The organism is Micromonospora sp. NPDC048063 (genome assembly GCF_043202855.1).
In the GTDB taxonomy this organism is placed as follows: Bacteria; Actinomycetota; Actinomycetes; order Mycobacteriales; family Micromonosporaceae; genus Micromonospora.
The window spans coordinates 521,786-632,210 of sequence record NZ_JBIDBG010000003.1 but is presented as its reverse complement, the minus strand read 5'-3'; the positions used below and the strand labels follow the sequence as shown (position 1 = coordinate 632,210).

Here is a 110,425-nt window from a genome sequence, read left to right as displayed (position 1 = left end):
TCGGGAAGACGTTCCTCCGGCACGTCCTCACCGAGGCCGACCCGGCCCGGGTGGTGGTGTTCTCCCGCGACGAACTCAAGCAGTACGAGCTGCGCCAGCAGCTCGGCGACGACCCACGGCTGCGCTGGTTCATCGGTGACGTCCGGGACCGGCACCGGCTGACCCGCGCGATGCACGGGGTGGACCACGTGGTGCACGCCGCCGCGCTCAAGCAGGTGGACACCGCCGAGTACAACCCGTCGGAGTTCATCGCCACCAACATCACCGGCTCCCAGCACGTCGTGGACGCGGCGATCGAAGCCGGCGTGAAGAAGGTCATCGCGCTCTCCACCGACAAGGCGTCCAGCCCGATCAACCTGTACGGCGCGACGAAGCTGGTCGGCGACAAGCTGTTCGTCTCGGCCAACCACTACGCCGCGCAGCACCCGACCCGGTTCGCGGTCGTCCGCTACGGCAACGTGGTCGGCAGCCGGGGCTCGGTCGTCCCGCTGTTCCGCCGGCTGGCCGCCGAGGGCAAGAGCCTGCCGGTCACCGACAAGCGGATGACCCGGTTCTGGATCACCCTCGACCAGGCGGTCCAGTTCGTCATGGACTCGTTCGACCAGATGCAGGGCGGCGAGCTGTTCGTCCCGCGGATTCCCAGCATGCGCATCCTCGACCTGGTCGAGGCGGTCGCCCCGGAGGCCACCACGCACGAGGTCGGCATCCGCCCCGGCGAGAAGCTGCACGAGGAGATGATCGCGCCGGACGACAGCCGCCGGACCCTGCGCGCGAAGGACCGCTACATCGTGCAGCCGACCATCGCCACCTGGGGCTACCAGCCGCCGGTCGGCTGCGAGCCGGTGCCGGACGGGTTCGCGTACCAGTCGGACAGCAACGACGAGTGGCTCAGCGTGGAGCACCTGCGCGACATGCTCGGCATCGCCGCATGACGGGGCTGCTCCCGTACGGCCGGCAGTCGGTGACCGGGGACGACGTCGCCGCCGTGGTCGCCGCCCTGCGCAGCGACTGGCTCACCACCGGCCCGCAGGTCGACGGGTTCGAGGCCGACCTGGCGGCGTGGACCGGCGGCGCCGGCTGCGCGGCGGTCTCCAACGGCACGGCGGCGCTGCACGTGGCGTACGCGGCGGCCGGGGTCGGTCCCGGCGACGAGGTGGTCGTGCCGCCCATGACGTTCGTGGCGACCGCCAGCAGCGCGGTCGCCCTCGGCGCGAAGATCGTCTTCGCCGACGTCGAGGACGAGACGTTCACCCTCGACCCGGCGGCGGTCGCCGCGGCGACGACCAGCCGGACCCGGGTGGTGTCCGCGGTCGACTACGCCGGCCACCCGGCCGACTACGACGCGCTGCGCGCCGCGACGGCCGGCACGGACGCGCTGCTGCTCGCCGACGCCGCGCACTCGATCGGCGCCACCTACCGGGGGCGGCCGGTCGGCTCGCTGGCGGACCTGACCACGTTCTCGTTCTTCCCGACGAAGAACCTCACCACCGCCGAGGGCGGCGCGGTCGCCGCCACCGACCCGCACCTGCTGAAGCGGGCGCGCCGGTTCCGCAACATCGGCCTGGTCCGGGAGCGTGACGAGCAGCGCTGGCCGGACGAGGGCGGCTGGCACCAGGAGGTGCACGAGTTCGGGCTGAACTACCGGCTGCCCGACGTGCTCTGCGCGCTGGGCCGCAGCCAGTTGCGCCGGCTCGGCGACTTCCTGGCCCGCCGGGCCCGCCTGGTCGCCCGCTACGACGAGGCGCTGGCCGACCTGCCCGGCGTGCTGACCCCGGGCCGGCGGTCCTGGGCCGCCCCGGCGTGGCACCTCTACCCGATCCGGGTGCTCGACGGGCGCCGCCGCGAGGTGTACGACCGGATGCGCGCCGCCGGCATCGGGGTGCAGGTCAACTACATCCCCGTGCACTGGCACCCGGCCTTCGCCGACCTGGGCTACCGGCGCGGGTCCTGCCCGGTGGCCGAGTCGTTCTACGAGCAGCAGCTGTCCCTGCCGCTGTTCCCGGACCTCACCGAGGCCGACCAGCACCGCGTCATCGACGCCCTCGGCACGGCGCTGCGCGCCGCCACGGCGCGTTCCGCCGCCTGAGGGGACCCGATGCACCACGCGAACCACTTCTACGGCCACGCCCACGTGCTGGCCCGCTACGCCGGTCTGGGCGACGGCCATCCGCCCCGGATCAACGGGTACGTCCAGCACGGCTGGAACATCGGCGACGGCCTCGCCCCCGGCCACCCGTACGCCGAGCGGACCCCGAGCCTGCTGTGGTCGGAGCAGACCCGGCGGCGGGCCTGGTCGGTGGGGCGGCGCAACGTGACCGTCATCGGGGCGCCCTTCGCGTACCTGCTGGCCATGCGGCCGGAGGACCCGCCGGAGTCGGAGCGGGAGGGCACCATCTGGTACCCGTTCCACGGCTGGGAGGGTCAGCACGTGCGGGGCGACCACCGGGAGCTGATCGCCCGCATCCGGGACACCGAGCCCGGCCCGGTCACCGTCTGCCTCTACTGGCACGAGTACGGCATGCGCCGCGTGCGCCGGCTCTACGAGAACGCCGGCTTCCGGGTGATCTGCCACGGCTACCGCGGCCACTGGTGGAAGGACACCGACCCGCTCTTCCTCGACAAGCAGCTCACCGAGCTGCGCCGGCACCGGCGGGTGGCGTCGAACCGGCTGACCAGCGCCATCTTCTACGGCATCGCCGCCGGCTGCGAGCCGGCCGTGTACGGCGACCCGATGGTGCTCGCGGACGAGGACCCCACCTTCGGCGGCACCGCCCGGATCCGCCGCCAGTGGCCGGAGCTGCACGGCGAACAGGTGGACCTGCCCACGGCCGTCTCGATCGCCCGCGCCGAGCTGGGCACCGACCACCGCTGCACGCCGGCCGAGCTGCGCGAGCTGCTCGGGTGGGCGAACCTCCAGGAGGAGAAGAGTGACGACTGAGACGGCGCTGCGGATCGCGCTGCCGGGCGGAGAGATGCTGGCCTGGTCCGACCTGCCGGCGGAGCGCCTGGCCGAGGGCGGGCCGCTGGCGGCGCTGGCCGCCCACGTGGTGCCCGCCGGCGCGCGGGTGCTGCTGGCCGGGCCGCACGACCCCGCGCTGCTCGACCGGCTGGCCCACGCCGAGGTGACCTGCCTGCTGCGCAGCCACCCCGACGGGGTCGCCCTCGCCGAGCGCGCCGCGCAGGTCGTGGTGGCCGGCCCGGCCGGGCTGCCGGCGGGCGAGCGGTTCGACGTGGTGATCGCCGGCGCCGGCCTGGACGCGGTCGAGTCGGTGGAGGGGACGCGGCTCGGCTGGGCCGGCGTGCTCGACCGGCTGACGGCGGCGCTGCGCCCCGGCGGCGTGCTGCTGCTGCGCCTGGACAACCCGCTCGGCCTGCACCGGCTCGTCGCCGCCTCTCCCTGGTACGCCGGGCGCGACGACTCCGCCTGGGTGATCGGCGGGGTGCTCGACGCGGACCGCCCGGCCAACCTGGAGCAGTTGCGTGGGCGGCTGAGCGCCCGGGGTCTGCGCGCGGACGCCTGCTTCGCCGCGTACCCGCACCCGACGGCGCCGACCGCGCTGGTCGACACGGGCGCCCTGGCTCGGCGGACCACGTCCGGGTTCCTCGACGCGGCGCTGCACGGCGCGTGTTCCCGCGTCGTCGCCCGGGGCACGGTGCTCCAGGACCCGGCCCGGCTGGCGGTCGACGCGCTGCACGCCGGCCGGGCGGGCGAGCTGGCGCCGGCCTGGCTGGTGCTCGCCCACAAGTCCGACGACCCGGCCGCCGCCGACCCGGCAACCGCGGACCCGGCCGCCGCAGGCCCGGCCGGCGCGGACCCGGCCGCCGTGGACCCGGCCGCCGCAGGCCCGGCGACCGCGGCCCCGGCCGCCCGGGGGCGCGCCGACCTGCCCGTGGCGCTGGTGCAGACCGGGCCGCCCGGGGCCGGCGTGGTCGAGGTGGTCGACGGCCCGGACGGCTGGCGGTGGCGGGCCGCCAGGGCGGAGACCCGGGGCGGGCCGGCGGCGGCGCCGTTCGCCAGCCGGCTGGCCGCGTACCGGGACGCGGGGGCGCTCACCGGGCCGGTGCCGGACGGGCGCCTGCTGCGCACCCTGCTGCTGGACGGCTGCCTGCGGCGGGACACGGACGCGCTGCGCCGGCTCCTGCGCGGGTACGCGCGCTGGCTCGCCGGGCAGGTCGACGCCGACGGCCGGCTCGCCGGCCCGTTCGGGCTGGCCAGCGTGGACAACGTCGTCGTGGCCGGGGACGCCTACGCGGTGCTCGACCCGAGCTGGCGGGCCGCCGAGCCGCTCGCCGTGGACGTGGTGCTCGCCCGGAGCCTGTGGCGCTTCGCCGCCGAGCTGCTCACCGGCGGGTACGCCCACCCGTGGACGTCCACGCTGGACGTGGCGGGCCTGACCGTGGTGCTCGGCGGCGTCGCCGGCCACGACCTGGACCGGCCGACCGTCGCCGCGGCCGTGGAGGCCGAGGCGGCCATCGCCGCCGCCCTGCACGGGCTGGACGCCGACGGGCGCGTCGCCCTCGCCACCGAGCTGCGGGCCGTCGAGCCGACCGACCCGCCGATCGGCAGTCGCAGCTACCAGCAGTTGCGGGAGGCGTGGCTGCGCCAGCGCGAGGAGCTGACCCGGCTGGCCGCGCTGCTCAAGTGGACCGAGGAACTGCTCACCTCGCGGGAGCGGGCGCTGCGCCGCGCCGATGCGACGATCCACCTGCTCAGCGGCTCGCTCAGCTACCGCGTGGGCCGGCTGGCCATCGCCCCGGCGCGGATCGCGAAGCGGGGCGCCCGGGCGGCCAAGCGCCGGGCCCGACAGGCCCTCGCCCCGAAGCCGGAGGAGACGCATTGACATCCTCCCCCGCCTAAAGGCGAGGGATTCCCACCCTCACGGGTTGGGGTTCCTGGTTCACCGCAGACCGCACGGAAGGTTGCCCCTCGTGTCTGACGTCCGCTCCGCAGGCGTTTTGCGTCTCGACCAGCCCGGCCGCGACAGCGATGTTCTGGGCGGCGTTGACGTCCCGGTCATGCCGGGTGCCGCAACCCGGACACGACCAATGCCGTGTGCCGAGGGAAAGCTGGGCGAGCAGGTGCCCGCACACCGAACACGTCTTCGACGACGGAAACCAGCGATCCACGACAGCGAGGGTACGGCCGTCGCGGTGCGCCTTGTAGGCGAGCAAAGTGCGGAACTCAGCCCAACCGGTACGCGAGATGGATCTGGCCAGGCAGCGGTTGCGGACCATGTTCGCCACCGCCAGATCCTCCACCGCGATGGCGGCGAACCGGCGCACCAGGGCGGTCGACTGCTGATGGAGGAAGTCCCGACGGGCGTCGCGCACCCGCGAATGCGCCCGGGCCACCTTCCGTTTAGCTTTGGCGCGGTTGGCGGAGCCCTTCTGCCGGCGGGCCATCATCCGCTGATACCGCTTGAGTCGGCGTTCACGCCGCTCCATGTGTTTCGGGTGCGGGATGCGCTCGCCGGTGGACAACACCGCGAAGTCGCTCAGGCCGAGGTCCACACCCACCACCTCGCCCGTCGGTTCGGGTGCGGTGGGTGTCTCGACGTCGACGGCGAAGGTCACGAACCAGCGGCCGTCCGGGTCACGCGACACCGTCACCATCGTCGGATCCAGCCCCGCCACGTCCACGTCCGGCCACGACCACACGAACCGCAGCGCACCGGGCGTCTTTCCCAGCGTCAGGTTCCCGCCACGCATGCGGAACGCCGACCGAGTGTAGGAGGCGGACTGACGGCCGTGCCGGGACTTGTAGCGCGGGTACCGGGCTCGTTTCTGGAAGAAGGCGGTCATGGCGGTGTGCTGGTGGCGCACGGTCTGCTGCAACGGCACCGACGACACCTCACCCAGAAACGCCAGATCGGGCTGCTTCTTCATCTCCGTCAACGCCCGATCCGTCTCCGCGTACGAGGTGGATCTGCCCTCAGCGTGGTAACGAGCATGGCGGGCCGCGAGGGTGCGGTTCCAGACGACACGTACACACCCGAACGTGCGGTTCAGCACCGCCGCCTGCTCCAGGGTCGGGTACGCCCGACACCTGTACGCCGTCCGCACACGACCAGTCATACCAGAAAGGACGGACATGGTTGACAACGCGTCGGCCGTTCCTCCCCGCCCTGAAGGACGGGGCATCCTGGCGGTGATCCGGTGAGCGACGCACCGGCCGCCGGCACCCCGGCGGCGCCCGGCCCCACCGGCACCGCCTCCCCGTCGACGGCGGGCGAGACCGGGGCCGGCCCGCGGATCGTGGGCGTCGTGCAGGCCCGGATGGGCTCGTCCCGGCTGCCCGGCAAGGTGCTCCGGCCGCTCGCCGGGCGCAGCGTCCTCGGTCGGGTGGTGCGGGCCGCGCGGGAGAGCGCCGTCCTCGCCGACCTGGTGGTCGCCACCAGCACCGAGCCCGCCGACGACGCGGTGGTGGCCGAGTGCGACCGGCTGGGCGTGGCGTGGCACCGGGGCCCCGTAGACGACGTGCTCACCCGCTTCGTCGGCGCGCTGGACGCCCACCCCGGCGACGCGGTGATGCGCTTCACCGCCGACTGCCCGCTGCTCGACCCCGAGATCATCACGCTGGTCGCGGCGGTCTGGCGCGCGGTGCCCGGGCTCGACTACGCCAGCACGTCCATCGCCCGCACCCTCCCCCGGGGCCTGGACGTCGAGATCGTCCGGGCGGACACGCTGCGGACGCTGGACCGACTCGCCACCGACCACCACCGGGTGCACGTGACCTCGTACGCGTACTCTCGCCCGGAGCTGTTCCGGGTGCTCGGGGTGACGCTCACCCCGGACCGCTCGGACCTGCGGCTCACGCTCGACACCGAGGCCGACTGGACCCTGGTGCGGGCGGTGACCGACCATTTCGGGGACGTCAGCGTGCCGCTGGCCAAGCTCGCCGACTGGCTCGACGGGCAACCGGCGCTGCGCGCCGTCAACGCCGGCGTACGACAGAAGCGGCTGGAGGAGTCCTGAGCACCGTACGCGTCGGACTGCGCTGCGACGCCGGGCCGCGGCGCGGCGTCGGGCACCTGGTCCGCTGCCTCGCCCTCGGCGAGGAGTTCCTCGCCCGGGGGGCCTCGGTCGAGGTGTTCGGCACCGTCGAACGGGTCGGCTGGGCGGGCGCCCAACTGGCCGCCCGCGGCATCCCGCTGCACCCCGGCCCGGAGACCCCGCAGGAGTTGGTGGCGACCGCGCGCCGGCACGCGCTGGACGTCATGGTGCTCGACTCCTACGAACTGGACCCGGCCGGCGCGGGCGCGTTGCGCGCGGCGGGCGTGCTGACCCTGGCCGTCGTCGACGGCGACACCCGGGGGCAGGACGCCGACCTCTACCTGGACCAGAACTTCGGCGCGGCGACCGTCGCGCCGGCCGGGCGGCTGCTCGCCGGCACCGCGTACGCCCTGCTGCGGGACTCGGTCGTGGCCGCCCGGCCGCCGGCGCCCCGGCCCGCGACGGCGGTGGGGCGGCCCCGGGTGCTGGCGTTCTTCGGCGGCACCGACGCGGTCGGCGCGGCCCCGGTGCTGACCCGGGTGCTGCTCGCCACCGGGCACCCGATGGACCTCACCGTCGTGGTCGGCCGGCCCGAGGTGGAGGCGGAACTGGCGGCGGTGCCGCCGGGGCGGGGGCAGTCGCTGCGCCCGGTGCCGCCCACCGACGAGTTGCCCGCGCTGATCGGCGCGGCGGACCTGGTGGTGAGCGCGGCCGGCACGTCGACGTGGGAGCTGTGCTGCCTCGGCGCGCCGTCCGCGCTGGTCTGCGTGGTGGACAACCAGCGGGAGTCGTACCAGCGGGTGGTCGCGCACGGTCTCGTCGCCGGCCTCGGCGAGCTGCCCGAGCTGGCCGCCGCCGGGGTGCCGGGGCGGGCGGCGCGGGCCGCCGCCGCCCGGACCCTCACCGGGCTGCTCGCCTCCCCGGAGCGCCGCGCCGCACTCTCCGCCCGCGCCTGGTCCACCGTGGACGGCCTGGGCCGGGGCCGGGTGGCCGACGCGGTGCTGGCTTCCCTCGCCGCCACGCCGGCCTGATCCCGGAGGGGAGCCGCCGGCACTGCTGGGGTCAGACGAGGCGTTGGATGCGCACCCTGGGCTGCTCATTCCTCAGGTGGCCCAGCTTGTGCTGGCGGACCTGCTCGTCCCAGACCTCCTGGTCGTAGTCCGGGTCCGGCGGGATCCACCTGTGCGAGCCATCGCTGTAGTGGAACTTCTCGTCGCCGGGCCGCAGGATGCTCACCGGACCCAGCCGAGGAAGCGTCGGTGCAGGGTGCCGGCCGGAGCCCAGGTCAGATCCTCGGCGGCGCGGACGAACTGCGCACCCATGTACAGCGCCAGTGACATCGGTGCGTCCGCGAACTCCGCCTGTAGCTCCTGACGGCGGGTCCGGCAGGGCCAGGGCGCGCCGCACCCACCGCAGCTCCAGATCGGCAACACCGGGCCGTGGGTGGTCATCGTGGACCACCGAGCAGGGGTACGTAGTGCGCCCGCTTCTGAATCCACTGCTGTCGCTCTGGACAGGGGTGGAGCCGGCCGCACCGGCACAGGCCCAGCCCTACCTCGTCGTGATGGGTGAGGATCACGTCGGCGGCGTCGACCTGGGCCTGGGCGTACTCGATGAGGGCCTTCGAGCCGTGAGTGGCGCCCATCGTCACCCCGCCATGCGTCTGTGGTGGCGGGTGATGGTCTTCCCGCGACGGACGGGACGAGCGCCACAGCAGTCGTGGCGTGGCTCGATCGGCGGGCTTTCGGCGTCGAGGAACATGTCCGCGACGATCCCGCCGGCCGTGGCTCGGCAGCCATGTCAGCCGGCCATGTCACGGTGACATGAGCGGGCTCGACCTGCACGGACAGCGGCCCTAGGCTCCGGGCTGAGCACCATGGGTAGTCACGTGACGACGCTGGGGGCGCTGTGCTGCGCGATCACCTTCGGATTCCCGACGATCTCTGGTCGCACCAGGACATGCGCGCCGCATTGCAAGCCCGCGACATCGGCACCCTGTTCCGGCTGCTCGCCCGGCACACCGGGGCGAGCCAGACCCGCATCGGCGCCGCCGTCGGCCTCGAACAGGGCTACGTCAGCCGGATCATCGCCGGGCGGAAGGTGACCTCCATCGACGTGCTGGAGCGAATCGCCGACGGTTGCGGCATGCCCGACGAGGCCCGGATGACGCTCGGCCTCGCGCCCCGCCGACGTGCATGGCACCGGGACATGGCCGCCCGCCCCGACAGCCGGCAGAGTGACGTGCCGGTCAACCGGTCCTGGCGCGAGGACGTCCGCGCCGCCGTACAGCTATGGGAAGGCGACGTGAACCGTCGAGACATGCTCCGTCAGGCAGTGTTCAGCTCCGCCGGCTACACCCTGCCGGCCCTGCGCTGGTTCACCGCCCCCACCCCACAACCCGTCGCACAGGAAGGCCGCCGAACGGTCGGTCAACCCGACATCGACACCATCCGGGAGATGGCCACCACCTACCGGCGACTCGACAACCAGTACGGCGGCGGCCACGCCCGCGACACCGTTGCCCGCTACCTCACCCACGAGGTCACGCCCCTGGTGACCGAGGGCCGTTACGACCCGGCGACCGGCCGCAGGCTGCTCGCCGCCGTCGCCGAGCTGACCCAGCTCGCCGGCTGGCAGGCGTACGACATGGCCGAACACGGCATCGCCCAGCGCTACCTCACCCACGCCCTCGACCTTGCCCGCGCAGCCGACGACGCCGGCCTGGGTGCCGAGATCCTCGCCGCGATGAGTCACCAAGCCACCTACCTCGGCCACACCAGCACCGGCGTCGACCTCGCCCGGGCCGCCCGACAGACGGCACACCGCGCCGGCCTCACCGTGCTGACCGCCGAGGCACTGGTCATGGAAGCCCACGCCCACGCCGCAGCCCGCGACGAACGCGCCTGCGCCACCGCACTGCACCAGACAGAACAAGCCCTCGACCGAGCCGACCGCAGCAGCGACCCACAATGGCTCGGCTACTTCGACGAGGCGTACCTGTCCGCCAAGTTCGGCCACTGCTTCCACGCCCTCGGTCAGCACCACCAGGCCGAACGCTTCGCCGCCCGATCCCTGCAAATGGACGAACGCTACGTACGCGGCAAAGCCTTCAACCTCGCCCTTCTCGCCACCATCCACGCCCGCCACGGCGAGCCCGAACGCGCCGGCGCCATCGGAGCCGAAGCCCTCACCCTGACCTCGCAACTACGGTCAGCCCGGGCCATCCGCTACCTACGCGACCTGCAAGCCCAGCTCACGGCGCACCGCCGCCGGCCAGCCGTACGACACTTCATCACCCGCATCGACGCGGCCCTCGGCCAACGCCGCTGACTACAGCTCGCGCCGGGCCTTTCGCGCGACCAGCTCCAACACCGCGATCACCGTGCCGGCGCCCACGATCTCACCCCGCGACACCAGATCCCGCGCCTCCTCCAACGGAATCCACGCCACCCGCTCGGCCTCGTTGACATCCACGGGAGCGCCGATGTGCTCCGCGCCTCGGGCAAGGAACAGCAGGTTCTCCGCGTCCGCGGTCGCCACCCACGGCTGGAACGACAGCAACGGTTCCACGGCAGCCGGACGCCAACCGGTCTCCTCCTCGACCTCCCGGACCGCGCACTCCGCCGGCTGCTCCTCGTCATCGACGTAGCCACCGGGCAGCTCCCACACCCACCGGTCGAACACGAACCGATGCCGCCGCATCAGCAACAGACGCTCCTGCTCGTCGAGCACGGCGACCATCGCCGACCGGGGCGCCCGGATCACGTACTGCTCGAACCTGACACCGTCCGGCAGTTCCACCTCAGCGATGCTCAACCGCGCCCGCCGGCTGCCGTCCACAACCCGCTCGCCATGAATCGTCCACCTGGTCAACTCGGTAACCTGCTCCTCCGCCACCCGACCAGTATCCGGTTCTGTGCAGGTTGTCTGGCCGTCGTCCGTCCGGGTCCCGGCCTCGGGGCATTGACCGCACCTGTCCGACGTAGGTCTCCTCTTCCGGGCCAGTTGCTGTCAGCCCTGCTGTCGTCGCCTCGGGGAATCTGTCTGACTCGGCAAGCCCTGCGACCAGGCGAGCAGCCGGCGGACCACAGCCAGGCTCAGCCCCTCGGCAGGGTCGATGTCGACAAGGAGGGTGGGTGCCGCACGGGCTTCGGCCCATGCCCGCGCCTCCGTCGTCAGCGCGTCATCAATCCAGGCCACCGGACGTGAGCCGACGTACGCGGCCACGGCGGGCACCTTCTCGCGCGGTTCGAACGGGCCCGACGGAAGGCTGATGACCGGCAGTTGCGGAAGACGCAGTACCGGCGCGAGGAGCCGATTCGCTTCCGCCCCCCACCCGGTGGCCCACACCATCTCGAACCGTTCGCCCAGCTCTCGGAGCCAATCCGCGTGAGCTGGGCACAGCCGTACCGGAGCCTCCCCCGGAAAGAACTGGAACTCCTGGTAGCTGACCGGGCACTGGTCTCCCGCGAACGGATTCAGGACACCGTCGACGTCGAGCAGAAGCAACGGGAGGTCGCGCGCCACGGTCCTCAGGATAGGGAGTCGGGCGTGCCGGTCAGCCTCAAGCGGTGCCGGAAAAGCGGTGCCGTCAGGGCAGCAGTTCGAGGGTGACCCGGGAGCGCAGCTCCGGGCGCTCGGCCAGGAGCCGCTCGACTACGGCGGCAGCCTCCGGTCCGGTGGCGAGGAAGCGGATCGGCCGCCGTTCCTGCTCGACCAGGGCCGCCGAGCGGGCCGGCTCGGACAGGGGCAGGTTGTAGAACGCGGGCGCGGAGGCGCCGTGGGTGCCCTGGAGGGTGGCGAGGAAGAGCGTCTCCAGGTAGCCCTCCCGCCGGTGCTCGCTGACCACGACCGTGACCTCCCCGGCGCGGACCGGCGCGTGGGCCAGCGCGCGTACGGTCACGTCGGCCTGCCTCGGCCGGTCCAGCAGGCCGGACCACCAGGCCGCCGCCCAGGTGGTGCTGCGGGCGCCGAACGGCTGGGCGAAGATCCCGCCGCCGCGCGCCAGGCCGGCCGCCCCGGCCGTCGCCGCCACCAGCGACAACGCGATGAGCGACCGGGCGACCGGGCCGGACCGGCCGGGGTGCCGCCGCGCGCGCCACGGGGCCGGCCGCAGCAGGAACACCGCGCCCACCCCGACGAAGAGGACCACCAGCAGCAGGTGCAGGGTCTTGCCGTAGTAGTAGCGCGGGTCGGTGCCCTGCAGCGTGAACCAGAGGTAGAAGCCGGCCGCGAAGGCCAGCGCCGCGGCCAGGGCGCCCGCGTACCTGCGCCACACCGGCAGCCGCAGGCCGCCGGCGAGCAGCCCCGCGGCGACCACGCCGGTCAGCGCCAGGTAGGCGTCGTAGCGCGGGAAGACGCCGCCGCCGGTGGCGGCGTTGTCGACCTGGTCGGTGAAGAGCAGGCCCGCCGCGCTCGGCAGCGGCGTGAGCACGGCCGTGGCCAGGGCCACCGCGCCGGCCAGCCAGGGCCGCCGGCGCACCGCTCGCCGGTGCCGGACCAGCCAGGCCAGCACCAGCGCCCCGACCACCGGCAGGAACATCAGGTACGCGAACCCGACCCCGACGCAGAGCGCCCCGAGCAGGCAGAGCTGGGTGCCGGTGCGGGCCACCGGGCGGCACACCAGCGCGACCAGGATCGCGGTCAGCGCCAGGCCGAGGCTCTCCCCCGGGTAGCCGTACACCACGAAGCGGGCCAGCTCCGAGCCCAGGGCGAGCGCGGTGACCGCGCCGGCCAGGGCGGCGGCGCGCAGCGGGTCGAGCAGTCGGCCGGCGATCCGCGCGGCGGCCCAGAGCACCGCGAGCACCAGCAGGGCGTACGCGGCCAGCGACCAGCCGAGGTAGTGGTCCAGGGTGCTCGTCGCCGAGCCGGGCGCGGTCGAGGAACGCAGGAAGCCGTCCAGCAGCGCGGCCGTCACGTGGAAGCCCTGTGGGTACCAGACCATCGCCTCGGGCGCGATCCGGGCCGCGCCGTCCGGGTCGCTGAACAGGTAGCCGCCGACCGCCCGGATGCCCTCCACGGCGGCCAGGTGCCGGCTGTTGTCCTCGCCCGTCATCGCGTACGCGAGCCGGCCGGCCAGGCCGTCGGCGCGCAGGTAGGGCCAGGCCAGGGCCAGGGTCGCCAGCGCCGCCGCGACGACCGGCGCCGCGTCGGCCGACGCCGGGCGGGGCAGGCGCGGCCGGACCCCGGTGACCAGGGCGAGGCCGAGCAGCGCGGTCAGCGCCGTGCCCGCCACCGGGACCGGGTGCAGGCCCCACGGCCAGACCGAGAAGAGCAGGGCGGCGGCGCAGAGCGCCCCGAGCAGCAGCGCCGTCGCCAGCACCAGCCGGTCCAGCAGGGTGCGCCCGACCCGCAGCAGCGCGGCCGTCAGCACGAGCACGAGCGGCGGGAGCACGGCGGCCACGCCCAGCGCGTACGCCAGCACCGGGACGACCCAGGCGGCGGCGAGCCAACCGACGACGGCTGCGGCTCGGCGGGCCGGGCGGACCGGGATCGCCTGCGGCGGGGCCGCCGGGCGCGGCGCCACCGGCACGCGGGTGGAACTGCTCTGCACTGGTCGTCTCCTCGGCGCGCGGCCCGCCCGGGCCCGGACGGAGCCGCCTCACGGTAGGGGCGGCCCGCCGACGCCGGGCGACGCCGACGTGTGCGCCAGGTGACGGGCGGGCGACGAGATCCCCCGCGTCGTACACCTGTGCCAACCGGGCCGGTACGCTGGGCGGATGACCGGGGCCGCCTACCAGCCGTCGATGCTGGACCTGACCGACGCGGGGCCGTCGCTGGGTCCGCTGGCCGGCCGGCTGCGCCGGCACCCGCTCACCCGGGGCGCGTGGGTCGACCACCTCCCCGGCTGGGTCGCCGGCTCCGACCAGGTCTTCGACACGCTGCTGCGGGACGTGCCGTGGCGGGCCGAGCGCCGCACGATGTACGACGCCGAGGTCGACGTGCCGCGGCTGCTGTGCTGGTATTCCGGCCACCGGCCGCTGCCGCACCCGCTGCTCACGCAGGCGCGTGCCGCGCTCACCCGGCACTACGCCCCCGAGCTGGGCGAGCCCTTCGTCACCGCCGGCATGTGCCTCTACCGCTCCGGCCGGGACAGCGTCGCCTGGCACGGCGACACCCAGGGCCGCTCCGCGCACACCGACACGATGGTCGCCATCGTCTCGTTCGGCTCGCCGCGCACGCTGCTGCTGCGGCCCCGGGGCGGCGGCGACAGCCTGCGCTTTCCGCTCGGGCACGGCGACCTCGTGGTGATGGGCGGCTCCTGCCAGCGCACCTGGGAGCACGCGGTGCCGAAGACCGCCCGCCCCGTCGGGCCCCGGGTCAGCGTGCAGTTCCGACCCGCCGGCGTCGCCTGAGCCGCCCTCGGGTCCGGGTCGGTGCACCCACCGTCACCGGTCACCGTGCTAGCTTGACCATTCAATCACTCTCCGCTGTCTCCTGGAGCTTTTCGTGCTCGTTGGACGCCCGGCCGCACGGCGGGTCGGCGCTCGTTCCCTCCCCGCACTGCTGCGTCGCCACGTCGGGCTCGTCGTCGTGCTCGCCGCCGGCCTCGCGCTGCGGATCACGACGATGGCGGCGTACCCGCCCGCGCTGTGGTTCCAGGGCGACTCCGGCACGTACCTCCGGCTCTCCGCACAGTGGCCGGACATGCCGGCCCGGTGGACGTACCCGTGGCTGCTCAGGGCCTTCGAGTGGACCGGCACCGTCGCCTCCGTGGTGGCCGTCCAGCACCTCGCCGGGCTCGCCCTGGGCATCGCGGCCTACCTGCTGCTGCGCCGCCTGGGCGTCGGCCCCTGGCCGGCCACGCTCGCCGCGACGCCGATCCTGCTCGACGCCACCCAGCTCACGCTGGAGCAGTACCTGCTCACCGAGACGCTGTTCACCACCGCGCTGGCCGTCGCGGCGCTGCTGCTGGTCCGCCGGGAACGCCCCGGGACGCTCGCCGCCCTGGGCGCGGGCGTCGCCGTCGCGCTGGGCATGGCGACCCGACCCACCGGCGTGGTCGCCCTCGGCGCCCTGCTGCTGTTCCTCCTCGTGCCGTGGCGCGGCTGGCGGGCGCCCGCCGCGTACCTGCTCGGCATCGTCGTGTTCTTCGGTGCCGCCTTCGCCGGCATCGGCACCGTCAAGGGCGCGCTGGGGCTGGAGGGCGGGAAGTTCCTCTACGGACGGACCGCGCAGATCGCCGACTGCGACCGGCTGGAACTGCGGCCGGGGCTGCGCAAGCTCTGCCCGACGCAGCCGCTGGACCAGCGCCCCGCCCGGCCCGACTGGTTCATCTGGAACCGGGACAGCCCCATCCGCGACGCCGAACGCCCGGAGGACCTCGACGAGTTCGCCCGGGAGGTGCTCCGCCAGCAGCCCAGCGACTACCTGGCCGCCGTGGCGTCGGACACCGCGCGCTACTTCTGGCCGACCCCCCTCGCGCCGACCGAGTCGTGCCTGGCCAACTGGTGGCGACCGCAGCCCGCGCCGACCGACTGGGCGGCCGACCACGACTGCGTGCCGCGCACCGCCAGCCCCGGCTACGAGTGGAAACCGGCGCCGTCGCGGGACGTCGAGCCGAACGCGGCCAGCCGCTTCCTGCACGGCTACGGCCGTTACGGCGTCACCCCGCCGCCGGTCCTGGCCGCCATGGTGCTGATCGCGCTGGCCGGGGCGGTGTGGCCGCGCCGGGGCCGGCTGCGGCTGAGCCTGATCGCCCTGTTGTACGCCGGCATCGGCCTCGGGATCATGGTCTTCTCGGTGGCAACGTCGATGTTCGACCACCGCTACGGCCTGCCGGCCCTGGCGTTCCTCCCGATCGCCGCCGCTCTCGGCTGGCAGCGGCTGCGCTCGACACCCCGCCCGACGGATCGGTCCGCGCCGGCCGACGGCGATCCGGTCGGACGCCCGCCGGCCGACGGCGATCCGGTCGGGCTCATCTCGGCTGATGGCGAGCCGGACCGGCTCGCGCCCACCACGGCAGAAAGCAACGGGGAGCATGACGAACGAACCGGAGATCGAGGTCACGGTGCTGCTGCCGTGCCTCAACGAGGCTGAGACGCTGGAGGTCTGCGTCCGCAAGGCGCTGCGCTCGCTGCGGGAGTGTGGGGTCGTCGGGGAGGTGCTGGTCTCCGACAACGGCTCCACCGACGGGTCGCAGGAGATCGCCGAGCGGGCCGGCGCCCGGGTGGTGCACGCCCCGATCCGCGGCTACGGCGGCGCCCTGCTCAACGGCATCGACCAGGCGCGCGGCCGGTACGTCATCATGGCCGACGCCGACGACTCGTACGCGCTGGCCGACCTCGGCCCGTTCGTCGAGGCGCTGCGCGCCGGTCACGACGTGGTGATGGGCAACCGGTTCCGGGGCGGCATCGCACCGGGCGCCATGCCGCCCCTGCACCGCTACCTGGGCAACCCGGTCCTGAGCTGGCTCGGCCGGCGGCTGTTCGGGCTGCGCGAGGTCCGGGACTTCCACTGCGGCATGCGCGGCTTCAACGCCGAGCGGATCCGCGCGCTCGGGCTGTGCATGCCGGGCATGGAGTTCGCCTCCGAGCTGGTGGTGCGCGCCGCGCTGGCCGGGTACGACATCGTCGAGGTGCCGACCACGCTGTCGCCGGACGGCCGGTCCCGCCCGCCGCACCTGCGGACCTGGCGGGACGGCTGGCGGCACCTGCGGTTCCTGCTGGTGTTCGCGCCGCGCAAGACCCTCGTCCGGCCGGGCGCCGCGCTGACCGCGCTCGGGCTGGCCGGCGTGGGGGCGCTCACCCCGGGCCCGCTGACCCTCGGCCCGGTCCGCCTCGACGTCAGCACGCTCGTGTACGCCTGCCTGATGGTGCTCGTCGGGGTGCAGCTCGTGCTCTTCGGTGGCCTCGCCGAGATCTACGGCCGGCAGGAGAGGCTCGTCCCGCAGCGCGCGTCCGACCGCTGGATCCGTCTGCTGCGGCTGGAGACCAGCGTCACCGTCGGCCTGCTGCTGCTCGTCGCCGGCGTCGCCGGCACCGTGGGGGCGGTCGCCTACTGGGGGCTGGACGGGTTCGGCGACCTGAACCCGCACGACACGCTGCGGGTGGTGCTCCCCTCGGCCACCGCGATCGCGCTCGGCGTGGTCGTGCTCTTCTCCGGCCTGGTGGGCAGCCTGCTCACGCTCCGCCCCACGCATCCGGCACCGGCGATCGTCCGCCAGTCCGGCCCCGACCACGACCGGATCCTCACCGGCAGCTGACTCCCGTCCCGGTCCCCCGTCCGCCGATCTTGCACCTCCTGCCCGGACAAAAACGCCATCGCCCGCCTGACAGGGCATCAGGTGCGGGACCGACCGTGCCTGGTGCCCGGGGTGGCGGGCGGGGCGGGGCGGCGCTCTGCTAGAAACGACTCCTGGGTTTCGTCAGCGCCCCCGTCACCTCTTGACGACGCGAAGGGCGACCCATGACCAAGTCCTCCACCGAGCCGCGCTCCCGCTGGTCCGCCTGGGCGGTCCACGGCGACGGCCGGTCCGTCCGCCCCGGCGACGTGGTCCACCCCGACGAACGGCTGTCCTGGCCACGCACGCTCGGCGTCGGCGTGCAGCACGTCGTGGCCATGTTCGGCGCCACCTTCACGGTGCCGCTGATCACCGGTTTTCCGCCGGCCACCACCCTCTTCTTCTCCGGGCTCGGCACGCTGCTGTTCCTGCTGATCACCGGCAACCGGCTGCCCTCGTACCTCGGCTCGTCGTTCGCCTTCATCGCGCCGGTGCTGGCCGCGAAGGCCGGCGGGGACATCGGCCCGGCGCTGGGCGGCATCGTCGTGGCCGGCGTCGCGCTGGCCGGCGTCGGGCTGGTCGTGCAGCTCGCCGGGTCGCGCTGGATCGACGCGCTGATGCCGCCGGTCGTCACCGGGGCGATCGTCGCGCTGATCGGCCTGAACCTCGCCCCGGTCGCGTGGGACGGCGGCGGCAGCGGCACCGGGGTGAAGGCGCAGCCGCTGATCGCGGTGGTGACCCTGGCCGCGATCCTGCTCGCCACGGTCGCCTTCCGGGGCTTCCTGGCCCGACTGTCCATCCTGCTGGGTGTGCTGGTCGGCTGGCTGCTCGCCGCGGCGCTCGGCGACCTGGACCCGAAGGCGGTCGACGGGCTGCGGGACGCCGCGTGGGTCGGCCTGCCGGAGTTCCACGCGCCGAGCTTCAGCCTGCGCGCGGTGGTGCTGGTGATCCCGGTGATCCTGGTGCTGATCGCCGAGAACGCCGGCCACGTCAAGGCGGTCGCCGCGATGACCGGCCGCAACCTGGACCGGGACATGGGCCGGGCGTTCCTGGGCGACGGGCTGGCCACCGTGCTCGCCGGCTCCGCCGGCGGCTCCGGCACCACCACGTACGCGGAGAACATCGGCGTGATGGCCGCGACCCGGGTCTACTCCACCGCCGCGTACTGGGTGGCCGGCGTGGCGGCGGTGTTGCTGGGGCTCAGCCCGAAGTTCGGCGCGCTGATCCTCACCGTGCCGGCCGGCGTGCTCGGCGGCGCCACCACCGCCCTCTACGGCCTCATCGCGATCCTCGGCGCCCGGATCTGGATCGAGAACCGGGTGGACTTCCACGACCCGGTGAACCTGATGACGGCGGCGGTCGCCGTGATCGTCGGCGCCGCCAACTACACCCTCACCGCCGGCGACCTCTCCTTCAACGGCATCGCCCTGGGCACCGCCGCCGCCCTGGTCGTCCACCACGGCATGCGCCTGGTGGCCCGCCTCCGCGGCACCACCCCCACCCCCCGCCAAACCCCCGAACCCGAACTCTGACCCCGGCCGGAGCCCGAACCCCGGCCCGAAGCCCATTGATCATGAAGTTGTTGTCCTCGACACCGGCGTGTCGCGCAACAACTTCATGATCAACGCGGGGAGCAGGCGGGTGGGTGGATGGTCGAGAGGGGCGGCTGCGTCAGCAGCCGCCCCTCTCCCGTCCGGGGGGTCAGTCGCGTTCTACCTGGTGGCCGACGACGGTGGGGCCGAGCATGACGGCGAAGCCGGAGCCGTCGCGGCGCGGGTCCGCCGCCGGCAGTTCCACCGGCTCGCCGGTGGCGGTCGCGCCCACCGGGCGCGACCCGACCCAGGCGACCACCACGTCGGTCTCGCCCTTGAGGAAGCGATGGGCGCGCACCCCGCCGGTCGCCCGCCCCTTCGCCGGGTACGCCTGGAACGGCGTCACCTTCACCGTGGCTCCCGTGGAGGTGACCACCATCGGCTCGCCGTTACCCGGGTCGTCGGTGCGGACCGCGCCGAAGAAGACCACCCGGGCGCCGGCCGGCAGGTTGATGCCCGCCATGCCGCCGCCCTTGACGCCCTGCGGACGGACCAGCCCGGCGGGGAAGCGCAGCAGCGACGCCTCCGAGGTGACGAAGGTGAGCGTCTCCGCCCCGTCGGTGAGCCAGGTCGCCCCGACCACCTCGTCGCCCTCGCGCAGGCCGATCACCTCGAACTCGTCGGAGCGGACGGGCCACTCCGGCGCGCAGACCTTGACCACGCCCTGCCGGGTGCCCAGCGCCAGCCCCGGTGAGCCCTCGGCCGTCGGCCCCAGCGGCGCCAGCCCGACCACCGTCTCCCCCGGCTCCAGCGGCACCAGCTCGGCGGCCGCCATCCCGCCGCGCAGCGACACCGTCCCGGCCTGCTCGGGCAGCACCGGCAGCGGCAGCACGTCGACCTTGAACGCGCGGCCGGCGCTGGTCACCAGCAACACCCGGCCCCGGGCGGTGGAGTGGGCGATGGCGCGTACGGCGTCGTGCTTGACGCGGCCGTGCCGCCGGCGCCCCTCGGACGCCTCCTCCGACTCCGCCGCGGTCCGGGCGACCAGCCCGGTCGCGGAGAGGATCACCTGGCACGGGTCGTCGGCGACCTCCAGCGGGCCGGCCGGCACGGAGGCCGCCAGCACCTCCTTGAGGTCGCCGTCGACCAGTGTGGTGCGGCGCGGGGCGCCGAACTGCTTCACCACCGCAGCCAGCTCGTCCGAGACGACCTTCTTCAGCACCTTCGGGTCGTCGAGGATCGTGGAGAGCTGGGCGATCTCCGTGCGGAGCTTCTCCTGCTCGGCCTCCAGCTCGATCCGGTCGTACTTGGTCAGCCGGCGAAGCGGAGTGTCCAGGATGTAGGTGGCCTGGATCTCGGAGAGCCTGAACTTCTGCATCAGGCCGTCCTTGGCGGCCTGGGCGTCCTCGCTGGCCCGGATCAGCTTGACCACCTTGTCGATGTCGAGCAGGGCGATCAGCAGACCGTCGACCAGGTGCAGCCGCTCCTCGCGCTTGCGGCGGCGGTAGGAGCTGCGCCGGGTCACCACCTCGTAGCGGTGGGCCAGGAAGACCTCCAGCAGCGCCTTCAGCCCGAGGGTCTGCGGCTGCCCGTCGACCAGCACCAGGTTGTTGACGCCGAACGACTGCTCCAGCGGCGTGAGCCGGTAGAGGTCGGCGAGCAGGGCCTGCGGGTTGACCCCGACCTTGCACTCGATGACCAGGCGGGTGCCGCTCTCCCGGTCGGTGAGGTCCTTGACGTCGGCGATGCCGGTGAGCCGCTTGGTCTTGTTGACCTCGTTGGTGATCGCGGCGATGACCTTCTCTGCGCCGACGCCGTACGGCAGCTCGACGACCGTGATCGCCTGCCGGCCCCGGCTGCCCTCCAGCGGGCCGATCTCCACCCGGCCCCGCATGCGGACCACGCCGCGCCCGGTCTCGTAGGCACGGCGCACCTCGTCGAGCCCGAGCAGCAGGCCACCGGTGGGCAGGTCGGGCCCGGGGACGAACTCCATGAGCTTGTCCAGCGTGGCGTCCGGGTGGTTGATCAGCCAGCGGGCGGCGGAGACCACCTCGCCGAGGTTGTGCGGGATCATGTTCGTCGCCATGCCGACCGCGATCCCGGACGCGCCGTTGACCAGCAGGTTGGGGAAGGCCGCCGGCAGCACGGTGGGCTGGGTCAGGGAGCCGTCGTAGTTGGGCTCCACGTCGACCGTGTCCTCGCCCAGCTCGCCGACGAGCAGCATGGCCTCCCGCGACATCCGGGCCTCGGTGTAGCGCGCCGCCGCCGGCCCGTCGTCCGGGCTGCCGAAGTTGCCGTGCCCGTCGATGAGCGGGGCGTTGAGCGAGAAGTCCTGGGCGAGCCGGACCATCGCGTCGTAGATCGCGGTGTCGCCGTGCGGGTGGTACTTGCCCATCACGTCGCCGACGATGCGGGCGGACTTCACGTGCCCCCGGTCGGGGCGGTGCCCCTGCTCGTGCATCGACCAGAGGATGCGCCGGTGCACCGGCTTGAGGCCGTCGCGGGCGTCGGGCAGCGCCCGCGAGTGGATCACCGAGAAGGCGTACTCCAGGTAGGAGTCGGAGACCTCGGTGACCAGCGGGTTGTCGAAGACCCGCGCGCCGGCCTGGTCGAAGGCGGACAGGTCCACCTTGGCGCGGTCGTCCTTGCGGCGTGCCATCGGTCAGCTCTCTTCCGGACGGGTGGTGGCGGGCCTGGTCATGCGTCGATCGCCTCGCGGTCGACCCGGTCGGCGGAGTCGATCAGCCAGTTGCGGCGCGGCTCGACCTTCTCCCCCATCAGCAGCTCGAGGATCCGCTCGGCGGCGTCGACGTCGTCGAGGGTGATCCGGCGGACCGCCCGGGTGGCCGGGTTCATCGTGGTCTCCCACAGCTCGTCGGCGTCCATCTCGCCGAGACCCTTGAAGCGCGGGATCGGGGTGACGATCTGCTTGCCGGCCTTCTCCAGCTTGCGGACGGTCGCCTCCATCTCGGCCTGGGTGTAGGTGTAGATCGTCTGCGGGTTGCGCCCCTTCGTGGTGATCTTGTGCAGGGGCGGCATGGCCGCGTAGAGCCGGCCGGCCTCGATCAGCGGCCGCATGTAGCGGGCGAAGAGCGTGATCAGCAGGGTGCGGATGTGCGCGCCGTCCACGTCGGCGTCCGCCATGATCAGCACCCGGCCGTACCGCAGGGCCGACAGGTCGAAGGTGCGGCCCGAGCCGGCGCCGAGCACCTGCACGATGGCGGCGCACTCGGCGTTGTCGAGCACCTGCTGGAGGTTGGCCTTCTGCACGTTGAGGATCTTGCCTCGGATCGGAAGAAGCGCCTGGTATTCGGCAGATCGAGCAAGCCGGCCTGTCCCGAGGGCGCTGTCGCCCTCCACGATGAACAGCTCGCTGCGCTCGATGCCCGCCGCGCGGCAGTCGACCAGCTTGGCCGGCATCGACGCGCCCTCCAGGGCGGTCTTGCGCCGGGCGGCGTCCTTCTGCTGCTTCTGGGTCAGCCGCACCCGGGCCGCATCGACGATCTTCTGCAGGACCGTACGCGCCTCGGCCTTGGTCCTCCGGTCCTCCAGCCAGGACTTCAGGTGCTGCTCGACCAGCGACTGCAGCACCTTGGTGATGCCGGCGGTGGAGAGCTCGTCCTTGGTCTGCGAGGTGAACTGCGGCTCCGGGATCCGGACGTGGACGACCGCCGTCATGCCCTCCAGGACGTCGTCCAGGGTGGGCGGGTCCTCCTTGGCCTTCAGCAGGCCACGGGTGTTGCGGACCGCGTCGGCGAGGGTGCGCGCCAGGGCCCGCTCGAAGCCCTTGCGGTGGGTGCCGCCGTGGGCGTTGCGGATGGTGTTGGTGAAGCACTCGACGGTGCGCTCGTAGCCGGTGCCCCAGCGGAAGGCCACCTCGACCTCGGCCCGCCGCTGCACGTTGGACTGCATGACCCCGTTGGCGTCGGCGGCGTTCTCCCGGTAGGTGCCCTCGCCGGTGACCAGCAGCGTGCCGGAGACCGGCCGGTCGCCGGCCGGGGCGAGGAACTCCACCATGTCGGTCAGGCCGTTGGGGTAGTGGAAGCGCTCCTCGGTCGGCTCCTCGCCGGTGTGGTCGCGCAGCGTGTAGCTCACGCCGGGGACCAGGAAGGCCGTGTTGCGCAGCTTCATCCGGACGGCGTCCGCGTCCAACGCGGCGCCGGTCTCGAAGTAGCGCGCGTCGTGCCACCAGCGGATCGAGGTGCCGCTGCGCTGGCCGCGCTTCATCGCGCCGACGATCTGGAGCCCGGGGCCCGGGGTGAAGGCCGCCTCGGGGCCGTCGCCGTCGAAGATCCCCGGCACGCCGTGCCGGAACGACATCGCGTGGATCTTGCCGCCCCGGCGGACCGTGACGTCGAACCGGCGGGACAGGGCGTTGACCGCCGAGGCGCCCACGCCGTGCAGGCCGCCGGAGGTCTTGTAGCCGGAGCCGCCGAACTTGCCGCCGGCGTGCAGCCGGGTCAGCACCAGCTCGACGCCGGAGATGCCGGACTTGGCGTGCACGTCGGTGGGGATGCCCCGCCCGTCGTCGTCGACCTGGACAGAGCCGTCGGCGTGCAGCGTCACCTCGACCTTCGAGGCGTGGCCGGCGACGCCCTCGTCGGTGGAGTTGTCGAGGATCTCGTTGACGAGGTGACCCACGCCACGGCTGTCGGTGGAGCCGATGTACATGCCGGGCCGCTTGCGGACGGCGTCCAGCCCCTCGAGGTGCGTGAGGTCGTCGGCCCCGTACAGGGTCTCAGGCTCTGCGGTCAACTGGTCGTACTCCCAGGTCTCGGCGGTGTGGTGCCGCGTCCGACATCGGCGGTCGGCCGGCGCGCCGCAGCGAGCCTAACCGGGAGATGCGACAGGACGACGGCGCCCCGCAGCGAGGCCCGCACCACGTCGTGTGGTGCGGGCCTCGGCGGCGTCGTCGCGTGGTCTGTCCGGATCCGGCGCCCGGCGGCGCCGTGACCGGTTCGCGGGTCAGCCGGCCGCGGGCGGGTCCACCTGCACAACAAGGGAGCCGTACCCGACGTTCCCGGCACTGTCCACGGCCGCCACGTACAGGGTGTTCGTGCCGTACGCCGGGGTGGTCAGCGTCACGGAGACGGTCTTCCCAGGGTAGCCGAGAGTGGTGCCGGCCTCCGCCTCCTCGGTGGGCGGGCTGGTCCAGCCGTAACGGAACATCACCACGTCGGGGTCGGGCGAGCGGAGCTTGTAGGTGTAGAACTGGCCGGGCGGGGCGGGGTTGGTGACCGGGTCGACGGTCACCGTCGGGGGCTGGTCGTCGACGGTGAACTCGCACCACGCCGACCAGGGGCTGAGCAGGCCGTACGGCGCGGGGTCGGTGCTGCGGGCACGCCACGCGTACGCCTTGCCGCCGAGGACGCCGGTCACGGGCGCCGTGGTGGAGCGGGCGCCGGCGGTCACCGCCGAGCCGGCCGGCGGGGTCAGCCGTGGCGTGCTGCTGTCGTAGCTGCCCGAGGCCGGGATCTCCAGCAGCTCGTACGCGGTCTGCAGGATCTGGCCGGCGTCCGCGTCGGGGAAGACGGCCGACAGGGTCGGCGGGGTCGCGAGGGCGACCCGGTCGCCGGTGACGCAGGCCTGCCCGCCGACCTGGAGGCCGGTCGGCTGGCCGGGCAGCGAGTCGTAGTCGACCACCAGGCGGGCCTCGTCCGGGTAGAACTTCTTGTACCGGTTCTGGTCGCCCTCGCCGGTGCCGGCCGAGTCGCTGCACGCGCAGAAGCCGAACGTGATCGAGGTAGCGCCGGTGGCGGCCTGGGTCCGGATGGCCGCCGTGACGTTGCTCCCGGCGAAGTTCATGATGGCGTCAGGCTGCGGACTGGTGACGCTGGCGCACGCGCTGGCGCTGGCGCTGGCCCTGAGCGTGGTCAGCGTTGGCGCCCAAGCGGTGCGCGGGGTGGTCGCGATGGGCGCCGACTGGTACATGTAGGTCGGCGTGGCGAAGCAGCTCCAGGAGTGGTCCAGCTTCATCCGCACGTATGCCGACTGGATGTGCTTGCCGACCAGGCTGCTGGTCGGAAACTCGAAATACGAGCGGTAGGTGCGGTTGCTGTCGGGGAGGAACCCGACGATGGCCCGGGTGGTGTCGCTGTTGGTGAAGTTGTCGCTGGTGGCGTACGCCCAGCGGGACGCGCCTGAGGACCAGGCCGGGTCGATGTAGACCGGGAAGCTGGCCCGCGCCGGGTCGAGCAGGCCCGGCGTGGGGCGCAGCACCAGGTCGCCGGCGGCGTCGATCGCGGTGGCGACCGGGGCCGTCCGGGCCCCCGCGCCGGGGCCTGCGGCGGAGGACTTCCCCGCGGCCGACCGGCCGGTGACGGAGGTCGCGGTCGAGTCCCACATCTCGGCCGGCGCGCTGCGTGCCACCTCGGCCGTCCCGGCGAGCGCCCGCAGCGAGCCGTCGGCGTCGCGCCGGACCCGCACGTCGCCGCCGAGGTCGAAGCGGATCTCCCGCAGGGCCGGGTTCGCGGCCGCCTGCGGGGTCTTCACCGTGAGCACATGGGTGAAGCCGGTGTGGGTGGCCCGGAGCACCAGGTCCACCCCGGGCAGCACCTCGGGATAGGTGGCGGCGTCCCCGCTGACCACCGGCGCGGGCAACTCCCCCGGCCAGGCGAGGGTCAGGGACTTCCCACCGCTGGTCAGCGTGGTGGCCGGGCCGCGACCGCCGGCCGAGAACCGCACGTCGGCCGGGGAGACCGCCGGGCGGAACCCGCCCGCGCCGTCGGGGCGCAGGGTCAGGTCGACGTCGGCCCAGGACCCGTCGCCCTGGCGGACCCGCTGCGGGACGGCGGCGGTCTCGGCGACGAAGCCGCCGGAGGGCTTGGCGAAGACCTGGGTCAACTCGGTGCGGGCGGAGAGGACCTCCACCCGCTGGCCGGTCCGCTCGGCCGCCGCGGCGGCCCGCGCGGCCTCGGTGGTGCCCGTACCGGCGGCGGCCGGCGGCGCGGCCGACACGGGCGGGGCCAGCACGGTGGCGCCGAGCGCCGCCGCGAGCCCGCCGGCCATCAGGCGGCGTACGGATCGTTTCTGGACCTGGACAGCGTGCATCGAGCGGCCGACGGCCACCGCAACCCCCGTGGAAGTAGAAAGCCGGACGCCGGAACTGTAGAGACGCACTTCGACCGGTGTCCATAGCCGTCACATCCTGTGAGTACAAGCGGGACATAGGCCCTCAGGACAGCCGCCGTACCGCCGGATGATCGACGTTCCGTCATGGCACCCGGTGGCCGCCGCGATGCGGTGTGGTCGACGCCGGGGAGGGGTCGCCGCCAGGTGGAAACGGACCGGTGCACCAGGGCGGGCGCGTCCCGCAACGGACCATTCCGCGCCGAGCCATTGACGTCCGTCGTGCCGAGGTGATGGGATCGCGACCGAGAGGATCTTTCACATTTCGATGTACAGATGGAGGACGTCATGTCCAGGTTCCGTCGTACGACTCTCGCGGCGGCGCTCGCCGTCGCCGCCGCCGCACTGTCGACCGCCGTCGGGCTGCCCGCTCCGGCCGCGGCGGCGCCACCCACCGCCGCGGTCGCCCTCGGCGACAGCTTCATCAGCGGCGAGGGCGCCGGCGCGTACACCCCCGTCGTCGACGTCACCGGGGTCGCCCAGGGCTTCCCGGGTTGGACCGCGCCCAACAGCAACGCGTTCTTCTGCCACCGTTCGGCGAACGCCTCGCTGCACCGGGCGAGCCTGCCGGGCATCCAGGACCGGTTCAACCTCGCGTGTTCCGGCGGGCAGCCGCACGACATCGCCACCGCCTCGTCGGCCCGAGCCGGCGGCCGGCAGGTGGCCGCCCAGCTCGACCAGCTCCGCGCGGTCGGCCAGACCCACGACATCGACCTGGTGCTGCTCGGCCTCGGCTCGAACAACAGCTCGTTCACCTTCGGCGACGTCGCCGAGAAGTGCGCCAACCGGTTCATCGCCGACGCCTGGACCGGCTGGTGGGAGTTCTGGGCCTACCTGGGCGGGCCGGTCGAGCAGGAGCCCTGCACGGACGCCGACCTGGCCACCGCCGCCCAGTGGAGCGCCGCGACCGCGGAGACCACCTCGGCCGTACGCCAACTGCTCACCACGCTGCGCGAGATCGACGCCGACGGCCAGCACCGGATCGTCTTCCAGGACTACACCAACCCGCTGCCGTTCGACCTGGAGCCGAGTTTCCACAGCGAGGACAGCCGGGACGACACCCGGGACAAGTTCCGCGCGCTGGGTGCCGAGCGGTACGCGGCCGGCTGCCCGATCCACCGGGCCAGCCTGCCGCCGGGGCACCGCTTCTCGCAGGGCCTGGGCACCCTGGTGCGGTCCACCCGCGACGCCCTGGCCGCCGAGTTCCCCGGCGCGGACCTGGTCCACCTCAACGTGCAGCGGGCCTTCGACGGCGCCCGGCTCTGCGAGTCGGGGGCCAGCCCGACCGGGGCGCTGGCCACCCCGATCCGGCTCCAGGACAGCCCGCCGAACGGCGTCTTCGTCACCAGCCTCGCCGGCAAGGACAAGATCGCCATCCAGCGGATCGCGAACACCTGCGTGAGCTACTTCCAGACCTGCCAGGAGTCCTGGCACCCGAACGCCGCCGGCCACCAGGTGCTCGGGCAGTGCCTGACCGGCGCCGCCGCCACCGGCGCCCGCTCCGTGGCCTGCGTCCGCGCCGCAGACGGCTCCGTCACCGTGTCCTGACCGCGACCGCGTCCCGGAACCCCGTGCCGCCCGGCGCGGGGTTCCGCCGCGTCCACGCCCGGATCAGTCACGCCCCGGGGCGGGCGCGGGGCAGGCCGAGGGCGAGCAGCACCGGACCGGTCGGCCCGTCGACGAGGCCGCCGAGGGTCACCCCGTCCAGCACGGCGAGGAAGGCATCACGGGCCCGACGCAGCTCGTCCCGGAGCCGGCAGGCCGCGCGCAGCGAGCAGGCCGGCTCGTCGCAGGACACCACCTCGTCGTCGCCCTCGAACGCCCGGACCACCCGCCCGACCGTGGTCTCGTGGCCGCCCTCGGCGAAGGCGACCCCGCCGGAGCGGCCCCGGATCGTGACCAGCACGCCGAGCCGCTGCAACCGCTGCACCACCTTCGCCACGTGGTTGCGGGGCAGCGCCAGTTGGTCAGCCAGCTCGTCCACGGTCATCCGCCGTGGGTTCGCAGCGGTGAGCATGGCGATCCGCAGCGCCATGTCGGTGGACCGGTTGAGCTTCACGTCCCGACCCTAGCCAGCGCCGACGCGCCCCACCACGGGCCGACGGACGCGATCTGTGATCCACCCGACCCCCGACCCGGGACCTTCGGCCCTAAAGAGGTATCTCGAATGCCTGTTTTGCTGGCATGGCCCGAGCGGTTCAGCGCATAAGGAGACAAGTCGTGCTCTCGGAGTCCTCAACAGCAGTGGTGACGGCGACCCTGCCCGCCGTACAGGCGCACGGCGAGGCGATCACCGGCCGGTTCTACCAGCGGATGTTCGACGCCCACCCGGAGCTGCTCGACATCTTCAACCGCGGCAACCAGGCAACCGGGGCGCAGAAGGCCGCGCTCGCGGCCTCCGTGGTCGCGTACGCGGAACACCTGACCGGCGGCAGCAACGCGCCGTGGGGCCCGATCCTGGACCGGATCGCGCACAAGCACGCCTCTCTCGGCATCACCCCCGGCCAGTACACGATCGTCGGCCGGCACCTGCTCGCCGCCGTCGGCGAGGTGCTCGGCGACGCGGTCACCCCGGAGGTCGCGGCGGCCTGGGACGAGGTGTACTGGCTGCTGGCCTGCGAGCTGATCGCCCGGGAGGCCCGCCTCTACGTCGGGGCGGGGCTCGCCGAGGGCGCGTCGGTCTGGCGGAACTGGCGGGTCACCGGTCGGGTCACCGAGGCGGTGGACGTCGTCTCGTTCACCCTGGTCCCGGCCGACGGCGGCCCGGTGCCCACCTTCGTCCCGGGCCAGTACGCCTCGGTCGCCGTCGACCTGGACGAGGGCCGCGGGCAGCAGATCCGCCAGTACAGCCTCTCCGGCCGGCCGGGGGCCGACCACTGGCGGATCACCGTCAAGCGGGTACGCGGCACCGACGCCGGCCCCGACGGCATGGTCTCCACCTTCCTGCACGAGCACGTGGCCGAGGGCGACACCCTCCGGCTCAGCCCGCCCTTCGGCGAGGTCAGCGCGGTGGCCGGGGAGGGCCCGCTGCTGCTGGTCAGCGCCGGCATCGGGCTGACCCCGGCGATGTCCGCCCTGGAGCACCTGGCGGCCACCGAGCCGCACCGCCCGGTGGTGCTGGTGCACGCCGACCGGGCCGGCGCGGCGCACGCGTTCCGCGGCGAACTGCCACGCCTGCACGCCGCGCTGCCCAACCTGCGCACCGCCCTGTGGTACGAGGACGTCACCGACGCCGAGCTGGCCGGGCTGGCCGCCGAGGTGGCCGGCGGCCGGGTCGACCCCGCGTTGATCCCGCTCTCCCCCGACGCCCACGTGCACCTCTGCGGGCCGCTGCCGTTCATGAACACCGTCCGGGGTGGCCTGCTGCGGCGGGGGGTGCCGGCGGAGCGGATCGCCTACGAGGTGTTCGGCCCGGGCATGCTCCGCGACGACCGGAACTGACCCTCCGCGACCGACCGGCCACCGGTGGTGGGGCTGCTCACCCCACCACCGGCCGGGTCCCCGCCGCCGGCCGGGCGGCCCGCCGAGAACTCGGCGGGCCGGCGGTTAGGCGACAGGGCCGGGGGTAGGGGACTCCGCATGCGGGTGCGACGGGCTCGCGGGGCGACACCGTCCGCGGCGCGACCCGTTCCCGGACGACCGGGCCGGCCGATGGAGGAAGACATGCGCATCGCGATGATCTCGGAGCACGCCAGCCCGCTCGCCGTCCTCGGGGAGGCCGGCGGGCGGCACACGCGGGTGGCGGAGCAGGCCGCCGCGCTGGTGCGCGAGGGGCACGACGTCCGCGTCTACACCCGCCGGGAGTCCGCCGCCCAACCCGACACCGTGTCCACTCCGGACGGCTACCAGGTGTGCCACGTGCCGGCCGGGCCGGCGCTGCGGTTGCCCGGCAGTGAGCTGATGCCGCACCTGGGTGAGTTCGGGCGCTGGCTGGCCGGTCAGTGGCGCGACGGCGACTGGACGCCGGACGTGGCGCACGCCCATCACTGGATGAGCGGCCTGGCCACCCTGCACGCCGGCCGGCGCACCGGGGTCCCGGTGGTGCTGACGTACCACTCGCTCGGCACCGTCGCACGGCGGCAGCAGGGCGCCCGGGACACCAGTCCACCAGGCCGGATCGGCTACGAGCGGGCCCTGGGCCGGGCCGCCGACCGGGTCGTCGTGCAGTGCCAGGACGAGATCGGCGAGCTGGTCCGCCTCGGCGTGCCCCGGTCCCGGATGGTGCTGGTCCCCTGCGGGGTCGACCAGGAGCTCTTCCGTCCCGACGGGCCCGTCGCCCCGCGCGACCCGACCCGCCGGCGGATCGTCACCGTCGGCCGGTTGGTGGAACGCAAGGGCTTCCAGGACGTCATCCGGGCCCTGCCGGCCGTCCCCGACGCGGAGTGCGTGGTGGTCGGCAGCCCGCCGGCGCGGTCGCTCCCCGCGGACGGCTTCGCCCGCCGGCTCCGGGCGCTCGCCGAGGCCTGCGGGGTGGCCGACCGGGTGAAGCTGGTCGGCGCGGTGCCCCGCACGGAGTTGGCCGCCTGGTACCGCTCGGCGGACCTCCTGGTGGCCGCCCCCTGGTACGAGCCGGTCGGGCTGGCCCCGCTCGAGGGCATGGCCTGCGGCGTGCCCGTCGTCGGGTCGAATGTCGGCGGCATCGCCGACACGGTCGTCCACGGCCTCACCGGCGACCTCGTGCCGCCCCGGGACCCCCGGGCGTTGGGCACCGCGATCCGCCGGCTGCTCGCCGACAAGGTCCGCCGCTTCGCGTACGCCACGGCGGCGCTGGACCGGGTCCGCAGCCGGTACTCGTGGAAGCGCTGCGCCGAGCAGTTGAGCGCGGTCTACGCCTCGGTCAGCACGGTCGGCCGGACCGCCCCGGCCCTGGCCTGACAGCCGACGGCACGGCGGGCGCCGGCGACGCGGGTGATCCCCACCACCCCTCGGTTACCCGCCGGTAGCCTCGGGCCGTAGCCTGGGGCGATGAACGCGACGGGGGAATACCGGCAGGAGTTCGTCGAGGTCGACGGGGCCCGGATCGGGCTGCAGGTCTACCCCGAGCCGGACGGCGTCGCCGACGCGCCGCTGGTGCTGGTCTCACCCGCGATGGGGGTGCGCGCCCGCTACTACCGGCCGTTCGCCGCCGAGCTGCGCGCCGCCGGCCTCGCCGTGGCGGTGGCCGACCTGCGGGGCACCGGGGAGAGCACGCCCGCGCCGAGCCGCGCCTGTCGCTACGGCTACGCGGAACTCGCCGCCGACGTGGGCGCCGTGCTGGCGGCGCTCAAGGCCCGGCGGGACGGGCGGAAGACGGTGCTGCTCGGGCACTCCCTCGGCGGGCAGACCGCGCTGCTGCACCTCGCCGTGCACGGCGCCCACGACGTCGACGGGCTGGCCCTGGTCGCCGTCGGCATGCCCTGGTGGCGCAGCTACCCGGGACTGCGCGGGTACGGCGTCCTGCCGTACACCCAGGGGATCGCGGCGACGGCCCGGCTGCTCGGCGTCTGGCCCGGCTGGGGCTTCGGCGGCCGGCAGGCGCGCGGGGTGATCCGGGACTGGGCGCACACCGCGCGGACCGGCCGCTTCCCGCGCCTGGGTGGGGTGGACGCCGAGGCGGCCGTCCGGGAGCTGCGCAGCCCCGTGCTCGCGGTCAGCGTCGACGACGACCAGTACACGCCGCACGAGACGCTCGACCACCTCTGCGCGAAGCTGGCCGCGGCGCCCGTCGTGCGCGAGCGTTACACCGCGGCGCAGGCCGGCGCCCGGATGGACCACTTCACCTGGGTACGCGCCGCCGCGCCGCTGGCGGCCCGGGTGGCCCGCTTCGCCACGGACCTGCCGGCCCGCTGAGGCGTCCTCGGCCGACCGTTGCGCGCCACGGTCGGGTCGGTCCCGCCGACGTCACGCCCGCACGCCTCCCCGGGCGGCGTGCCGTGTGCCCGCCGCCCGGAGCCCGGTCACTCGTCGGTCTCGACGGGCACCATCTCGCCGTCCCGCTCGACACGGGTCTCGCCGCGCTCGGGCGGCGGCGGCACCTGGGACGTCGTCTTGCGCGGATCGTTGCCCGGGTGCATCAGCACCGCGTCGGTGGAGGCGGTCTTCTCCCGGCTCTCGTCGGGCTGCGACATCCTCTTCCCCTCTCGCTCGGATCGTCCGTCCCGCGATCTACCCGCACCGGCCCCGCCGACTCCTCCCGGCCGCGCCCCGTCGCCGGTGCGACCGCCCGTACCCGCCGCCGCCCGGACGGGTCCGCGCCGCGGCGCGGCGCGGCCACGCCACCGGTTCCCGGTCTTCCCCGGAATCCGCGTGACCGCGCCCTATCGGCAGGTGACGGACGGGCATAGCCGACCGGGCGGCGGGTATGCCGCAGCGCCCAACACGGTGGAAGGGGATCAGATGTCCGAACGGCACACCGCACTGCGCTCGATGCACGATCTGGGCCTGGCGGCCTGGTTCGGGGGCTCCCTGATGGGAGCGTTCGGCGTCAACGGCGCGGCGGCACAGATGAACGACTCGACCCAGCGGTTGCCGATGGCCTCGGCCGGCTGGGCCCGGTGGACGCCGGTGAACGCCGCCGCCATCGGGGCCCACCTCGCGGGCGCCGTCGGCGAACTGGTGACGGAGAGCCCCCGGGTGGCGGCGCAGTCGGGTGTCGCCCGGGTCAGCACGCTGAAGACCGCGCTGACGGTCGGCGCGCTGGCGGTGACCGGCTACAGCCGGATGCTCGGCATGAAGCTGGAGAAGGCCGGCGGCCCGTCGGTCGAGGGGGTCACCGAACCCAATTCGCAGACCCCGTCGAACGTGGCGTCCTGCCAGCGGAAGATGCGGATGCTCCAGTGGGCGGTGCCCGCGCTGACGGGGGCGCTCATCGTGGTGACCGCGTACATGGGCGAGCAGCAGAAGCCCGGCGAGGTGTTCCGGGGGATGCTCGGCCGCGCGGGCGGGCTGCCGAAGGGGATGGGCGCGGTGATGGCGATGGGCGCGGCGGCCAAGAAGAGGCGGATGGCGATGTCCGGTCGCTGACCGGGCGACGTGCCCACCGGCGTCCCGCCGACTCCTCGGCGGCGGGGCGCCGCTCCGCGTCCGGAGTCGGGCGCGGCGGGTCCGCCCGGCACGACCGCGCCGGGGCGCCCGCGCAGGCATGACCGGCCCCGGGACGGGCAATCGGGGCCGGTAGCGGCGGACCCGACCAGCGAGGTGACCATGGCGGCAGGAGACGGACGCAGCGGGGGCAGGCGCACACCGGAGTCGATCACCCCGTGGGTGACCAGGGACGGCTTCGACGCGGAACCGCCCTGGGGCACCGGCGAGCACGACCCGATGGACGAGGGCAGTGAGGAGACCGCCGTGCCGGAGGGCCGGCGCGGGGACCGCCGCGCCGGCGAGCCGGCGGGGCCGGCCGGGAAGGGGGGCCGGCACGGATTCGGGCCGACCGAGCCGACCCGTACGCTGCCGGCCGGACCCGGCGCGCCCCCGGACCCGGCGCCGTCCCGGCGGACCTTCCCCGACGCCGCCGACGTCGAGGAGCGGACGGAGGACGCGCTACGGACCCGGGGCCGGCGCTCCTGAGCGACGTGGGCGGCGGCGCGGTACGTCCCGGCCGTCCCCGGCCTCGGGGCGCGGCCCGGTCAGGCCCCGGGTCCCGCCGCGCGCAGCAGCCGGAGCTGACCGATCTCGGCGACGTTCTTCATCAACTCGGCGTTGACCCAGCCGAGCATGTGCATCACCGTGTGCTCGGTGTCGTCCTGCCAGGGGAGCGATGCCGTGCGGTCGAGGTCGGCGTCGGTGAGGCGGTCGAGGACACCGAGCCACTCGGTACGCAGGCCGCGCAGCCACGCGACCGTCGGCTCGCCCGCGCCCGGCCACTCCACGTCGGCGCGCTGTCGTGGCGGCTGCCCCCGGAGGTGGTCCGTGGTGACCGTCCACCACCAGCCGATGTGCCAGGTCAGCCAGCCGATCGTCGGGACCGGTACCGGGTCGGGTTCGGTGTCGGCCCAGTCGGGCGTCCAGCCGCCGTCGGGGCCGCGACGCACCGTCCAGCAGAGCCCGGCCGGCTCCCAGAGGAAGTCCGCCGGCTCGATGCGCTCGAGGTGGTATTCGAACAGCGACCACGTCAGGTCGAACTGCCAGCGCAAGAGCGCGCGAGAGGGTGCCGTCACCCGGCGATCATGCCGGAGCCCGCGCGGCCCGGTCGACGCAATTAGCCCCGCGGGGCCGGCCGACCCGGGTCGCACGCCCGCCGTCAGGAGGGCGACGCCGCCCCCGCCCGCGCCGGGCGGACCCGCCCCACCGGTTCGACGCCCAGCAGTTCGGCCAGCCGGTCCGCGTCGCGCTGGGCCTGGTCGCCGCAGCAGTTGTTGAACAGCACGTGCAGCTCGCCGGCCTGCCCGGCCAGCTCGGTCAGCAGCTCCGACCAGCGGCGCAGTTCCTCGTCGCCGTACGCGTAGCGGAACTTCTCCTGCTTGTCCCCCGTCCCCCAGGCGCTGCTGTGCCCGTGGAAGCGGACGACCGCCAGCTCCGCCGTGGCGAACAGGATGGGCGGCACCGACGAGGGGTGCCCCTGCGGCATGTCCACGCAGACGAACGACAGGTCGCGCTCCCGCAGGAAACCGAGCGTGTCCAGCGCCGCCGTGCCGTCGAACCAGGACCCGTGGCGCAGCTCGACGGCGACCCGCCACGGCCGGCAGCGCTCGGCCAGCTCGGCGATGCGGCGCTCGGCGGCGGCGCCGCGGGCCAGCCACGGCGGGAACTGGAGCAGGACCGCGCCGAGCCGGTCGGCCGCCGCGATCGGGTCGAGCGCCGCCCGGAACCGGTCCCACAGCTCGTCGTACGCGGTCGCCGGCAGGTCCCGGCGCCGGATCCGGCTCGGACCGCCGGCCGGGCGCAGGTCGCGGGGCAGCGCCGCCACCGGGGTCGGGTGGCCCGTGAAGAGGCTGAAGGCCTTGACGTCGAAGGTGAACCCCTCCGGCGTGGCGTCGACCCACCCCTGCGTCGTCTCGGGCACGGGCACGGCGTAGTAGGAGGTGTCGACCTCGACCAGGGGAAAGCGCCCGGCGTAGAAGCCGAGCCGGCCGGCCGGGGTGTTCGCCGCACGCGGGTACCACCCCGAGCGCAGCAGCATCTGGTCCGCCCAGGACGACGTGCCCACCTTGATGACACCCATGTGGTTCAGTGGATCGCGGATCGGACGAATCGGCAACCGGTGGCGGAAAGCCGGCACGCCAGGACGCGGTTTCTGTCGGTGGCCGGCCCTATCCTGAGCCCGTTCGGACGTCCGTGAAGAGGGGTGGCGGGATGACCACGACAGAGCAGCTGACCGGTGAGCGGGCCGACCTGGTGGAGACGCTGCGCCTGCACCGCGGCTTCCTCCGACAGACCGTCGCGGGGCTCACCGACGAGCAGGCCGCGACCCGCAGCACGGTCAGCGAGCTGTGCCCGGGCGGCCTGATCAAGCACGTGACGCAGGTCGAGCACCGGTGGATGCGGTTCGCCGTCGGCGGCGCCGAGGCGATGAACAGTGAGCCCCTCGACTGGGCCGCCCAGTTCCGCATGCTCGACGGCGAGACCCTCGCCGGGCTGCTCGCCGACTACGACCGGGTGGCCGCCGCGACGGACGAGCTGGTCGCCACGCACGACCTCGACGCCGTCCACCCGCTGCCGCAGGCCCCCTGGTTCGAGCCCGGCGCGAGCTGGACGGTCCGCCGCGTCCTGCTGCACCTGATCGCCGAGACCGCCCAGCACGCGGGGCACGCCGACATCCTCCGCGAGGCCATCGACGGCGCCAAGACCATGGGCTGACGCCCCCCGCGCGGCCCGCTTCCCGGCCCGGTGGTTGTCGGACGTCACACTCCATTCCGTGTGACGTCCCGGCATCTGGCGGCGCTGAGGGACACGAGATGAAAGCACACCGGATGGACCAGGAGACCGTCGAGCGACTGCTCGGCGGTCCGGTCGTCGACCCGCGGGACGCTCCGCAACCTGTCGCGTCGCTCCTGACGGCGGTCCGTGCCGCACCCCGCGCGGCTGAGCTCGCCGGGGAGGACGCCGCGGTACGGGCGTACCGGCTGGCGCGGGCCGGCACCCCCGTCGGCAGTCACGAGCGGAGTCGGGGCCGCGCCCTCGCCGGCTTCGGCGTTCGCGCCGCGCTGGCCGGTGTCGCTCTCGCCGTCACCGGCGGGGTGGCCTTCGCCGCGACCGGGGGCACCTTGCCCGGACCGCTGCGTGGCCCCGCCCCCACCACCGCCACACCCGCGCCGCCTCCGGCCGTCTCCCCCACCGCGGGTCCCGGCCGGCCGTCCGCGCCGCCCACCACGACGCAGGGCCGGCCCGACCCGAGCGCGTCCGTGGCAGCGCTGTGCCGGGCCTACCGGACGGACGGCGACGGCCCGGGCCGCGCCCTGGACAAGCCGGCCTTCGACGACCTCGTCCGCGCGGCCGGCGGCCGCGGCAAGGTGGCCGGCTACTGCGACCGCCTGCTGCCCGGCGAGTCGGCGGTCCCCGGGGCATCGGGCACACCGGTCGACCGGCCCGACGGCACCCCGACCCCCCAGCCGTCCGGACGACCCACGACATCACCCTCCGTCCCGGCCGGCCGACCCTCGGCGCCCGGCAACGTTCAGATCTCGCCCGGCAACATCCAGATCTCGCCCGGCAACGTCCAGCCTTCGCCCGGCAACATCCAGGTCTCGCCCGACCACGGTCGCCCCACATCGCGCAGCGACGACGGGCGCTGACCCAGATCGGCCCGGCTGATAGCTTGCCCCGATGAGTCTGCGGCGTCGACGCGTGGCGATGCTCTTCCGCGTGGTGATCGTGATCAGCGTGCTGGCCGGGATCGTGCTCACCGCGCTGGGTCCCGCCACCGTCACCGGCCTGCTGCCGTACTTCACCATCCAGAGCAACGTCGCCGTCGGTCTCCTCGCCGGATACGCCGCCTGGCTGGCCTGGCGGGACCGTCCCGAGCCGCCGTCGCCGCTCAAGGGCGCGGTCACCCTCTACATCACCATCACCGGCGTGGTCTACCACCTGGTGCTCGCCAACCCCGCCAGCCCGTTCGCGATGCCGCAGCCCGACCGCGCGTTCGGCGAGGCGCTGGGCAACCAGTTCCTGCACACCGTCGTGCCGCTGCTCGCGGTGGCGGACTGGGCGCTGTTCGACCGGCGGGGCCGGCTCCGCCCGCGGTATGCGGCGTGGTGGCTGGCGTTCCCGCTGGGCTACCTCGGTTTCGCGCTGGTCCGTGGGCTGGTGGTCGAGCGGTACCCGTACCCGTTCCTCGACGCCGGGGAGCTGGGCTACGACGGGGTGGGCGTCAGCGCGGTCTTCTTCGCCGTCGCGTTCTGGCTGCTCGGCCTGCTCTTCGTGGGCGTCGACCGGGGCCTGGCCCGCCGGGCCGGACCACCGGCCGCCCCCGCCGCGCCCTCGTCCGGGACGGCCGCCCCGGCGCAGCGGTCGGCGGCCGTCGATTCCGCCCCGGTGTCGGGCGCCACCCCGGGCGGCCGGCCCGACGCGCCGGCCGTGCCGTGACGACCGCGCTCCCGGCGACCGTCGCAGAGCTGTACGCCGTCTTCGACCAGTGCCCAAGGCCAGCGGTGCGGGCTCGGCATCGGGCCGCACCTGTCGGTGTGGGCAGCCGACGGTTCGGAGCAGGACACCGGCGGGGGTGAGCCCGACTCACCCGGACGGGGTGAGACGCGGGAGGCGGCCAGCACCGCGCCGCTCGACGTGGCGCAGCGCTGCGGCCACCGGAAGGCGGATCGTTTGACCGGGCGCTGAGCGGGCAGGCGGCGGGCAGAGCCGGAAACCGGAGGACAGGAGACATTCATGCGCGCGCTGCGGTTGCCGAACTGGAAGTCGGAACCCGAGTTGGTCGAGGTCGACGAGCCGACCCCGGGCCCCGGGCAGGTGGTGGTGAAGATCGGGGCCGCCGGCGCGTGCCACTCCGACCTCCACCTCATGCACGACTTCGAGGCCGGCGCCGTGCCGTGGAACCCGCCGTTCACCCTCGGCCACGAGAACGCCGGCTGGGTGCACGCCCTCGGCGACGGGGTCACCGGGCTGACGGTGGGCCAGCCGGTGGCCGTCTACGGCCCGTGGGGCTGCGGCACCTGTGCGCGCTGCCGGGTGGGCATCGACCCGTACTGCGAGAACATCGCCGAGGCGCCGGTGCCCGGCGGTGGCGGCGGGCTCGGCCTGGACGGCGGCATGGCCGAGTACATGCTGGTGCCGCAGGCCCGGCAGGTGGTGCCGCTGCCCGAGGGGCTCGATCCGGTGCTGGCGGCGCCGCTGACCGACGCGGGCCTCACCCCGTACCACGCGATCCGCCGTTCGTGGGCGAAGCTCGGCCCGACCAGCACCGCCGTGGTGGTCGGCGTCGGTGGGCTCGGCCACGTCGGCGTGCAGATCCTCAAGGCCACCACCGCGGCCCGGGTGATCGCGGTGGACACCCGCGAGGAGGCGCTGAAGCTCGGCGAGGAGTGCGGCGCGGACCTGACGATGCTCTCCGGCGAGGGCACCGCCCAGGAGATCCGCCGGGCCACCGGTGGCCGGGGCGCCGACGTGGTGCTGGACTTCGTCGGGGCCAACCCCACCCTCGCGCTCGGTGCCGCCGCCGCCCGCACCGTCGGCGACCTCACCATCGTCGGCATCGGCGGGGGCATCCTGCCGGTGAGCTACTTCGGCGTGCCGTACGAGGTGAGCATCCAGACCACGTACTGGGGCAGCCGGCCGGAGCTCATCGAGGTGCTGGAACTGGGCGCCCGGGGCCTGGTGAAGCCGAAGGCCAGCACCTTCCGGCTCGACGAGGCGGTCCTCGCGTACCGGAAGATGGCCGACGGCACGCTGGAGGGCCGGGCCGTCGTCGTGCCGTGACCACCACGTCCTAAAGTGATCATGTGGTCGCGGCGCTGGAGCTCTACCTGGACACCGACGCCACCCGGCGAATCCGGGTGCTCTGGGACGCGCTGGAGGCCGAGGGCGTGCAGAGCATGCGGTCGCTGCTGGAGCAGCGCCACCGACCGCACGTCTCGCTCGCCGTCGCGCCCCGCTTCGACCCGGAACGGGTCGCGGCGGCGCTGCGCGGCACGGTGGTGGCCGCGCCGCTGCGGCTGAGCTTCCAGCACGCCGGTCAGTTCGTCGGGCGGGTGCTCTGGCTGGGCCCGACCCCCACCGCCGAGCTGCTCGCGCACCACGCCGAGGTGCACGGCCGGCTGGCCGAGGCCGGCATCGGGCTGGTCGAGCACTACCAGCCGGGGCGCTGGGTGCCGCACTGCACGCTGTCGATGCGGGTGCCGAACGCGCTGATGGCCGCCGCCGTGCGCCGCTGCCTGGAGGTGCTGCCGCTGGAGGCGACCGTGGTCGGCGCGGCCCTCACCGACCACGCCCGGAGCATCTCGGTCCCGCTGCCGTAGCAGCTCGGACCGGCTGACCGCCGGCGCGCCGCGTCGAGCCCGCCGGTGCGCCACCCCGCCCCAGACCCTCGCCGGAGCGCCGCAGCCCGCCGGGTGCGCCGTCATGACCGGGCGGCGACGGGGTGCGGCGGGTTCTCGGCGGGCGGGGCGTCCCTGGCCGCCGCGCCGCGCCGGGTCAGCGCCACGCCGGCGAGCACGACGACCATTCCGACGACCGTACGCGGCGTCAGGCCCTCGCCCAGGAACACGGCCCCCAGCGCCACTGACACCACCGGCAGCAGGTATCCGACGGCGGCGGCGTTCGTCGCGCCCTCCTCCGCGACGACCCGGAAGGTGAGGTGGAATGTGATCGCCGTGCAGAGCACGCCGAGGACGACGACGGCGACGGCGGTCGCCGGGGTGGGCCGGGGCACGACCAGGCCGCCGGCGGGCAGGGCGAGGACGCTCCACCCGGTGGCCGCCACGAGCTGGGCGGCGGACAGCGCGATGGTGGGGGTGCCCCGGCCGGCCAGCTCGCGGCCCATCCAGGCGAAGCCGACCGCGTAACTCGCGGCGGCGCCGAGGATGGCGAGCGAGTCCACGCTGACGAGCCCCGCCCGGCCTGAGGGCGCGAAGATCGTCAGTACGCCGGCGAAGCCGAGCAGCAGCCCGGTCAGTCGGACCGGACGCGGCGCCCGCTCCGTGCCGAGGGCGACCCCGAGCAGCACCGACCAGAGGGGCGTCGTGGCGTTCAGCACGCCGGCCACCCCGGAGTCGACGGTCCGCTCCCCCACGCTGAACAGGGCGAACGGCAGGGCGTTGCAGAAGAAGGCCGCGACCACCAGGCGGCCCCACGTCGCCCGGTCGCGCGGCAGGCGGTGCCCCGCCCAACGGCAGGCGACCAGCAGCGCGGCGGCGCCGAGGGCGCACCGGGCGACGGTGACCTGGGCCGGGGACAACCCCTCCAGGGCCACCTTGATCCACAAGAAGGTCGAGCCCCACAGCAGGGCCAGTACGCCCAGCCGCAGCAACGCCCACGGTCCGCCGCCCATCGCCGCCCCCCGTCTCGCCCGCTCCGCCGTCCCGGTCCACCGTGCCCGGGGCAACCCAACAGCACAAGTGAAGGTTTCTGCCGAACTGTTAAGGTCTGCTACATGCTCGACGTACGGCGGATGCAGGTCCTGCGCGCCGTGGTGACCAGCGGATCGGTGACGGCCGCCGCGGCGCACCTGGGCTACACGCCGTCCGCCGTCAGCCAGCAGATCGCCGCGCTTGAGAAGCAGGCCGGCACGACGCTGCTGGAGCGGTCCGGTCGGGGCGTGCGCCCGACGGCCGCCGGGCGGCTGCTCACCGAGCACGCCGCCGTCATCGGCCGGCACCTCGCCGAGGCGGAGACCGCCCTCGCCGAGTTGCGGGCCGGACGCACGGGGCGGCTGGCGGTCCGCTACTTCGCCACCGCCGGAGCCGCCCTGGTGCCGCCGGCGTTGGCCCGCTTCCGCCGCGAGCACCCCGACGTCCGCGTCGACCTCCGGCTGGTCGACCCCGACGATCCGCTGCCCGAGGTGGAGCGGGGCGAGGCCGACCTGGCCATCGTGGTCCGCCGCCGGGGGCAGGCCCGCGACGGCGTACGGCTCGTCCATCTGCTCGACGACCCCTACCTGGTCGTCCTGCCACGGGAGCACCGGCTCGCCGGCGCGCGGGTGCTGGACCTGACCGACCTCGCCGACGAACCCTGGGTGGGCAGCGAGCCCGCCGGCCCGTGCCGGGAGGCCGTGCTGGACGCCTGCGGCGCGGCCGGCTTCAGCCCGGCCGTCGCCGTCGAGAGCGAGGACTACCCGACCACGCAGGCGTTCGTGGCCGCCGGGCTCGGGGTCGGGGTGGTCCCGCGCACCGCGCTGGACAGCCCGCACCCCGACGTGGTGGTCCGCCCCCTGCGCCACCCGCGGCCGGTCCGGGCGATCCACGCGGCCGTCCGGGAGGCCGCGCTGGACCAGCCCGCCCTGCGCGGCCTGCTCGACGCGCTCCGGCACGCCGCCGCCGCGCGCCGCTGACACCTCCGCGGCCGATGCCGCGCGCCGCTGACACCTCCGCGGCCGGCGCCGCCGCCACGCGCCGCGTCCGCCGGCGTCGATCTTCGCCGGCAGCAGCCCCCGACGGGGACTCCGGCGGGTCCGCAGGCCGCCGCGACCCGTGGCTTGTCCGTGGCAGACCCGCGGGTGGATCCTGTAGGGAATCGACAGAGACGGATCTATCGGAGGTTCGGATGCGTCGTCTCCCGCTCGCCCTGCTCCTGCTCGCCGCGCTGCTGCTCGGCCTGCCGGCGCCCGCCCACGCCGCCCCCGACCACGCCGACGCCGCCCGCGCCGCGGCCACGCTCGCGGCGGTCCGCACCCCCGGCACCGCCTGGGGACTCGACCCGGCCACCGGGCGGATGACGCTGACCGTCGACGACACCGTCTCGACCCGGGATCTGGCGGCGCTCCGGGCGACCGCCGCCCGCGCCGGGGCGCTGCTGCGCCGGGAGCCGGGCCACCTGCGCGTCCTCATCGCCGGCGGGCAGGCCGTCTACGGCGGCGGCGGACGGTGCTCGCTGGGCGCCAACGTCCGCAGCGGCACCACCGCCTACCTCGTCACCGCCGGCCACTGCACCGTCGCCGCCTCGACCTGGTACGCCGACAGCGCGCAGACCACCGTCCTCGGCACCCGGGCCGGCACCAGCTTCCCCGGCAACGACTACGGTCTGGTGCGCTACACCGGCGGGATCGCCCACCCCAGCGCGGTCTACACCCACCCCGGGCTGCTCACCGTCTACGGCGCCGGCAACGCCTACATCGGCCAGGCGGTCTGCCGCAGCGGCGCCACCACGGGCGTACGCTGCGGCAGCGTCACCGGGCTCAACGCGACCGTCAACTACGCCCAGGGCACCGTGACCGGCCTGATCCGGACCAACATCTGCGCCGAGCCCGGCGACAGCGGCGGGCCCCTCTACGTAGCCGCGACCGGCACCATCCTCGGCATCCTCTCCGGAGGCAGCGGCAACTGCGCCACCGGCGGCACCACCTACTACCAGCCGATCACCGAGATCCTGGCCGCGTACGGCCTGGCGATTCCCTGACCGACCGGGCCTTGCCCGCCGCCGGCCGTTCGGCCGCCAAGGCGCGGGTCGACCTCCACGGGCCCGGCCCGGCCCGAACGGCGGGTCGGGCCGGTCCGGGCGTCAGCCCTTGCGGCCGGTGGTGGCGATGCCCTCGACGAAGTGGCGCTGGGCGAGGAAGAACAGCACCAGCATCGGCACGGTCGCGACGACGCTGCCCGCGAGCACGATCTCCCACTGCTGCTCGCCGCCGTAGCCGAAGCGGTCCAGCACCACCTTCAGCCCGCGCGGCAGGGTGTACAGCTCCTCGTTGCGCAGGTAGATCAGCGGCTTCATCAGGTCCGTCCAGCTCGCCTTGAACTCGAAGACGAAGGCCACCAGCAGGGCGGGACGGATCAGCGGAAAGGCCAGCTTCCAGAACAACTGCGGGTAGCTCGCCCCGTCGACCCGGGCCGCCTCGAAGTACTCGCGGGGCAGCGAGAGCAGGAACTGCCGCAGCAGGAAGATGTAGAACGCCGAGCCGAACAGGTTGCCCGCCCACAGCGGCACCTGGGTGTCGGTCAACCGCAGCTCCGACCAGATCAGGTACGTCGGGATCATGGTGACCGCGAACGGCAGCATCATCGTCGCGAGCACCAGCCCGAACAGGATGTCCCGCCCGGGGAACCGGAAGTACGCGAACCCGAACGCCACCCACGCGCTGGACAGCGTCACCGCGACCGCCGCCGCGACGCCGACCACCAGGCTGTTGAGCAGCCAGGTGACCATCGGCACGGCCTGCCACGCCTCGGCGTAGTTCCCCGGCGCGAACGGGGTGGGCAGGAACCCGGTGGAGAAGACGTACTCACGGGGCCGCAGCGAGGCGCTGATCAGCCAGACGAACGGCGCCGTGAACAGCACGGCGGCGCCGACGAGCGCGAGCACGAGCAGCACCCGCTGCCAGACCGGCCGCCCGGCGTCCTCGGCCGCCGGCCGGCGCTCGACGGCCGACGGCACGGCGGCGGCCACGGGGGCGGCGGCCGTCCGCTCGATCGCGGCCGTCACGACCGGCCTCCCTCGGTCCGGCGCGCGCGGGCCATACCGCGCCGCCCCCGGTGCCCCGTCACGGCCGGTCTCCCTCGTAGTACACGAAGCGGTTGCTCAGCTTCACCTGCACCAGCGTGATGATCAGGATGATCACGAAGAGCAGCCAGGCCATCGCGGAGGCGAAGCCCATGTGCAGGAACTGGAACGCCTCCTGGAACAGGTGGATGACGTAGAACGACGCGGCGTCGCTGTTGAACGAGCCCTGCGTCTGCCGGTTGCCGAAGTACATGGTGTAGACCTCGGTGAACATCTGCAGGGACGCGATGGTGTTGACGACCAGGGTGAAGAAGAGCGCACCGGAGATCATCGGCAGCGTCACGTGCCGGAACCGGGCCCAGCCGCCGGCGCCGTCGATGCTCGCCGCCTCGTACAGGTCGCGCGGCACGTTCTGCAGGGCGGCCAGGTAGATGATCACGGTGGAGCCGAGGCTCCACAGGCTCATCAGGACGATGCCGGGCATCACCCAGTCGGGGTCGGTGGTCCAGCTCGGACCCTCGATCCCGAGCAGGGCGAGGCCGCGGTTGATCAGGCCGTCCTGGGTGTTGAGCAGGAGCAGGAACAGGATGCCGACCGCCACCGCCGGGGTCATCACCGGCAGGTAGAAGACGGTACGGAAGAAGCCCTGCAACCGTCCCACCCGCTTGAGCAGCAGCGCCAGCCCCAGCGAGATGGCCATCACCAGCGGCACGTGCAGGGCCGTGTAGTAGACGGTGTTGCCCAGGCTGCGGGCCACCATCGGGTCGGCCATCAGCTCCCGGTAGTTGTCCAGGCCGGTGTACCGGGGCGCGTTGATCACGTCGTACTCGGTGAGGCTGAGCCAGGCGCTGGCGATCATCGGCCCGGCGTTGAAGACCAGGAACCCGACGATCCAGGGCGCCAGGAAGACGTACGCCCAACGCGCCTCCCGCCGGGCCAGCGGCGTACGACGCCGCCGGCCGGCGGGGGCGGGGACGGTGGTGGTGGCCATCCCCGGGCCTACTTCGACGCCTTGTCCAGCGCGGCGGTCGCCTCCTGCTGGGCGCGGGCCAGCGCCTGCGCCGGCTGCGCCTGGCCGGAGAGCACCCGGTTGACGGCGTCCGTCCAGGCCTTGTCGAACTCGGCGCCGGCGGGCGAGGCGGGCATGGCGAACGCGCTGTCCTGCACCGAGCGGATGGTGGCCACCGCGTCGTCGAACCGCTTGTTGCCGGTGGGCTGGTACAGCTCGTCGAAGATCCGCTTGTCGGCGGCGACGTTGCCCGTGTAGACGCCGGTGAACGGCTGGCCCGCGGCCTTGCGCGCGTCGGCGCGGGCCTTGGCCGCGGCGACCCAGGTGTCGGTGGCGGTCACCGTCTTGGCGAAGGCGCACGCCGCGTCCGGGTTCCTGGCTCCCTTGGGGATCACCCAGGCCTGCCCGGAGGACAGGGTGACGGGCTTGCCCTGCCGATCGACGAAGGGCTTGACCACCAGCTCGGCCTTCGGGCTGTTCTTGGCGGCCTGGTTGAGGAACCACTCCTCCATCGGCCACGCGACGATCTGGTTCTTGGCCAGGGGGTTCTGCGCGCCGAAGAAGTCGAAGGTGTCCCGGAAGGACTTGAACTTCCCCCAGCCACCCTGGTCCTGGATCAGCCTGACGCCGGTGTTGAGCGCCTCGACCACCCTGGGGTCGTCGAGGTTCGCCTTCGTCCCGTCGGCGGAGAGCAGGTCGGCCCCGTTGGCCTTGGCCCACATGGGCAGGAACTCGGGGATCTTCGGGTCGAGGCCGATGCGGGAGAGCCGGCCCCCGGAGACGGTGGCCAGCTTGGCGTTGAGCGCCGACAGCCCCGCCCAGTTCGCGAGATCGACGTCGTCGGCGGTCAGGCCCGCCTGCCGCAGCAGCGCCTCGTTGAGGTAGACCACCCGGACCATGGAGAACTCAGGGATGCCGTAGACGGTGCCGTCGAGGGTGACCTGTTCCCTGGCGGCGGGCCGGTACTGCCCCATGTCGATGTCCTGCTTCTCGACGCAGTCCGTCAGCGACTGGATGGAGCCGCGCTCGGCGTAGGTGCCGATCAGCTTGCGGTCCATGTAGACCAGGTCCGGCGGGTTGCCGGAGGCGACCGCGGAGAGGAACTGCTGCTCGTCGAAGGCTCCCTCGGTGATCTTCAGGTCGACGTCCGGGTGGTCGCGCGTGAACGCGTCCACGCGCGTCTTGGCGATCTCGTCGGACAGGCCGAAGCCCATCGTGCTCAGGGCACCCTTGGTGGCCGTGCCGCCGCCATCGCCCCCGTCGCCACCGCCGACGCCTCCGCAGCCGCTGAGCGCCAGGGCGAACACCCCGACGAGCGCAGCCGCCCGCACCATCCGTGTCATGACAGTTCCTCCCGAGAGCCGGCGGGCGGCAGTGCCCGCGCCAGCGCACCTTCTCCGATCCTCGGGATCTTCAAACGTCACCGGAGGAACTGGCGTCCGGGGGAGGGCCGGCGCCAGCCGCCGGTGTGGTCAGGAGGACTGCGGGGTGAGCAGGTAGTCGTCGGCCTCCTGGCTCCACCGCAGGTCGACGATGCCGCTGGTGGCTGCCGCCTTGCAGAACTGGAGGAAGCTGCGGTAGCCGAGCTTCTTCTCGCTGAAGTCGGGCCGCGCCCGGCGGAGCTGGTTCTTCAGGCCGGACAGCGCCACCGCCCCCTCGTCGCCGGCCAGGTCGGACACCACCGAGCGGAGCAGCCCGAACGCCACCTCCCGGTCGCCGTGCTCGGGCAGGGACACCTCGGGGTCGCCCTTGGCGGGGCCCTCCCCCAGCTCGACGACGTTGTGCTGGGCGAGGTGTCGCAGCAGCTCGCCGAAGGTGCGGAAGCCGTAGTCGGACTCGCTGAACGTCGGGTCCTTCCTGAGCAGGGTCCGCTTCAGCGTCGAGGCGGTCACCTCGCCGCTGGAGCTGCCCTGCAGGCCGGCCACGGTCTGCGCCACCAGCACGGCGAGCGTGTCGACGTCGCGGGCGGCCTCCTCGCTTACCGGCTGCGGCTCGGGCTCCCGCTCCGGCTCGGCCTGCTGCGCCTCCGGGCCGGGCAGCCGCGCCGGGCGGGCGCGCCGGCCCCGCGCCGGGGGAACGTCGACGCCCTCCAGACGGTCGTAGTAGAGGAACTCGTCGCACGCGGGCGGCAGCAGCGCCGAGGTCGACTTCTCCACGCCGACCCCGATGACGCGCTTGTTCAGCTCGCGCAGCTTGTGCACGAGGGGCGTGAAGTCGCTGTCGCCGGTGCAGATCACGAACGTCGAGATGTAGCCGCGCTCGAAGGCCAGCTCCACCGCGTCGACGGCCATCTTGATGTCGGCGGCGTTCTTGCGGGAGGCACCCATGCGCTGGGGTATCTCGATGAGTTCGACGTGGGACCGGGTGAGCATCCGGCGGTCCTCGTCGAAGTACGACCAGTCGGCGTACGCCCGGCGCACCACCACCCGGCCGCGCTCGGCGAGGGCGTCGGCGATGGGGCGCAGGTCGAAGGCCGCGCCGCCGAGGTGGTCGCGCGCCCCCAGCGCGAGGTTCTCGTAGTCGAGGAACAGGGCGATGCGGTCCTCTTGATCCACGCGGACCACCCTACGCCGCCGACGGTCCGACGGCCGGCGACGTGGCGGACCGCGCCGCGATTCTCCTGCCGGCGGGCCGTCCCGGCGGGGCCGCCGGTGTGCTCTCCGTCGGGCTGCTGGTCGTCGGGGCGCCTCCCTCAGCTGCCCAGTCGCTGGCGCGCGAGGAACTTGGGCACGACCATCCGCCAGGCCTCCGTCACCAGCTCCGTCATGTGGTCGCGGTCGAGCCGGTCAAGGTGACAGCACACCCAGTTGAAGCGCAGGTCGGCCGCGTCGGGCAGGAAGAACAGCTCCGGGTCGCCGGCGACGAGCCCGGCACGTTCCTCCTTCGGGTACGCGAACCCCATCGTCGTCTCGTCCCGGGAGAACGCGACGTAGACGAGGGCACCGACGCGGAACTTCACGCGGTCCCGGATGAGGTGCTCGGTGGTCCGTGGCAGGGTCAGTGCCAGTGCGCGGACGTCGGCGACGGTGACCATGCCCCGACGGTAGTGGCCGGCCGGGCCGAGGGAGACCCGGCGCCGCCGACGGCTCGCGCCCGAAATGTTGCGCTCCCGCTCTCCCGGCGTTCACGCCCGCACCGATAGCATCGCTGTCCATGAATACGATGAGCAGTACCCGCTCGCGGCCCAGAAGGCTCGCGACGGCGTTCGCGCTGGCCGCCGTGCTGGTGGCGCCCGTGGTGGTGACGACGGCGGTGGCCTCGGCCGCCACCACCCTGACCGTGGCCCAGGCGCTCGCCACACAGGACGGTCGGACGGCGACCGTGACCGGCTACGTGATCGGCCAACCGACCAGCAACACGACCGTGCTGAGGTCGGGTTTCACGTCCGACACCGCGATCGCGATCGCCGACACGGCGGCCGAGACCAGCCCGAGCAGGATGCTCTACGTCCAGGTCACCGCCGCGTACCGGAGCACCTTCGGGCTGCTCACCAACCCCGGCCTGCGGGGCCAGCGCGTCACCGCCACCGGCACGCTGACCGCCTACTTCAGCCACGGCGGCCTGAAGGACCCGACGGCGATGACCCTCGGCGACGGTGGCGGCACGCCTTCGCCGACCCAGTCGCCGACGCCGGGCCCCACCCAGTCGCCGACTCCGGGCCCGTCCCCGACCTCGCCCGGCGGCGGGTACGACTCCACCTACTACGCCAGCGCGATCGGCAAGACCGGCCCGGCGCTGCGCAGCTCGCTGCACTCGATCATCAAGGTGCACACCAAGCTCTCCTACGACCAGGTGTGGGAGGCGCTGCGGGACACCGACCAGGACCCGGCGAACGCCAACAACGTTATCCTGCTCTACACCGGCCGGTCACAGAGCAAGACCAGCAACGGCGGCGACCCCGACGACTGGAACCGCGAGCACGTCTGGGCCAAGTCGCACGGCGACTTCGGCACCGCGACCGGCCCCGGGACCGACGTCCACCACCTGCGGCCGACCGACGTCTCGGTCAACTCCACGCGGGGCAACAAGGACTTCGACAACGGCGGCAGCCCCGTCGCCGAGGCGCCCGGCTGCTACACGGACGCCGACTCGTGGGAGCCGCGCAACGCGGTGAAGGGCGACGTGGCCCGCATGATCATGTACATGGCGATCCGGTACGAGGGCACCGACGGCTGGCCCAACCTGGAGATGAACCAGTCGGTCAACAACGGCACCGCCCCGTACCACGGCCGGATGTCGGTGCTGCTGCAGTGGAACCAGCTCGACCCGCCGGACGCCTTCGAGAAGCGCCGCAACCAGCGGATCTACGAGCGCTGGCAGGGCAACCGGAACCCGTTCGTCGACCATCCGGAGTGGGCGACGGCCATCTGGGGCTGACCCGACACCGCGGCCGGTCCCCTAACCGGGGGGCCGGCCGCCCGCGCGTTCGCCGTGGTGGTGGCGTGCCGGGCCGTGGCCGTCCTCCCGGTCGATGCGCAGCTCCCGTTCCAGCTCGACGATGACCGCCCGCAGGTCGTCCAGCCGCTGGGTCAGTGCGATCCGGTCCACCTCGTCCGGCACGCCGTCGCCGTCCTCGTCGTAGTCGGGCGACAACCGCTCGGTCATCTCCAGCCGACGGGCCTCCTCCATCGAGTTCACGATGACGGCGATCAGGATGTTCAGCAGCAGGTTCACCGTGATCATCACGTAGCTGACGTAGTAGAGCAGCGTCCACGGCGACACCGCCATGCCCTGCGCGATGAGGTCCGGCAGGGTCTCCAGCGACAACAACACGAACAGGGTCAGCAGGGAACGACCGATGTCGCCGTACTGCTCCGGATAGCGCTCCCCGAAGATCAGCCAGCCGGCCATGCCGTAGACGTAGAGGGTCACGGCGGCCAGCGCGAGGAAGCCGGCGACGCCGGGGATGCTGCGCCACAGAGCCGCCACGATCGTGCGCAGCCCCGGCGAGAACCGCACCAGCCGCAGCACCCGGGCGACCCGTACGAAGCGCAGCAGCGCCGAGTCGCCGTGCAGGCCGGGGATGAAGATCGCCGCCGTCACCAGGAAGTCGAAGACGTTCCAGCCGTGCCGGAAGAAGTCCTGCGGCCGGCGGCCGTACGCCAGCACCCGGATGGCGATCTCGGCGACGAAGACCAGCCGGAACAGCCACTCGCACCAGCGCAGGGCCCGTCCCGCGGCGCCGAGGTCCGGGTACGTCTCGAGGCCGAGCACCACCCCGTTCGCCATGATGACCACGACGATGAGCACCTCGAACGGCCGCGACCGGGCGATCCGGGCGCACCGTTCCGCCACGCCCGGCCGGCCCCCGGGCGCAGCCGCCGACCCGCCACCCCGCTGGGTGGGCACCGACGGGCGGCTCACCGCCCCCACACCCCCGTGCCGCTCCGGGCGGCCGCGGACGGGTCGTCGGGCAGGAGCGGGGTAGGCATGCGGACAGCGTAAAGGCGAGCCCGGGACGCGATTTTCGCGCCGCGTTCAGGCGCTCGCGTAGCAGCGCAACCCGTCGGCGTCGGCCCGGGTCAGGCGCCCCTGCGCGACCAGCAGCTCGAGGTGCGCCGCGGTCTCGGTGACGGCGAGCATCCGGTTGAACACGTCCAGGTCGCCCAGCTCGCGTTCCCGCCTGGTCCAGCGCAGCCGCGACGCGACTTCGTACGCCGACTGCGCGCCACGGGCGACGGCGACCTCCGTCTCGTCGAGCCGCGCGCCGTGGTGCGCGACCAGCTCGTCGACGCGTGCGTGCACGCTCGGGGTCACCGGCCCGTGCGCCGGGAGCAGCCGCGCGTCGGGCCGCTGCCGCACCAGCGCGAGCGAGCCGAGGAAGTCGCCGAGGGGGTTCGCGGAGAGCACGGGCTCGAACCCGATCGACGGCGTGATGGTGGGCAGCACGTGGTCGCCGGCGAACAGCAGCCGCGACCCGGTGTCGTGGAAGACGACGTGACCGCGGGTGTGCCCCGGGGTCTCGACGACGTGCAGGGTGCGGTCGCCGTGCCGGACCTCGTCGCCGCCGCGGAACCAGTCGTCCGGCAGCTCCCAGTCCTCTTCGGGGACGCGCCCCCGGGTGATCCTCGCCAGGGTGTCGGCCAGCTCGCCCGCGCCGAGCTGCCGTAGGCGGTCGAGCTGCTCGGCGAGCGGGTCCCGCTCCGGCGACATGGTGACCTCGAGGCTGGGGCGCTCGCCGGCACCGAGGCTCACGCGCATGCCGAACTCGCGGCGCAGGTGCACGGCCTGCGTGTAGTGGTCCCGGTGCATGTGCGTCACGAGGAAGCGGCGGACGTCCTTGACCGTCGAGTCCAGCTCCTCCAGCGCCGCGTCGAGGGCGGCCCGCGCCCCGGCGACCGCCCACCCCGAGTCGACCAGCACCAGACCGTCGTCGTGGCGCAGGACGTACACGTTCACCGCCCGCAGGCCGTCATCGGGCAGCGGCAGCGGCACGCGCCAGACCCCGGGGGCGACCTCGAACGTGCCGGGCGTGGTCCAGTCGTCGGGGCTGCCGTCGTCCGAGGTCATGGCCCCGACCATAGTTCCCGTCCGGGCCGGTCCGGGTCCGGGTCCGGCGGGTGCGCCGGTGGGCGTCAGCGCGGCCGGGCGTACGCCAACGGCAGCGGAGTCGGCTGGCCCGCCCAGGCGCCGGTCAGCGTGGCGCCCTCCGGCCGGCTTCCGCCGTCGAGGCGACGCACGACGACCAGGTCGACGGCGTCCGTGACGATGAGCGTCGGGTCGTCCGGCACCACCTGCCGCAGCGCGCCCACGGCCGGGGCGTCGGCACCGGAGGTGCCACCGCCGGTGATGGTCATGCTGGGCTCGCGGCGCTCCAGCCGGCCGTCGATCTCGATGAACTCCTCCGCCTGACCAGTGCCGGCGAGCACGGCGCCCGCGAGCGCCGCGGCGTAGACGGGGTCGCCGCAGGCGTCGTAGACCCAGCGGCGGCCGAGCACCGAGTGCTCCGTGGTGCCGACCAGCCACTCGTCGCCGCCGTCCAGCGGAGCGCCCCGGTACGTGAGCGGGACCTGGTGGATCGGCCCGTCGCCGGCCCGGACGAGCATCGTCTCGATGCCGACCTCGCCAGCCGGGTCGTCGAACCGGTAGGCCGCCACGCGGACGACGTCGGCGTCGTCGGGCCCCTGGTACCACGGCCGGCCGGGCAGCCACGCCGCCAGGAGTTCCAGTTTCGACGGGTGCAGTTCCGCCCGGTGCAGCAGCGCCATACGCCGAATCGTAGAGGCATCCTCGCGATCCGCGCTCACCGCCGCCGGGACGTCTCCGCTCCCCGGGACTTCTCCGCTCCCCGGGCCGACCGGCGAGACAGAGGCCGGACCGCGCCACCCGCCTCCGGGTGACACCCGCCCCGCTGGCGGCCGACGCCGCCCAGCCGGGTGCGGGGTGTGCCCGCGGCGCGCTGTCGAGCTGCCCCGTCCATGAGACCGGACCAGCTCGCCGAGTCGGCCCTACGTCCGCCCACCCGCCCGGCCTTGTGCAGAGTCGAAGCCGCCGGTCCCAGGCAGTCGACGACCGGTGCGCTGGGCCTCGTGGTGACTGGTGCCCCACCCGGTGGGGCAGGTCGACAGTGGTCGGAACGGGTGGTGCCGGCGGCGTGGCTGTCGCCCCGCCGGGACAGGTCGGACCGAGGCCCGGCCCGGCTACCCCTCGACCGTGACGTCGACCGGGCCGACGCGCAGGACACCGTCGTTCAGGGGCGTGCAGCGGACGCCGCCCCGGCCGCGCAGCGCCTTCCACGCGCCGGGCCCGACGGTGACGTCCATCCAGGCGCAGGGGTGTGCCGGCCGGTTGACCCGCAGCCTGACCGGGCCCTCCCCCGAGTCCAGGGTCAACACCGACCCGACCAGTTCGTCCACGGCGATGCCGGCGGTGAGGACGTTCCGCCGGACCTGCACCAGGTCGACACCGGGCGGCAACGACTCCAGCGCGATCACGGTGACGCTCGCCTCCCGGTGCGCAGGCCTGCCGAAGTACCGGTCGCCGACGATGCCCAGGCCCGCCCGGATCCGGACCTCCTCGACCAGCTCGCCGGGCGGCGCCGGCGCCGGGCCGTCCGCAGGGCGGCCCACGTAGCGGTGCACCGGCGAGGCCAGCAACTGCACGATCCGCGGCATGACCGGAGTCTACGAAGCGGTCACCGAGCGCGAACCCCCCGTTGGCCGGGTCAGGACTCCCCGGGGAAGCGGCTCGACCGTTCGCCGAGGGCCGCGCCGGCAGCCGGGCACGGAGGGCCTGGACGGACCAGTCGAGCACCGGCGCCAGGCTGTCGGCCGCCCGGTGTGACGTGGGCGGGCGCGGCGCTCCGGCACGACCAGTTCCCGGCGACGCCGTCACCCGTGGTCGTACACCGTCACGGCGATGTCTCGCGCACAGAGGGTGCGCTCGATGACGGGTTCCATCCGGTTCCAGGTACCGCCGGCGAGCCCGCAACCGATCCGGGGCATGTGCACCGACGCCCCCAACGCCTGCGCCTGGTCGGCGAGCGACGTCAGGCAGCGTTCGACGGCGTCGTAGCGAATGGGCGGGCCGCCGCTGCCGGTCCTGATGCCGCGCTGGCCGACCATGTTCGCCACCCACACGTCCGGCGTGACCCGCACCAGGCGGGTCGCGCCGAGGGCGAAGTCGTTGCTCGCACGGTGCCGGTGCCAGTCGCGGTAGTCGCGTTCGGGCTGGGGCCAGCGACGGGAGATCGCCACCACGAAGCCCCTGCCCCAGCCGCCGAGGTCGTTGCAGATGTGCGCGATCACCTTCGGGCCCTTGGCCTGGGGGCTGGTCGCATCACCCTTGATGATCCTCAACGGTGTCACGCCGGCCAGCATGCCAGCCGCGTACGACGCTCCGGCAGCAAATTACCGCACCGGCACAGCGGCTACCGTTGCCCGGGGGCGCAGTTGTTGCTCGTACGCCTGACCGTGTATTCGGTGTCGTCGTGGGTGATGCCGGACGGCTCGCCGTCGAAGTGGCTCTCGACCTTCTCCCAGCCCCGGCGCTGCTCGTAGTGCAGGTGCGGCGCGCCCGAGTTGCCGGTGCTGCCGAGCCGCCCGATCTGCTCACCCTGGGCGACCCGCTGACCCTCCCGCACCAGGGGCGGTTCGAGCAGGTGCAGGTACTGCGTCTCCCACCTGCCGCCGTGGTCGATCTTCACCCAGTAACCGCCGCCGCGACCGCGCGGACCGTTCGGGTTGTCGGGGGTGCGGCCGCCCAGCGACCCGTTGATCCCGGCCACGGTGACCGTGCCGGCGTAGGACGCGAGCACCGGTCGCCCCCACGCCTCGCCGTCGGTGGGGAACAGGTCGACGTCGTAGTCGTCGTGGCCGGGATAGGTGCCGAGCTGCCAGGTCTCGCCGCAGGCGACGGGGAGCTGGAAGAGCGGGCGCGGACCGGGCGGCCGCAGCAACGGCACGACGACCACGGCGAGGACGACGACGATGGCGGCGACGGCAGCGACCGCGCCGAGCAGGATGGCCCGGCGGGCGGTACGGCTCCGGACGCGGCGGCGGCTGCCCTTGCGGCTGCGGCTGCGGGGACTGGTCGGGTGGCCGGTGGTCACCGTCCAGAGCATGGCAGACGCCGGCAAGACGCGGGCGCGGAGCCCGGCCGGGTCAGCGGGTCCGGTAGGTGAGGGCCTTGACCCGACGGAGGACGAGGACGGTGTCCGCGCCGTCTACCCGCCCTCGGCGTGGCGACTACTTTTCCGGCCGCCGGCCGTCTATTCAGTGACCACTGCGAAAGGAGCCCTCATGGCCAAGCTGCTGTACTCGGCGACGGCGTCGCTCGACGGCTACATCGCCGGCCCGGGCGGCGACATGTCCTGGCTGACTGCTTACCTTGCCGGCGGGAACCCGACGGCGGAGCGCCTGCTGGCCGACGTCGGCGCGATCCTGGCCGGCAACCGCACCTTCGGCGGCGACGACCCGAACCGCGGCACCGACAGCGAGGGCGCGTTCGGCGGCCAGTACCACGGGCCGGTGTTCGTGCTCACCCACCGGCCGCCGGCCGCACCACACCCGGGCGTCACGTTCGTCGGTGACCTGCACAGCGCTGTCGCGCAGGCCAGGGAGGCCGCCGGCGACAAGTACGTGAACATCCTCGGCGCGAACGTCGCCCAGCAGTGCATCGAGGCCGGGCTGCTCGACGAGGTCCTGATGTTCTTCGCCCCGGTGCTGCTCGGCGACGGGGTACGCATGTTCGACCACCCGGGCGGCACCGAGGTGCGGTTGGCGCCGATTCCCGGCGAGACCGCGCACTGGTACAGCGTCGTCTACTGAGCGGTGGTGTGGCCCCTACAGCCACTCGTCGTTTCCCTGAATCGGGCAACGGTCACCGGATGTTCACGGATATCGATCTGGACGATCACTTTCATCTCTGTCTATATGAGAACGGCAACCACCTGCTCTCACCCGGACGGAGCACCATGACCCGCACCCTGCGCGCAACGGCCGTCAGCCTCGCCGCGATCCTGGCCGCCACCCTCGGCGTCGCCCAGCCCGCCTGGGCCGCCAGCTACTCGGCCTCGCTCACCACCGCCGTCGCCGATCTCCCCGTCGCCACCGAGGTACGCACCGGCTACAGCCGCGACCTGTTCCGCCACTGGATCGACGCCGACGGGGACGGCTGCCACACCCGCAACGAGGTTCTCATCGCCGAGGCCACCACCAGGCCGAGCATCAGCGGCACCTGCACCCTGTCCGGTGGCCGCTGGTACTCCTACTACGACGACGCCTACTGGACCCTCACCAGCGACCTCGACATCGACCACATGGTCGCCCTCGCCGAAGCCTGGGACTCCGGAGCCCGCAACTGGACGTCCAGCCGCCGCCAGGCCTTCGCCAACGACCTGGGCGACAGCCGGGCCCTGCTCGCCGTCACCGACAACGTCAACCAGGCCAAGGGGGACCAGGACCCCGCCACCTGGATGCCGCCCTACCCCTCCGCCCGCTGCCGCTACATCAACGAGTGGGTCGCGGTGAAGATCCGCTGGCGGCTCACCGTCGACAGCGCCGAGAAGAGCGCCCTGACCGACTGGGCCAACAACTGCCCCAACGTCACCATCTCCGGCACCTACGCCTACTGACAGCGCGACCCACCCGGCCGGTCCGCCGTCCTCCGGGCCGGCCGGGCAGGCCGTTGGCGTACGGACGGTGGCGATGGCTCAGCGTGCGGCGCGCACGATCTCCCGCGCCGCCCGGGCGCGCTTCTCGTCGTACGGCCGGCCCAGGGCACGCGCGAACTCGATGGTCCGGTCGAGCAGCGCCAGCGCCTCGTCACAGCGACCCGCCGCGCGGCACGTCTCGGCATAGGTGTGCAGGAAGTCGATCTCCATCTGCACCTCGGCCAGCGGCTCCAGCAGCTCGAGGGCCCGCTGGTGGTGTTCGAGCGCCCTCTCGGGTGAACCCATGACCCGCAGCGCGACACCGAGATAGTTGTGGCACCACGCCTGGTTGTGTTGAAGATTGTTCTGCTCGGACAGCCGTAACGCGTCGTGCAGCGTTCGCAGCGACTCCGTCGGATCGTCGGGTGCCAGTGCGACACCGAGGGTGACCAGCCCGGTGATCTGTGCGGGCCCGTCCGCCAGGGCGACGGATGCCCGGGCGAGTTCGACGGCTTCATGGTGCCGCCCGAGGTAAAGTGTCACCCATCCGTCGAAGGCCAACGCCTGGGACTGCCCGGCACGGCGCCCGATCTTCTCGAACAGCTCGCGTGCCCGCCGGAAGTGCGCCTGTGCCGCTTCGAGTTCACCGAGATCCCGGAGCACGAGGCCGGTGCGCAGCGCCAGGGCAGCCGCGATGTCGTCGTCCGGCCCTGACTGCTCCGCCAGCTCATAGGCGGAGAGCGCCTCGGTGAGGCGGCCGGCGGCGGCACAGGCGTAGCCGAGGTCCGCGAGCAGCGAAGCCCGCTGCTGGTCGCGGCCGAGACGTGCCGCGGCGGCTGCGGCCGCTTCGAGCAGGCGCGCCTGGTCGTCGGTTCCGCGGTGCCGGAAGAACCACACCCGCATGGCCTGCGGCAGTTCGGCCACCACCTCGTCCACGCCGAGCCGCACGGCGGCGTCGAAGCAGGCCACCAGGTTGACGTACTCGAGGTCGAACCAGGCCATGGCCTCCGCCGGATCTCCCGGCGAGGGCTCCTTGCGGTACGGCGAGGGCAGCGTCTGATCGTGGGCGACCGCCTGCGCCAGATAGTGCTTGAGGACCCGGCGCAGGGCGGCGTCGGCCTGTGGCTCCTCCTCGGCGGCGATGTCCGCCGCGTACTGCCGGATCAGGTCGTGCATCCGGTACCGCCCGGGCGACGGCTCCTGGACCAGGTGGGCGTCGACCAGCTCCTCCAGCGCCGCGCCGATCCGGCCGGGCGGCAGGTCGGTGAGCGCGCCCACCACCGCCGCGTCGAAGTCGGCGCCCGGCAGGACGCCCAGCAGCCGGAACACGCGGCGCTGGACGGCGTCGAGCTGCCGGAGCGACATGCCGAACACCGAGTCGAAGCGGTTGGCGGTGTCGCGCAGCCGCTCGGCCAGCACCGCCACCGTCCAGCCCGGGCGGTGGCGAAGCCGGGCGCCCGCCATCCGTAGCGCCAGGGGGAGCCCGCCGCACTGCCGCAGCACCTGGCTGACCGCTTCCTCTTCGGAGAGCGCGAGCCCGGCCGCCCGGCCGAACAGGTGAGCCGCGTCGTCGTTGGCCAGCGGCTCCAGGGACACCGGCGGCACCCCGTCCAGGCTGACCAGCCGGTGGCGGCTGGTGACCAGGACCGCGGACTTCCCCGCGCCGGGCAGCAGCGGGCGCACCTGCTCCGCGTCGACCGCGTTGTCGAGCACGACGAGAGCCCGCCGGCGGGACAGCTCCGACCGCCAGAGCGCCGCGCGTTCGGTGGCGCCGGCCGGGGGGTGCGTCACGTCCAACGCGCCCAGCAGCCGGCCCAGCGCGGCCTGCGGCTCCAGCGGCTCCTGGCCCGGAGTGAAGCCGTGCAGGTCGAGGTAGAGCCCGCCGTCCGGATACGTCGGGGCGAGCCGATGGGCCACGTGCACGGCCAGGCTGGTCTTGCCCACGCCCGCCATGCCGTCGATCGCGACCGCGCCGGTAGTGCACAGCAGCTCCTCGACCAGCGCGGACTCCGCTTCCCGGCCGGTGAAGTCGAACAGGTCGGCCGGCAGATCGTTGCGGCGCGGGGCGGGCGCCGCGCCGCCCCTGGCCGCCTCGGCCCACACCGCGCGCAGTGGCCGGGGGTCGCGGCCCACCACCCGGCACAGCGCCACGACGGCCTCCCACGGCGGCACGAGCTGACCGGTCAGGTACCGCGACAGCGACGAGCTGCTCAGACCAGCCTGGCGGGCGAGAGCGCGCAGGCTGAGCCCGCTCAGCTCCTTGAGCCGGGCGAGCTGAGCCACCAGTCGCTCCTGGGGGCTGGACACGCGCAACACCGTACCGTCCCGGACCACGGACCCGGATCGGCGATGCGTTTGCGCTGCTGGACCACGTTCTCCGTGTCCCACGGTGTCCCACGGACCGCGCGGGATCCGGCGCGCCGGTGGTCGGATGGCTCCTGTCAGAGACACCCACGACGAAGGAGAAGCGATGTCGACCGAGCGCATGCCGAACCCGGCGGTTCTGGTCCCCGAGGCGATGGAGGCCCTGATGGCGGTCAACAGAGCCATCGCGGGCGCCGGGGTCGACGGCAAGCTGCTGGCGCTGAGCCACCTGCGGGCCAGCCAGATCAACGGCTGCGGCCCGTGTGTGGCCGGGGGCGTCCACCAGGCCCGCCAGCACGGCGCGAGCGCGGACCAGGTGCACGCCGTCGCCGCGTGGCGGGAGACGCCCTGGTTCAGCGACGAGGAGCGCGCCGCGCTGGCCCTGACCGAGGCCGTGACCCGGCTCGCCGACCAGCCGGACCCGGTGCCGGACCAGGTGTGGGACGTGGCCGCCACGCACTTCGACCAGAAGGAGTTGGCCGCGCTGCTGCTCAACATCGCGATCACCAACGCCTTCAACCGGCTCAACGCGCCGACCCGCCAGCAGGCGGGCACCTGGTGACCTTGTTGCTGATCAAGGCCGAAGAGACCGGTCAACGCTGAACCAACCGGTGGAAGTCGGCCCCGGAGAGGGCTCCACCGACCAGTACCCCCGAAGCCCACACGTCACCGAGAGGACGTTGTCATGTCGACCACGACGAAGACCCCCATCGCGAACGGCGAGAAGTACGACGGTTTCACCGACGAGGAGCGCGGCGCGATGAAGGAGCGCGCCAAGGAGCTGAAGAAGGGCGCTCGGCGGGGCGCCAAGGCCGACACGGAAAGCGAGGTGCTCGCGAAGATCGCCGAGATGTCGGAGTCCGACCGCGTGATCGCCGAGCGCCTGCACACCCTGATCAAGGCCAACGCGCCGGTCCTCACGTCCAAGCTGTGGTACGGGATGCCCGCGTACGCCCGCGACGGCAAGGTGGTCTGCTTCTTCCAGAGCGCGGCGAAGTTCAAGACGCGGTACGCGGTGCTCGGCTTCAGTGACGATGCAAACCTCGACGAGGGCGTCATGTGGCCGACCTACTTCGCGCTGACCGAGCTGACCGCCGACGTCGAGGCCAGGATCGGCGCGCTCGTGAAGCAGGCGGTGAGCTGAGCAGCGGGCTCTCCACGACCCACCGAGGCCGTCGCCGGCACCCGATCCGCACGCCGCCTGTTCCGGTCACAGCGTGCGCGGTCATCGGTGCCGGCGACGCCACGTCGTCTCCTCAGCCTCCAGTTCCCGCTGTTCGGCAAGCCTGGATGTGCGTACGCGCCGACGGAGCTGCCTGGTGCGGATGCTCTGCGCGACGATCAGGGCGGTGGCGACCAGCACCAGGAGGGTCAGTGCGGCGATGGCGGACAGCCGGTCCGCCACCGGAATCAGCGCCGTCAGGAGCATGATCCTGGCCACCTGGAACCAGTCGGACCGGCGGACGGCGCGGCGCTCGAAGCCCTGCACCGCCAGGAGGTAGAGGATGACTCCGCCGTACAGGACGTAGACCTCGGCTCCGCTGAGCACATCCTCGAAACTGGGCACCGTGGGCTCGGCGATGTTGGTGAGGACCCGCTTGAGCCCGAGGGCGAACAGGATGATCCCGGCGATCATCGGCAGGTGCAGGTAGGTGTAGGCGTCCCGGGCGAGCGCGGCCCGCGTGCGGCCCCGGGCGCCGTGCAGCATGTGTTCGGCGGCGATGGCGCGGACGTCGAAGTAGACCCACCAGAGCGCCGAGATCAGGACGATGCCGAGCGCGGAGGCGAGAATGATGGGCCAGGTGGGCGGCCATCCCACCGCGAGGTTGGAAGCTGTCCCGAGGGAGATGACCGACTCGCCGAGCGCGATCAGGACGATCTGGGCATGACGTTCCGCCCAGTGCCCGGCTGAGACGATGGTCAGGCCCTCGGTCCGGACGACCGCGCTGACGGTGTACTCGACGGCGATGGCCAGCAGCCACAGGCCGGCCCGGGCGCCGAACTCGGCGGTGCCGGTGAAGAGCCGCTGCGGCACGAGTGCGGCGACGAGCAGCAGCGCCGTGCTGACCAGCGCTGGCGCGACGAGCCCCGACCACCGGCGGCGCAACTGCCGGTCGCCACGCACGGTGTGCCAGAGGGCCAGCACCTGGAGCGCCCGTAGCAGGAAATAGCAGGTGGCGAAGACCAGGTCTCCCGGCAGCCCGTGCGGCGCGTCCGAGAAGGCGTCCGGGATCGTCACCGCCAGCACGAAGACGACGATCATGGTCGCGAACCCGACCAGGGGCATGACACCCTGGTCGACGCGTACGACGTTGCCCAACGCGACGAAGGTGGTCCAGGCGAACCAGAGCAGGGCCAGGATCAGAAGGCTCTTCACCAACGCGGTCGGGGTGAGGTATTTGGCGTTCGTCGCCGTCACGTTGAGAAAGGCGAAGACGAAGACCAGGTCGTAGAAGAGTTCCAGCGGGGTCACCTTGCTCCCCGGCGCGGCCGGCTCCAGCCGCCGCCTTCCTGAACGCTCCCCGTCGCTGCTCATCCTTGGGAGTCTTGCAGCCGGGCCGGGGCCGAGCTGCGGTTATGACAGGTCGACCCCGCTGCTGTACGACAGCAGAAAGGCCCCTCCCGTTTCCGGGAATCCTGGGATCGAACCAGTGATCCCCTCGGTGTGAACTCTCGGCGAGACGGTCGGAGCGGGCTCGATACGAGGTCGTCTGGCCTGCTGGGGCTCGTCCTGGTCCGGTTCGGCTGGCACGGTTGCTGTACTTCGCTGCTGTACTGCTGGCATCAGACGAGGCGCTGGATGCGCACCTTGGGCTGCTCGTTTTTCAGGTGGCCCTGCTTGTGCTGGCGGACCTGCTCGTCCCAGACCTCTTGGTCGTAGTCCGGGTCGGGCGGGATCCACTTGTGGGAGCCGTCGCTGTAGTGGAACTTCTCGTCGCCGGGACGCAGGATGCTCACCGCAGCCAGCCGAGGAACCGGTAGTGCAGGTGGCCGGCGGGGACGTGGGCCAGGTCCTGGGCGGCGTCGACGAACTGGGCAGCCAGATAGAGGGCCAGCGACACCGGGGCGCGGTCGTACTCGGCTCGCAGCTCCCGTCGGCGGGTCGGGCAGGGCCACTCTCCCGCACAGCCGCCGCAGGACCAAGCCGGCTTGATCGGATGGTGAGTAGTCATCGCGGCCCGTCCTGGCTGGGCCAGTGACCGCGGTTGATAGGGATGCGGTGGCGGCTTCGGCACGGCAGGGTCGCGCCGCAGCGGCAGACGTGTCGCCAGTGCCGCCACGACCACACGGGTCGGTGCCGACGGGCGAGGGTTAGCGCTGCCGCCAGGACGTACTCGTCGTACGAGACCCGCTTCATCGGCTCGCCACAACGACTGGGGCCGGGAGCCGTCGAGTTGGGCAGACGGAAGGGAGCACTGCCGCCTCCTTGTGCCGCAGGTGTCCGGGGGCGTGGATGCCCGATCGCGGGGGATGCGCCGGACATCCACGCCGGCGAGGACGACCCACAGCGCCAACCGGGGGAATCGACCTCCTCGGCAACCTCCCATAGGTACCGTTGGGTAGTCAAGGGCTGACGTAGGTGGTCTACTCGTGTTGCCAACCGAGGGGAACACCGTGCCACCGCGTTACCGCTACGAGCAGATCGCCGACGACCTCGCCGAACGCATCGCGACCGGCGAGTTTCCGCCGGGCTCCAAGCTGCCCAGTCGCCGCGAGTTGATCGAGCACTACGGCGTTACAGAGCCCGTGATCGACCGCGCAATGCAGGTCCTACGGATCAAAGGCATGACAGAGACGCTGCCCGGCGTAGGGGTCTTCGTTGCCGAGTAGGCCCTCCCTACGTCAGACGGCAGTCGGGACCCCTCGCTTGTAAGTTCTAGGCGCTTCGTCCGGCGGGGTTCATCCGCGTCCGCGACCTCTGACGGCTGTCCGCGCCCGGCGGCCGGCGGCCGTCCGTGTCGAGGGCCGTTGCTGTCACCGTTGCTGTCGACAGCCGGTCAGGGTGGGAGAGTGAGCGCATGGGGCTGAACAAGGAGATCGCAGCGCAGCTCGCGGAGGCGCGCCTGGCGGAATGGCGACGCAGGGGCTATGACGAGTGGCGCGCAATGCTCGACGACAAGGACATGCGCCTGGTCGTGGGCGAGGACGGCAAGCGGTACACCGTGGTCAGCTACGCCATTGACGACGGCGACGGCCGGGTCCGAATGTCAGTCGCCGTGGACGATGGCGGCTCGTCGGCGTTGGTACCGCTCGTGCGGGACGAAATCATGAGACCGGACGACACCTTCATTACGTGACCCCTTCGTCCCTAAGGAACCACCGGCCGTCGTCGAGCTGCGTCAACAGCAGGACGAGCTGCCCCAATGATCCACCGGAGTCCATGGACGTCCGGCGCTGCCCGGGCCCGTCGTCACCCAGTTGGTCACCCAGCCCAAGCCTCCTTGACCCCAGGCACGCGCGGGGCTCGTACGGCTCTAGGATCCTCTCTTCGGCAGGTATACGCCTCCGGAGTCCTCGAAGGCGGATTCACCATGATCCCTGATCCGACTGACGTAAGCCGCCGCCTGGATATGGCGCTGTCGGGTGTGGCCGCCACCTTCCAGGGCATGACGGCCCACCGGCAGGAGTCCAACTGCGAGTGCCACTGGGGCAGCGCGGAGGAACTGGCACTGCTCAAGACCCCGGACGTGCCGCTTGACGACGACCTGCTCCGCCGCACCTACTGGACCACAGGCTGGCACTACCCCGGGCCACTGCTGCGCCGGATCCTGCCCCAACTGACCCAGGGCCTCGTGGCGGGCCGAGTAGAGCCAATGGCCGGGATGGAGAGCCTCGGACGGTTGTTCACCGCCGGCCGATGGCAGGAGTGGCCCACCGGACAACGGGACGCCCTGCGGGAATTCCTGGACGCCTGGTGGCTGCACGTCCTGGTCGAGCCCGATGCAAAGGTGCCCGCCCATGAGGCCCTGACGCTTCTCGCCGAGATCACCACGAAGCTCACCCCGTGGTTGACCGTCTGGGCAGAGCTGCTGGCCGACACGGTGGCGCGGCGGCGGCTGGTCACGGCCGTAGACGAGTGGATGTACGACCTGCTGGGCGACACGCTCCCTTGGTCGAGTTGGCACAACGAGGACACGTGGTGCCCCGCGCTGTCGCTGTGGGTGCTACGACAGGCGCCGGCCGCACTGCGGGAGCACGACGCGTCGACCGAGTTACACGACCACATGCGGCTGCTTGGCCTACCGTACGCCGATCGGTGGGACCGATAGCCTCGGCCGGCGTCCCTGGGTGGGTCCAAACCCACCGCTGGCCTTGCCATCCCGTCTGCCGCCGACCCGCCCTCCTGGGGAGCGGGCCGCCGCCCGGTCCGCCACGTCAAGCGGGCCTTGACGCACGGACGGACGCTGGCGGGCCGGGCGGTGGTCTGCTCGGCTCGCCCGGGTCGTCGGCTGGCGGGATGGCCCTGCGCAACCACCCACGGACCGCAAGGCGCGGACGGAGCCCAGGCCATCCTGGAGTCGTTGCGCCCCCGCCGGAGGCGCAGTGACCGCGACCCGACCACCGGCGCGACTCGCCGCGCGGACCGGCGTGCCCTTCCCTGCGCCGCGTCGCTCGGGCGCGGCGCGGCCGGCTGCCGGCGACGAACCTTCATCATTTCCCGAGCTACCCCGTCTGCGGCGGCCCCCGGGCTCCCCCGCTCTCCGCGCCAGCCGCCGGGCGTGTTGCGTGGCCGGCGTGGAGCGACAGCGGAGCGTCGGACGCGCGCCCTGGCGGCGGCGCGTGCGGCCCGTTGCGGGCCGCCTTGATAGACGTACAGAAAGTCCTCCCAGACCGCCGGCAGCCGACCTGTCGCAGTCCCTCTGTTGCGTTACATGTTGGCTCCGCTTGATGGGTTACATGATCCCCGGCTCGCTGGCTACGGGCTGTGTGGCGTGCGACCGCCAGATTCCGAACCCTGGCGGTCGCACCCTGGAAGCTTCCCGACTATATCGATCATCTGCATATTGCGGCTGTGACCATGAGGGAACCCACCTTCTTGATCCTGGCAGCGCTGGCCGGGCCTCCCCTGCACGGCTATGGCGTGATGCGGCAGGTGGCGGAGCTGTCCGGCGGCCGGGTGAAGCTGAGCGCCGGCACCTTGTACGCGGCATTGGACCGGTTGACCGCTGAGGGGCTGATCGCGGTTGATCGTGAGGATGCGGTCGACGGTCGGGTGCGGCGCTACTACCGGCTCACGGAACGCGGGGGTGCTGCCCTGCGGCAGGAGGCTGCCCGGTTACGTCGTAACTCCGAGGTTGCTGTGGAGCGTCTGGCCGGGTGGGCACCGCTGCCAGGTCTGCTTCCCTCTTGATACGCCTCGTCCAGTCGTTTCACGAACCGGTAAGGAAGTCGGATGTCAGAACAGAGCGACCGGGCGAGGCTCGCATGCCGTTACCGCAGGTTGTTGCTGACCTACCCGCGGTCCTACCGGCGCCGACACGGTGCCGAGTTGGTGACCACCTTGCTGGACGCCGCTCCGGCCGACCGGGTCCGGCCGAGCCGTGCGGAGGTCGTGGACCTGCTCACCGGTGGAATCCGCTTCCGGTTCCGGGTGTGGGGAGCGGCCGGGGTTCTTGCCGCGATCTCCGCCGCCACGTTCGCGGCAGTGGCCCTGGGCGCGTTCGGCAGCTATCTGGGCTGGCAGACCGCGCCACCCCTGCCGAGCAACGCCGAGGTGCTGCAGATGGTCCAGCCGGTCTTGCCGCCAGAGGCGGCGGCGCAGCCACAGCGCTGGGACTTCATCTTCGACAACAACCCGGAGTACAGCGATCCCCGATGGACCTACGTGGTGGGCGGCACCGACGAGTATCGGGCGGGGAAGGTCTTCTTCCAGTTCACCTACCCCCACAACAAATCCCCGCAGCAGGTCGTAGCGGCAGCGGACGAACGGATGCGGGCGGCTGGATGGCTTCCGGCGGCGAAGCAGACGTCCGGTTGCTGCCCTGAGACTGCGCTTCACCGGGACGGGTGGCTGGTGGAGGTCTTCTCAGAGGGCTACCTCGACGAGTCCCACTACGGGCTGCAAATCGCCGTCGGCCGCACCACACCCGCCGTCGTACTGCCGTTGACCACAGCCGGTCTACTTGCCGGCGGTCTTGCAGGCTGGCTGCTGGCGGCATGGGTGTTCCGGCGCTTCCAGGAATCCACCCCGACGCGGCGAACTCTCACTGTCGTCGTCTGCGGCGCAGGTCTCCTCGCCCTCTTTCCCGCCACGGCACTGAGCGCCGTGACCCTGGTTGCCAGCTACTTCACACCCGATCATCCGGCAGAACCTGCGTGGGTCGGGTACACGTTCATCCTCTTCCGGCCGCTGGCCTACCTCGGTGCGGCTGCCCTCGTCGGCGGGCTACCAGTAACCGCGTTGCCTTCCCCCACTCGTCGAGGCCCACTGATCAACTGACCCAGCCAGGCTGGCCGCAGCAGTCGCTTGCTGCCAGACGGAAACCACACGCCGGGTCTGCTGCACCGACCGACGATCATGGACCGCTGACTTGTTGCTGACGGACGACGCTGAGCCGGCACCGCAGGCGATCACTCTTCCTCGGCATCCTCGATGCGGATCCCCAGCGCGCCGGCCAGGGTGTACGACAAGGCAACAAGATCTTGATGGGCGACGACCGCGCCCCCCATGCTCGTCACCCCACCGATCCCGACGAGGACGCAGTTCGCGAACCGGGTCCCCTCCATCGTCGCCTGCGAGAACTGCGCGCCAGTCAGATCACAGTTCGTGAACCGGACACCGCTCAGGTCCGCGTTCTGGAAGTCCGCCCGGGTCAGGTTGCACCCCTCGAACACCACGCTGGAGAAGTCCGTAAAGCGGAACGACGACAGGTCAAGCCGGCACTCCGAAATCGTCACATCCCGTAACGCCCCGTTGATCCAATGCACGCCCGTCATCCGTAAGGTCGACAGCCGTGCGCGGATCATCGATGATTTCTCCGCCCGCAGGTTTGCCAGGTTCGTGCTCTCGAACAGGCAGTCCGTGAACGCTGCCCCGTCGAGCTGCGTACCGCTCAGGTCCGAGCCTTTGAACCGGCACTGCTCGAACTCCACGCCATCCGCCGACCGCCCCGACAAGTCGAGGTCGAAGAAACCTAGCCGTCGGAACGTGGCCTCATCCTCAAGATCGTGGTCCTCGGTGGCTGGTTCCAACGACGACGGCGGCCTAGGTTTCACAGGCGCCCGCCATCGACCACCACGACTCGCCCGGACAGCCACCCGCAGAGACTAGCGGAAGCGGCCATGCTGACGGCCAAGGCGACCCGGGGCATCCAGCGACCTTGACCCACAGGCAACCAACGAGCGATCTCGACCAGTAGTGCCACAGCCGCTCACCTGCACAAACAGTCCCCCGTCGTCCGGGGACGTCCCGCCACCCGGGTCGCAAACGGCCCTGGCCTCGGGGGCGCGTAGGGCCATTCAGGATCCGGTCGTCTGGAATCTGCGGAGCGCAGCTTCGGCGAGCGGGGTGAGGTATTTGTTGCCGCCGGGTTTGTTGCCGTGCTCCTGGACGGCCACCAAGGTGGTTCCGATCCGAACGAGTATGCTGTCGCATTCCAGCGTGCCAGAATCGGACGTCGAGCTGCAGCTGACGTGAATACTGTCATCGCCCAACTGCGGCCCTGGTGCCACTGCGAAGCGGTACCTGTCGCCGATGCCAAGGCCGGACGAGACGACGAGGGTGGGACAACGGCCGATGAAGGTTCGCAGGTTGGTCATTGCTCGTTGTGCGCCGTCATCGGCGTAGGTCCTGAGGACTTCGTTCCCCACCCAGAGGTCATCGGGACCCGCGTCATAGCTGAGGGTGGCTGCGGCCATCGCTGACGGAGTCCCGGTCAGCCGCGTGGCCGACAGCAGCGGGATCATGCTGTCCGAGCAGGAGACGTCGACGCCTGAGGGCTGATCTCCAGCATCCGGCGGCATAACTGTCGCGATCTCCACAGTGAATCCGGGCGGCACCGAGTCCGTGGTCAGCAAGCGTGCGGACAGCGTCGCGGAGTAGCCGGACCCGCCGGTCGCCGGAACTGCTGGGGAAGCCGGCTTCGTGGCTGAGGCCGAGCCCGTCGCCTGCGCCGCGGAGGGGATCGTCTCGCCCGCTGATCGATCCGCTGTATGAGCCGTTGAAGAACCGCACGCGGTCACCATGCAGGCGGCCACGACCGCGACTGACCTACGTAGCACAATCCTGAGCACCGGGCGGACTCCACCTCTTGCGCGAGACGCGTCAGGCTACCAGCGCGTGACTTCAGCCGCCGCGAACCCTGAACCGCGTAGGCCTCGCAGCACGCCGCCAATCGATCATCGCTAGTTGGGCCGACACCGGGCCGGACGATCTCGACCCGACTCGGCGCTTCCTCGCCGACAGCGGGCCGGAGGAGTCGTCCCGGCGGCAGGGGTGGTGCTGCCCTGGGTGACACTCCGCCCAGGGCAGCACCTGCACGACCTCCAGTCTCACCCACCAAGATCGCCGGATGCGGCATCCCTCGCGAGCACCCACACGGAAGTTTCAAGTGCCGTCCAGCCGGATGCGTCACCCACGTCCCGAGACTGATCTGTCACGGACGTCCTGAGACCCGACATCGCTCAGGCGCGAGGGTGCTTGATCGCCGGTCAGAGCAGATCACCGCTCGGCCCATCAGCCCTCTTGGTTGGCCACCCAGCCGAGGAGCAAGGCGAGGAATCGGTCGGGCTGCTCCAGCGACGGCAGGTGGGCGACGTCCGGCCAGTCGACGCGGCGAACGTTGGTAAGCCCTCCGCACACCCGGTCAGCGGAGTCTCGGGTCGTGGCGAGGTCGTGACCGCCGACCAGCACCAGCGTCGGCGCTTTGATGTCGTCCAGCCGATCCAACGCAGGCGGATCCAGCTCAACCTCGTCGACGTCTGCCCATGACGCGGTCACCTCGAACGCCTGGCGCTGCATGCGTCGTACGAAGTCCTGGAAGCCGGGGTCGACCTGCGAGGCCTCCCGGCCGGGACCGACGACCCAGGAGGCGATGTTGGCCTCGACAGCGGCATCGATGTCGCCAACGGCGAGCGCGCTCTTCTCCGTGTCGAAGAAGGCCTTGAGGTCGTCGGTCAGTTCGGCCAGCAGGCTGCCGCCTGGCGGGCACAGCAGGAGCGATTGAACGAGCTGCGGCGCCGTCAACGCCACTTCGAATGCGACGCCGGCGCCGAACGACGATCCCACGAGGTGGCATCGCCCGATGCCGAGATGGGAGAGCGTCGAGAGGACGTCGTCGACGTGCGACAGCGCCCCTTCTGGAGGAGCCGTCGATTCCCCGAAGCCGCGTAGGTCAAGCCGCACGACGTTGTGTTCGCTGCCGAGACGCTCCCATTGGGGGTCCCACATCCTACGGTCGGCGATACCGGCGTGGATCAGGACGATCGGCAGGTCGTTGGTGCCTACAGCGTGGTCGTAGGCGATTCCGAGCGGTGTGGTGGCCACAGCTCTCCTGGGGTTGGGAAGTCGTTGACGGGCGTCAGGCAAGCAGGACGACAGGTCCGTGTGCAACAGGTTTTGTCGGAGCAGTCTCCCCAGATCAGCCACCGACTCACCTCCGCACCGTCACTCAAACAGTCCTTGCGGGGACGCCCTGAAGTCGGCCACTGCGGCCTCCGCTGATCCGTGACGCTCGGCCCGTTCCCGATCATGCGACGATGACGCCCGTGTCGAGCAGCGAGGCAGACCACTCCCGAACTTTGCGGCTGATCGGCTACTGGTGTAAGCCAGGCGAAGAGCACTGGCCCGACCCCGCGCTATTCGTGGACCGCGAGGCCGATGCGGCGAGCCAACGACGGGTAAGCGACTACCTGCGTGGTGGCACGTGGTTCGTAGCTACAGCCGGCCACTCACTGTGTCGGCTGTGTGGCACCCGCAACGGATCCACCGAACTGACCGACGGCAAGTACTTCGTATGGCCAGAGGGGCTCGCGCACTACATCGACGCGCACAACGTGCGACTACCCGATGAGATCACCGAGCTGATGGATCAGCCGCCGGGGCCCGTCAACGTGGAAGCGTTCGAGCGTGACGTCCTCGAAACGGAACAGATTGTCATCGACACTGCCTGGTGGCATTCGGTGCGTGGCTCACAGTCCTGAACCCGATCACAGCCCTAGCGCCAAGCATCCTGCGACACCGCTCCGTCAACTATCGCCGGCAGCCGGCTGGCCGGGAGGTCGAGGCCGATCTCTTCGCGGATCTCCCGGCGACACGCGGCCAGCGGCGATTCATCAGCGTCGGCCACGCCCCAACGACGTGGCGAAGGGGATCGGGCACGAGCAGACGTCGACGACGTTGAACCGCTACACGCACTCGACGGCTGAGCGCGACCGCCGGGTTTGAAGTCCTTTGCTGCCTCCGAGCAACGACTAACCCTCAGATACGAGTCAAGGCCCCTCGATCGAGGGGCCTTGAACTTGCCTTATTCATGGTGGGCGATACTGGGATCGAACCAGTGACCTCTTCGGTGTGAACGAAGCGCTCTCCCGCTGAGCTAATCGCCCTCAGCGCCGATGACTCTACCTGATCGAGGGACCGGACCGGAAATCCGGGGTCGGCGCGTCGCCGGGTCTCGACCGCCGCCCCACCACGCCCCCGCCACGGGCACGTCAGGGTCGCCGCAGCGGCACGTCAGTTCGTCGCGAGGTAGTGCAGGGCCTCGGCGATCACGTCGATGCCGAAGCTGTACTTCAGCGACAGCCAGACCACCGTGCCGACGAAGACCAGGCCGACGCTGCCGAGCACGAAGCGTACGGCCAGCGACTGGTCCTTCACCCACTGCGTCCAGCTGTGCACGTGTCGGCGAGTGAAGCCGAGCAGCCGGCGAGCCCAGTGGAACTCGACGGCCCAGATGCCGAGGCCGGCGATCACCAGCAGCCAGCCCGGCCCGGGCAGCGGGATGAGGGCGATGCCGATGGTCACCACGAGTGCGCCGGCGATGGCGATGAAGATCTTGAGGGCGACGCGGCCGGTCGGGTTGGCCCGGATCAGGTCGAGGGTGGTGGCGAGCCGCTGCCGCCAGCGCGGACGGCGCCGCCGCTCGGCCAGCGCCGTTCCGTTGGCGCCACCCCGGTCGACCGGCGTCCGACCTGACCGGCCCTGCTGCTCCATCGGCACCCCGTACCCCCGCTTTTCGGCTGCCCGGACCGCGACTTTCGGCCCGCCCGGCGCGGCCATCGGATCCACTGAGGATCGTTTCGTGACCATTTCCTCCCCCAGTGTGGCGCGCGCCCGTCACTGCAACGGTCGACTGGACGTTACCGGAGTAAGTCGACGACTGAACCACCCGATGCCGGGCGGGATCGCGCACTGGGCAGAACCGGAAAACCCTACATGAATCCTCACATTCACGCGGACTTTCCGACCCCCTTCCCACCACTGGGTGAAGTCAGCGTATGGCGGAGCGTAGCCAGGAGTAGCACCTGAGTATGGGAAAAGCGGGACACGCGCGTTCCGCAGCGGTGCCGGGGGGAGATCGTCCATGAGTGTCATCCGACCGACGACCGTAGAGGTCGAGACGTCGCTAAGGCTCGTCGCACCTGACGCCACGGCCTTGCCGGTGCGTGCCAGTCTGCGTTACGACCCTGCTGATCCGTATGCGGTCCATGTCCTGTTCCACGCCGAATCGGCCGGTGGCGAGGCGGTCAGTTGGTCCTTCGCCCGGGAGCTGCTGGTCACCGGCCTCGACGAGCCGGCCGGCATCGGCGACGTGCGGGTCTGGCCCTGGGCCACCCCGCGCGGGGACTTCGTCGCCCTGGCGCTGTCGTCGCCCGACGGCAACGCCCTCTTCGAGGTGCCGCGCAGCGTCCTGGTGCGCTTCCTGCGGCGAACCTACGTCGTCGTCCCGCGCGGCCGCGAGGCCGAGCACCTGGACGTCGACACCGCGGTGAACCGGCTGCTCGCCGGCCGCTGAGAAACCGGCAAGACGGGCCATCCGGGGCCGCGCGGATCTGCCGAGTCCGCGCGGCTCCGGCCCGCCAGGGGGTACGCGGGCAGCCCTCCCGCCCAGGGTCGGGCTCAGCCGTGCGTGGTGATGCCGCCGTCGACCGGGATCACCGCGCCGGTGAGGTACGCCCCGGCGCGGGACGACAGGTAGATCGCGGTGCCGGCCATGTCCTCCGGCCGGCCGATCCGCCCGAGCGGCACCTGCCCCTCGATGGCGGCCCGAGACGCGGGGTCGTTTAGCGCGAACGCCATCATCTTGCTCTCGAACGGCCCCGGCGCGATCGCGTTGACCGTGATCTGCTCGCCGGCGAGCTGGTGGGCGAGGCTACGGGTGAGCATGTGCACGGCGGCCTTGGTCGCCGAGTACGCGTACACCTCCATGAACGGCACCCGGATGCCGTCGACGGAGCCGATGTTGATCACGCGGGCCGGGTCGTCGGGGCTGGCGGACGCCCGCAGCGCGGGCAGCAGCGCGGTGGTGAGCCGGAAGACGGCCTTGACGTTGACGGCCCAGAGCTTGTCGAACGCGCTCTCCGGGTACGCCTCCAGCGGCGCGCCCCAGGTCGCGCCCGCGTTGTTGACCAGCACGTCGAGCCGGTCGACGCGCTCCCGGACGGCGGCGGCGAGGCCCTCGGCGCCCGCGTCGCTGCCGAGGTCGGCGGGGATGGCCTCGCAGCGCCCCTCGGTGGAGAGTTCCTTGGCCACGGCCTCGCACACGTCGGCCTTGCGGGACGAGATGATCACGTGCGCGCCGGCCCGGACGAAGCCCTGGGCGATCATCAGGCCGATCCCCCGCGAGCCGCCGGTGACCAGGACCGTCTTGCCGTCTACCGAGAACAGATCCGTCATGCCCATCCCATCGCGAGTCGGCCGGGACCGCCGGGGGTGAACGCGGCCGGCCCGGCCGGTGCGACCGGCCGCGGGCGTGCCGCGACCGGACGGCTCTACCGCTCGGTAACGTAGCCCGCCGCCGACAGCCCGGACAACCCCCGCCCGCCGTCTTCGGGATGCGATGATCGTCGCCCCGGGCTACCGTCGCAGGCGATGGTCTCTTCCGGTCAGCTCTCCCCCGCGCCGCCCGACACCCCTGCCACCACCCCAGCCGAGATCGACACGCTCACCCTGGGTGACCTCGCGTCCGGCCCGGGTTGGCGGCGTCCGGTGCTGCTGGACCGGGACCTGCTCATCCTGACCGCCGGCGGACACGGCACCGCCGAGCTGGACTTCCGCGCGCTGCCCTGCCGGCCCGGCACGCTGCTGCGGGTGCGCGCCGGTCAGGTGCTGCGCTGCGCCGGCCCGCACCTCGACGCCACGGTGGTGCGCTGGGACGCCGACGCGCTGCGCGGGCTGGACGTCGACCCGGACGCCGTCCCGGCCTGGCTCCAGCTCGCCGGCGAGGACGAGGACGCGGTGATCACCGAGGTGAGCCAGCTCGCGGTGGACTGCCAGCGGCACCACGGGCTGGCCGCCGCCCGCGGCCTGCTCCGCCACCAGCTCGCCGTGCTGCTGCTCCGGCTGTCCCTGCTGCCCGAGGGCCCCCGTCCGGTGCCGCGGGCGGAGGCCGCCACCTTCCACCGGCTGTGCCGGGAGATCGAGCGCGGCTACCAGCACACCCGCCGGGTCGAGGACTACGCCGACCGGTTGGGCTGCTCGGTGCGGACGCTCACCCGGGCCTGCCTCGCGGTGACCGGGCGCAGCGCCAAGCAGGTGGTCGACGAGCGGGTGGCCCTCCAGGCGAGCCGGCTGCTGGCCGCCACCGACGAGCCGGTCGCCCAGATCGGGCGGCGGCTGGGCTTCTCCGAGCCGACGAACTTCGGGCGGTTCTTCACCCGTGAGGTCGGGATGAGCCCGGGCGCGTTCCGGGCCGCCCGTGAGCAGCCGGCGCCCGGTCTGGTCGTCCGGCCCCGTCCGCCCGCCGACGCGGTCGGCGGGCTCCGCCGGGCATGATGACGGGGTGCAGATCTCCGCGCGCGGCGACTACGCGGTACGGGCGGCCCTGAGCCTTGCCACCGCGTACCCCAGATTGCTCTCCACCCAGGCCATCGCGGCGGAGCAGGACATGCCGCGCAAGTTCCTGGAGGCGGTGCTGGCCGACCTGCGGCGGGCTGGCATCGTCCGGGCGCAGCGCGGCGCGGAGGGCGGTTACACGCTGGCCCGGCCGCCGCGGGAGGTGACCGTCGGCGCGGTGCTGCGCGCGGTGGAGGGCCCGCTGGCCGGGGTCCGCGGCCTGCGCCCGGAGGAGACCAGCTACGAGGGCGCGGCCGAGAACCTGCCCGGGCTCTGGGTGGCGGTGCGGGCGGCCGTGCGACGGGTGGTCGACGAGGTGAGCCTCGCGGAGATAATCAGTGGCCGGCTGCCCGCCCACGTGCGTAGGTTGACCGCTTTGCCCGACGCCTGGGAGCCGCGCTGATGCCCACCCCCACCCTGCAGACCGACCGGCTGCTGCTGGAGCCCTACGGGCCCGACGACGCCGAGGACTTCGTCGCCCTCTTCACCGACCCGGAGGTGGGCCGGTTCATGGGCGACGGCCCGATGGCGGCCGAGGCGGCCGGCGCACTGTTCGGGCGGGTCTTCACCAAGGTCTACGCGGCCGACCTCTTCGACGTCTGGGCGGTCCGCCGCGAGGGCCGGTACGTCGGGCATGCCGAGATCAAGCGGACCGACCAGGTCGACGGCCACGAGCTCGTCTACGCGCTGGCGAAGCCGGCCTGGGGCGCCGGCCTCGGCACCGAGCTGGCCCGGGCCCTGGTCCGGTACGGCTTCGACACCCTCGGCCTGCCCCGGGTGTACGCGACGGTCGCCGACGCCAACCACGCCTCGCTGGCGCTGCTGGGCAAGCTCGGCTTCGTCCACGAGCGCGACATCGCCGAGGACGACGGCAGCGTCACCCGCGTCCTCGCCGTCGGCCGCGCCCCCGCCTGAGACACCCGGCGGCCTGCCGGTGGTCACCACCCACAGCAGGTCCTGGGCGGCCCGGTCCAGCGCGAGCGGCTCCCCGCCGGGCGGTGGCGCGGCGGACGCGCACCCGTCCGCCGCGCGCACGCCCGACGCCGCCGAGCCGGTCACGCCGGCGCCGCAGTGACCGCGCCGGTGTAGCCGCCGCGGTGGTAGACCAGCGGGTCGCCGTCCTCGCCGCCGCCGAGGGCGAGCGGCTCGGCGACGAAGAGGGTGTGGTCGCCGGCCGGCAGCCGGTGCACGATCCGGCAGAGCAGCCGGGCCAGCACTCCGGTCAGCAGCGGCACCCCGAACGGCCCCGGCGTCCAGTGCGGGTACGCGGCGAAGCGGTCCACCCCGCTGGTGGCGAAGACCCGGGCGGCCTCCCGCTGGCCGGCGCCGAGCAGGTGCACGGCGACGTGCTCGGCCCGGGCGAGCACCGGCCAGCTCGACGAGGCGACGCCGAGGCAGAACGAGACCAGCGGCGGGTCCAGCGAGACCGAGGTGAACGACGTGGCGGTGAACCCGACCCGGACGGGCTCGCCGAGGCCGCCGAGGCAGGCCGGCTCGACGGTGCCCGGGGCGACGGCGGTGACCACCGTGACCGTCGCGGCCTGCCGGCGCAGCAGCGCCCGGTACAGGTCCCGGTCCACCGGCAGCAGGTCGGCGGTGTCCGCCCGGGGACGCTCGACGGTGGTCACGCCGGCACCAGGGCCGGGGCGGCCTGCGCGGCGCGGACCTCGTCGCGCAGCAGCGCCCAGATCTGGTGGCGGTGGTGGCGGAAGGCGTCGGAGGAGCGGACGTCCGCCACGGCGTCGCGGTCGCCGAGGTCGATGTCGACGACCTGCTTGATCCGGCCCGGCCGCGAGGTCATCACCGCGACCCGCCGGCCGAGGTGGACCGCCTCGTCGATGCCGTGCGTGACGAACACGACCGTCTTGCCGGTGCGCTCCCAGATCCGCACGAGGTCGTCCTGCAACGAGTCGCGGGTCTGCGCGTCGAGGGCGCCGAACGGCTCGTCCATCAGCAGGACGTCCGGGTCGTGGGCGAGGCTGCGGGCGATGGCCACCCGCTGCTTCGTGCCGCCGGAGAGCTCGTGCGGGTAGCGGTCGGCGAACCCGGTGAGCCCTACCAGCCCCAGGTAGTGCGCGACCAGGTCGGCGCGTTCGGCCCGGGGCACGCCCCTGGCCTCCAGTCCGTACGCGACGTTGCCGGCGGCGGTGCGCCAGGGCAGCAGCGCGTACTGCTGGGAGACGATCCCGCGGTCCAGGCCGGGCCCGGTGACCGGCCGGCCGTCGACCAGCACCTGCCCGCCGGTGGGCCGGGACAGCCCGCCGAGCAGGTCGAGCAGGGTGGACTTGCCGCAGCCGCCGGGCCCGACGACGACGAGGAACTCGCCGGGGCGTACGCCGAGGGTGACCTCGTCCAGCGCGGTGACCGCGCCGGGGGACGCACGCCGGCCGGCGCGGGCCGGGAAGGTCTTCGTCACCCGGTCGAAGAGGATCTTGTCGGTGCTCATGCCGCCACCCGGCCCACGGCGGTGACGGCGGCCGCGGAGAGGGCACGCGGACGGGTACGACGGGGTGAGTCCATGGGAGTCTCCTGATCTGTCCACGACGCGGTGGAGGAAAGCCCGACGAGGGGCAGGGAGGCACGCGCCGCTCCGCGTCGAGCGGACGGGCGGGCGAAGTGCGGCGATGGGGCCGGGCCGGGGTGGTGCCGGTCAGCTCAACAGAGCGCGCTCGCGTGCCGGACCAGGTCGACGTGCACGCGAGCGGTGAGGAGGAGCTCGTCCCGCTGCGACATGACCTCATCGTGCCGGCGGGCGTACCGGCCGGTCAACGTCCTTCCAGAAGATGGGATCGGGGTCGGCGCTTTCGTCATCTCCCCATCCACACCAGGGTCCACCGACCCATAACACCCATCTGGTGGATAGGGATTGCCGGCCCTGCGGGCACCGTCCACGACAGACCGGGACGGGTTTCGGAAATCAGCGCTCCGGGCATGTTCGGTGCCGTCAGGACAGGGAAGGGAATCGAAGGGAGCCCCGCGATGGGTCTGATGTTCCGCAAGCGCAAGAAGTACGGCCCGATCATCCTGAACTTCACCGAGAACGGCTTCTCGTCCTGGAGCATCAAGATCGGCCGCTGGTCCTGGAACTCCCGGGCCAGGGCGCACCGGGTCGACCTGCCGGGCCCGCTGTCCTGGAAGCAGGACAAGTCCCGGGCGTGACGTCCCGAGGTCGCGCGGGGTGCCGGTGGTCTCCACCGGCGCCCCGCCCGGCGTTCGGGCCGCCATCGCCCGAGGAGTGGCGCCGGCGCGGAAGAAAGGCGCTGTCGGGCAGGAGTGGCGCCGTCGCTCAGGTGTTGCGCCGGCGCGGAGGGCTCGGCGTGGAACGGGCCGGCCGCGAACCCGTCGACGCGGTCAGGGAGTCGACCGCGCGTCCCGGCCGGTGACGACCACGTCGCCGCCGAGCCGGCCGTGCTCCGGGTCGCGGGTCACCTCCCCCGCCCCGAGCAGCCCGGTCAGCGCCCGGACGGCGTCGGCCGAGCGGTAGACGGTCGCGGTCAGGGCGTACCGGCGCAGCTCGGTGACCGTACGCGGGCCGGAGCGGGCCAGCTCGGCCAGCAGTTCCCGGCGCAGCGGCCCGGGCTCGGGGACCAGCGCGATGTCGAGCAGCCGGCCGGCCGGGTCGCGGTAGCGGACCCCGGCGAACTCGTCGACCGCCCAGAGCGCCTCCTTGAACGCCTCCAGGCTCTTGTCCGAGCCGGTCGCGAGGGCGAGCAGCCGCGCGGGCCCGCCGTCGGCGGGCACCAGCTCCACCTCGGTCGCCAGCGGGAAGCCGGCGTCGGCGAGGGCGCCCCGGGCGGGTGCGCCGGGCGCGGTGGCGAGCAGCACCTCGGCCGGCCTGCCGCCCGCCGCGGCGGTCAGCACGGCCGGGTCGGCGGGCCCGTCCACGTACGACAGCAGGGGCCCGCCGGTCGCGCCGGCCGCCTTGAGCGCCACCGGCAGCCGGGCGGTCCCGCCGGGCACCAGGTGCACGGTGGCCTCGGCCGGCAGGGCCGCCTCCACCGCGCCCAGCCGGGCCGGCAACTCCTCGGTGCCGGCGGCGAGCACGAGCACGGTGAGCTGGCGGCCCCGCAGCCGGTCGGCGTACTCGGCGACCACCCGCAGGGCGGCCTCGGCGGAGTCGGCGTCGCCGTCGTCGTACGCCAGGGCGACGGTGACCCGGCGGGCGCGGTGCAGCGCCCCCGGCAGCCAGGTCTCCAGGTGTCGGACGAGCAGCTCGCGCAGGACGGCGTCGGTCGGCATGCTGCCGTTCTACCGCACCCGGCCCGGGCCGGACGCCGCTCCCCCGGGCCGGGCGCCGCTCCCCCGGGCCGGGCGCCGCTCCCCCGGGCCGGGCGGTTCGACGCCCGGGCCCGAGGGCGGCGTCGCCCGGGGCCGGCCGGGCAGGGGATCCGCCGGGACGGCCAGCTCAGGCCGGGACGGAGACGCCCACCCCGCCGCGGGTCTGGCCGCCGTAGCGCCGCCGCTCGGCGGCCAGGTCGAGCCGGCCGATCCGCTTGCGGGCGGCCAGGGCGGCGTCGTCGAGCCGGTCGGCGGGCACCAGCCAGACGATCTCGAACTCCAGGCCGTCCGGGTCCTGCCCGTAAAGGCTCTTGGTGGTGCCGTGGTCGGAGGTGCCGACGAGGGCGCCGGCCGCCCCGAGCCGCTCGGCGGTGACGGCCAGCTCGTCGAGGGTGTCGACCTCCCAGGCCAGGTGGTAGAGCCCGACGGTGCCGCGGCCGGCGGCGGAGCGGCGCGCGCCCTGGCCGACCTCGAACAGGCCGAGGTCGTGGTCGTTGGTGGAGCCGGGGGCCTGGAGGAAGGCGGCGCCCCGGAAGCCGTCCGGGGTCATCGGGATCTGCCGGAAGCCCAGCACGTCGCGGTAGAAGGCGACGCTGCGGGCGAGGTCACTGACGTAGAGCACGGCGTGGTTGAGGCGGTGGATTCCCATGTCACCGACGCTAGCGCGATTTGGTTGAACATTCAACTACCGGGCGTATGATGGTGGTCATGACCCGCTGGCTGGACCCGGACGAGCAGCGCACCTGGCGTGCGTTCCTGACCGCCTCCCGCGCGCTGATGGAGACGCTCGACCGCGAGCTGCAACACGACGCCGGGATGCCGCACGCCTACTACGAGATTCTGGTCCGGCTCTCCGAGGCGCCGGAACGGCGGCTGCGGATGAGCGACCTCGCCGAGGCGAGCGGCTCCTCCCGCAGCCGGCTCTCGCACGCCGTGGCCCGGCTGGAGGCGGCCGGCTGGGTCCGCCGCGAGGAGTGCCCCTCCGACCGGCGCGGCCAGATCGCCGTCCTCACCGACGAGGGCTTCGCGACCCTCGCCGCCGCCGCGCCCGGCCACGTCGAGGGGGTACGCCGGCACCTGTTCGACGCGCTGAGCCCCGCCCAGGTGGACCAGTTGCGCCGGATCAGCGAGGCGCTCGTCGACCACCTGACCGGATCCTGACCAATCCACTCCGGCCCGGGTCTTGTACTTACCGTCGTCGGGTGAGCACGATGGGGCGTGCCTTCCGGCTTCGGGGAACTGACTGACCAGGCGCACCACCTGGTGTCCACCGGCGACCTCGCCGGCGCCCAGCGGCTGCTCGCCGACGCGCTGACCGACGCCGACCCGCGCCCGGCCAACGCCACGCCCGAGCTGGCCGAGGCCGCCAGCCTCCAGGCCCGCGTGCTGGTCGCCCTCGGCGAACCGCACTCCGCCCGGGGCTGGGCCGCCTTCGCGTACGCGGCCACGAACAGGTTGCACGGGCGCTCCGACCAGCGCACCGTGGCCGCCGCGGCCACCCTGGCGGCGGTGCTGCACCGGGTCGGGAGCTGGTCCCGCGCCGCCCGGCTCTACCAGGAAGTGATCATCGAGCTGACCGCCCTGGACGGCCCGGAGTCGCTGCGGGTGCTCGCCGCCCACGCCGACCTGGCGACCGTGGAGTACGCGCGCGGCCAGTGCCAGGTGGCCCGCGACCGACTCCAGGACGCCTGGGAGCTGCACCGCGAGGTCTACGGCGACGGGCACCCCAGCGGCATCAAGATGCTGGCGCGGCTCGGGGCGATGCAGCGCGACTGCGGGCAGTTCGCCGAGGCGCACGACAACCTGGCGCTGGCCCGGGAGCTCTGCCGGCAGCACCTTCCGGCCGACGATCCGCTGGCGGCGCAGGTGGCGACGCTCGCCCGGGCGGCCGCCAGCCCGGATCATGTCTGCGCCGACACCGCCCCCGTCGGGCGGGACGACCCGATCGTGCCGGCCGCGCGCACCCCGCCCCCCGGTGACGCGCAGACGGCGTACCACCCCTCGCAGCCGGGCTACCGGCCGGCCGGGCCGGACCCGTACGAGCCAGACCCGTACGACCCGGACCCGTACGAGCCGGGCGCCGGGCAGCCGCATCCGGTGCCGACCCCCCGCCAGCCGGCGGAGGACCCGGCGCGGGGCTGGTGGCCCCCGGAGCCGGCCGCCGGTGAGCAGCCGGCCGACAGCGCCGTGCCGCCGTCGGTCGTGCCCCTGGCCGGGGCCGAGGAGGCCGACGGGGTGCACCGGGTCCGCCAGCACGGCACGCCCGCGGAGCCCCACGAGCCGTACCAGCCGTCGCGGCTGCTGCCGGTGCCGGTGCACCGCGCGCCGGCCCGGCGCGACAACCGGCTGCTGCCCCTGGTCGTCGGCGGCGTCGCGGTGGTGTTGCTCGGCACGGCGGCGGTGATCGCCGGGGTGGCCGGGATGGACGGTGACGACGGGCCAGCGCCGCCGGCCGCGACCGGGGCGTCGGCCTCGACCGGGACCGGCGCCGGTCCGCCGGCCACCACGGCCGGCCCGCCCGCCGCCGGCCCGACGGCCGGTGCCGCCTCCCCCGGCACCCCGCCGGGCGGCGTGACGCTGCGCGACAACCGGGACAACGTGACGCTGCGCTGGACCTATCCCGCCGGGGGCGAGGGCCCGGTCGTCATCTCCGGCGGCCGGGTCGGCCAGGCGCAGACCGCGTTCGCCAACCTGCCCGCCGGCACCACCGACTTCGTCGTCTACGGCCTGAACCGCAGCACCGACTACTGCTTCACCGTCGCCGTCGTGTGGTCCACCGACTCGATCGCCCGGGCGAAGGAAGTCTGCACCAAGCGCCGCTGACCCGGCCGTGTCGTCCGTCGTCCGTCGTCCGTCGCAGAGTACGTCCGTCAGTGGGCCTGGCGGGTGCGCCGGCAGGTCGCACCGTGACGTCGGCCGCCCTGCTCGGCCCCGACATCGCGGTCAAGCAGGGAGGCCTCGGCATGGCCGTCGCCGTGCTCATCGACGCCACCATCATCCGGATGGTCCTCGTCCCCGCGGTGATGGAACTGTGCGGCAGGGCCAACTGGTGGATGCCCGGACGCCGGGCGCCGAAGGCGCCCTCGGCGGCACAGGCCAGGGTCGCGGCAGAGGTCAGCGGCTGAGCCTTCCTGGTAGTGGGAAGCGCGGGGAGCCCTCGGCGGTTTCCCCGCGCTCCCCGTGCGAGGCTCCGAGCGGACTACTGGCGGTGTGGTCGACGGCGGAGCGCGGCGGCCTGTGCGCCGGTCAGGGCTGCTCCGGGTCCGGCAGGGCCGGCAGCGCGAGGCGGACGCGCAGCCCCGGCCCGCCGTCCCGGCCGGGGTGGGCGTCGGTCAGCTCGACGCGCCCGCCGGCCCGGCGGACCAGTTCCCGCACGATGGCCAGGCCCAGGCCCGCGCCGCCGTCGTCGCGCGCCCGCGCGTCGTCCAGCCGGGTGAACCGGCCGAACACCCGCTCCCGGTGCGCGACCGGGATCCCCGGCCCGTCGTCGGTCACGGTCACCAGGTGGTACGCCGCCACGCCGTTCTCCCGGCCGGCGGCCAGCACCACCTCGGCGCGGGCGTGCCGGACCGCGTTGTCGACCAGGTTGGCCAGGATCCGGCGCAGCTCGTCGGGGTCGCCCTCGGTCCACAGCGGGCCGGCCGGCGCGTCGAGGCGCACCGGCGGGGACGGGTACCGGCCGGCCACCGACGCGAGCAGCGCGCCCAGGTCGACCGGCCCGGTGGCCCGCGCCGGCGGGCGCTCGTCGAGGCGGGCCAGCAGCAGCAGGTCGTCGACGAGCCGACCGAGCCGCTCGGTGTCGGCGAGCAGGTTCGCCGACACGGCGGTCCAGTCCGTCCGGTCGGCCAGCCGCCGGGCCACCTCCAGCTCCGTACGGATGTTGGCCAGTGGGCTGCGCAGCTCGTGGGCGGCGTCGGCGACGAAGGCCCGTTGCCGGTCCCGGGCCGACTCCAGCCGGCCCAGCATCCCGTTGAGGGTGACCGCCAGCCGGTGGATCTCGTCCTGCGAGGCCGGTACGGGCAGCCGCCCGCCCCCGTTGCGCCCGGTGATCTCCTCGGCGCCCCGGCGCAGCGTCTCCACCGGGCGCAGGGTGGCCCCGACCACCCGCCAGGCGACGGCGGCGAGCACGGCCACCAGCAGCGGAAAGCTCACCAGCAGGATGGTCCGCACGACGTGCCCGCTGTGCCGCGCGTCCGCCAGCGAGCGGGCCACCAGGACGGTGAGCGGCTCGGCGGCCGTGCCGGCCGGCACGGCCACCACCCGGACCGGCCCGGCCAGGTCGATCCGCTCCCCCGACACCGTCAGCCGCTGCCGCGCGCCGGCCTCGATCCGGTCGGGCGGAACCATCGGCACGAGCCGGTCGGCGTCGATCGAGGCGGCCCGCACCCGTCCCTGCGCGTCGACCACCTGCACCCGGACCTGTCCCCCGGCCACCGGCAGGGGGTCGGGCAGGGCGTCCTCGGCGGCCAACAGCGCCACGGCGTCGGCGGTCCGGAACGCCTCGGTGTCGACGGCGCGTTGCAGCGACCAGCCGAGTACGCCGAGCAGGACCAGCCCGCCGACGGCCAGCCCCAGCGAGACGCCCAGTACCCCGACCACCATCAGCCGCCCCCGCAGCCCGAGCGCGGCACGCAGCCGCCGTGTTAGCAAGGGCCCCTTCCTATACCGGAGGCGATAGGAAGGGGCCCTTCCTTCGCCCGTCATGTGGCGAGCCGGTAGCCGGCGCCCCGGACCGTCTCCAGCCGTTCACGGCCGATCTTGCGCCGCAGGTAGCCGACGTAGACCTCGACGGCGTTGGGCGCGGTCTCGTCGCTGGCGTCCCAGACGTGGTCCAGCAGCTCGGTCTTGGAGACCACCTCGCCGGGGCGGCGCATCAGGTAGTCCAGCAGCGCGAACTCGCGGGCGGTCAGCGCGACCTCGGCGTCGGCCCGGGTCACCCGCCGCCGGGCCGGGTCGAGCCGCAGGTCGCCGACCGCGAGCACCGTGGGGCGTTCGGGCGCGCCGCGGCGCAGCAGGGCCCGCAGCCGGGCCAGCAGCACCACGTACGAGAAGGGTTTGGTGAGGTAGTCGTCGGCACCGCAGTCCAGCCCGTCGGCCTGGTCGTACTCGCCGTCCTTGGCCGAGAGCATGAGGACGGGCAGCCAGTGCTCCTCGGCGCGCAGGCGGCGGACCACCTCGTAGCCGGAGAGGCCGGGCAGCATCACGTCGAGGATCATCGCGTCGTAGCCGCCGTGCCGCGCCGCGTCGAGCCCCGCCGGGCCGGTCGCCGCCACGTCCACCGCGAACCCCTCGGCCTGCAGCCCCCGTTGCAGGGCGGACGCCAGCCGGGACTCGTCCTCCACCACCAGCACCCGCACGCAGTCAAGGGTGCCACCCCCGCGCGGGTGGCCGTACCGTCGTCCTCAGCACCCTCACAGCGTCGAACGGGCAGGATGTCATCAGGAGGTGTCACATGTCCGTCCTGAAGAGCCGTCCCGTCCTGCGGTGGCTGGTCCCGGCGACCGCCGTCGTGACCGTCATCGGCGGCGGCGCCGCACTCGGCACGTTCGCCGCCCAGGCCGAGCCGAGCCTGCCGCCGCGCACCGCCGCCCAACTCCTGGTCGACCTGCAGACCTCCCGGTTGGAGGGGCTCTCCGGCACGGTCGTGCAGCGCGCCGACCTGGGCCTGCCGCCGCTGGCCGGGCTGGTCGGCGGCGACAACCTGACCGGTCTGCTGACCGGCACGCACACGCTGCGCGTCTGGCACTCCGGCCCGGACCGGCAGCGGATCGCCCTGCTGGACACCCTCGGCGAGCGGGACGTCATCCGCAACGGCCGGGACGTGTGGACCTGGGACAGCCGGGCCAACGCCGCCACCCACCGCACCCTGCCGGTGGGCGAGGGCGAGGCCGCCGCCCCGGAGTTGCCGGCCACGCCGCAGGACGCGGCCGACCGGGCCCTCGCCGCGATCGACCCGAGCACCGAGGTGAGCGTCGGCCGGTCCGCCACGGTCGCCGGGCGGGACGCGTACGAGCTGGTGCTCGCGCCGCGCGACGCCGCCTCGCTGGTGCACCAGGTGCGCATCGCCATCGACGCGCGCGAGCACGTGCCGCTGCGTTTCGAGGTCTTCGCCGACGGCAGCGACCAGCCGGCCTTCGAGATGGCCTTCACCGAGGTGTCGTACGCCCGGCCGGACGCCGACCAGTTCACCTTCAACCCGCCGCCCGGCGTGAAGGTGACCGAGGAGACGGTCGGGGAACGCCCGGCCGGCACGCGCAAGGACCGGGCAGGCGACGGCGAGCGGCCGGACGTGCGTACGGTCGGCGAGGGCTGGGGCACTGTGGTGGTCGCGCGGCTCGACGGCGCCGGCGCGCCCGGCGGCCCCGGCAAGGCCCCTGCGGCCGGCGCCGGCCGCGAGCCGGCCGGCGAGGCGGCGGCGCTGCTCGGCGCGCTGCCCGCCGTCAGCGGCGACTGGGGCAGCGGGCGGCTGCTCACCGGGAAGCTGTTCAGCGTGCTGCTCACCGACGACGGCCGGGTGATCGCGGGGGCGGTGACCCCGGAGCGGCTCTACGAGGTGGCGAAGGGCTGAGCGAGTCAAGCGATCGGGGGTCCGCCACGCGGCGGGCCCCCGACTCGTCAGTGGGGCGGCCGTGACGTGGCCCGGCGCGCTTGGTCCGGGCGGCCGGGACGCGGTATCTTTCTCAGTTGGCACAACAAAAAGGAACGGCTCTCAAAAGCCGTTCCGAGAGAGATACTAACCAATTGGGAGACGGCTTGTCAAGGCATTCCGCCGATTCCGCTGAATTGCAGTCCGACGACGAGATCGGCCGCGAACAGGAATACGTCTCGATGCTCTACCGGCGGCTGGACGGGTTGCGTGAGCAGGCGTCCCGCCGGCTGACCGAGGAGCTGCGGGCGACCGGCGGCACCCAGCAGGCCCGTTCCCAGCGCGACAGCGCGGTGCGGATGTACGCCGATCAGATCGAGCAGTTCGCCGCGGTGGAGAACGGCCTCTGCTTCGGCCGCCTCGACACCGACGAGGGCGGCCCCCACTACATCGGCCGGATCGGCATCTTCGACACCAGCGGCGACTACGACCCGCTGCTGATGGACTGGCGCGCCCCGGCGGCCCGCGCCTTCTACCTCGCCACCGCTGCCAACCCGCAGGGGGTGCGCCGCCGCCGGCACCTGCGCACCCGGGAGCGCAAGGTGACCGCGCTCAACGACGAGGTGCTGGACCTCGCCACCGCCTCCCCCACCGCGCACGAGGAGCTGACCGGCGAGGCGTCGCTGCTCGCCGCGCTCAACGCCGGCCGGACCGGCCGCATGCGCGACATCGTGGAGACCATCCAGGCCGAGCAGGACCGGATCATCCGCGCCGACCTGCCGGGCGTCCTCGTGGTGCAGGGCGGCCCGGGCACCGGCAAGACGGCGGTGGCGCTGCACCGCGCGGCGTACCTGCTCTACACCCACCGGCAGCAGCTCTCCACCCGGGGCGTGCTGCTGGTCGGCCCGAACGCCACGTTCCTGCGCTACATCTCGCAGGTGCTGCCGGCGCTGGCCGAGACGGGCGTGCTGCTGCGGACGCAGGGCGACCTGTTCCCCGGCGTCAGCGCCCGGCGCACCGAGCCCGCCGAGACCGCCGCACTGAAGGGCCGGGCGGTGATGGCAGACGTGCTGGCCGCCGCCGTGCGGGACCGGCAGTGGGTGCCCGACGAGCCGCTGGAGATCGAGCTGCCGCAACAGGAGGTGCTCCGGCTCGACCCGGAGACCGTTCGCGCCGCCCGGGACCGGGCCCGCCGCTCCGGCCGCCCGCACAACCTGGCCCGGGCCCTCTTCGACGTCGAGGTCATCCACGCGCTCGCGGCCCAGGTCGCCGAGCGGATCGGCGCGGACCCGCTGGGCGGGGAGAACCTGCTGGAGGAGGCCGACGTCGCCGAGATCCGCCGCGAGCTGCGCGAGGAGCCCGAGGTGCGGGCCGCCCTCGACCGGCTCTGGCCGGTGCTCACCCCGCAGCGCCTGCTCGCCGACCTGTACGCCGACACCGAGCGGATCGCCGCCGCGGCGCCCATGCTCACCGACGCCGAGCGCGCCCTGCTGCACCGCGAGCCGGGCGGCTGGACGCCGGCCGACGTGCCGCTGCTGGACGAGGCGGCGGAGCTGCTCGGCGAGGACGAGCGGGCCGCCGCCGCGCGCCGCGAGCGGATCCGGGCCATGCAACGGGAGTACGCCGAGGGCGTGCTGGAGATCGCCCGCGGCTCCCGGTCGATCGACGTGGAGGACGAGGCCGACGGCGGCGAGATCCTCGGCGTGACCGACCTGATCGACGCCGACCGCCTGCTGGAGCGGCAGGAGGAGGCGGAACGGCTGACCACCGCCCAGCGGGCCGCGGCCGACCGGAGCTGGGCGTTCGGGCACGTGATCGTCGACGAGGCGCAGGAGCTGTCGCCGATGGCGTGGCGGCTGCTGATGCGCCGCTGCCCGAGCCGCTCGATGACCATCGTCGGCGACGTGGCGCAGACCGGCGCGCTGGCCGGCACGCCGTCCTGGGCCGACGCGCTGGAGCCGTACGTGGCGCAGCGCTGGCGGCTGGAGGAGCTGACCGTCAGCTACCGCACCCCGGCCGAGATCATGGCCGTCGCCGCCGACGTGCTCGCCGAGATCGACCCGGCGCTGCGCCCGCCCCGCTCCGTACGCTCCGGCGGGGTGCCGCCGTGGGACCGCACGGTGGCGCCGGAGCGGCTGGCGGTGGAAGTGGTCGACGCGACGACCCGGGAGGCGGCCGGCCTCGACGACGGCCGGCTCGGGGTGATCGTGCCGGCCGGCCGGGTCGACGAGCTGGGCGCCGCGGTCACCGCCGCCCTGCCGGAGGCGGCCGTGGGCGAGCACCCGGAGCTGGAGAGCCGGGTGGTGGTGCTCACCGTCGCCCAGGCCAAGGGCCTCGAATTCGACTCCGTCCTGCTGGTCGACCCCGACCGCATCGTGGCCGAGTCACCGCGGGGCCGCAGCGACCTCTACGTCGCCCTCACCCGCGCCACCCAACGCCTCGGCATCCTCCGCCCGGCCTGATCCTTGCGGGCGTGTCGTGGGGGGTGTTTGGTGTGGCCCGCCGTGCCCGGCTCCGGGCGGTCAGGCTTGATCCCTGCGCCGGGCACGGCGGGCCACACCCCGTCGGTGGTCGCGCGCCGTCCGTGCCTGGATGTCGGTTGTGCGGTACGGCTGCCGCGAAGCGTCGGTGAGGCGTCGGCGTGGGGTCGGTGGGGTTGGCGTGGTGTCGGCTGCGGGGTGGCGACCCGTCGACCCGCAGTCGGCAGGTCCGGGCGGGTCGGGTGACGTGGGCCCTGTCGAGCTGCCCCGTTTGTGGGACCGCCCGGCCCCACAGGGTGTCGCCGCCCGGCCCCTGTCGAGCGCAGATAGGCCAGCTTCTCCAGCTCCGCCTTCACCGCGGCCGGGCTCGACGACGTCGGCCCCACGCCCAGCCAGGCCAGCGGGGTCCGGCCGAGATAGGCGTCCGGGACCAGCAGCAGGTCCAGCTCGGCGCACCGCCGGTCCGTGAGCAGATGCCGTACCCGCGACCAGGTCTCCGTCCGAGCCCGAGCCCGGGCCGCGGCCACCCGCTGCAGCAGAAGGATCACGCCCGGACGCCTCACCCGCGACGACAGCAGGTACTTGCAGGCCAGCCGGAACAGCAGCTTCGGCGAGTCGTGCTCCATCGCCCGGGCGAACAGGAACTCGTCAAGGTCCTTCCACTCGCCGGTGTTCACCGACCGCCAGCCGGCGTTGCCGGCCACCTCCCTCAGGTGATCCGTGCGGGTCTGCTCGCGCTCGCCGTACCCGCGCAGCTCACCCATCGCGATCCCTAGCTGCTGCGACAACCGGCCCACCGCGACGTCCGGCGCCAACGCCACCTCATCGGGTACGAACCCGAGCCACGGCAGCGGGACCCACCCCGTGCAGGTGGTGCACGAGTGGAACACCGCGGTGCATGTCCAGGACAATGAGGCGGACGCCAAGAAGCGCGCGTTCACCAAGGCCGAGCTGCACGCCTTCTTCGCGCACTGCGACGACGAGGTCGCCCGCATCCGGGCCTTCGGCCGCAAGGGCTGGCTGCCCGCCTTTCGCGACGCGACGCTGTTCAAGACCGCCTACGCCTTCGGGACGCGGCGCAACGAGACACGGATGCTCGACGCCGCCGACTTCGGCCGCAACCCGCACGGCGGCGAGTTCGGCGAGTACGGCCGCTGCCAGGTCCGGTTCGGCAAGGCCAAGAAGGGCTCGCCGCCCAAACGCCGCGGGGTGCTGACCGTCTTCGACTGGACACCGGACGTCCTGGACGAGTGGTTCACCGAGGTCCGCCCGCTGTTCGGCACCGACAACAACCCGGCGGCCTGGCCCTCCGAGCGGGGCCTGCGGATCGGCTGCCAGCGGCTCAACTCCCGCTTCATCACCTACCGCAAGGCCCTCAGCCTGGGCGACGGGCTCGACTTCCACTCTTTCCGCAGGTCCTACGTCACCCACCTGATCGAGGACGGCTGGGACCCGCGCTTCGTCCAGGAGCAGGTCGGCCACGAACACGCCAGCACCACCTCCCTCTACACCTGCGTGCCCTCGGACTTCCGCACCCGCGCCCTGCGGCGGCATCTGGACTCCACCATCACCGCCGCTCTCCAGACCCAGACCGGGAGCCAAGCATGATGCGCAAGGTCGGCTACACCTGGCGGCTGCGTGAGGTCATGGCCCAGCACCAGATCTTCACGGCCACCGAGTTGGTGCCGCTGCTGCGCGAACGCGGCATCGACCTGTCCGCCTCCCAAGTCCATCGCCTGGTCTCCGGCACCCCCGAACGACTGTCATTGCAGGTCATGGCCGCACTCTGCGACATCCTGTCCTGCACCCCGGCCGACCTGGTGGCCACCACCGCCGAGAACGTCGGCGTCCGCAAGACCGCCACCGGCGACCTTCCCACCCCGCCCGCGAACGTCGCCAAGCTCCGCCCCCGCGCGGCCCGCATCCTGCCCAACGCATGACCCGCCCCTACGCCACCGACGAACAGTACGAACGCGGGTTCATGGCCGAGTGCTGCCGCTGCGGCCTCCGCAGACACAAGGCCGGCACCTGGCCGGACGGATACGTCTGCCGGACCTGTTCGGATCGCGCCGTCCGGACACGAGGCACCTGCCCAGGATGCGGCCAGGACCGGGCCCTTCCCGGGCTCCGACCCGGCGACGGGGCCCCGATCTGCACCACCTGCGTTGGCTTCTCCCAGACCTTCGACTGCTCACGCTGCGGCTTCGAGGGCAAGCTCCTGGGCGATCGGCTCTGCGAACGCTGCACGCTCACCGACCGCCTCACCGCCCTCCTCGACGACGGCACGGGCCGCGTCCGTCCCGCGCTGGTCCCGTTGCTCGACCTGCTGGTGACGATGGACAAGCCCGGAAGCGGACTGGCCTGGCTGAACATGCGCCGCGGGCAGCTGGGGAACGCCTCGCGGCTGCTTCGCCGGCTCGGCCTCGGCGAGATTCCGCTGACCCACGACGCGTTCCACGAACTCCAGCCCTGGCGGGCGGCCTCTCACCTGGAAGAACTCCTCATGGCATGCGGAGTCCTACCCGCGGTCGACAAGCACCTCTGTTCCTTTCAGCGCTGGATTCCCGGTCACCTGGCCGGCATCGCCGATCCCGAGCTAATGGCTCGACGAGCGGAACACCACCCTCGCGTCCTGCGGCCAGGTAGACATCGACGCCTGGCTCGCCGGGAACGCCGAGCACGCTCGCACCCGCCTGAGAGGCTTCCTCAACTGGGCCATGCAGGGCCGGCACTGCCGACGTTCCCTGGCCATCCCAGCGATGAAAATCGCCCGTCGGCCCGCACTGAGCGAAGACGAACGCCTCGCCGCCCTGGGCAGACTTCTGACCGACACGGAGATACCGATGCGGCTCCGTGTCGCCGGAGTCATCGTTCTCCTCTACGCACAACCGCTGAGCCGCGTCGTCCGGCTCACCCTCGACGACGTCATCCGCGACGGCGACACCGTGCTGCTACGACTCGGCGAGCCGCCCTCACCCGTTCCCCCGCCGGTCGCCGCCCTGTTGCTGGAACACATCACGAACCGCGGCAACATGAATACAGCCACCAACCCGGCGTCCCGCTGGCTCTTCCCAGGACGCCGCCCCGGCCAGCCCCTCGGCCCCAACCACCTGTCCGCGCTCCTGAACCAGGCCGGAATCCCGATCGCCGCCGCCCGCGGCGCCGCCCTCCGCCAGCAACTCCTCGAACTGCCCGCATCCGTCGTCGCGGACGCTCTCGGCTACCACGACAAGACCACCAGCCGCCTCCGCAACGAGACTGGAGGAACCTGGAGCCGATACGCCGCCGGAGATCACGGAAGGTCACCAGCAGGCTGGGTACCCCGGGTAACCAGCGACAGCTGATCAGGGGAGCCCACCAGTACCGAGGCCGTACTCAGGCATGGCGATCGACCCCCTGGTGATGAGTTTTCGCGCCCGCCCCCGTCATATCTGCGTCGGGACACGATGAGACGGAAGGATGACGTGATGGGTGCGGACACGCGGCTGGAGGAGATGGGCGTGAGCGGTCTGGGCGAGGTCGACGAGCCGGCGTTCTCGGGGCTGGCGGAGCGGCACCGGCGGGAGCTGCACGTGCACTGCTACCGGATGCTCGGGTCGTTCGAGGACGCCGAGGACACCGTGCAGGAGACGTTCATGCGTGCCTGGCGGCGGCGGGAGACCTTCGAGGGACGGTCAACGTTCCGGGCCTGGTTGTACCGGATCGCCACCAACGTCTGCCTGGATCTGCTCGCCAAGCGCCGCCCGGAGCCTGCAACCGGCGGTGAGGTGCTGTGGCTGCAGCCCTACCCGGACCGGCTGCTCGACGAGTTGCCCGCGGGCGACACGGACGAGCCGGAGGCCGTCGCCGTCGCGCGGGAGACGATCGAGCTGGCCTACCTGGTCGCAGTCCAGCACCTCGCGCCGCGCCCGCGGGCCGTGTTGATCCTGCGGGATGTGCTCGGCTGGCCGGCGAAGGACGTTGCGGAGATCCTGGGGGACTCCGTCAACTCCGTGAACAGCGCCCTGCAGCGGGCCCGCGCCGGCATGCGGGAGCACCTGCCCGCCGAGCGGCAGGACTGGACCGGCGGCGAGGAGGATGCCGGGACGCGCGAGCTGGTGCGCCGCTATACCGAGGCCAGCGTGGCTACGGACGTCAAGGCGCTCGCCTCGATGCTGCGCGACGACGTCCGTTTCTCGATGCCGCCCACGCCGGGGCTGTATGTCGGCCGCGACACGGTGGTGAACTACTTGGTCGAGAGCGGCTTCGAGGGCATGAAGGGCCTGCGCGCCGTCCAGACCACCGTGAACCGGCAGCCCGCCCTCGCCTTCTACCACTGGCAGCAGCAGGAGGGCGCGTACCTGCCGCTGACGATCGACGTCCTGCGCGTCACCGGCGGGGCGATCACCGAGATCGTCACGTTCCACGACGACCGGTTCCCGCGGCTCGGGCTGCCGGAGCGCCTGCCGGCCGACGGCACGGAGTAGTCCCGGTGCGGACGCTCGCGCTGCGCGGCGGCGCGCGTATCGCCGTGACCGCGGCGGAGTGGCACGACGTGTTCTGCCTCGTCACCCGTGGCCGAGTGCAGCTGGAGCTGCGCGATGGCGAGCCGGGTCCGGTCCTCGAACGCGATGCCGGGTTCTGGCTCCGCGGCACCGGCGTCCGCGCCCTGCGGAACCCAGGCCGCCGCACGGCGAGGGTACGCATCATCACTCCGCCCGGGAGCCAAGGCCCTCGCATTCCAGTCAAGACACCCCGTACACCAATGACCGAATGACGGAGGAACGACATGAACAGCACGAAGGAAACCGGGATCGTGACCGGCGCGGCCGCCGGCCGGACCAGCCACCCCCACCGACTCCGCCGACTCGCCGGCACCGGCTTCATTGCCGCGCTCGCGGCGATGGCGGTCACCACCCTCGCCGCCGCGCTTGTCCGGGCCGCCGGCGTCGACTTCGAGGTCACCGATGGTGGCGAGACGATCCCGCTGTCCGGGTTCGCCGTAGTGACCGGCTTCTTCTCGGTCGTGGGCATCGTCATTGCCGCCGCTCTTCTTCGTTGGAGCGCTCACCCCGCCGAGCGATTTGTGTGGACGGCAGTGTCGCTGACCGCCATCTCGTTGGTCCCGCCCTTCCTCTCCGGGGCCGACACTGCCACCACCACCGCCCTCCTCGGACTGCACCTCGTCCCTGCGGCGGTGGTGATCCCCACCCTGGCGCGGATCCTGGGCACCCGGACCGATTGACGATCCCTGATGGCACTTGAGGTTACTGCTGAAGGTCTGGCCGCAGCGATCGGCGTCCAGCTCATGACGGCGCCTGGTCAGGATGTCCGCGTCCTGGGCTTCGGCGGTGAACTGGCCCAGCACCTTGCCGTCCGACTGCGCGATGGTAAGCACTGCCACACCGGGCGCCGGCGTGACTGCCTTGGAGACCTCGTTCAAGGCGTGCAGGGCGAAGGTGATGGCCAGCTCGCCGACCAGCCCGTCGCCGTGGCTGAACTCGACGCCGTCGGCGCCGGTCCATCGTCCGTACTGTTCAGCGCGCTCGGTCATCGTGTCTCCGTCGTCGATCGGGCGGTGGAGTTCGCCGGGGTGCGGGGTCGGGGCACGGTGAGTCCCAGGTCGAGGCGCTTGTCCATGTCCAGACGGAAGGTGCCGTACGGGTCGATGTTCGACCAGAACAGCGCGGTCAGGCCGCGCCGGTCCTCATCCGTCAGCTTTTCGCCCAGGCCGGTTCGGCGAGGATCTGCTGAACCAGCAGCGTGTTGACGTGCACGAGCGCGGACTGCAGCAAGTGGAGCGAGAGCATGCTGGTCTCGGCGTGCTCCTTGCCCGGGCCGGTCAGGGCGCCGTCCTTGCCAGCAACTCCTCGAACTGCCCGCATCCGTCGTCGCGGACGCTCTCGGCTACCACGACAAGACCACCAGCCGCCTCCGCAACGAGACCGGAGGAACCTGGAGCCGATACGCCGCCGGAGATCACGGAAGGTCACCAGCAGGCTGGGCACCCCGGGGAACCAGCGACAGCTGAATACGAGAGCCCACCAGTAGGACGGGCCCAAGGGCCGAACCGGAGGGCGCCTGAACCGCCGAACGGATCCACGGCTCATCTGGGGCGATGCACCAGCAGGACCTGGGCGTCCTGCGGGTCGACGCTCACCTGGTACCCAACCTGCTCTAGTGCCGCGACTTTGAACGTTGATCGTGTAGTCCATCGGTTCTGAAGACCCGTGAGGCAGGCTGTCTCCCGACGCTTGAGGCTGCGGGAGGTGGTGCCGGGTGGGTAGACGCCCGGAGGTGTTCGTCCGGCAGGTGTCGATGGCCGAGGGCCAGCGGTTACAGCGGATCCGCCGCACGGCGAAGGACCCGGTGCAGCTGCGGGCGATCGTGGTGCTGATGTCCGCCCAGGGGCAGCCGGCGCCGGACATCGCCCACCTGTTGAAGGTGACCGAGGACTACGTGCGGGACGTGATCCACGCGTTCAACGAGCGGGGGTTCGACGCGCTAGACCCAAAATGGAGCGGGGACGCACTGCCCGCCGAAGATCCGCATCCGACTCCTCCAGATCGCCCGCTTCTCCCGCGTGCGCGTGGGGTTACGGCGGATGCGCTGGGCACAACGGTGGTCTGGGTCGGTGGCGCGCTCAGTGCCGGCGTGCTGGGCAACGCGGCCTACGACCTGCTCAAGGCCGCTGCCTCGCGTCTGTTACGCCGTGGCAGCCCCAAGGTCCTCAGTCAGCCTCAGGCGGTCCAGATCGCACGGAGGGCTCTGCAAGAACGAGTGGCACAGGCTGAGATCGACAACTTCCCGGAAGTTGAGGTTCTTGAGGTCGCCGAATGGTCTCTCTCGGAGCGTGGGTGGCGGATCCTCCTGCAAGGGCCAGAAGTCCTCGCTAGCGTGGAGATACCCGCAGCCAGTGAACGCAGAGACGCCGTCAAGGCGGTGGTTAGCGTTACGTTCTCCGGTCGAGCCGCTGGCCCTAGAGGAAGCAAGTTCATGCCGGGCAATCGTGCGGCACGTCCTGGTCCTGATGCTCGTCGACAACCGCCTGGCCATCAGGAGTAGTGCAATACCGTCGATCCGGCCGTGAAGTGTTCGGCAACTCGTCGTCCTGGTCAACGTCGAGTCCGTTCGGCAACTACGCACGGCCTTCCGGCCCGTCCGGGCGGCTTGCCGCCGGGCCGGGTAACCGCGCGCCAGCGCCTTGATCCCATAGAGGCCTCGCCGTAGCTTCCGGACCAAGAACAACTCCAGCCCTAGTCAGAGGCCCTGCGTTCGTCGTCGCTCATGAACTCGTTGTGGCGCCAGCCGCTGCACTGGCCGTTGTAGCAGCCGCAGCCGGGGCACTCGGGGCAGACCATCCCGTTGGTCCAGCCACGCTTCTCGCACATCACCTGGTTGAGCGGGGAGTCGTACTCGACCTGGGCGTCGGCGAAGGACCAGCCGTTGCACTGCGCGAGGTCTTGGAGCTCCTCCACCGAGGTGGCGGCCCGGTCGGCGTCCTCGCCGGCGTGGGCCATGCGCAGCGCGACGGCGGCACGGAAGGCGTGCGCCTGGCGCTCGGTCTCCGGCAGGGTCAGGGTGGCCAGCACGCCTTCGCGGGCCTGGGTGTAGGTCTCCCCGGTGCTGTCGCGGCGCTCGATCACCGCGCGGGTGAGCCTGCGGTTGGTCTTCGGCATCGTCAGCTCGCTTCTCGGCGGGGTGCGCCCACGCCCGACCCCACCGACACGAGGTCATGCCCGACAGCGGTGAGAGTTGGTGAGGCGCTGAGTCTGAGACGTCTTCTCCGCTCGTCGCTCGGCCCCGGCGTGGGGGGACGGGCTCCTGGATCGGCTGGCGCAACAGCCGTGCGGGCAGCGTAGCGCAGCCCGGGTGCTGTCCGGGTACGCCGCGCGACACCCTGAACGTGGTCGACCGTGACACGCTGTCGCCCATCCAACGCCATCATTGGCAGCCGGTTACCAACCGCATACGCTCGAACACCATCAGTCGTGGTGCAGGCCGACATTCCGTGGGCCGCACCCGTCAACGCCCCCCGACGGGGCTCGTAACACGGGAGGTTCATGGCGATGATGCGATCGGCAGACAGGGCGCGACGGCGGTGGCGCGCGATCGGCGCAACCCTCGGCGCGGCGACGGTGGGCATGGTGGGAGTACTGGTCACGCCGACCGGCGCGCAGGCGGCCAGCGACCGGGTCGCGGTGGTCGACCAGCGGTACGGGGTCAGGATCTTCAGCGCCGGCGCCAGCCGGTGGACGGCTGGTTCGGCCCACTGGTCGTGGAAGCGACCCGCCGGCAGCGGCTGGAAGAACCTCTCCGACGTCAAGTTCCGCAAGCAGGGCTCGCGGTACGTGGTCCTGGTGGCCGCGTCCGGCGGCCGGGCCGGGATCGTCGACTACGCCACCCGCAAGGTGCGGTACCAGGTCACGCCAGGCGGCAACCCGCACGCCATCGAACTGCTGCCCAACGGCGCTGTCGTGGTCGCCTCCTCCGATCCCGGCAAGCTCACCCTCTACGGCAAGGGCCGGACCAGCCCGGCCGCCACGAAGGCGTTCGCCAAGGCGCACGCCGTCTACTGGGACAGCGCCATCAAGCGCCTCTGGGCCGCCGGCGGCACCCGGCTGTGCAGCTACAAGGTGAGCGGCACGGCCATCGCTCCTAAACTCACCAACGCCGCCTGCCGGACGGTCACCGGAAACGTGCACGACCTGTCACCGGTCTACGGCACCTCCGCCAACCTGTGGATGAGCAACACCAGCCACGTTTACCGGTACGACATCAACCGCAACCGATTCCAGCGGGCACCCGGCTACATCGACACAAGCAAGATCAAGAGTGTCGGTAACCACTCCGGCGGGCTGGTCTTCACCACCAAGGTCGGCGGTGCGAACGGCGACGGCACCTACGGCAACGGCAACGTCTGGCTGTACCGGCTGAACGGTTCCTACGTCGGCAACCGCTACCTCTCCGGGGCGGCGATCTACAAGGCCCGGCCAGTGGTCTGGAGCTACCGGTAGCCATGCCCCGGAGCCGGTGGCGGGTGCCCGCCGGGTCTCCTAGGCCTGCCGGCAGGCCCTTCGGGGAGGAGAGTGGTGGGGGCGCCCCCACGTGGTCCGGGTCGGGCCACTCCCGCCGGGGCACCGGACGCGCCGGTGGCCCACGGGTAGGTCCGCTACCGGGGCTGCACGTCGGGGTCGGCGCTCACCGCTTGCCGCCCGGCCGGTCGGTGCGGGCCTGGTCGAGCTGGGCTTGCAGACGCTCGGCGCGGGCCTCGGCGGCCTGGGCCTCGCCGTAGCTTCCGGACCAAGAACAACTCCAGCCCTAGTCAGAGGCCCTGCGTGAACGCCTGGAGTTGTGATCGTCATCCCCTGCTTGAACAGCGCTGGAGTTGTTTTGGTCCGGAAGCTACCGGCAGGCCATGACGCCGCTGGCCGGTACCCCGACGGGGGCGCCGGCCAGCGGCTTCCTCGCCTCCGATCGTCAGTGGTCCCGCCTACGCCGTTGGGCGGGTGGGGCCGCGACCGGTGGTCATTCGTTGGTGAAGTTGCCGACCTGGCTGGCGGTGCTGGACTGGTCGCTGGTGGAGCCACCGGCGGGGGTGCTCATGCCGCCGGTGGTGGCGTCGCCCGTGGTCGTCGGGGCCACCTTGCCGCGGTGCCGCTCGGGCTGCCGGGCCAGCCGCCGGGCGCTGGCCGGGCCGGCGGTGCCGCCGGTCGTGGTGATCGCGCCCTGCCCCCGGGTGGGGCCCCCGTCGCGCAGCACGTCCGGGTCGACCGGGACGTGGGCCGGGTCGTCCGGGTCCTCGTCCTGGATGACCCGCTGCACGTCGGTGGGGGGTACGGTCACCTCGTCCAGGACGCCCTCGCCGTACACGCCGCCGGCGATCCGGTCCTCGGCCCGCCGGGCGGCATCCTGTCGCATGTCGTCCTCACGCACGTCCATCACCTCACAGAAGTGTCGGTACGGGTGCGTGCCCGGGCGACCGCCCCGGCAAACCCGCGCGGCCGGGCCGGCCGCCGTACCCCGTCCGTGGCGCGCCCCGCGCGACCCCAGCGGACCGGATTTTCCCGGCCGCCGGCGGGTGTTACTGCCCCCGCCGGGTCGGGTAGACGGCGGGTGCCCTCGCCATGAACGCGAACCGTGCCGTGGCCGAAACGCGGTAGCGGGGGGAGGGAATGCAGGTACGACTCATCGCATCCTGAGGAGGACAAGATGAGCACGCAGGCTGCATCCACCAGGCCGATGAACCGGCCGGTGCAGGAAGCACCCAACCGGGCGATGCAGGACCGGGCCATGCAGGAGACGCCCACCCGCCCGATGCCGATCGTGCCCGACGGACGTCGGGAAGCCATGCAGGCACCCGGCACGGAGACCAAGCCGTCGCTGCGGACCACCGAGTTCTGGGTCTACATCGCGGCCGTGATCGGCGTGCTGGCCGCCTCGCAGCTGGTCGGGAAGAACTCGGCCGGGGTGGACATCTTCCGGGCCCCCAACGCGTGGTTCATGATCACGCTGCTGACCCTCGGCTACCTGGGTAGCCGTGGTCTGGCCAAGGCCGGCAGCAACTGGCGCAGCAGTGAGGAGCGCAAGGCCCGGCACTGACCGGGTACCGCGCGCCACAGCACGCGGTGGCCTCCGGGACTTCCGTCCCGGAGGCCACCGTCGTGTGTCCTACTCCTCGAAGCCGCCGAAGTCCTCGGCGAAGTCGCCCTCGATCGCGTCCTCGATCATCTCTCCGGCGACCATGCCGCCGACGAGACCGAGCGCGGCACCGGCGACCACGCCGCCCATGCCAGGGCCCCGGCCGTGCCCGTGGCCGTGCCCGCCGAAGCCCTGCGCGCGCAGGCTGCCGTAGCGCGAGGTGGTCTCCCGCAGCCAGCCGTCGACGACCTGGACCCAGTCCGTCCGGTCGGCGTCAGCGAACGAGACCCGGTAGTGGCCGAAGGCGTCGTGCCCGGCGGTGAGGAACCCGCCGCGCTTGTCGCACTCCAGGATCACCTCGACGCCGTGCGGGCTGGTGACGAAGGTCAGCTCGACCTCGTTGATGGTCGACGCGTACTGGGGCGAGGCGAAGAACTCGATCTCCTGGTAGAACGGCAGCGTCTGCTGCGTGCCCCGGATGTGGCCGCGTTCCAGGTCGGCGTGCTTGAAGCGGAACCCGAGCTGCTGGAACGCCTCCAGGATCCGCTCGTGCACCGGCAGCGGGTGCACGTTGACCTGGTCGAGGTCGCCCTTGTCCACCGCCCGGGCGATCGCCAGCTCGGTGCGCAGCCCCATCGTCATGCCGCGCAGCCGCTGGCCGTACACGTCGGTGATCGGGGTCTCCCACGGCACCGGGAGCTGGAACGGCAGGGAGAGCTGCTGCTTCGGGGCGAGCTGGAACGCGCCGCTGACCGGCAGCCGGTGGAACTCCATGATGCCGGCGTACTCGGTGTCGCCGCCCTCGATCTCGACCCGGGTGACCAGGCTGACGACGACCTGCTCGACGTTGGCGGGGGCGTCGCCGCCGACCAGGTTCACCTGGCCCTCCAGGGTCAGGCCGGGTCGGGTGTTCGGGTTGGTCAGGACGGTGTCGACGCTCGGCCCACCCACACCGAACGCGCTCAGCATCTTCTTGAAGACCATCAGAACTCCCGCAGGATCACGCCGCACTCCACCCTGGAGCGGGTCGTTGACTGCTCGGACCCTATCCGGCACCGCTGTGAAGTGCCTGTGAGGGCACTCCGCCGCACCTCTTTCTTCAGAGGAGCGGGCGGCGGCGAAATTTCTCGGAATTTCTTCGGCCGGGATGTCGAGGACCGGTGTGCCGGCTTCTACCTGTGGGTGAGAGCACCGATGATGGTGCGCAGTCGTGAGGAGCCAGACGTGAAGTACATGTTGCTCATGCAGTTCAGCGCCGCCGGCACGGACTTCCCCTCGATCGACACCTGGGCGCCGGAGGAGATCCGGGCGCACATCGGGTTCATGGCCGAGGTCAACGCCAAGCTGGTCGCCGACGGCGAACTGGTCGACGGCCAGGGGCTCGCGGCGCCCGACCAGGCGAAGATCGTCCGGGCGGGCTCCGACGGCGCGCCCGTGGTCACCGAGGGGCCGTTCGCCGAGACCAAGGAGTTTCTCGCCGGCTTCTGGATCGTGGACTGCGACAGCCCCGAGCGGGCCGTCGCGCTCGCCGCGCACATCTCCACCGCGCCCGGCCCCGGCGGCCGGCCGCTGAACATGCCGATCGAGGTGCGCCCGGTCATGTCGGCCCCGCCACTGGAGATGTGACGACTGGACGCCGCCGAACCATCCGCCGAGGACCTGCTGCGCGAGCTGGCGCCGCAGGTCCTCGGCGTGCTCAGCCGCCGCTTCGGCGACTTCGCCACCGCCGAGGACGCCGTGCAGGAGGCGCTGCTGGCGGCGGCGACCCAGTGGCCGGTCGAGGGGACGCCGGACAACCCCCGCGGCTGGCTGATCCAGGTCGCGTACCGCCGGATGGTCGAACTGGTCCGCGGCGAGACGGCCCGGCGGCGGCGCGAGGACCTCGTCGCCCGCCGCGAGCCGGACGACCGGCGCGCCGCGCCGCCGCCGGACGAGGAGCTGACCGCCGACCGGGACGACACGCTGACCCTGCTCTTCCTCTGCTGCCATCCGGCGCTCTCGCCGGCCTCGGCGATCGCGCTGACCCTGCGCGCGGTCGGCGGGCTCAGCACGGCCGAGATCGCCCGCGCCTTCCTCGTGCCCGAGGCCACCATGGCGCAGCGGATCAGCCGCGCCAAGCAGCGCATCCGCGGCTCCGGCCTCCCGTTCCGGATGCCCGAGCCGGCCGACCGGGAGGCCCGGCTGGCCGCGGTGCGGCACGTGCTCTACCTGATCTTCACCGAGGGGCACACCGCCAGCCTGGGCGCCGACCTGCGCCGGGTGGACCTGTCCGAGGAGGCGATCCGGCTGACCCGGGCGCTGCACGCGCTCCTGCCCGACGACAGCGAGGTGGCCGGCCTGCTCGCGCTGATGCTGCTCACCGACGCCCGCGCCGCCGCGCGGACCGGCCCGTCCGGCGAGTTGGTCTCCCTGGCCGACCAGGACCGCAGCCGGTGGGACGCGGCGGCGATCGCCGAGGGGGTCGCGCTGGTGACCCGGGCCCTGCCCCGCGGGCCGGTCGGGCCGTACCAGATCCAGGCGGCCATCGCCGCGCTGCACGACGAGGCGCCCAGCACCGGGGAGACCGACTGGCCGCAGATCCTCGCCCTCTACGAGGTGTTGGAACGCTTCTCCGGCAACCCGGTCGTCGCCCTCAACCGCGCGGTGGCAACCGCCATGGTGCACGGCCCGGCGGCGGGCCTGGCGGCCCTCGACGCGCTGGACGCCGACCCCCGGCTCGCCGGGCACCACCGGCTGCCCGCCGCCCGCGGGCACCTGCGCGAGATGGCCGGCGACCGGGAGGGCGCGGTGGCCGCGTACCGGGCTGCGGCCGCCCTGACCACGAGCCTGCCCGAGCAGCGCTACCTGACCATGCGCGCCGCCCGCCTCGCCACCGGAAGCGAGGGTTGACCAGCGCCGCCGGGGGTATCTGTGGATGATCCGTCCGGGCCCGGCCGCCGAGCCGGGCGGGGAGACGGCTCGGAAGGAGAACGCCATGGTCACCGTCGGCTACACCCTGTTGTGCGAGCAGGCCGGCCCCAAGCACCTGGTCGACTACGCGGTGCGGGCGGAGGCGGCCGGCTTCGACCAGCTCGTCATCTCCGACCACTACTACCCGTGGCTGGACTCGCAGGGCCACTCCCCGTACGCCTGGTCCGTGCTCGGCGCGGTCGCGCACGCCACCAGCCGGGCGGAGCTGATGTCCTTCGTGACCTGCCCGATCCGCCGCTACCACCCGGCGGTCGTGGCGCAGAAGGCCAGCACCGTCGGGGTGCTCTCGGACGGCCGGTTCACCCTCGGCCTCGGCGCGGGTGAGAACCTCAACGAGCACGTGGTCGGCGGCTGGCCGCACGTGCAGCAGCGGCACGAGATGTTCGAGGAGGCGCTCCAGATCATCCGGCCCCTGCTCAACGGGGAGACGCTGACCTTCTCCGGCAACCACTACGACGTGCCCGACGCGTACGTGTGGGACCGGCCGGACCGCCCGGTGCCGATGGCGATCGCCGCCTCGGGCCGGCAGTCGGCCACCCTCGCCGCCGAGTACGGCAACGGCATCGTCGCCACCGAGCCCGACCCGCACATCATCGAGATGTACGAGGACGCCGGCGGCGCCGGGCGGCCCCGCTACGGGCAGGTGGCCATCTGCTACGGCCCGGACGAGGCGGAGTGCCGCAAGATCGTGCACGACCAGTTCCGCTGGTTCGGGATGGGCTGGAAGGTCAACGCGGACCTGCCCGGGCCGGAGTCGTTCGCCGCCGCCACCCAGTTCGTCCGCGAGGAGGACGTGGCCGCGGGGATCTCCTGCGGGCCCGACGTGGACCGGCACGTCGAGGCGTTCAAGAAGTTCGTCGACGCGGGCTTCACCCACGTGGCGATCGTGCAGGTGGGCGGCGAGACGCAACCCATGTTCCTGGACTGGGCGCAGGATCAGTTGCTGCCGAGGCTGCGCGAGCTGTGAGGATCTCGCCGACCCGGCGGCCCCGGGTGACCCCGCCCGGCCGGTTCGGACCGGCCGAGCTGCGCCTCGCGCTGGCCGCGCCGCGCCCGGCCGCCGGCCTGACCAGCGAGTGGCGGCTGGTCGACGGGATCCGTACGCACACCCGCCGCACGGCCGGCCCAGGCACCGGCGCCACACCCGTCGTGCTGGTGCACGGGCTGGCGGTGTCCCACCGCTACCTGACCCCACTCGCCCTGGCGCTGGCCGACACCCACCCCGTGTACGCGCCGGACCTGCCCGGCTTCGGGCTCACCGAGCGCCCCGGCACGGCGTACGACGTGGCCCGGCACGCCAACCACCTGGCCGCCTGGCTGGCCGCGTACCGGATGCCGCCGGTCTGCCTGGTCGGGCACTCGTTCGGCGCGGAGGTCGTCGCGGCGTTGGCCGCCCGCCAGCCCGACGCGGTCCGGGCCGTGGTGCTCGCCGGGCCGACCAGCGACCCGGCCGCCCGGTCCCGGCGGGGACAGTTCGGGCGGTGGCTGGTGGACACCCTGCGGGAGGCGCCGTTACAGGCGCCGATCCTGCTCCGGGACGTCGTGGACGCCCGCCCGTGGCGCGTCCACGCGACGCTGGCGCACTCGGTACGCAACGGCGTCGAGGCGGACCTGGTCCGGATCACCGCGCCGACCCTGGTGGTCGCCGGCTCCCGGGACCCGGTGGTGCCGGCGTCCTGGCGGTCGCAGGTGGGCCGGCTGGTGCCGCACGCCCGCACGCTCACCGTCCCGGGCGCCGCGCACAACGTCGCGACCACCGCGCCGGCGCAGGTCGCCGACGCGATCCGTGCCCTGCTCGCCCCGTCCCTGACGAACAGGTGATCACATGCGCATCGGCAGCACGGAGATCCGCCCCGCCGGCGGCGGCCTCGGCTGCCTCCTGATGATCCTCTTCTCGATCGTCGCCTCGATCGTCCTGACCGTCCTGCTCAACCTGGTCCTGTGACCCGCGTTCGCCCGCCCCCTGGTCAGCGGCGCAGGCCGAGGGCGGCCAGCACCTCGCGGGTCGCCTGGCGGACCGGGTCGACGACGCTGCCGCGCAGCCAACGGGCGACCGGCGACACCGTCGCCCGCCACGCGGCGGCGACCGCCCGGCCCACCGGGCGCACGGCGTGCCGCCACAGCCAGCCCGCCGCGAGCACGAACGGCCGCAGGGTGAGCGCGTAGCACCACCACAGCAGCCGGCCGGCCGTCCGCCATGCCCACGCCGCCGCGTCGAGCAGCACCCGGCCGACGGCCAGCAGCCACCGGCCCAGCGCGGCGAGCCCGGCCGCCAGCAGGCGCCCGAGCGGGGCGAGGAGCCGGGCAAGCCAGCGCAACGGCAGCCAGACCAGGTGGTACGCCAGCCAGGCCAACGGCACCCACACCACCGTCCGGGCCAGCCAGGCCAGCCCGCGGGCGAGCCACACCAGCGGCACCCACACCACCGCCCGGACCAGCCAGGCCAGCCCGCGGGCGAGCCACACCAGCGGCACCCACACCAGCGTCCGGACCAGCCAGGCGATGCCCCGGGCGAGCCACACCAGCGGCAGCCACAGCAGGTGACGCAGCAGCCAGCCGACCGGGCGCAGCAGCCAGCGGTCCAGGAACCGGCCGACCGGCGCGAGCAGCCAGCGGTGCAGCCACCCGCAGACGGCGGCGACCAGCTCCCAGACCAGCCGCACGGGCACGACCACGACCAGCGCGATCCCCCGGGCGACGGCCACGACCAGCGGCGCGGCTCCAGAAGTAGCGGATGGTCCGGTGGCGCGCGGAGCCGGGCCCGGCGAGTCGATCACCGGCACACGGTAACCAGCCCCGGCAAGCACCCGGCGGCGGGCACGTCGAGGCGGCCGGATGGCCGACGGGTCGGCCGGGTGACCGACCGGGTCGGTCAGGCCGGGTCGAGGGCCAGGTCCGCGACGAGCGGGTAGTGGTCGGAGGCGTACTCGGTGTCGCCGCCCCGGACCACCCGACAGTCCCGCACCCGGGCGGCCAGCGTCGGGGTGCCGAACAGGTAGTCCAGCCGCATGCCGGAGAACTCCGGGCCGCCGCCGTGCCGGGTCGGCGCGGTCAGCCCGGCGTCGGGCGTGCCGGCCGCCGCGTACAGGTCGGCCAGGCCGGCGGCGAGCAGTCGGGCCACCGCCCGGGTGTCCACCGTCCGCCCGTCCCGACGCAGGTGACGGCGGCGGTACGCGGCGGGGAGCCGGGCGATCCGGTCGGTGTGGTCGGCGACGGGGTCGAGGGTGTTCAGGTCCCCGGCCAGCAGCCCCAGCTCCCCCGGCGCGCGGCGCAGCGCGGCGGCGGCCCAGCCCGCCTCGACCCGCCGCCGCAGGCCCGAGTACGGGTCGAGGTGGACGCTCAGCACGGTCAGCGGGCCGGCGTCGGTCGCCACGGTGACCCGCTGCGCGGCGTGGTGGAACGGCCGGTGCACCTGGGCGGCGGCGAGGGCGCGCAGCGGCGGCCGGAGCAGCACCGCCACCGGCTGGCCGAAGCAGGAACGGGCGAGGTGGGGCCGCATCCCCAACCGGCCCGCGAAGTCGCCGAGCACGTCGCCCGAGTCGAAGTCCCGCAGTTCCTGCAGGGCCAGCACGTCCGGCCGCTGCGCGGCGACGACCCGCGCCAGCCGGTCCCGCCGGTCGGCGCCGCCCCGGTCCCGGCCGCCGGTCCGGATGTTCCAGGTCATCACCCGCAGCATCGGTGCCGTCAGTCCACCCGGGCGGCCTTGGCCAGCTCGTCGTCGAGGGTGTGCACGTCCTCGGACTCGATGCTGGGCCGGTTGCCCTCGCGCAGGTCCTCGTTGGGGCGGACGACCCAGTAGAGCAGCCCGATCCATCCGGTGGTGAGGATGATCGCGCCCATGACGTCGGTGGGGTGGTGCATCCCCCGGTACATCCGGGAGATCGCCACGGCGGCCGGCATCGCCACCGCCAGCGCCACGAAGATCCACCGCCACCACCGGTCCGTACGCGGGACGACGATGATCGCGACGGCGACCCAGACGCAGAGCGTGGCGGCGATGTGGCCGGACGGGAACGACGAGGTCGGCATCGGGCCGTCGAGGTTGCCCACCGGCGGGCGCGGCCGGTCGACCGCGGCGGCGGAGGCGAGGAAGAGGCTCAGCTCGCCGAACATGGTCAGGGCGACGAACAGCACCGGCCGCCAGCGCCGCCACACGGCCAGCACGAGCGGGCAGAAGACCAGCGAGATGAGCAGGATGGCGTGCGTGTCGCCGGCCTTGCTCCACCACCAGCTCAGGTCGTCCCGGTCGGGGGTGCGGTGCTCCGCGAACCACCTCGGCACGTCGGTGTCGAGAGTGGCGAAGAGGGTGCCGCCGGCGTGGTAGCTGACGAACATGCCGAAGCCGTAGAGCGCGCCGAGGACCAGCACCCAGCCGACGACCAGCTCGAACACGGCCGCCCGGGGGTGCGGCAGCAGGTGCGCCTCGTCGGGGGCGGGGGCCACCTCGTGCGCGGCCTCCGGCTCCAGCCCCTCGGTCAGCGCCGGGACCGGCCGGCCCCGCTCCAACCGCCACAGCCGGAAGGCGTACGCGGTGACGCCGAGCCAGGCGGCGCCGAGCAGCCAGGCCCCGAGCACGTCGGAGACGAAGTGCACGCCCAGCGCGATCCGGGTCAGCCCGATCAGGAACACGACGGCGGCGACCAGGACGATCGCGGGCCTGCGCCAGCGGCGCGACATGGCCGGCAGGAAGACCAGCAGCAGCGCCCCGTACGCGACCATCGAGCCGAGCGCGTGCCCGCTGGGGAAGCTGTCCCCGGCGTAGCTGCCGATCGGCACCTCCACCTCGGGGCGCAGCCGGTCGACCAGCGTCTTGAGCGCCGGGTCGAGGATCAGCGCGCCGAGACCGGTGACGATCAGGAACACCGCGAGCCGGCCCTGCCGGCGGATCAGCAGGCCGACCACGGCGACCGACACCAGCCAGACGATGACCGCCCGACCGCCGAGGTCGGTGAGCGCGTTGAGCACGGTCACCAGCGGCCCGTGCGGGGCGACCAGGTCGTTGAGCCAGGCGGCCACGCCGTGGTCGACGTCGTACAGCGGGGTCCACCGGGTCCGGACCAGGACGAGGAGCACCCCGAAGCCGACCCCGGCGCCGAGCACGACCGCCAGGCCGGCGAGCGTCCGCTCGGTGAAGTGACCCAGGGGTCGACGCAACGCCTCTTTGACCGCGGCCACGGCAGCCTCCCTCTCGCTCCTGGCGTGCCGCAATACCCGATCGGCGCTGCGCGTACACCGGGGGTGTCCGGAACGGACTACAGGGAGGTCATGTCGCCGGTGTCGTGGAGCTGGTCGCGTTCGGCCTCGGGCTCCCAGAGGTCCGGCTGGGCGGGCTCGCGCACCCCGATCCGCAGCGCCTCCAGCTGGGCGGCGAAGGAGAGCCCGCCGAAGAGCGCCATGCCGGTCAGGTTCGCCCACAGCAGCAGCGCCATCATGCCGGTCAGCGCGCCGTAGGTCTGGCCGAACCCGTCGCTGAACCGCACGTACGCGGCGAGCAGCAGGCTGGCCACCCACCACAGCGCGGTGGCGATCCCGGCGCCGAAGAAGAGCCAGGACAGGCCAGGCTGGTTGCGGCGAGGCGCGTGCCGGAAGAGCACCGCGACGGCCAGCACGGTCAGCCCGAGACTGAGCGGCCAGCGCACCACGTCCCAGACGCCGTTCGCGAGTTCGCCCCAGGCGTAGTGCCGCTGCACCGAGTCACCCATCGGGCCGCCGCCGACGAGGATCAGGAACCCGGTCAGCGCCGGTACGCCGGCGGTGAGGGCGAGGACGGCGGCGCGGACGTACTTCCACAGCGCCGGGCGGTCCCGTTCCACGCCGTAGATCCGGTTGGCCCCGCGCTCGATCTGCGCCATCGTGCTGGTCAGGGCGACCAGACCGGTGATCAGGCCGAGGCTGAGCGCCAGCTCGCCGGCGCGTTCGGTGCGGTCGCCCTCGCCGAGCAGCTCGGCCACCACCGGCTCGCTCGCCCCGGGGGTGAGTGCGAGCACCGTGTCGGCGACGACCTGGCCGCCCTCCTCCACGCCGAGTTCGCTGATCAGGCCGGTCAGCGCGATCATGAACGGCACCACGGCGAGGCACAGTTGCAGCGCGAACGCGCGGGAGTGGCTGAAGCCGTCGCCGTAGCGGAACCGGATGAAGGCGTCCCGCAGCAGGTGCCAGCCGCCCTGCCGGCGCAGCGTGTGCCAGGCGTCGTCGGCGTTGAGCTCCTCGTCGGGCATCAGCCGGGTCTCCGGCACGATCCTGGTGCTACTCACGGTGCGCCTCGTCGATGAGCTGCTCGCCCCGTTCTCCGGCCGCCTGCGCGTCCTCGGCCAGGTCGGGGGCCTGCTCGGGCTGCGGCACGCAGAGCCAGAGCGCCCGCCGCCGGATCTCGGCCTTCAGGGTGCGGCCCGGCTCGATGAGGTCGCCGTCGAGCTCCCGGGGCTGGGCCCGGTTGCTGGTGATCTCCACGCGCCGGCCCCGGAAGACCTCCATCCGGGGCACGCGGTCCTGCCGGCGTACGACGGCCCAGCCGAGCGCCAGCCAGTGCCGCAGCGTACGCGGGGTGAGCACGGCGACGTCGAGGTAGCCGTCGTCGGGCTCGGCGTCGGTGAGCAGGCGCACCCCGCCCTGGAGGCGCCCGACGTTGGCGATCAGCACGGAGCGGGCCCGCCGGCGGATCGGCTGTTGGTCATCGATGCGGATGGACACCTTCATCGGTCGGTCGCGCAGGTGCTTGGCGGCCCCCACCACGTACGCCGGCCAGCCGATCCGCTTCTTGGTGGTCTCCGAGGTGGCGGCGAGCATCTGGGCGTCGAAGCCCATGCCGGCCATCACGGTGAAGTAGTGGTCCTCGACCGCGCCGACGTCGAGCAGCCGGCGACCGCGCTCGATGGCGACCTCCAGCCCGGCGGCCAGGTCCCCGGAGAGGCCCAGGTTGGCCGCGAGCAGGTTGCCGGTGCCGTGCGGGAGCACGGCGAGCGCGACGTCGGTGCCGACCAGGCCGCTGACGCAGGACATCACGGTGCCGTCGCCGCCGCAGGCGAAGACCACGTCCACGCCGGCCTCGACCGCCTTCTCGGTCTGGCCGCGGCCCGGGTCCTCGACCGTGGTCTCGAACCAGAGCGGCTCGGGCCAGCCGGCGGCGGCGAGGGCGTCGTGGACCGTCCGGTGCAGCTCGTCGAGGTCGGCCACCTTCACGGGGTTGACCACCACGGCGGAGCGCAGGCCGCCGTGGTGGGCCGCGCGCCTGTCCTGTCGAGGATCCACGGCGCCAGTGTGCAGCAGATCCGGTGTGGCAGCGAGCCGGCGACGCGGTGACGTTACGCGCAGCGAGAACAGGTTTACGATCCCGCCCCGGGTCGCCGGCTCCGGGGGCTCAGGCCGCCGCCCGCAGCGCGGTCTCCACCCGCCGGCGCAGGTCGTCCAGGTCGGCCCCGGCCTCGGTGAGCACCAGCGCACCCAGCCCCCGCCCCTCGCGGAGCACCCCGAGCAGGATGTGCTCGGTGCCGATGTGGCGGTGGCGCAGCCGCAGCGCCTCCCGCAGCGACAGCTCCAACACCTTCTTGGCGCGGGAGGAGAAAGGCCCGCCCGCGTACCGTCGGCGGCCCCAGCGGCGGCGCGGCGCCGGCACCGCCTCGCGCAGCGCGCCCGGGCCGAACGAATCCTCGATCCGGGCCACGATCGCGGCCAGGTCGATGCCGATCTCCCGCAGGGCGGCGGCGTCGGCGTCGGCGAGGCCGGTGCCGCCCCGCTCGGTGTGCCGGCGGACGCGGGCCCGCAGGTCGTCGGCGCGGACGCCGGCCTCGGCGAGCACCCGCGCGGCGAGGCTGTCCCCGTCGGCGAGGAGGGCGAGCAGCAGGTGCTCGGTGCCGACCGGCCGTTGGCCCTCGGCCCGGGCGACTCGCACGACGGTGCGGGCCCGGTCGGTGAACCGTTCGAACATCACGCCTCCCAGGAGGATCCGACCGCCGGTCGCCCGGCGTGCTTCTTGTGGACCGCCTGCCGGCTGACCTCGAGCTCGTCGGCGATCTCCTGCCAGGACCAGCCCTGTCGACGGGCGTTGTCCACCTGGACCACCTCGAGCCGTTCGAGCAGCCGGCGCAGCGCGCGGACGGCGCGCAGCCCGACCCGGGGGTCGGTGCTGCCGGCTGCCGCGGCGAGTTCCGTTGCCTGACTCATGTCGTCAACTTACGTTGACATTCGCCATCCTGTCAACCCATGTTGACACCCGAGTTCGGCTCACCCGGTGCTACCGTCCGCCGGTGTCCAGCCTTCGCCCGCCGGCCCGCCAAGGCTCCCGTGCCCGATGCCGAGGTCCCCGTGTCCGATGAGGTTCCCGCGCCCGCCGAGCCGCGCCACCATCCGCTCGGCGAGATCACGGTGGAGACCGTCGGCGGCAGCGTCGTCGGCAACCGCTATCCGGCCAACTTCGACGTGCTGCACGTCGACCCGGCCCTGCCGTTCGCGGCGGTGGCCGACGGGATGGGCGCCGGCGAGGGCAGCCGCCGGGCCGGCACCACGGCGATGGGCACCCTGGTCGCACAGGTCCGGGCCGCCTGGCCCGACGTCGGCCCCCGGCAGTTGCGCGCCGCCGTGGCCGGCGTCCAGTCGGCCGTACGCGCCGCCGGCGCAGGCCTGGCGGAGCTGACCGGCTGCACCCTGACCGCCCTGCTCGTCGAGCCCGACGGCGGCCAGGGCTGGCTCCTCCAGCTCGGCGACTCCCGCGCGTACCGGCTGCGCGACGGCCTGCTCGAGCTGATGACCGTCGACCACACGGCGGCCTGGCTGGGCGTGCTGCACGGCTGGTACCCGGCCGACTCCCCCGCCGCCGCCCGCGCCCGCTACCAGCTGACCCGCTACGCCGGGCACCCGGGCGAGCCGGAGGCGGACCTGCTCGCCGTGTCGCTGCGCCCCGGCGACGTGTGGCTGCTCTGCACCGACGGGGTCAGCGACCAGGTCGACTACCACCTGACCCGGAAGCTGCTGGCGGCGCCACGACCGGAGGAGGCGGTCCGGGACCTGCTGGGCGCCACCCTGGAGGCCGGCGGCGACGACAACGCCACCGCCGTGATCGTCCGGGTCCACGCCGCCACGCCCCACTGAGACGGTCGGAGGCGAGGACGCCGCTGGCCGGTACCCCGCACGGGGTACCGGCCAGCGGCATCACGCAACTGTCAGTTGTTCCAGTGCTCGGCAACCAGGTCGGCGGCCTGCTGCTCCCACTGGGCGTAGTGGTCCGGGTACGCCGACACCTGCACGGTCTGCGCGGCCTCGGTCAGGGGCATGTCCTGCCACCCGTCGACCTGCTTCAGGCCCTTCAGGAACGCCGTGGTCGAGTACTCGGGGTCGGTGATCTGCTCCACCGTGCCCCAACCGCTCGACGGGCGCTGCTGGAACAGGCCCTGCGAGTCGTGGTCGTTGCGGTCACCCAGATGACCCAGGTTCTCCAGCTTCGACTCCTGCAACGCCGTCGCGATCGACACCACCGCGGCCCGCTCGTCCATGCCGGCCTTCTTCGTCGCCGCGATGATCGCCTTGGCGTTGGCGACCTGCTCGTCGGTCAGGTCGATGCGCGACTGCGCGCCCTGCACGCCATGCGGGATCAGCTTCGTCTTGTCCACGGCCGGCTTGTCAGCCTGCACCGCCACCGCCACGGGCTTACCCGACTCGACCGTCGGGGCGGCGTGAGCAGCAGCCGGACCGGCGAACACACCACCGGCGAAGGCCAGACCAGCAACACCAAGAACGCTCTTACGCAGGATCGTGTTCATCAGGATGCTCCATTCGGGGGTTGGCACCACACGCCGAAGGGGGGGGGGTTCAGCGAGGGTGCAAGCACCGTCCGGCGCTCAAAGAACTCAAGGGGATCCGGCGCGTCACGCGCCGGGAAGAATCAGACCGGCCATCTGGAGACCGGGAGCGGCCCGCGTCGCGGGGCGGGGGTCGCCCCTTCATCGGCCGGGACCATGTGTAACGACCGGCGGCCCACCAACATTCCGGGGCCCGGGGCCGGGGGCCTGCACGCCAGCCCGCCCGGGGCGGCGGGGTGGTCTTGCTCGGTCGTGCGCAGGGTGTAACGACCCCGGCCCGGCCACGATTCCGCCCGGAGGATGCCCCCGGTCACACCCCGAACCGGACCCACGGGACGATGCCACCCGGCCCCTGTCGAGCTGCCCTCACAGATGGGGCACAACGTGCCCCGGCAGGATGCCGCCCCCGGTCCCTGTCGAGCTGCCCTTACAGATGGGGCACAACGTGCCCCGGCAGGCAATCGAGCCTGCTGTGACGGGGTGGTCCCACAGACGGGGCAGCTCGACAGCACGCCCCCGACCACCCGCCTTTCGGGGCGAACGGTCCCACAGACGGGGCAGCTCGACAGCGCCCACCGCACCCACCCACCGGCCCGGTCAAGAGCGGGCCGACGGGCCGTGACCTCGCGGTCGACACCTCGCCAACGCATCGCCCGTCGCCTCCCGACGGGCGTCCCGACGGGCCTCCCCGACGGCCATTGCCGGATGACGGACAGCCAGGCACGGACGGCGCGCGACCACCGACGGGGTGTGGCCCCCCCGGGCCCGCGCCCCGCGCCCCCCCCCCCCCCCCGCGCCCGGCCCCCCCGGCCCCCCCCCCCCCCCCCCCCCCCCCCCCCCCCCCG

Annotated in this window: 112 protein-coding genes, 1 tRNA gene and 2 pseudogenes (1 of these 115 only partly in view); 58 read left to right on the top strand and 57 right to left on the bottom strand. The window is 73.1% G+C overall.

The genetic code is table 11. The features are described from left to right. The 4 genes in view from pseB to ACGFZ2_RS11280 are tightly spaced (at most 9 nt apart) and all read left to right on the top strand, a layout consistent with a single transcriptional unit that may run on beyond the window. Nucleotides 1-932: the 3' portion of a UDP-N-acetylglucosamine 4,6-dehydratase (inverting) gene (pseB, locus tag ACGFZ2_RS11295; RefSeq protein WP_350706545.1), read on the top strand. 52 nt of this gene lie to the left of the window's left edge; the window shows 932 of its 984 coding nt (coding positions 53-984); its start codon lies beyond the left edge, outside the window; the stop codon is at nt 930-932. Beyond that, nucleotides 929-2,086: a DegT/DnrJ/EryC1/StrS family aminotransferase gene (locus ACGFZ2_RS11290; RefSeq protein WP_393452387.1), complete on the top strand. Its 1,158-nt coding sequence runs from the start codon at nt 929-931 to the stop codon at nt 2,084-2,086. The genes pseB and ACGFZ2_RS11290 overlap by 4 nt, the downstream gene beginning before the upstream one ends. A gap of 9 nt (nt 2,087-2,095) precedes the next feature. After that, nucleotides 2,096-2,938 carry a hypothetical protein gene (locus ACGFZ2_RS11285; protein ID WP_350685080.1) on the top strand — a complete coding sequence of 281 codons (843 nt, stop codon included), beginning with the start codon at nt 2,096-2,098 and terminating at the stop codon, nt 2,936-2,938. Further along, nucleotides 2,928-4,841, top strand: a complete 1,914-nt coding sequence (locus ACGFZ2_RS11280) for a class I SAM-dependent methyltransferase (RefSeq protein WP_393452384.1) — start codon at nt 2,928-2,930, stop codon at nt 4,839-4,841. The genes ACGFZ2_RS11285 and ACGFZ2_RS11280 overlap by 11 nt, the downstream gene beginning before the upstream one ends. A 13-nt stretch (nt 4,842-4,854) precedes the next feature. Here the strand turns inward: ACGFZ2_RS11280 and ACGFZ2_RS11275 are convergent, their stop codons facing one another. Beyond that, nucleotides 4,855-6,075, bottom strand: a complete 1,221-nt coding sequence (locus tag ACGFZ2_RS11275) for an RNA-guided endonuclease InsQ/TnpB family protein (RefSeq protein ID WP_393452587.1) — start codon at nt 6,073-6,075, stop codon at nt 4,855-4,857. A gap of 177 nt (nt 6,076-6,252) precedes the next feature. Here ACGFZ2_RS11275 and ACGFZ2_RS11270 point away from each other — a divergent pair, with 177 nt between their 5' ends. Both ACGFZ2_RS11270 and ACGFZ2_RS11265 read left to right on the top strand, forming a co-directional pair. Next, nucleotides 6,253-6,975, top strand: a complete 723-nt coding sequence (locus tag ACGFZ2_RS11270) for a cytidylyltransferase domain-containing protein (protein ID WP_393267766.1) — start codon at nt 6,253-6,255, stop codon at nt 6,973-6,975. After that, nucleotides 6,972-8,024 carry a PseG/SpsG family protein gene (locus ACGFZ2_RS11265; RefSeq protein ID WP_393267769.1) on the top strand — a complete coding sequence of 351 codons (1,053 nt, stop codon included), beginning with the start codon at nt 6,972-6,974 and terminating at the stop codon, nt 8,022-8,024. Before ACGFZ2_RS11270 ends, ACGFZ2_RS11265 begins: the two co-directional genes overlap by 4 nt. 31 nt (nt 8,025-8,055) lie before the next feature. Here the strand turns inward: ACGFZ2_RS11265 and ACGFZ2_RS11260 are convergent, their stop codons facing one another. After that, nucleotides 8,056-8,229 carry a hypothetical protein gene (locus ACGFZ2_RS11260; protein ID WP_393267629.1) on the bottom strand — a complete coding sequence of 58 codons (174 nt, stop codon included), beginning with the start codon at nt 8,227-8,229 and terminating at the stop codon, nt 8,056-8,058. 211 nt (nt 8,230-8,440) lie between these two features. Continuing rightward, nucleotides 8,441-8,638, bottom strand: a complete 198-nt coding sequence (locus tag ACGFZ2_RS11255) for a hypothetical protein (protein ID WP_393267631.1) — start codon at nt 8,636-8,638, stop codon at nt 8,441-8,443. Nucleotides 8,639-8,901: 263 nt separating this feature from the next. On the opposite strand from ACGFZ2_RS11255, the gene ACGFZ2_RS11250 reads away from it, so the two are divergent. After that, complete coding sequence (locus ACGFZ2_RS11250; RefSeq protein ID WP_393267633.1) at nt 8,902-10,323, top strand: helix-turn-helix domain-containing protein; 1,422 nt, start codon at nt 8,902-8,904, stop codon at nt 10,321-10,323. Here the strand turns inward: ACGFZ2_RS11250 and ACGFZ2_RS11245 are convergent, their stop codons facing one another. The 3 genes from ACGFZ2_RS11245 to ACGFZ2_RS11235 all read right to left on the bottom strand — a co-directional run bounded on the left by ACGFZ2_RS11245 (nt 10,324) and on the right by ACGFZ2_RS11235 (nt 13,546). Beyond that, a complete protein-coding gene (locus tag ACGFZ2_RS11245) occupies nt 10,324-10,890 on the bottom strand; it encodes an NUDIX hydrolase (RefSeq protein WP_393267636.1) in 567 nt (188 codons plus the stop codon). It lies immediately after the preceding gene. A 114-nt stretch (nt 10,891-11,004) separates the two neighbouring features. Further along, nucleotides 11,005-11,520, bottom strand: a complete 516-nt coding sequence (locus ACGFZ2_RS11240; protein ID WP_393267639.1) for an HAD domain-containing protein — start codon at nt 11,518-11,520, stop codon at nt 11,005-11,007. 64 nt (nt 11,521-11,584) lie between these two features. Beyond that, nucleotides 11,585-13,546, bottom strand: coding sequence for a hypothetical protein (locus ACGFZ2_RS11235; protein ID WP_393452381.1), 1,962 nt, complete (start codon nt 13,544-13,546; stop codon nt 11,585-11,587). 166 nt (nt 13,547-13,712) lie between these two features. Here ACGFZ2_RS11235 and ACGFZ2_RS11230 point away from each other — a divergent pair, with 166 nt between their 5' ends. From ACGFZ2_RS11230 to ACGFZ2_RS11215, 4 genes are all read left to right on the top strand, one after another. Then, nucleotides 13,713-14,348 carry an alpha-ketoglutarate-dependent dioxygenase AlkB gene (locus tag ACGFZ2_RS11230; protein ID WP_393452378.1) on the top strand — a complete coding sequence of 212 codons (636 nt, stop codon included), beginning with the start codon at nt 13,713-13,715 and terminating at the stop codon, nt 14,346-14,348. A gap of 94 nt (nt 14,349-14,442) precedes the next feature. Next, nucleotides 14,443-16,032, top strand: a complete 1,590-nt coding sequence (locus ACGFZ2_RS11225) for a glycosyltransferase family 39 protein (RefSeq protein ID WP_393452375.1) — start codon at nt 14,443-14,445, stop codon at nt 16,030-16,032. Beyond that, entirely contained in the window at nt 15,974-17,197 is a 1,224-nt protein-coding gene (locus ACGFZ2_RS11220; RefSeq protein WP_393452372.1) for a glycosyltransferase family 2 protein, read from the top strand. Before ACGFZ2_RS11225 ends, ACGFZ2_RS11220 begins: the two co-directional genes overlap by 59 nt. Nucleotides 17,198-17,400: 203 nt before the next feature. Next, nucleotides 17,401-18,747, top strand: a complete 1,347-nt coding sequence (locus ACGFZ2_RS11215) for a uracil-xanthine permease family protein (RefSeq protein ID WP_393452369.1) — start codon at nt 17,401-17,403, stop codon at nt 18,745-18,747. Between the two features lie 169 nt (nt 18,748-18,916). On the opposite strand, the gene ACGFZ2_RS11210 is transcribed toward ACGFZ2_RS11215, so the two are convergent. The 3 genes from ACGFZ2_RS11210 to ACGFZ2_RS11200 all read right to left on the bottom strand — a co-directional run bounded on the left by ACGFZ2_RS11210 (nt 18,917) and on the right by ACGFZ2_RS11200 (nt 25,797). Continuing rightward, complete coding sequence (locus ACGFZ2_RS11210; protein WP_393452366.1) at nt 18,917-21,406, bottom strand: DNA topoisomerase (ATP-hydrolyzing) subunit A; 2,490 nt, start codon at nt 21,404-21,406, stop codon at nt 18,917-18,919. A gap of 38 nt (nt 21,407-21,444) precedes the next feature. Then, entirely contained in the window at nt 21,445-23,502 is a 2,058-nt protein-coding gene (locus ACGFZ2_RS11205) for a type IIA DNA topoisomerase subunit B (RefSeq protein ID WP_393452363.1), read from the bottom strand. A 210-nt stretch (nt 23,503-23,712) separates the two neighbouring features. Then, entirely contained in the window at nt 23,713-25,797 is a 2,085-nt protein-coding gene (locus ACGFZ2_RS11200; protein ID WP_393452360.1) for a hypothetical protein, read from the bottom strand. A gap of 366 nt (nt 25,798-26,163) precedes the next feature. Between ACGFZ2_RS11200 and ACGFZ2_RS11195 the strand changes: the two genes are divergently transcribed. Then, nucleotides 26,164-27,423, top strand: a complete 1,260-nt coding sequence (locus ACGFZ2_RS11195; RefSeq protein ID WP_393452357.1) for a hypothetical protein — start codon at nt 26,164-26,166, stop codon at nt 27,421-27,423. Between the two features lie 67 nt (nt 27,424-27,490). Here the strand turns inward: ACGFZ2_RS11195 and ACGFZ2_RS11190 are convergent, their stop codons facing one another. Further along, on the bottom strand, nt 27,491-27,934 hold the full coding sequence (locus ACGFZ2_RS11190; protein WP_393267666.1) for an RrF2 family transcriptional regulator: 444 nt from the start codon (nt 27,932-27,934) through the stop codon (nt 27,491-27,493). Between the two features lie 125 nt (nt 27,935-28,059). Between ACGFZ2_RS11190 and ACGFZ2_RS11185 the strand changes: the two genes are divergently transcribed. The 3 genes from ACGFZ2_RS11185 (at nt 28,060) to ACGFZ2_RS11175 (ending at nt 31,704) form a co-directional block, all read left to right on the top strand. Beyond that, complete coding sequence (locus ACGFZ2_RS11185; protein ID WP_393267669.1) at nt 28,060-29,316, top strand: globin domain-containing protein; 1,257 nt, start codon at nt 28,060-28,062, stop codon at nt 29,314-29,316. Between the two features lie 222 nt (nt 29,317-29,538). After that, a complete protein-coding gene (locus ACGFZ2_RS11180; RefSeq protein WP_393452354.1) occupies nt 29,539-30,750 on the top strand; it encodes a glycosyltransferase in 1,212 nt (403 codons plus the stop codon). 90 nt (nt 30,751-30,840) lie between these two features. Continuing rightward, nucleotides 30,841-31,704 carry an alpha/beta fold hydrolase gene (locus ACGFZ2_RS11175; protein ID WP_393267674.1) on the top strand — a complete coding sequence of 288 codons (864 nt, stop codon included), beginning with the start codon at nt 30,841-30,843 and terminating at the stop codon, nt 31,702-31,704. Nucleotides 31,705-31,811: 107 nt separating this feature from the next. Here ACGFZ2_RS11175 and ACGFZ2_RS11170 read toward each other — a convergent pair whose 3' ends face one another. Beyond that, nucleotides 31,812-31,982, bottom strand: coding sequence for a hypothetical protein (locus tag ACGFZ2_RS11170; RefSeq protein WP_350706584.1), 171 nt, complete (start codon nt 31,980-31,982; stop codon nt 31,812-31,814). Between the two features lie 268 nt (nt 31,983-32,250). On the opposite strand from ACGFZ2_RS11170, the gene ACGFZ2_RS11165 reads away from it, so the two are divergent. Next, nucleotides 32,251-32,877 carry a hypothetical protein gene (locus tag ACGFZ2_RS11165; protein ID WP_393267678.1) on the top strand — a complete coding sequence of 209 codons (627 nt, stop codon included), beginning with the start codon at nt 32,251-32,253 and terminating at the stop codon, nt 32,875-32,877. Nucleotides 32,878-33,057: 180 nt separating this feature from the next. Next, a complete protein-coding gene (locus tag ACGFZ2_RS11160) occupies nt 33,058-33,423 on the top strand; it encodes a hypothetical protein (RefSeq protein ID WP_363704184.1) in 366 nt (121 codons plus the stop codon). Nucleotides 33,424-33,482: 59 nt separating this feature from the next. Here the strand turns inward: ACGFZ2_RS11160 and ACGFZ2_RS11155 are convergent, their stop codons facing one another. Further along, nucleotides 33,483-34,013, bottom strand: coding sequence for a DinB family protein (locus ACGFZ2_RS11155; RefSeq protein WP_393452351.1), 531 nt, complete (start codon nt 34,011-34,013; stop codon nt 33,483-33,485). 83 nt (nt 34,014-34,096) lie between these two features. Further along, a complete protein-coding gene (locus tag ACGFZ2_RS11150; protein ID WP_393452348.1) occupies nt 34,097-35,017 on the bottom strand; it encodes a DUF72 domain-containing protein in 921 nt (306 codons plus the stop codon). Nucleotides 35,018-35,148: 131 nt separating this feature from the next. Here ACGFZ2_RS11150 and ACGFZ2_RS11145 point away from each other — a divergent pair, with 131 nt between their 5' ends. From ACGFZ2_RS11145 to ACGFZ2_RS11125, 5 genes are all read left to right on the top strand, one after another. Continuing rightward, nucleotides 35,149-35,652, top strand: a complete 504-nt coding sequence (locus ACGFZ2_RS11145) for a DinB family protein (RefSeq protein WP_393452345.1) — start codon at nt 35,149-35,151, stop codon at nt 35,650-35,652. A 98-nt stretch (nt 35,653-35,750) separates the two neighbouring features. Continuing rightward, nucleotides 35,751-36,587, top strand: coding sequence for a hypothetical protein (locus ACGFZ2_RS11140; protein ID WP_393452342.1), 837 nt, complete (start codon nt 35,751-35,753; stop codon nt 36,585-36,587). A 31-nt stretch (nt 36,588-36,618) separates the two neighbouring features. Further along, nucleotides 36,619-37,377 carry a Pr6Pr family membrane protein gene (locus tag ACGFZ2_RS11135; protein WP_393452339.1) on the top strand — a complete coding sequence of 253 codons (759 nt, stop codon included), beginning with the start codon at nt 36,619-36,621 and terminating at the stop codon, nt 37,375-37,377. 297 nt (nt 37,378-37,674) lie between these two features. After that, the gene (locus ACGFZ2_RS11130; protein WP_393452336.1) at nt 37,675-38,721 is read left to right on the top strand and encodes an NAD(P)-dependent alcohol dehydrogenase; all 1,047 of its coding nucleotides are present in this window, start codon (nt 37,675-37,677) and stop codon (nt 38,719-38,721) included. 23 nt (nt 38,722-38,744) lie between these two features. Next, nucleotides 38,745-39,260, top strand: a complete 516-nt coding sequence (locus ACGFZ2_RS11125) for a 2'-5' RNA ligase family protein (RefSeq protein ID WP_393452333.1) — start codon at nt 38,745-38,747, stop codon at nt 39,258-39,260. Nucleotides 39,261-39,361: 101 nt separating this feature from the next. Here the strand turns inward: ACGFZ2_RS11125 and ACGFZ2_RS11120 are convergent, their stop codons facing one another. Next, a complete protein-coding gene (locus ACGFZ2_RS11120) occupies nt 39,362-40,291 on the bottom strand; it encodes a DMT family transporter (protein ID WP_393452330.1) in 930 nt (309 codons plus the stop codon). Nucleotides 40,292-40,393: 102 nt separating this feature from the next. Here ACGFZ2_RS11120 and ACGFZ2_RS11115 point away from each other — a divergent pair, with 102 nt between their 5' ends. Together ACGFZ2_RS11115 and ACGFZ2_RS11110 are read left to right on the top strand one after the other, a co-directional pair. Further along, a complete protein-coding gene (locus tag ACGFZ2_RS11115; protein WP_393452327.1) occupies nt 40,394-41,290 on the top strand; it encodes a LysR substrate-binding domain-containing protein in 897 nt (298 codons plus the stop codon). A gap of 212 nt (nt 41,291-41,502) precedes the next feature. Continuing rightward, nucleotides 41,503-42,354: a S1 family peptidase gene (locus ACGFZ2_RS11110; RefSeq protein WP_393452324.1), complete on the top strand. Its 852-nt coding sequence runs from the start codon at nt 41,503-41,505 to the stop codon at nt 42,352-42,354. 102 nt (nt 42,355-42,456) lie between these two features. Here the strand turns inward: ACGFZ2_RS11110 and ACGFZ2_RS11105 are convergent, their stop codons facing one another. The 5 genes from ACGFZ2_RS11105 to ACGFZ2_RS11085 form a co-directional block, all read right to left on the bottom strand. Continuing rightward, a complete protein-coding gene (locus ACGFZ2_RS11105; protein WP_393452322.1) occupies nt 42,457-43,377 on the bottom strand; it encodes a carbohydrate ABC transporter permease in 921 nt (306 codons plus the stop codon). 58 nt (nt 43,378-43,435) lie between these two features. Further along, nucleotides 43,436-44,386 (bottom strand): carbohydrate ABC transporter permease, encoded by a 951-nt coding sequence (locus ACGFZ2_RS11100; RefSeq protein WP_393452319.1) that lies wholly within the window; start codon nt 44,384-44,386, stop codon nt 43,436-43,438. 8 nt (nt 44,387-44,394) lie between these two features. Beyond that, nucleotides 44,395-45,747, bottom strand: a complete 1,353-nt coding sequence (locus ACGFZ2_RS11095) for an extracellular solute-binding protein (RefSeq protein WP_393452316.1) — start codon at nt 45,745-45,747, stop codon at nt 44,395-44,397. A gap of 129 nt (nt 45,748-45,876) precedes the next feature. Next, nucleotides 45,877-46,959 (bottom strand): NYN domain-containing protein, encoded by a 1,083-nt coding sequence (locus ACGFZ2_RS11090; RefSeq protein ID WP_393452314.1) that lies wholly within the window; start codon nt 46,957-46,959, stop codon nt 45,877-45,879. A gap of 137 nt (nt 46,960-47,096) precedes the next feature. After that, nucleotides 47,097-47,438 carry an MmcQ/YjbR family DNA-binding protein gene (locus ACGFZ2_RS11085; RefSeq protein WP_393452311.1) on the bottom strand — a complete coding sequence of 114 codons (342 nt, stop codon included), beginning with the start codon at nt 47,436-47,438 and terminating at the stop codon, nt 47,097-47,099. 128 nt (nt 47,439-47,566) lie between these two features. On the opposite strand from ACGFZ2_RS11085, the gene ACGFZ2_RS11080 reads away from it, so the two are divergent. Further along, on the top strand, nt 47,567-48,781 hold the full coding sequence (locus ACGFZ2_RS11080; RefSeq protein ID WP_393452308.1) for an endonuclease: 1,215 nt from the start codon (nt 47,567-47,569) through the stop codon (nt 48,779-48,781). 21 nt (nt 48,782-48,802) lie between these two features. Here the strand turns inward: ACGFZ2_RS11080 and ACGFZ2_RS11075 are convergent, their stop codons facing one another. The 6 genes from ACGFZ2_RS11075 to ACGFZ2_RS11050 all read right to left on the bottom strand — a co-directional run bounded on the left by ACGFZ2_RS11075 (nt 48,803) and on the right by ACGFZ2_RS11050 (nt 53,954). After that, nucleotides 48,803-49,768 (bottom strand): ion transporter, encoded by a 966-nt coding sequence (locus tag ACGFZ2_RS11075; protein ID WP_393452305.1) that lies wholly within the window; start codon nt 49,766-49,768, stop codon nt 48,803-48,805. Nucleotides 49,769-49,882: 114 nt separating this feature from the next. Then, nucleotides 49,883-50,914, bottom strand: a complete 1,032-nt coding sequence (locus ACGFZ2_RS11070) for an MBL fold metallo-hydrolase (RefSeq protein WP_393452302.1) — start codon at nt 50,912-50,914, stop codon at nt 49,883-49,885. A 65-nt stretch (nt 50,915-50,979) separates the two neighbouring features. Beyond that, the gene (locus ACGFZ2_RS11065; protein WP_393267723.1) at nt 50,980-51,612 is read right to left on the bottom strand and encodes a hypothetical protein; all 633 of its coding nucleotides are present in this window, start codon (nt 51,610-51,612) and stop codon (nt 50,980-50,982) included. A 432-nt stretch (nt 51,613-52,044) separates the two neighbouring features. Further along, nucleotides 52,045-52,518 (bottom strand): molybdenum cofactor biosysynthesis protein, encoded by a 474-nt coding sequence (locus tag ACGFZ2_RS11060; protein WP_393267726.1) that lies wholly within the window; start codon nt 52,516-52,518, stop codon nt 52,045-52,047. Nucleotides 52,519-52,734: 216 nt separating this feature from the next. Further along, a complete protein-coding gene (locus ACGFZ2_RS11055) occupies nt 52,735-53,211 on the bottom strand; it encodes a macro domain-containing protein (RefSeq protein ID WP_393267729.1) in 477 nt (158 codons plus the stop codon). Nucleotides 53,212-53,273: 62 nt separating this feature from the next. Beyond that, a complete protein-coding gene (locus tag ACGFZ2_RS11050; RefSeq protein WP_393452299.1) occupies nt 53,274-53,954 on the bottom strand; it encodes a M23 family metallopeptidase in 681 nt (226 codons plus the stop codon). A 190-nt stretch (nt 53,955-54,144) separates the two neighbouring features. Between ACGFZ2_RS11050 and ACGFZ2_RS11045 the strand changes: the two genes are divergently transcribed. Further along, nucleotides 54,145-54,672, top strand: coding sequence for a dihydrofolate reductase family protein (locus ACGFZ2_RS11045; RefSeq protein WP_393267735.1), 528 nt, complete (start codon nt 54,145-54,147; stop codon nt 54,670-54,672). A gap of 59 nt (nt 54,673-54,731) precedes the next feature. Continuing rightward, a complete protein-coding gene (locus ACGFZ2_RS11040) occupies nt 54,732-55,478 on the top strand; it encodes an HNH endonuclease family protein (protein WP_393452296.1) in 747 nt (248 codons plus the stop codon). A gap of 78 nt (nt 55,479-55,556) precedes the next feature. On the opposite strand, the gene ACGFZ2_RS11035 is transcribed toward ACGFZ2_RS11040, so the two are convergent. After that, entirely contained in the window at nt 55,557-57,803 is a 2,247-nt protein-coding gene (locus ACGFZ2_RS11035; RefSeq protein ID WP_393452293.1) for an ATP-binding protein, read from the bottom strand. A 163-nt stretch (nt 57,804-57,966) separates the two neighbouring features. Here ACGFZ2_RS11035 and ACGFZ2_RS11030 point away from each other — a divergent pair, with 163 nt between their 5' ends. Together ACGFZ2_RS11030 and ACGFZ2_RS11025 are read left to right on the top strand one after the other, a co-directional pair. Next, on the top strand, nt 57,967-58,422 hold the full coding sequence (locus tag ACGFZ2_RS11030; protein WP_393452290.1) for a carboxymuconolactone decarboxylase family protein: 456 nt from the start codon (nt 57,967-57,969) through the stop codon (nt 58,420-58,422). A gap of 123 nt (nt 58,423-58,545) precedes the next feature. Beyond that, a complete protein-coding gene (locus ACGFZ2_RS11025) occupies nt 58,546-59,004 on the top strand; it encodes an iron chaperone (RefSeq protein WP_393452288.1) in 459 nt (152 codons plus the stop codon). A gap of 81 nt (nt 59,005-59,085) precedes the next feature. Here ACGFZ2_RS11025 and ACGFZ2_RS11020 read toward each other — a convergent pair whose 3' ends face one another. From ACGFZ2_RS11020 to ACGFZ2_RS11010, 3 genes are all read right to left on the bottom strand, one after another. Beyond that, complete coding sequence (locus tag ACGFZ2_RS11020) at nt 59,086-60,396, bottom strand: low temperature requirement protein A (protein WP_393452286.1); 1,311 nt, start codon at nt 60,394-60,396, stop codon at nt 59,086-59,088. A 248-nt stretch (nt 60,397-60,644) separates the two neighbouring features. Beyond that, nucleotides 60,645-60,818 carry a hypothetical protein gene (locus ACGFZ2_RS11015; protein ID WP_393452284.1) on the bottom strand — a complete coding sequence of 58 codons (174 nt, stop codon included), beginning with the start codon at nt 60,816-60,818 and terminating at the stop codon, nt 60,645-60,647. Next, nucleotides 60,815-61,033, bottom strand: coding sequence for a flavin reductase (locus ACGFZ2_RS11010; protein ID WP_393452282.1), 219 nt, complete (start codon nt 61,031-61,033; stop codon nt 60,815-60,817). The genes ACGFZ2_RS11015 and ACGFZ2_RS11010 overlap by 4 nt, the downstream gene beginning before the upstream one ends. Nucleotides 61,034-61,451: 418 nt before the next feature. On the opposite strand from ACGFZ2_RS11010, the gene ACGFZ2_RS11005 reads away from it, so the two are divergent. From ACGFZ2_RS11005 to ACGFZ2_RS10985, 5 genes and pseudogenes are all read left to right on the top strand, one after another. Further along, the gene (locus tag ACGFZ2_RS11005; protein ID WP_067313483.1) at nt 61,452-61,691 is read left to right on the top strand and encodes a GntR family transcriptional regulator; all 240 of its coding nucleotides are present in this window, start codon (nt 61,452-61,454) and stop codon (nt 61,689-61,691) included. Between the two features lie 138 nt (nt 61,692-61,829). After that, nucleotides 61,830-62,158: pseudogene (locus ACGFZ2_RS11000) on the top strand (hypothetical protein). A 309-nt stretch (nt 62,159-62,467) separates the two neighbouring features. After that, entirely contained in the window at nt 62,468-63,130 is a 663-nt protein-coding gene (locus tag ACGFZ2_RS10995; RefSeq protein WP_393452279.1) for a hypothetical protein, read from the top strand. 749 nt (nt 63,131-63,879) lie between these two features. After that, nucleotides 63,880-64,212, top strand: a complete 333-nt coding sequence (locus ACGFZ2_RS10990; RefSeq protein ID WP_393452584.1) for a PadR family transcriptional regulator — start codon at nt 63,880-63,882, stop codon at nt 64,210-64,212. A gap of 141 nt (nt 64,213-64,353) precedes the next feature. Next, entirely contained in the window at nt 64,354-65,301 is a 948-nt protein-coding gene (locus ACGFZ2_RS10985) for a hypothetical protein (protein ID WP_393452276.1), read from the top strand. A gap of 131 nt (nt 65,302-65,432) precedes the next feature. Here the strand turns inward: ACGFZ2_RS10985 and ACGFZ2_RS10980 are convergent, their stop codons facing one another. From ACGFZ2_RS10980 to ACGFZ2_RS10970, 3 genes are all read right to left on the bottom strand, one after another. Further along, nucleotides 65,433-66,077, bottom strand: a complete 645-nt coding sequence (locus tag ACGFZ2_RS10980; protein ID WP_393452581.1) for a pentapeptide repeat-containing protein — start codon at nt 66,075-66,077, stop codon at nt 65,433-65,435. Nucleotides 66,078-66,320: 243 nt separating this feature from the next. Further along, nucleotides 66,321-66,842: a hypothetical protein gene (locus tag ACGFZ2_RS10975; RefSeq protein WP_393452274.1), complete on the bottom strand. Its 522-nt coding sequence runs from the start codon at nt 66,840-66,842 to the stop codon at nt 66,321-66,323. A 694-nt stretch (nt 66,843-67,536) separates the two neighbouring features. Continuing rightward, on the bottom strand, nt 67,537-68,346 hold the full coding sequence (locus ACGFZ2_RS10970; protein WP_393452271.1) for an alpha/beta fold hydrolase: 810 nt from the start codon (nt 68,344-68,346) through the stop codon (nt 67,537-67,539). Between the two features lie 221 nt (nt 68,347-68,567). On the opposite strand from ACGFZ2_RS10970, the gene ACGFZ2_RS10965 reads away from it, so the two are divergent. Then, the gene (locus ACGFZ2_RS10965) at nt 68,568-69,002 is read left to right on the top strand and encodes a hypothetical protein (protein ID WP_393452268.1); all 435 of its coding nucleotides are present in this window, start codon (nt 68,568-68,570) and stop codon (nt 69,000-69,002) included. A 14-nt stretch (nt 69,003-69,016) separates the two neighbouring features. Here the strand turns inward: ACGFZ2_RS10965 and ACGFZ2_RS10960 are convergent, their stop codons facing one another. The 3 genes from ACGFZ2_RS10960 to ACGFZ2_RS10950 all read right to left on the bottom strand — a co-directional run bounded on the left by ACGFZ2_RS10960 (nt 69,017) and on the right by ACGFZ2_RS10950 (nt 70,080). Further along, nucleotides 69,017-69,148, bottom strand: a complete 132-nt coding sequence (locus tag ACGFZ2_RS10960) for an NUDIX domain-containing protein (RefSeq protein ID WP_393452265.1) — start codon at nt 69,146-69,148, stop codon at nt 69,017-69,019. A 184-nt stretch (nt 69,149-69,332) separates the two neighbouring features. Next, nucleotides 69,333-69,407: transfer RNA gene (locus ACGFZ2_RS10955), tRNA-Val, on the bottom strand. Between the two features lie 127 nt (nt 69,408-69,534). Then, nucleotides 69,535-70,080, bottom strand: coding sequence for a TIGR02611 family protein (locus tag ACGFZ2_RS10950; RefSeq protein WP_393265587.1), 546 nt, complete (start codon nt 70,078-70,080; stop codon nt 69,535-69,537). Between the two features lie 304 nt (nt 70,081-70,384). On the opposite strand from ACGFZ2_RS10950, the gene ACGFZ2_RS10945 reads away from it, so the two are divergent. Beyond that, complete coding sequence (locus ACGFZ2_RS10945; protein ID WP_007457244.1) at nt 70,385-70,816, top strand: SsgA family sporulation/cell division regulator; 432 nt, start codon at nt 70,385-70,387, stop codon at nt 70,814-70,816. A gap of 104 nt (nt 70,817-70,920) precedes the next feature. On the opposite strand, the gene ACGFZ2_RS10940 is transcribed toward ACGFZ2_RS10945, so the two are convergent. Further along, entirely contained in the window at nt 70,921-71,697 is a 777-nt protein-coding gene (locus ACGFZ2_RS10940) for an SDR family oxidoreductase (protein ID WP_393452262.1), read from the bottom strand. Nucleotides 71,698-71,892: 195 nt separating this feature from the next. Here ACGFZ2_RS10940 and ACGFZ2_RS10935 point away from each other — a divergent pair, with 195 nt between their 5' ends. The 3 genes from ACGFZ2_RS10935 to ACGFZ2_RS10925 are packed head-to-tail and all read left to right on the top strand — an operon-like array spanning nt 71,893 to nt 73,770. Then, nucleotides 71,893-72,795 carry a helix-turn-helix transcriptional regulator gene (locus tag ACGFZ2_RS10935; protein ID WP_393452259.1) on the top strand — a complete coding sequence of 301 codons (903 nt, stop codon included), beginning with the start codon at nt 71,893-71,895 and terminating at the stop codon, nt 72,793-72,795. Between the two features lie 7 nt (nt 72,796-72,802). Beyond that, nucleotides 72,803-73,258 carry an Rrf2 family transcriptional regulator gene (locus ACGFZ2_RS10930; RefSeq protein ID WP_334605641.1) on the top strand — a complete coding sequence of 152 codons (456 nt, stop codon included), beginning with the start codon at nt 72,803-72,805 and terminating at the stop codon, nt 73,256-73,258. Next, nucleotides 73,258-73,770 carry a GNAT family N-acetyltransferase gene (locus ACGFZ2_RS10925; RefSeq protein WP_393265090.1) on the top strand — a complete coding sequence of 171 codons (513 nt, stop codon included), beginning with the start codon at nt 73,258-73,260 and terminating at the stop codon, nt 73,768-73,770. The genes ACGFZ2_RS10930 and ACGFZ2_RS10925 overlap by 1 nt, the downstream gene beginning before the upstream one ends. A gap of 140 nt (nt 73,771-73,910) precedes the next feature. Here ACGFZ2_RS10925 and ACGFZ2_RS10920 read toward each other — a convergent pair whose 3' ends face one another. The 3 genes from ACGFZ2_RS10920 to ACGFZ2_RS10910 form a co-directional block, all read right to left on the bottom strand. After that, nucleotides 73,911-74,483: a flavin reductase family protein gene (locus ACGFZ2_RS10920; RefSeq protein WP_393265092.1), complete on the bottom strand. Its 573-nt coding sequence runs from the start codon at nt 74,481-74,483 to the stop codon at nt 73,911-73,913. Then, nucleotides 74,480-75,301 carry an ABC transporter ATP-binding protein gene (locus tag ACGFZ2_RS10915; RefSeq protein ID WP_393452256.1) on the bottom strand — a complete coding sequence of 274 codons (822 nt, stop codon included), beginning with the start codon at nt 75,299-75,301 and terminating at the stop codon, nt 74,480-74,482. The genes ACGFZ2_RS10920 and ACGFZ2_RS10915 overlap by 4 nt, the downstream gene beginning before the upstream one ends. A 209-nt stretch (nt 75,302-75,510) precedes the next feature. Next, nucleotides 75,511-75,666, bottom strand: a complete 156-nt coding sequence (locus tag ACGFZ2_RS10910; protein ID WP_393452253.1) for a putative leader peptide — start codon at nt 75,664-75,666, stop codon at nt 75,511-75,513. Between the two features lie 168 nt (nt 75,667-75,834). Here ACGFZ2_RS10910 and ACGFZ2_RS10905 point away from each other — a divergent pair, with 168 nt between their 5' ends. After that, entirely contained in the window at nt 75,835-76,014 is a 180-nt protein-coding gene (locus ACGFZ2_RS10905) for a DUF4236 domain-containing protein (protein ID WP_350706667.1), read from the top strand. A gap of 192 nt (nt 76,015-76,206) precedes the next feature. On the opposite strand, the gene ACGFZ2_RS10900 is transcribed toward ACGFZ2_RS10905, so the two are convergent. Continuing rightward, nucleotides 76,207-77,094 (bottom strand): hypothetical protein, encoded by an 888-nt coding sequence (locus tag ACGFZ2_RS10900; RefSeq protein WP_393452250.1) that lies wholly within the window; start codon nt 77,092-77,094, stop codon nt 76,207-76,209. Between the two features lie 166 nt (nt 77,095-77,260). Next, nucleotides 77,261-77,782 carry a VOC family protein gene (locus ACGFZ2_RS10895; protein ID WP_393452247.1) on the bottom strand — a complete coding sequence of 174 codons (522 nt, stop codon included), beginning with the start codon at nt 77,780-77,782 and terminating at the stop codon, nt 77,261-77,263. 50 nt (nt 77,783-77,832) lie between these two features. On the opposite strand from ACGFZ2_RS10895, the gene ACGFZ2_RS10890 reads away from it, so the two are divergent. From ACGFZ2_RS10890 to ACGFZ2_RS10880, 3 genes are all read left to right on the top strand, one after another. Further along, on the top strand, nt 77,833-78,294 hold the full coding sequence (locus ACGFZ2_RS10890; RefSeq protein WP_357703536.1) for a MarR family transcriptional regulator: 462 nt from the start codon (nt 77,833-77,835) through the stop codon (nt 78,292-78,294). A 57-nt stretch (nt 78,295-78,351) separates the two neighbouring features. After that, on the top strand, nt 78,352-79,956 hold the full coding sequence (locus ACGFZ2_RS10885) for a tetratricopeptide repeat protein (protein WP_393452244.1): 1,605 nt from the start codon (nt 78,352-78,354) through the stop codon (nt 79,954-79,956). Nucleotides 79,957-80,039: 83 nt separating this feature from the next. After that, nucleotides 80,040-80,258 carry an MMPL family transporter gene (locus ACGFZ2_RS10880; RefSeq protein ID WP_393265105.1) on the top strand — a complete coding sequence of 73 codons (219 nt, stop codon included), beginning with the start codon at nt 80,040-80,042 and terminating at the stop codon, nt 80,256-80,258. Nucleotides 80,259-80,379: 121 nt separating this feature from the next. On the opposite strand, the gene ACGFZ2_RS10875 is transcribed toward ACGFZ2_RS10880, so the two are convergent. Both ACGFZ2_RS10875 and ACGFZ2_RS10870 read right to left on the bottom strand, forming a co-directional pair. Beyond that, entirely contained in the window at nt 80,380-81,735 is a 1,356-nt protein-coding gene (locus tag ACGFZ2_RS10875; protein ID WP_393265590.1) for an ATP-binding protein, read from the bottom strand. A 98-nt stretch (nt 81,736-81,833) separates the two neighbouring features. Continuing rightward, on the bottom strand, nt 81,834-82,490 hold the full coding sequence (locus tag ACGFZ2_RS10870) for a response regulator transcription factor (protein WP_350685874.1): 657 nt from the start codon (nt 82,488-82,490) through the stop codon (nt 81,834-81,836). A 95-nt stretch (nt 82,491-82,585) separates the two neighbouring features. On the opposite strand from ACGFZ2_RS10870, the gene ACGFZ2_RS10865 reads away from it, so the two are divergent. Next, nucleotides 82,586-83,701 (top strand): outer membrane lipoprotein carrier protein LolA, encoded by a 1,116-nt coding sequence (locus ACGFZ2_RS10865; RefSeq protein ID WP_393452241.1) that lies wholly within the window; start codon nt 82,586-82,588, stop codon nt 83,699-83,701. A gap of 260 nt (nt 83,702-83,961) precedes the next feature. Continuing rightward, nucleotides 83,962-86,181: a HelD family protein gene (locus ACGFZ2_RS10860; RefSeq protein WP_393452578.1), complete on the top strand. Its 2,220-nt coding sequence runs from the start codon at nt 83,962-83,964 to the stop codon at nt 86,179-86,181. Between the two features lie 251 nt (nt 86,182-86,432). Here the strand turns inward: ACGFZ2_RS10860 and ACGFZ2_RS10855 are convergent. Then, nucleotides 86,433-87,050: pseudogene (locus ACGFZ2_RS10855) on the bottom strand (DUF4158 domain-containing protein); the annotation flags it as partial. 13 nt (nt 87,051-87,063) lie between these two features. Here ACGFZ2_RS10855 and ACGFZ2_RS10850 point away from each other — a divergent pair. Beyond that, nucleotides 87,064-87,807, top strand: coding sequence for a tyrosine-type recombinase/integrase (locus ACGFZ2_RS10850; RefSeq protein WP_393452238.1), 744 nt, complete (start codon nt 87,064-87,066; stop codon nt 87,805-87,807). Next, on the top strand, nt 87,804-88,139 hold the full coding sequence (locus ACGFZ2_RS10845; protein WP_393452236.1) for a helix-turn-helix domain-containing protein: 336 nt from the start codon (nt 87,804-87,806) through the stop codon (nt 88,137-88,139). The genes ACGFZ2_RS10850 and ACGFZ2_RS10845 overlap by 4 nt, the downstream gene beginning before the upstream one ends. Nucleotides 88,140-88,390: 251 nt before the next feature. On the opposite strand, the gene ACGFZ2_RS10840 is transcribed toward ACGFZ2_RS10845, so the two are convergent. Beyond that, entirely contained in the window at nt 88,391-88,657 is a 267-nt protein-coding gene (locus ACGFZ2_RS10840) for a hypothetical protein (protein ID WP_393452233.1), read from the bottom strand. A 385-nt stretch (nt 88,658-89,042) separates the two neighbouring features. On the opposite strand from ACGFZ2_RS10840, the gene ACGFZ2_RS10835 reads away from it, so the two are divergent. The 3 genes from ACGFZ2_RS10835 (at nt 89,043) to ACGFZ2_RS10825 (ending at nt 91,423) form a co-directional block, all read left to right on the top strand. Next, entirely contained in the window at nt 89,043-89,543 is a 501-nt protein-coding gene (locus tag ACGFZ2_RS10835; RefSeq protein WP_393452230.1) for a hypothetical protein, read from the top strand. A 123-nt stretch (nt 89,544-89,666) separates the two neighbouring features. Then, entirely contained in the window at nt 89,667-90,665 is a 999-nt protein-coding gene (locus ACGFZ2_RS10830) for an RNA polymerase subunit sigma-70 (RefSeq protein WP_393452227.1), read from the top strand. 302 nt (nt 90,666-90,967) lie between these two features. Further along, the gene (locus ACGFZ2_RS10825; RefSeq protein ID WP_393452224.1) at nt 90,968-91,423 is read left to right on the top strand and encodes a DUF6069 family protein; all 456 of its coding nucleotides are present in this window, start codon (nt 90,968-90,970) and stop codon (nt 91,421-91,423) included. 469 nt (nt 91,424-91,892) lie between these two features. Here the strand turns inward: ACGFZ2_RS10825 and ACGFZ2_RS10820 are convergent, their stop codons facing one another. After that, nucleotides 91,893-92,063 (bottom strand): hypothetical protein, encoded by a 171-nt coding sequence (locus ACGFZ2_RS10820; protein WP_393452221.1) that lies wholly within the window; start codon nt 92,061-92,063, stop codon nt 91,893-91,895. A 412-nt stretch (nt 92,064-92,475) separates the two neighbouring features. On the opposite strand from ACGFZ2_RS10820, the gene ACGFZ2_RS10815 reads away from it, so the two are divergent. Beyond that, a complete protein-coding gene (locus ACGFZ2_RS10815; RefSeq protein ID WP_393452218.1) occupies nt 92,476-93,243 on the top strand; it encodes a helix-turn-helix domain-containing protein in 768 nt (255 codons plus the stop codon). A 191-nt stretch (nt 93,244-93,434) separates the two neighbouring features. On the opposite strand, the gene ACGFZ2_RS10810 is transcribed toward ACGFZ2_RS10815, so the two are convergent. After that, nucleotides 93,435-93,857 (bottom strand): hypothetical protein, encoded by a 423-nt coding sequence (locus ACGFZ2_RS10810; RefSeq protein ID WP_393452215.1) that lies wholly within the window; start codon nt 93,855-93,857, stop codon nt 93,435-93,437. Nucleotides 93,858-94,247: 390 nt separating this feature from the next. Here ACGFZ2_RS10810 and ACGFZ2_RS10805 point away from each other — a divergent pair, with 390 nt between their 5' ends. Continuing rightward, nucleotides 94,248-95,195 carry a DUF6528 family protein gene (locus tag ACGFZ2_RS10805; protein WP_393452212.1) on the top strand — a complete coding sequence of 316 codons (948 nt, stop codon included), beginning with the start codon at nt 94,248-94,250 and terminating at the stop codon, nt 95,193-95,195. A 511-nt stretch (nt 95,196-95,706) separates the two neighbouring features. Here the strand turns inward: ACGFZ2_RS10805 and ACGFZ2_RS10800 are convergent. Then, nucleotides 95,707-96,114: a hypothetical protein gene (locus ACGFZ2_RS10800; RefSeq protein ID WP_357704394.1), complete on the bottom strand. Its 408-nt coding sequence runs from the start codon at nt 96,112-96,114 to the stop codon at nt 95,707-95,709. A 276-nt stretch (nt 96,115-96,390) separates the two neighbouring features. On the opposite strand from ACGFZ2_RS10800, the gene ACGFZ2_RS10795 reads away from it, so the two are divergent. Beyond that, the gene (locus ACGFZ2_RS10795) at nt 96,391-96,780 is read left to right on the top strand and encodes a hypothetical protein (RefSeq protein WP_393452209.1); all 390 of its coding nucleotides are present in this window, start codon (nt 96,391-96,393) and stop codon (nt 96,778-96,780) included. 69 nt (nt 96,781-96,849) lie between these two features. Here ACGFZ2_RS10795 and ACGFZ2_RS10790 read toward each other — a convergent pair whose 3' ends face one another. Continuing rightward, nucleotides 96,850-97,803: a sporulation protein gene (locus tag ACGFZ2_RS10790; protein WP_393452206.1), complete on the bottom strand. Its 954-nt coding sequence runs from the start codon at nt 97,801-97,803 to the stop codon at nt 96,850-96,852. A gap of 249 nt (nt 97,804-98,052) precedes the next feature. On the opposite strand from ACGFZ2_RS10790, the gene ACGFZ2_RS10785 reads away from it, so the two are divergent. The 4 genes from ACGFZ2_RS10785 (at nt 98,053) to ACGFZ2_RS10770 (ending at nt 101,610) form a co-directional block, all read left to right on the top strand. Then, complete coding sequence (locus ACGFZ2_RS10785) at nt 98,053-98,445, top strand: YciI family protein (RefSeq protein WP_357704416.1); 393 nt, start codon at nt 98,053-98,055, stop codon at nt 98,443-98,445. A gap of 66 nt (nt 98,446-98,511) precedes the next feature. Continuing rightward, on the top strand, nt 98,512-99,708 hold the full coding sequence (locus tag ACGFZ2_RS10780) for an RNA polymerase sigma factor (protein WP_393452203.1): 1,197 nt from the start codon (nt 98,512-98,514) through the stop codon (nt 99,706-99,708). An 85-nt stretch (nt 99,709-99,793) separates the two neighbouring features. Continuing rightward, the gene (locus tag ACGFZ2_RS10775; RefSeq protein ID WP_393452575.1) at nt 99,794-100,756 is read left to right on the top strand and encodes a TIGR03557 family F420-dependent LLM class oxidoreductase; all 963 of its coding nucleotides are present in this window, start codon (nt 99,794-99,796) and stop codon (nt 100,754-100,756) included. Then, nucleotides 100,753-101,610, top strand: a complete 858-nt coding sequence (locus ACGFZ2_RS10770) for an alpha/beta fold hydrolase (protein ID WP_393452200.1) — start codon at nt 100,753-100,755, stop codon at nt 101,608-101,610. The genes ACGFZ2_RS10775 and ACGFZ2_RS10770 overlap by 4 nt, the downstream gene beginning before the upstream one ends. Before the next feature lie 146 nt (nt 101,611-101,756). Here ACGFZ2_RS10770 and ACGFZ2_RS10765 read toward each other — a convergent pair whose 3' ends face one another. The 7 genes from ACGFZ2_RS10765 to ACGFZ2_RS10735 form a co-directional block, all read right to left on the bottom strand. Then, complete coding sequence (locus ACGFZ2_RS10765) at nt 101,757-102,566, bottom strand: hypothetical protein (protein WP_393452197.1); 810 nt, start codon at nt 102,564-102,566, stop codon at nt 101,757-101,759. 95 nt (nt 102,567-102,661) lie between these two features. Continuing rightward, nucleotides 102,662-103,465, bottom strand: a complete 804-nt coding sequence (locus ACGFZ2_RS10760; RefSeq protein WP_393452194.1) for an endonuclease/exonuclease/phosphatase family protein — start codon at nt 103,463-103,465, stop codon at nt 102,662-102,664. Nucleotides 103,466-103,473: 8 nt separating this feature from the next. Then, nucleotides 103,474-104,964 (bottom strand): phosphatase PAP2 family protein, encoded by a 1,491-nt coding sequence (locus ACGFZ2_RS10755; RefSeq protein WP_393452192.1) that lies wholly within the window; start codon nt 104,962-104,964, stop codon nt 103,474-103,476. 77 nt (nt 104,965-105,041) lie between these two features. Next, on the bottom strand, nt 105,042-106,043 hold the full coding sequence (locus ACGFZ2_RS10750) for a YihY/virulence factor BrkB family protein (RefSeq protein WP_393265131.1): 1,002 nt from the start codon (nt 106,041-106,043) through the stop codon (nt 105,042-105,044). After that, nucleotides 106,036-107,037: a diacylglycerol/lipid kinase family protein gene (locus ACGFZ2_RS10745; protein WP_393452189.1), complete on the bottom strand. Its 1,002-nt coding sequence runs from the start codon at nt 107,035-107,037 to the stop codon at nt 106,036-106,038. Before ACGFZ2_RS10745 ends, ACGFZ2_RS10750 begins: the two co-directional genes overlap by 8 nt. A gap of 109 nt (nt 107,038-107,146) precedes the next feature. Further along, entirely contained in the window at nt 107,147-107,713 is a 567-nt protein-coding gene (locus ACGFZ2_RS10740) for a Clp protease N-terminal domain-containing protein (RefSeq protein WP_393452186.1), read from the bottom strand. Further along, complete coding sequence (locus ACGFZ2_RS10735; RefSeq protein ID WP_089001290.1) at nt 107,713-107,949, bottom strand: HTH domain-containing protein; 237 nt, start codon at nt 107,947-107,949, stop codon at nt 107,713-107,715. The genes ACGFZ2_RS10740 and ACGFZ2_RS10735 overlap by 1 nt, the downstream gene beginning before the upstream one ends. Before the next feature lie 141 nt (nt 107,950-108,090). On the opposite strand from ACGFZ2_RS10735, the gene ACGFZ2_RS10730 reads away from it, so the two are divergent. Beyond that, on the top strand, nt 108,091-108,873 hold the full coding sequence (locus tag ACGFZ2_RS10730; RefSeq protein WP_393452183.1) for a PP2C family protein-serine/threonine phosphatase: 783 nt from the start codon (nt 108,091-108,093) through the stop codon (nt 108,871-108,873). Nucleotides 108,874-108,944: 71 nt separating this feature from the next. Here ACGFZ2_RS10730 and ACGFZ2_RS10725 read toward each other — a convergent pair whose 3' ends face one another. Continuing rightward, nucleotides 108,945-109,541: a hypothetical protein gene (locus tag ACGFZ2_RS10725; protein ID WP_393452181.1), complete on the bottom strand. Its 597-nt coding sequence runs from the start codon at nt 109,539-109,541 to the stop codon at nt 108,945-108,947. Between the last annotated feature and the right edge of the window lie 884 nt (nt 109,542-110,425).

Excerpts from the sequence above, each read along its gene's own strand:
- ACGFZ2_RS11080 (WP_393452308.1), top strand. The coding sequence starts at position 47,567 with ATGAGCAGTACCCGCTCGCGGCCCAGAAGGCTCGCGACGGCGTTCGCG.
- ACGFZ2_RS11120 (WP_393452330.1), bottom strand. The coding sequence starts at position 40,291 with ATGGGCGGCGGACCGTGGGCGTTGCTGCGGCTGGGCGTACTGGCCCTG.
- ACGFZ2_RS11200 (WP_393452360.1), bottom strand. The coding sequence starts at position 25,797 with ATGCACGCTGTCCAGGTCCAGAAACGATCCGTACGCCGCCTGATGGCC.
- ACGFZ2_RS11145 (WP_393452345.1), top strand. The coding sequence starts at position 35,149 with ATGACCACGACAGAGCAGCTGACCGGTGAGCGGGCCGACCTGGTGGAG.
- ACGFZ2_RS10785 (WP_357704416.1), top strand. The coding sequence starts at position 98,053 with ATGTTGCTCATGCAGTTCAGCGCCGCCGGCACGGACTTCCCCTCGATC.
- ACGFZ2_RS10875 (WP_393265590.1), bottom strand. The coding sequence starts at position 81,735 with ATGGTGGTCGGGGTACTGGGCGTCTCGCTGGGGCTGGCCGTCGGCGGG.
- ACGFZ2_RS11180 (WP_393452354.1), top strand. The coding sequence starts at position 29,539 with ATGCGCATCGCGATGATCTCGGAGCACGCCAGCCCGCTCGCCGTCCTC.
- ACGFZ2_RS11160 (WP_363704184.1), top strand. The coding sequence starts at position 33,058 with ATGGCGGCAGGAGACGGACGCAGCGGGGGCAGGCGCACACCGGAGTCG.
- ACGFZ2_RS11025 (WP_393452288.1), top strand. The coding sequence starts at position 58,546 with ATGTCGACCACGACGAAGACCCCCATCGCGAACGGCGAGAAGTACGAC.
- ACGFZ2_RS11010 (WP_393452282.1), bottom strand. The coding sequence starts at position 61,033 with ATGACTACTCACCATCCGATCAAGCCGGCTTGGTCCTGCGGCGGCTGT.
- ACGFZ2_RS10820 (WP_393452221.1), bottom strand. The coding sequence starts at position 92,063 with ATGCGGGCAGTTCGAGGAGTTGCTGGCAAGGACGGCGCCCTGACCGGC.
- ACGFZ2_RS10810 (WP_393452215.1), bottom strand. The coding sequence starts at position 93,857 with ATGCCGAAGACCAACCGCAGGCTCACCCGCGCGGTGATCGAGCGCCGC.
- ACGFZ2_RS10760 (WP_393452194.1), bottom strand. The coding sequence starts at position 103,465 with ATGCTGCGGGTGATGACCTGGAACATCCGGACCGGCGGCCGGGACCGG.
- ACGFZ2_RS11140 (WP_393452342.1), top strand. The coding sequence starts at position 35,751 with ATGAAAGCACACCGGATGGACCAGGAGACCGTCGAGCGACTGCTCGGC.
- ACGFZ2_RS11070 (WP_393452302.1), bottom strand. The coding sequence starts at position 50,914 with ATGACCTCGGACGACGGCAGCCCCGACGACTGGACCACGCCCGGCACG.
- ACGFZ2_RS10845 (WP_393452236.1), top strand. The coding sequence starts at position 87,804 with ATGATGCGCAAGGTCGGCTACACCTGGCGGCTGCGTGAGGTCATGGCC.
- ACGFZ2_RS11095 (WP_393452316.1), bottom strand. The coding sequence starts at position 45,747 with ATGACACGGATGGTGCGGGCGGCTGCGCTCGTCGGGGTGTTCGCCCTG.
- ACGFZ2_RS10940 (WP_393452262.1), bottom strand. The coding sequence starts at position 71,697 with ATGACGGATCTGTTCTCGGTAGACGGCAAGACGGTCCTGGTCACCGGC.
- ACGFZ2_RS11215 (WP_393452369.1), top strand. The coding sequence starts at position 17,401 with ATGACCAAGTCCTCCACCGAGCCGCGCTCCCGCTGGTCCGCCTGGGCG.
- ACGFZ2_RS11060 (WP_393267726.1), bottom strand. The coding sequence starts at position 52,518 with ATGCCGCGGATCGTGCAGTTGCTGGCCTCGCCGGTGCACCGCTACGTG.
- ACGFZ2_RS10825 (WP_393452224.1), top strand. The coding sequence starts at position 90,968 with ATGAACAGCACGAAGGAAACCGGGATCGTGACCGGCGCGGCCGCCGGC.
- ACGFZ2_RS11150 (WP_393452348.1), bottom strand. The coding sequence starts at position 35,017 with ATGGGTGTCATCAAGGTGGGCACGTCGTCCTGGGCGGACCAGATGCTG.
- ACGFZ2_RS11255 (WP_393267631.1), bottom strand. The coding sequence starts at position 8,638 with ATGGGCGCCACTCACGGCTCGAAGGCCCTCATCGAGTACGCCCAGGCC.
- ACGFZ2_RS10860 (WP_393452578.1), top strand. The coding sequence starts at position 83,962 with ATGCTCTACCGGCGGCTGGACGGGTTGCGTGAGCAGGCGTCCCGCCGG.
- ACGFZ2_RS11175 (WP_393267674.1), top strand. The coding sequence starts at position 30,841 with ATGAACGCGACGGGGGAATACCGGCAGGAGTTCGTCGAGGTCGACGGG.
- ACGFZ2_RS10740 (WP_393452186.1), bottom strand. The coding sequence starts at position 107,713 with ATGTTCGAACGGTTCACCGACCGGGCCCGCACCGTCGTGCGAGTCGCC.
- ACGFZ2_RS11275 (WP_393452587.1), bottom strand. The coding sequence starts at position 6,075 with ATGACTGGTCGTGTGCGGACGGCGTACAGGTGTCGGGCGTACCCGACC.
- ACGFZ2_RS11085 (WP_393452311.1), bottom strand. The coding sequence starts at position 47,438 with ATGGTCACCGTCGCCGACGTCCGCGCACTGGCACTGACCCTGCCACGG.
- ACGFZ2_RS11185 (WP_393267669.1), top strand. The coding sequence starts at position 28,060 with ATGGCCCGAGCGGTTCAGCGCATAAGGAGACAAGTCGTGCTCTCGGAG.
- ACGFZ2_RS10725 (WP_393452181.1), bottom strand. The coding sequence starts at position 109,541 with ATGAACACGATCCTGCGTAAGAGCGTTCTTGGTGTTGCTGGTCTGGCC.
- ACGFZ2_RS11135 (WP_393452339.1), top strand. The coding sequence starts at position 36,619 with ATGAGTCTGCGGCGTCGACGCGTGGCGATGCTCTTCCGCGTGGTGATC.
- ACGFZ2_RS10795 (WP_393452209.1), top strand. The coding sequence starts at position 96,391 with ATGAGCACGCAGGCTGCATCCACCAGGCCGATGAACCGGCCGGTGCAG.
- ACGFZ2_RS10775 (WP_393452575.1), top strand. The coding sequence starts at position 99,794 with ATGGTCACCGTCGGCTACACCCTGTTGTGCGAGCAGGCCGGCCCCAAG.
- ACGFZ2_RS11165 (WP_393267678.1), top strand. The coding sequence starts at position 32,251 with ATGTCCGAACGGCACACCGCACTGCGCTCGATGCACGATCTGGGCCTG.
- ACGFZ2_RS11110 (WP_393452324.1), top strand. The coding sequence starts at position 41,503 with ATGCGTCGTCTCCCGCTCGCCCTGCTCCTGCTCGCCGCGCTGCTGCTC.
- ACGFZ2_RS10910 (WP_393452253.1), bottom strand. The coding sequence starts at position 75,666 with ATGACGAAAGCGCCGACCCCGATCCCATCTTCTGGAAGGACGTTGACC.
- ACGFZ2_RS11040 (WP_393452296.1), top strand. The coding sequence starts at position 54,732 with ATGTTCACGGATATCGATCTGGACGATCACTTTCATCTCTGTCTATAT.
- ACGFZ2_RS10935 (WP_393452259.1), top strand. The coding sequence starts at position 71,893 with ATGGTCTCTTCCGGTCAGCTCTCCCCCGCGCCGCCCGACACCCCTGCC.
- ACGFZ2_RS11290 (WP_393452387.1), top strand. The coding sequence starts at position 929 with ATGACGGGGCTGCTCCCGTACGGCCGGCAGTCGGTGACCGGGGACGAC.
- ACGFZ2_RS10895 (WP_393452247.1), bottom strand. The coding sequence starts at position 77,782 with ATGGGAATCCACCGCCTCAACCACGCCGTGCTCTACGTCAGTGACCTC.
- ACGFZ2_RS10835 (WP_393452230.1), top strand. The coding sequence starts at position 89,043 with ATGCGGCTCCGTGTCGCCGGAGTCATCGTTCTCCTCTACGCACAACCG.
- ACGFZ2_RS10995 (WP_393452279.1), top strand. The coding sequence starts at position 62,468 with ATGACGGCCCACCGGCAGGAGTCCAACTGCGAGTGCCACTGGGGCAGC.
- ACGFZ2_RS11220 (WP_393452372.1), top strand. The coding sequence starts at position 15,974 with ATGACGAACGAACCGGAGATCGAGGTCACGGTGCTGCTGCCGTGCCTC.
- ACGFZ2_RS10830 (WP_393452227.1), top strand. The coding sequence starts at position 89,667 with ATGGGTGCGGACACGCGGCTGGAGGAGATGGGCGTGAGCGGTCTGGGC.
- ACGFZ2_RS10900 (WP_393452250.1), bottom strand. The coding sequence starts at position 77,094 with ATGCCGACCGACGCCGTCCTGCGCGAGCTGCTCGTCCGACACCTGGAG.
- ACGFZ2_RS10790 (WP_393452206.1), bottom strand. The coding sequence starts at position 97,803 with ATGGTCTTCAAGAAGATGCTGAGCGCGTTCGGTGTGGGTGGGCCGAGC.
- ACGFZ2_RS10890 (WP_357703536.1), top strand. The coding sequence starts at position 77,833 with ATGGTGGTCATGACCCGCTGGCTGGACCCGGACGAGCAGCGCACCTGG.
- ACGFZ2_RS10865 (WP_393452241.1), top strand. The coding sequence starts at position 82,586 with ATGTCCGTCCTGAAGAGCCGTCCCGTCCTGCGGTGGCTGGTCCCGGCG.
- ACGFZ2_RS11045 (WP_393267735.1), top strand. The coding sequence starts at position 54,145 with ATGGCCAAGCTGCTGTACTCGGCGACGGCGTCGCTCGACGGCTACATC.
- ACGFZ2_RS10905 (WP_350706667.1), top strand. The coding sequence starts at position 75,835 with ATGGGTCTGATGTTCCGCAAGCGCAAGAAGTACGGCCCGATCATCCTG.
- ACGFZ2_RS11065 (WP_393267723.1), bottom strand. The coding sequence starts at position 51,612 with ATGGCGCTGCTGCACCGGGCGGAACTGCACCCGTCGAAACTGGAACTC.
- ACGFZ2_RS10915 (WP_393452256.1), bottom strand. The coding sequence starts at position 75,301 with ATGAGCACCGACAAGATCCTCTTCGACCGGGTGACGAAGACCTTCCCG.
- ACGFZ2_RS11170 (WP_350706584.1), bottom strand. The coding sequence starts at position 31,982 with ATGTCGCAGCCCGACGAGAGCCGGGAGAAGACCGCCTCCACCGACGCG.
- ACGFZ2_RS11020 (WP_393452286.1), bottom strand. The coding sequence starts at position 60,396 with ATGAGCAGCGACGGGGAGCGTTCAGGAAGGCGGCGGCTGGAGCCGGCC.
- ACGFZ2_RS11100 (WP_393452319.1), bottom strand. The coding sequence starts at position 44,386 with ATGGCCACCACCACCGTCCCCGCCCCCGCCGGCCGGCGGCGTCGTACG.
- ACGFZ2_RS10990 (WP_393452584.1), top strand. The coding sequence starts at position 63,880 with ATGAGGGAACCCACCTTCTTGATCCTGGCAGCGCTGGCCGGGCCTCCC.
- ACGFZ2_RS10735 (WP_089001290.1), bottom strand. The coding sequence starts at position 107,949 with ATGAGTCAGGCAACGGAACTCGCCGCGGCAGCCGGCAGCACCGACCCC.
- ACGFZ2_RS11195 (WP_393452357.1), top strand. The coding sequence starts at position 26,164 with ATGTCCAGGTTCCGTCGTACGACTCTCGCGGCGGCGCTCGCCGTCGCC.
- ACGFZ2_RS10950 (WP_393265587.1), bottom strand. The coding sequence starts at position 70,080 with ATGGCCGCGCCGGGCGGGCCGAAAGTCGCGGTCCGGGCAGCCGAAAAG.
- ACGFZ2_RS11115 (WP_393452327.1), top strand. The coding sequence starts at position 40,394 with ATGCTCGACGTACGGCGGATGCAGGTCCTGCGCGCCGTGGTGACCAGC.
- ACGFZ2_RS11130 (WP_393452336.1), top strand. The coding sequence starts at position 37,675 with ATGCGCGCGCTGCGGTTGCCGAACTGGAAGTCGGAACCCGAGTTGGTC.
- ACGFZ2_RS11210 (WP_393452366.1), bottom strand. The coding sequence starts at position 21,406 with ATGGCACGCCGCAAGGACGACCGCGCCAAGGTGGACCTGTCCGCCTTC.
- ACGFZ2_RS10805 (WP_393452212.1), top strand. The coding sequence starts at position 94,248 with ATGATGCGATCGGCAGACAGGGCGCGACGGCGGTGGCGCGCGATCGGC.
- ACGFZ2_RS11030 (WP_393452290.1), top strand. The coding sequence starts at position 57,967 with ATGTCGACCGAGCGCATGCCGAACCCGGCGGTTCTGGTCCCCGAGGCG.
- ACGFZ2_RS10945 (WP_007457244.1), top strand. The coding sequence starts at position 70,385 with ATGAGTGTCATCCGACCGACGACCGTAGAGGTCGAGACGTCGCTAAGG.
- ACGFZ2_RS11285 (WP_350685080.1), top strand. The coding sequence starts at position 2,096 with ATGCACCACGCGAACCACTTCTACGGCCACGCCCACGTGCTGGCCCGC.
- ACGFZ2_RS11230 (WP_393452378.1), top strand. The coding sequence starts at position 13,713 with ATGACCGGGGCCGCCTACCAGCCGTCGATGCTGGACCTGACCGACGCG.
- ACGFZ2_RS10925 (WP_393265090.1), top strand. The coding sequence starts at position 73,258 with ATGCCCACCCCCACCCTGCAGACCGACCGGCTGCTGCTGGAGCCCTAC.